The organism is Streptomyces sp. NPDC000878 (assembly GCF_053599695.1).
The window spans coordinates 1-111,281 of record NZ_JBSFMT010000003.1 but is presented as its reverse complement, the minus strand read 5'-3'; the positions used below and the strand labels follow the sequence as shown (position 1 = coordinate 111,281).

109 protein-coding genes, 4 pseudogenes and 1 riboswitch (1 of these 114 running past the window's edge) are annotated in these 111,281 nt (G+C 70.8%); of the genes and pseudogenes, 49 read left to right on the top strand and 64 right to left on the bottom strand.

Annotated features, from left to right (window positions below; translation table 11 throughout):
• The 4 genes in view from ACWDR4_RS04110 to ACWDR4_RS04095 are tightly spaced (at most 26 nt apart) and all read left to right on the top strand, a layout consistent with a single transcriptional unit that may run on beyond the window.
• A protein-coding gene (locus tag ACWDR4_RS04110; RefSeq protein WP_450403612.1) for a CaiB/BaiF CoA transferase family protein crosses the window boundary here: on the top strand, window positions 1-76 show its end. Its footprint begins 1,079 nt before the window's first position; only the last 76 of its 1,155 coding nucleotides appear in the window; its start codon lies beyond the left edge, outside the window; it ends in the stop codon at window positions 74-76.
• A gap of 26 nt (window positions 77-102) precedes the next feature.
• On the top strand, window positions 103-1,014 hold the full coding sequence (locus ACWDR4_RS04105) for an SDR family NAD(P)-dependent oxidoreductase (protein ID WP_450403610.1): 912 nt from the start codon (window positions 103-105) through the stop codon (window positions 1,012-1,014).
• On the top strand, window positions 1,011-1,532 hold the full coding sequence (locus ACWDR4_RS04100) for a DoxX family protein (protein ID WP_450403608.1): 522 nt from the start codon (window positions 1,011-1,013) through the stop codon (window positions 1,530-1,532). Before ACWDR4_RS04105 ends, ACWDR4_RS04100 begins: the two co-directional genes overlap by 4 nt.
• Before the next feature lie 23 nt (window positions 1,533-1,555).
• A complete protein-coding gene (locus tag ACWDR4_RS04095) occupies window positions 1,556-2,716 on the top strand; it encodes an acyl-CoA dehydrogenase family protein (RefSeq protein ID WP_450403606.1) in 1,161 nt (386 codons plus the stop codon).
• 64 nt (window positions 2,717-2,780) lie between these two features.
• Here ACWDR4_RS04095 and ACWDR4_RS04090 read toward each other — a convergent pair whose 3' ends face one another.
• Genes ACWDR4_RS04090 through ACWDR4_RS04060 form a run of 7 tightly spaced genes read right to left on the bottom strand, consistent with a single transcriptional unit; the run spans window position 2,781 to window position 9,755 of the window.
• On the bottom strand, window positions 2,781-3,902 hold the full coding sequence (locus tag ACWDR4_RS04090) for an acyl-CoA dehydrogenase family protein (RefSeq protein WP_450404045.1): 1,122 nt from the start codon (window positions 3,900-3,902) through the stop codon (window positions 2,781-2,783).
• A 20-nt stretch (window positions 3,903-3,922) separates the two neighbouring features.
• Window positions 3,923-5,143 (bottom strand): acyl-CoA dehydrogenase family protein, encoded by a 1,221-nt coding sequence (locus ACWDR4_RS04085; RefSeq protein WP_450403604.1) that lies wholly within the window; start codon window positions 5,141-5,143, stop codon window positions 3,923-3,925.
• Between the two features lie 12 nt (window positions 5,144-5,155).
• Window positions 5,156-6,304: a thiolase family protein gene (locus ACWDR4_RS04080; protein ID WP_450403602.1), complete on the bottom strand. Its 1,149-nt coding sequence runs from the start codon at window positions 6,302-6,304 to the stop codon at window positions 5,156-5,158.
• Window positions 6,301-6,783: a Zn-ribbon domain-containing OB-fold protein gene (locus ACWDR4_RS04075; RefSeq protein WP_450403600.1), complete on the bottom strand. Its 483-nt coding sequence runs from the start codon at window positions 6,781-6,783 to the stop codon at window positions 6,301-6,303. The genes ACWDR4_RS04080 and ACWDR4_RS04075 overlap by 4 nt, the downstream gene beginning before the upstream one ends.
• A 1-nt stretch (window position 6,784) precedes the next feature.
• Entirely contained in the window at window positions 6,785-7,696 is a 912-nt protein-coding gene (locus ACWDR4_RS04070) for an SDR family oxidoreductase (protein ID WP_450403597.1), read from the bottom strand.
• A 2-nt stretch (window positions 7,697-7,698) separates the two neighbouring features.
• Complete coding sequence (locus ACWDR4_RS04065; protein WP_450403595.1) at window positions 7,699-8,430, bottom strand: hypothetical protein; 732 nt, start codon at window positions 8,428-8,430, stop codon at window positions 7,699-7,701.
• Window positions 8,430-9,755 (bottom strand): phenylacetate--CoA ligase family protein, encoded by a 1,326-nt coding sequence (locus ACWDR4_RS04060; protein WP_450403592.1) that lies wholly within the window; start codon window positions 9,753-9,755, stop codon window positions 8,430-8,432. The genes ACWDR4_RS04065 and ACWDR4_RS04060 overlap by 1 nt, the downstream gene beginning before the upstream one ends.
• A gap of 162 nt (window positions 9,756-9,917) precedes the next feature.
• Here ACWDR4_RS04060 and ACWDR4_RS04055 point away from each other — a divergent pair, with 162 nt between their 5' ends.
• The 6 genes from ACWDR4_RS04055 (at window position 9,918) to ACWDR4_RS04030 (ending at window position 16,948) form a co-directional block, all read left to right on the top strand.
• A complete protein-coding gene (locus ACWDR4_RS04055; RefSeq protein WP_450404044.1) occupies window positions 9,918-10,679 on the top strand; it encodes an electron transfer flavoprotein subunit beta/FixA family protein in 762 nt (253 codons plus the stop codon).
• 68 nt (window positions 10,680-10,747) lie between these two features.
• Complete coding sequence (locus tag ACWDR4_RS04050; protein WP_450403590.1) at window positions 10,748-11,710, top strand: electron transfer flavoprotein subunit alpha/FixB family protein; 963 nt, start codon at window positions 10,748-10,750, stop codon at window positions 11,708-11,710.
• Between the two features lie 84 nt (window positions 11,711-11,794).
• The gene (locus ACWDR4_RS04045; protein WP_450403588.1) at window positions 11,795-12,874 is read left to right on the top strand and encodes an amidohydrolase family protein; all 1,080 of its coding nucleotides are present in this window, start codon (window positions 11,795-11,797) and stop codon (window positions 12,872-12,874) included.
• A 23-nt stretch (window positions 12,875-12,897) separates the two neighbouring features.
• Complete coding sequence (locus tag ACWDR4_RS04040; protein ID WP_450403586.1) at window positions 12,898-15,375, top strand: bifunctional acetate--CoA ligase family protein/GNAT family N-acetyltransferase; 2,478 nt, start codon at window positions 12,898-12,900, stop codon at window positions 15,373-15,375.
• A complete protein-coding gene (locus ACWDR4_RS04035) occupies window positions 15,372-16,346 on the top strand; it encodes an LLM class flavin-dependent oxidoreductase (protein ID WP_450403583.1) in 975 nt (324 codons plus the stop codon). Before ACWDR4_RS04040 ends, ACWDR4_RS04035 begins: the two co-directional genes overlap by 4 nt.
• A gap of 56 nt (window positions 16,347-16,402) precedes the next feature.
• Window positions 16,403-16,948, top strand: coding sequence for a PaaI family thioesterase (locus tag ACWDR4_RS04030; RefSeq protein ID WP_450403581.1), 546 nt, complete (start codon window positions 16,403-16,405; stop codon window positions 16,946-16,948).
• Between the two features lie 11 nt (window positions 16,949-16,959).
• Here the strand turns inward: ACWDR4_RS04030 and ACWDR4_RS04025 are convergent, their stop codons facing one another.
• The 8 genes from ACWDR4_RS04025 to ACWDR4_RS03990 all read right to left on the bottom strand — a co-directional run bounded on the left by ACWDR4_RS04025 (window position 16,960) and on the right by ACWDR4_RS03990 (window position 24,084).
• Window positions 16,960-18,111, bottom strand: coding sequence for an acyl-CoA dehydrogenase family protein (locus ACWDR4_RS04025; protein ID WP_450403579.1), 1,152 nt, complete (start codon window positions 18,109-18,111; stop codon window positions 16,960-16,962).
• A gap of 84 nt (window positions 18,112-18,195) precedes the next feature.
• Entirely contained in the window at window positions 18,196-18,894 is a 699-nt protein-coding gene (locus ACWDR4_RS04020) for a response regulator (RefSeq protein ID WP_450403577.1), read from the bottom strand.
• 132 nt (window positions 18,895-19,026) lie between these two features.
• Window positions 19,027-19,659 carry a potassium-transporting ATPase subunit C gene (locus ACWDR4_RS04015; protein ID WP_450403575.1) on the bottom strand — a complete coding sequence of 211 codons (633 nt, stop codon included), beginning with the start codon at window positions 19,657-19,659 and terminating at the stop codon, window positions 19,027-19,029.
• A gap of 24 nt (window positions 19,660-19,683) precedes the next feature.
• On the bottom strand, window positions 19,684-21,774 hold the full coding sequence (gene kdpB / locus ACWDR4_RS04010) for a potassium-transporting ATPase subunit KdpB (protein ID WP_450403573.1): 2,091 nt from the start codon (window positions 21,772-21,774) through the stop codon (window positions 19,684-19,686).
• A 47-nt stretch (window positions 21,775-21,821) separates the two neighbouring features.
• A complete protein-coding gene (kdpA, locus tag ACWDR4_RS04005) occupies window positions 21,822-23,486 on the bottom strand; it encodes a potassium-transporting ATPase subunit KdpA (protein WP_450403571.1) in 1,665 nt (554 codons plus the stop codon).
• A 7-nt stretch (window positions 23,487-23,493) separates the two neighbouring features.
• Window positions 23,494-23,583, bottom strand: coding sequence for a K(+)-transporting ATPase subunit F (kdpF, locus tag ACWDR4_RS04000; protein WP_016434100.1), 90 nt, complete (start codon window positions 23,581-23,583; stop codon window positions 23,494-23,496).
• A gap of 244 nt (window positions 23,584-23,827) precedes the next feature.
• Entirely contained in the window at window positions 23,828-23,962 is a 135-nt protein-coding gene (locus ACWDR4_RS03995; protein WP_450403569.1) for a hypothetical protein, read from the bottom strand.
• The gene (locus ACWDR4_RS03990) at window positions 23,956-24,084 is read right to left on the bottom strand and encodes a hypothetical protein (protein ID WP_450403566.1); all 129 of its coding nucleotides are present in this window, start codon (window positions 24,082-24,084) and stop codon (window positions 23,956-23,958) included. Before ACWDR4_RS03990 ends, ACWDR4_RS03995 begins: the two co-directional genes overlap by 7 nt.
• A gap of 354 nt (window positions 24,085-24,438) precedes the next feature.
• Here ACWDR4_RS03990 and ACWDR4_RS03985 point away from each other — a divergent pair, with 354 nt between their 5' ends.
• The 3 genes from ACWDR4_RS03985 to ACWDR4_RS03975 all read left to right on the top strand — a co-directional run bounded on the left by ACWDR4_RS03985 (window position 24,439) and on the right by ACWDR4_RS03975 (window position 29,955).
• Window positions 24,439-26,391: an APC family permease gene (locus ACWDR4_RS03985; protein ID WP_450403564.1), complete on the top strand. Its 1,953-nt coding sequence runs from the start codon at window positions 24,439-24,441 to the stop codon at window positions 26,389-26,391.
• 52 nt (window positions 26,392-26,443) lie between these two features.
• A riboswitch (cobalamin riboswitch) is annotated at window positions 26,444-26,667 on the top strand.
• Between the two features lie 153 nt (window positions 26,668-26,820).
• Window positions 26,821-29,139, top strand: coding sequence for a 5-methyltetrahydropteroyltriglutamate--homocysteine S-methyltransferase (metE, locus tag ACWDR4_RS03980; RefSeq protein WP_450403563.1), 2,319 nt, complete (start codon window positions 26,821-26,823; stop codon window positions 29,137-29,139).
• 132 nt (window positions 29,140-29,271) lie between these two features.
• Window positions 29,272-29,955: a hypothetical protein gene (locus ACWDR4_RS03975; protein ID WP_450403560.1), complete on the top strand. Its 684-nt coding sequence runs from the start codon at window positions 29,272-29,274 to the stop codon at window positions 29,953-29,955.
• Here the strand turns inward: ACWDR4_RS03975 and ACWDR4_RS03970 are convergent.
• Complete coding sequence (locus tag ACWDR4_RS03970) at window positions 29,935-30,771, bottom strand: HD domain-containing protein (RefSeq protein ID WP_450403558.1); 837 nt, start codon at window positions 30,769-30,771, stop codon at window positions 29,935-29,937. The genes ACWDR4_RS03975 and ACWDR4_RS03970 overlap by 21 nt on opposite strands.
• Complete coding sequence (locus ACWDR4_RS03965; RefSeq protein WP_450403555.1) at window positions 30,768-31,115, bottom strand: PadR family transcriptional regulator; 348 nt, start codon at window positions 31,113-31,115, stop codon at window positions 30,768-30,770. The genes ACWDR4_RS03970 and ACWDR4_RS03965 overlap by 4 nt, the downstream gene beginning before the upstream one ends.
• A gap of 176 nt (window positions 31,116-31,291) precedes the next feature.
• On the opposite strand from ACWDR4_RS03965, the gene ACWDR4_RS03960 reads away from it, so the two are divergent.
• Complete coding sequence (locus ACWDR4_RS03960) at window positions 31,292-32,107, top strand: SAM-dependent methyltransferase (RefSeq protein ID WP_450403553.1); 816 nt, start codon at window positions 31,292-31,294, stop codon at window positions 32,105-32,107.
• Window positions 32,108-32,133: 26 nt separating this feature from the next.
• Here ACWDR4_RS03960 and ACWDR4_RS03955 read toward each other — a convergent pair whose 3' ends face one another.
• From ACWDR4_RS03955 to ACWDR4_RS03910, 10 genes are all read right to left on the bottom strand, one after another.
• Complete coding sequence (locus ACWDR4_RS03955) at window positions 32,134-32,817, bottom strand: response regulator (RefSeq protein WP_450403551.1); 684 nt, start codon at window positions 32,815-32,817, stop codon at window positions 32,134-32,136.
• The gene (locus tag ACWDR4_RS03950; protein ID WP_450403549.1) at window positions 32,814-34,088 is read right to left on the bottom strand and encodes a sensor histidine kinase; all 1,275 of its coding nucleotides are present in this window, start codon (window positions 34,086-34,088) and stop codon (window positions 32,814-32,816) included. Before ACWDR4_RS03950 ends, ACWDR4_RS03955 begins: the two co-directional genes overlap by 4 nt.
• A gap of 95 nt (window positions 34,089-34,183) precedes the next feature.
• Window positions 34,184-36,412: an MMPL family transporter gene (locus tag ACWDR4_RS03945; RefSeq protein ID WP_450403546.1), complete on the bottom strand. Its 2,229-nt coding sequence runs from the start codon at window positions 36,410-36,412 to the stop codon at window positions 34,184-34,186.
• A 188-nt stretch (window positions 36,413-36,600) separates the two neighbouring features.
• The gene (locus ACWDR4_RS03940) at window positions 36,601-37,278 is read right to left on the bottom strand and encodes a 4-carboxy-4-hydroxy-2-oxoadipate aldolase/oxaloacetate decarboxylase (RefSeq protein WP_450403544.1); all 678 of its coding nucleotides are present in this window, start codon (window positions 37,276-37,278) and stop codon (window positions 36,601-36,603) included.
• Between the two features lie 23 nt (window positions 37,279-37,301).
• Window positions 37,302-38,522 (bottom strand): aspartate transaminase, encoded by a 1,221-nt coding sequence (locus ACWDR4_RS03935; protein WP_450403543.1) that lies wholly within the window; start codon window positions 38,520-38,522, stop codon window positions 37,302-37,304.
• Between the two features lie 4 nt (window positions 38,523-38,526).
• Window positions 38,527-39,270, bottom strand: coding sequence for an SDR family oxidoreductase (locus ACWDR4_RS03930; protein WP_450403541.1), 744 nt, complete (start codon window positions 39,268-39,270; stop codon window positions 38,527-38,529).
• Window positions 39,271-39,331: 61 nt separating this feature from the next.
• Window positions 39,332-40,642 carry an MFS transporter gene (locus tag ACWDR4_RS03925; protein WP_450403538.1) on the bottom strand — a complete coding sequence of 437 codons (1,311 nt, stop codon included), beginning with the start codon at window positions 40,640-40,642 and terminating at the stop codon, window positions 39,332-39,334.
• Window positions 40,643-40,760: 118 nt separating this feature from the next.
• Complete coding sequence (locus tag ACWDR4_RS03920) at window positions 40,761-41,747, bottom strand: 5-oxoprolinase subunit C family protein (RefSeq protein WP_450403535.1); 987 nt, start codon at window positions 41,745-41,747, stop codon at window positions 40,761-40,763.
• Window positions 41,740-42,453, bottom strand: coding sequence for a 5-oxoprolinase subunit B family protein (locus ACWDR4_RS03915; protein WP_450403532.1), 714 nt, complete (start codon window positions 42,451-42,453; stop codon window positions 41,740-41,742). The genes ACWDR4_RS03920 and ACWDR4_RS03915 overlap by 8 nt, the downstream gene beginning before the upstream one ends.
• A 1-nt stretch (window position 42,454) precedes the next feature.
• Window positions 42,455-43,237 carry a LamB/YcsF family protein gene (locus ACWDR4_RS03910; protein ID WP_450403531.1) on the bottom strand — a complete coding sequence of 261 codons (783 nt, stop codon included), beginning with the start codon at window positions 43,235-43,237 and terminating at the stop codon, window positions 42,455-42,457.
• 242 nt (window positions 43,238-43,479) lie between these two features.
• Between ACWDR4_RS03910 and nac the strand changes: the two genes are divergently transcribed.
• Both nac and ACWDR4_RS03900 read left to right on the top strand, forming a co-directional pair.
• Complete coding sequence (gene nac / locus ACWDR4_RS03905; protein WP_450403529.1) at window positions 43,480-44,391, top strand: nitrogen assimilation transcriptional regulator NAC; 912 nt, start codon at window positions 43,480-43,482, stop codon at window positions 44,389-44,391.
• Between the two features lie 55 nt (window positions 44,392-44,446).
• Window positions 44,447-45,454, top strand: a complete 1,008-nt coding sequence (locus ACWDR4_RS03900; RefSeq protein ID WP_450403528.1) for a 2-hydroxyacid dehydrogenase — start codon at window positions 44,447-44,449, stop codon at window positions 45,452-45,454.
• 144 nt (window positions 45,455-45,598) lie between these two features.
• Here ACWDR4_RS03900 and ACWDR4_RS03895 read toward each other — a convergent pair whose 3' ends face one another.
• Both ACWDR4_RS03895 and ACWDR4_RS03890 read right to left on the bottom strand, forming a co-directional pair.
• The gene (locus ACWDR4_RS03895) at window positions 45,599-46,696 is read right to left on the bottom strand and encodes a D-2-hydroxyacid dehydrogenase (protein WP_450403526.1); all 1,098 of its coding nucleotides are present in this window, start codon (window positions 46,694-46,696) and stop codon (window positions 45,599-45,601) included.
• Entirely contained in the window at window positions 46,696-47,331 is a 636-nt protein-coding gene (locus ACWDR4_RS03890; RefSeq protein ID WP_450403524.1) for an RraA family protein, read from the bottom strand. The genes ACWDR4_RS03895 and ACWDR4_RS03890 overlap by 1 nt, the downstream gene beginning before the upstream one ends.
• Before the next feature lie 237 nt (window positions 47,332-47,568).
• Here ACWDR4_RS03890 and ACWDR4_RS03885 point away from each other — a divergent pair, with 237 nt between their 5' ends.
• The 7 genes from ACWDR4_RS03885 (at window position 47,569) to ACWDR4_RS03855 (ending at window position 54,209) form a co-directional block, all read left to right on the top strand.
• The gene (locus ACWDR4_RS03885) at window positions 47,569-48,921 is read left to right on the top strand and encodes an MFS transporter (protein WP_450403521.1); all 1,353 of its coding nucleotides are present in this window, start codon (window positions 47,569-47,571) and stop codon (window positions 48,919-48,921) included.
• 27 nt (window positions 48,922-48,948) lie between these two features.
• Window positions 48,949-49,749, top strand: coding sequence for a LamB/YcsF family protein (locus ACWDR4_RS03880; protein WP_450403519.1), 801 nt, complete (start codon window positions 48,949-48,951; stop codon window positions 49,747-49,749).
• A gap of 8 nt (window positions 49,750-49,757) precedes the next feature.
• Entirely contained in the window at window positions 49,758-50,495 is a 738-nt protein-coding gene (locus ACWDR4_RS03875; protein WP_450403517.1) for a 5-oxoprolinase subunit B family protein, read from the top strand.
• On the top strand, window positions 50,492-51,484 hold the full coding sequence (locus tag ACWDR4_RS03870; RefSeq protein ID WP_450403515.1) for a 5-oxoprolinase subunit C family protein: 993 nt from the start codon (window positions 50,492-50,494) through the stop codon (window positions 51,482-51,484). The genes ACWDR4_RS03875 and ACWDR4_RS03870 overlap by 4 nt, the downstream gene beginning before the upstream one ends.
• Window positions 51,485-51,560: 76 nt before the next feature.
• The gene (locus ACWDR4_RS03865) at window positions 51,561-52,346 is read left to right on the top strand and encodes an SDR family oxidoreductase (RefSeq protein ID WP_450403512.1); all 786 of its coding nucleotides are present in this window, start codon (window positions 51,561-51,563) and stop codon (window positions 52,344-52,346) included.
• Between the two features lie 31 nt (window positions 52,347-52,377).
• A complete protein-coding gene (locus ACWDR4_RS03860) occupies window positions 52,378-53,571 on the top strand; it encodes a pyridoxal phosphate-dependent aminotransferase (RefSeq protein ID WP_450403509.1) in 1,194 nt (397 codons plus the stop codon).
• Between the two features lie 35 nt (window positions 53,572-53,606).
• The gene (locus ACWDR4_RS03855; RefSeq protein WP_450403507.1) at window positions 53,607-54,209 is read left to right on the top strand and encodes a TetR/AcrR family transcriptional regulator; all 603 of its coding nucleotides are present in this window, start codon (window positions 53,607-53,609) and stop codon (window positions 54,207-54,209) included.
• Here ACWDR4_RS03855 and ACWDR4_RS03850 read toward each other — a convergent pair.
• Entirely contained in the window at window positions 54,185-54,874 is a 690-nt protein-coding gene (locus ACWDR4_RS03850) for a M24 family metallopeptidase (protein WP_450403505.1), read from the bottom strand. The two genes, ACWDR4_RS03855 and ACWDR4_RS03850, sit on opposite strands and share 25 nt — an antisense overlap.
• A 51-nt stretch (window positions 54,875-54,925) precedes the next feature.
• Entirely contained in the window at window positions 54,926-55,408 is a 483-nt protein-coding gene (locus ACWDR4_RS03845; protein WP_450403502.1) for a molybdopterin-dependent oxidoreductase, read from the bottom strand.
• A gap of 139 nt (window positions 55,409-55,547) precedes the next feature.
• Between ACWDR4_RS03845 and ACWDR4_RS03840 the strand changes: the two genes are divergently transcribed.
• From ACWDR4_RS03840 to ACWDR4_RS03825, 4 genes are all read left to right on the top strand, one after another.
• Entirely contained in the window at window positions 55,548-55,934 is a 387-nt protein-coding gene (locus ACWDR4_RS03840) for a TOBE domain-containing protein (RefSeq protein WP_450403500.1), read from the top strand.
• A 108-nt stretch (window positions 55,935-56,042) separates the two neighbouring features.
• Window positions 56,043-56,870, top strand: a complete 828-nt coding sequence (modA, locus tag ACWDR4_RS03835; protein ID WP_450403497.1) for a molybdate ABC transporter substrate-binding protein — start codon at window positions 56,043-56,045, stop codon at window positions 56,868-56,870.
• A complete protein-coding gene (gene modB / locus ACWDR4_RS03830; RefSeq protein WP_450403495.1) occupies window positions 56,867-57,742 on the top strand; it encodes a molybdate ABC transporter permease subunit in 876 nt (291 codons plus the stop codon). The genes modA and modB overlap by 4 nt, the downstream gene beginning before the upstream one ends.
• Complete coding sequence (locus ACWDR4_RS03825) at window positions 57,739-58,815, top strand: ABC transporter ATP-binding protein (RefSeq protein WP_450403493.1); 1,077 nt, start codon at window positions 57,739-57,741, stop codon at window positions 58,813-58,815. The genes modB and ACWDR4_RS03825 overlap by 4 nt, the downstream gene beginning before the upstream one ends.
• A gap of 404 nt (window positions 58,816-59,219) precedes the next feature.
• On the opposite strand, the gene ACWDR4_RS03820 is transcribed toward ACWDR4_RS03825, so the two are convergent.
• From ACWDR4_RS03820 to ACWDR4_RS03800, 5 genes are all read right to left on the bottom strand, one after another.
• Complete coding sequence (locus ACWDR4_RS03820; RefSeq protein ID WP_450403490.1) at window positions 59,220-60,299, bottom strand: Ldh family oxidoreductase; 1,080 nt, start codon at window positions 60,297-60,299, stop codon at window positions 59,220-59,222.
• Window positions 60,300-60,319: 20 nt separating this feature from the next.
• The gene (locus ACWDR4_RS03815; protein WP_450403488.1) at window positions 60,320-62,026 is read right to left on the bottom strand and encodes a thiamine pyrophosphate-dependent enzyme; all 1,707 of its coding nucleotides are present in this window, start codon (window positions 62,024-62,026) and stop codon (window positions 60,320-60,322) included.
• Window position 62,027: 1 nt separating this feature from the next.
• Complete coding sequence (locus ACWDR4_RS03810; RefSeq protein ID WP_450403485.1) at window positions 62,028-62,888, bottom strand: amidohydrolase family protein; 861 nt, start codon at window positions 62,886-62,888, stop codon at window positions 62,028-62,030.
• A gap of 142 nt (window positions 62,889-63,030) precedes the next feature.
• A complete protein-coding gene (gene lhgO, locus ACWDR4_RS03805) occupies window positions 63,031-64,239 on the bottom strand; it encodes an L-2-hydroxyglutarate oxidase (protein WP_450403483.1) in 1,209 nt (402 codons plus the stop codon).
• On the bottom strand, window positions 64,232-65,692 hold the full coding sequence (locus ACWDR4_RS03800; protein ID WP_450403481.1) for an aldehyde dehydrogenase family protein: 1,461 nt from the start codon (window positions 65,690-65,692) through the stop codon (window positions 64,232-64,234). Before ACWDR4_RS03800 ends, lhgO begins: the two co-directional genes overlap by 8 nt.
• A gap of 135 nt (window positions 65,693-65,827) precedes the next feature.
• On the opposite strand from ACWDR4_RS03800, the gene ACWDR4_RS03795 reads away from it, so the two are divergent.
• Entirely contained in the window at window positions 65,828-66,115 is a 288-nt protein-coding gene (locus ACWDR4_RS03795) for a putative quinol monooxygenase (protein WP_450403478.1), read from the top strand.
• 63 nt (window positions 66,116-66,178) lie between these two features.
• Here the strand turns inward: ACWDR4_RS03795 and ACWDR4_RS03790 are convergent, their stop codons facing one another.
• From ACWDR4_RS03790 to ACWDR4_RS03735, 12 genes are all read right to left on the bottom strand, one after another.
• Window positions 66,179-67,156, bottom strand: a complete 978-nt coding sequence (locus ACWDR4_RS03790; protein WP_450403475.1) for a methionine synthase II (cobalamin-independent)-like protein — start codon at window positions 67,154-67,156, stop codon at window positions 66,179-66,181.
• A 4-nt stretch (window positions 67,157-67,160) separates the two neighbouring features.
• A complete protein-coding gene (locus ACWDR4_RS03785) occupies window positions 67,161-67,643 on the bottom strand; it encodes a GlcG/HbpS family heme-binding protein (RefSeq protein WP_450403473.1) in 483 nt (160 codons plus the stop codon).
• Between the two features lie 22 nt (window positions 67,644-67,665).
• Window positions 67,666-68,451, bottom strand: a complete 786-nt coding sequence (locus ACWDR4_RS03780; RefSeq protein WP_450403470.1) for an alpha/beta fold hydrolase — start codon at window positions 68,449-68,451, stop codon at window positions 67,666-67,668.
• Window positions 68,452-68,476: 25 nt separating this feature from the next.
• Window positions 68,477-68,848 (bottom strand): VOC family protein, encoded by a 372-nt coding sequence (locus tag ACWDR4_RS03775; RefSeq protein ID WP_450403468.1) that lies wholly within the window; start codon window positions 68,846-68,848, stop codon window positions 68,477-68,479.
• Window positions 68,845-69,615 (bottom strand): fumarylacetoacetate hydrolase family protein, encoded by a 771-nt coding sequence (locus ACWDR4_RS03770; protein ID WP_450403466.1) that lies wholly within the window; start codon window positions 69,613-69,615, stop codon window positions 68,845-68,847. Before ACWDR4_RS03770 ends, ACWDR4_RS03775 begins: the two co-directional genes overlap by 4 nt.
• Entirely contained in the window at window positions 69,612-71,063 is a 1,452-nt protein-coding gene (locus ACWDR4_RS03765) for an NAD-dependent succinate-semialdehyde dehydrogenase (protein ID WP_450403465.1), read from the bottom strand. The genes ACWDR4_RS03770 and ACWDR4_RS03765 overlap by 4 nt, the downstream gene beginning before the upstream one ends.
• A 57-nt stretch (window positions 71,064-71,120) precedes the next feature.
• The gene (locus ACWDR4_RS03760; protein ID WP_450403462.1) at window positions 71,121-72,038 is read right to left on the bottom strand and encodes a VOC family protein; all 918 of its coding nucleotides are present in this window, start codon (window positions 72,036-72,038) and stop codon (window positions 71,121-71,123) included.
• Between the two features lie 97 nt (window positions 72,039-72,135).
• Window positions 72,136-73,047, bottom strand: coding sequence for a LysR family transcriptional regulator (locus ACWDR4_RS03755; RefSeq protein WP_450403459.1), 912 nt, complete (start codon window positions 73,045-73,047; stop codon window positions 72,136-72,138).
• A 10-nt stretch (window positions 73,048-73,057) separates the two neighbouring features.
• The gene (locus ACWDR4_RS03750; RefSeq protein ID WP_450403456.1) at window positions 73,058-74,017 is read right to left on the bottom strand and encodes a sugar ABC transporter substrate-binding protein; all 960 of its coding nucleotides are present in this window, start codon (window positions 74,015-74,017) and stop codon (window positions 73,058-73,060) included.
• 162 nt (window positions 74,018-74,179) lie between these two features.
• Window positions 74,180-75,196, bottom strand: coding sequence for an ABC transporter permease (locus ACWDR4_RS03745; protein ID WP_450403455.1), 1,017 nt, complete (start codon window positions 75,194-75,196; stop codon window positions 74,180-74,182).
• Window positions 75,193-76,752 carry a sugar ABC transporter ATP-binding protein gene (locus tag ACWDR4_RS03740; protein ID WP_450403453.1) on the bottom strand — a complete coding sequence of 520 codons (1,560 nt, stop codon included), beginning with the start codon at window positions 76,750-76,752 and terminating at the stop codon, window positions 75,193-75,195. Before ACWDR4_RS03740 ends, ACWDR4_RS03745 begins: the two co-directional genes overlap by 4 nt.
• A complete protein-coding gene (locus ACWDR4_RS03735; protein WP_450404042.1) occupies window positions 76,749-77,306 on the bottom strand; it encodes a carboxymuconolactone decarboxylase family protein in 558 nt (185 codons plus the stop codon). Before ACWDR4_RS03735 ends, ACWDR4_RS03740 begins: the two co-directional genes overlap by 4 nt.
• 236 nt (window positions 77,307-77,542) lie before the next feature.
• On the opposite strand from ACWDR4_RS03735, the gene ACWDR4_RS03730 reads away from it, so the two are divergent.
• Both ACWDR4_RS03730 and ACWDR4_RS03725 read left to right on the top strand, forming a co-directional pair.
• On the top strand, window positions 77,543-77,947 hold the full coding sequence (locus ACWDR4_RS03730; protein WP_450403452.1) for a cupin domain-containing protein: 405 nt from the start codon (window positions 77,543-77,545) through the stop codon (window positions 77,945-77,947).
• A gap of 120 nt (window positions 77,948-78,067) precedes the next feature.
• A pseudogene (locus ACWDR4_RS03725) lies at window positions 78,068-78,341 on the top strand (RNA polymerase subunit sigma-24); the annotation flags it as partial.
• Here the strand turns inward: ACWDR4_RS03725 and ACWDR4_RS03720 are convergent.
• A pseudogene (locus ACWDR4_RS03720) lies at window positions 78,278-79,376 on the bottom strand (hypothetical protein). The pseudogenes ACWDR4_RS03725 and ACWDR4_RS03720 sit on opposite strands and share 64 nt — an antisense overlap.
• 77 nt (window positions 79,377-79,453) lie before the next feature.
• On the opposite strand from ACWDR4_RS03720, the gene ACWDR4_RS03715 reads away from it, so the two are divergent.
• The 3 genes from ACWDR4_RS03715 to ACWDR4_RS03705 all read left to right on the top strand — a co-directional run bounded on the left by ACWDR4_RS03715 (window position 79,454) and on the right by ACWDR4_RS03705 (window position 81,465).
• The gene (locus ACWDR4_RS03715; RefSeq protein ID WP_450403450.1) at window positions 79,454-80,113 is read left to right on the top strand and encodes a hypothetical protein; all 660 of its coding nucleotides are present in this window, start codon (window positions 79,454-79,456) and stop codon (window positions 80,111-80,113) included.
• Between the two features lie 91 nt (window positions 80,114-80,204).
• Complete coding sequence (locus ACWDR4_RS03710; protein ID WP_450403447.1) at window positions 80,205-80,861, top strand: ATP-dependent Clp protease proteolytic subunit; 657 nt, start codon at window positions 80,205-80,207, stop codon at window positions 80,859-80,861.
• 1 nt (window position 80,862) lies between these two features.
• Window positions 80,863-81,465, top strand: coding sequence for a ClpP family protease (locus ACWDR4_RS03705; protein ID WP_450403445.1), 603 nt, complete (start codon window positions 80,863-80,865; stop codon window positions 81,463-81,465).
• A 22-nt stretch (window positions 81,466-81,487) separates the two neighbouring features.
• Here ACWDR4_RS03705 and ACWDR4_RS03700 read toward each other — a convergent pair whose 3' ends face one another.
• Complete coding sequence (locus tag ACWDR4_RS03700; protein ID WP_450403443.1) at window positions 81,488-81,895, bottom strand: helix-turn-helix domain-containing protein; 408 nt, start codon at window positions 81,893-81,895, stop codon at window positions 81,488-81,490.
• A 97-nt stretch (window positions 81,896-81,992) separates the two neighbouring features.
• On the opposite strand from ACWDR4_RS03700, the gene ACWDR4_RS03695 reads away from it, so the two are divergent.
• Complete coding sequence (locus ACWDR4_RS03695) at window positions 81,993-82,769, top strand: class I SAM-dependent methyltransferase (protein ID WP_450403441.1); 777 nt, start codon at window positions 81,993-81,995, stop codon at window positions 82,767-82,769.
• Between the two features lie 257 nt (window positions 82,770-83,026).
• Window positions 83,027-83,914 carry an RNA polymerase sigma factor SigF gene (locus ACWDR4_RS03690; RefSeq protein WP_450403440.1) on the top strand — a complete coding sequence of 296 codons (888 nt, stop codon included), beginning with the start codon at window positions 83,027-83,029 and terminating at the stop codon, window positions 83,912-83,914.
• Window positions 83,915-83,958: 44 nt separating this feature from the next.
• On the opposite strand, the gene ACWDR4_RS03685 is transcribed toward ACWDR4_RS03690, so the two are convergent.
• Window positions 83,959-84,456 carry an ATP-binding protein gene (locus tag ACWDR4_RS03685; protein WP_450403438.1) on the bottom strand — a complete coding sequence of 166 codons (498 nt, stop codon included), beginning with the start codon at window positions 84,454-84,456 and terminating at the stop codon, window positions 83,959-83,961.
• Window positions 84,457-84,571: 115 nt separating this feature from the next.
• Window positions 84,572-85,951 carry a DUF6777 domain-containing protein gene (locus ACWDR4_RS03680; protein ID WP_450403436.1) on the bottom strand — a complete coding sequence of 460 codons (1,380 nt, stop codon included), beginning with the start codon at window positions 85,949-85,951 and terminating at the stop codon, window positions 84,572-84,574.
• 173 nt (window positions 85,952-86,124) lie between these two features.
• Here ACWDR4_RS03680 and ACWDR4_RS03675 point away from each other — a divergent pair, with 173 nt between their 5' ends.
• Window positions 86,125-87,414, top strand: a complete 1,290-nt coding sequence (locus ACWDR4_RS03675; RefSeq protein WP_450403434.1) for a streptophobe family protein — start codon at window positions 86,125-86,127, stop codon at window positions 87,412-87,414.
• A gap of 33 nt (window positions 87,415-87,447) precedes the next feature.
• Window positions 87,448-87,861, top strand: coding sequence for a nuclear transport factor 2 family protein (locus tag ACWDR4_RS03670; protein ID WP_450403432.1), 414 nt, complete (start codon window positions 87,448-87,450; stop codon window positions 87,859-87,861).
• 27 nt (window positions 87,862-87,888) lie between these two features.
• Here ACWDR4_RS03670 and ACWDR4_RS03665 read toward each other — a convergent pair whose 3' ends face one another.
• The 5 genes from ACWDR4_RS03665 to ACWDR4_RS03645 all read right to left on the bottom strand — a co-directional run bounded on the left by ACWDR4_RS03665 (window position 87,889) and on the right by ACWDR4_RS03645 (window position 93,605).
• Window positions 87,889-88,905 carry a serine/threonine-protein kinase gene (locus ACWDR4_RS03665; protein ID WP_450403431.1) on the bottom strand — a complete coding sequence of 339 codons (1,017 nt, stop codon included), beginning with the start codon at window positions 88,903-88,905 and terminating at the stop codon, window positions 87,889-87,891.
• A complete protein-coding gene (locus ACWDR4_RS03660; protein ID WP_450403428.1) occupies window positions 88,902-89,501 on the bottom strand; it encodes a hypothetical protein in 600 nt (199 codons plus the stop codon). Before ACWDR4_RS03660 ends, ACWDR4_RS03665 begins: the two co-directional genes overlap by 4 nt.
• A 14-nt stretch (window positions 89,502-89,515) precedes the next feature.
• Entirely contained in the window at window positions 89,516-91,861 is a 2,346-nt protein-coding gene (locus ACWDR4_RS03655) for an FHA domain-containing protein (RefSeq protein ID WP_450403425.1), read from the bottom strand.
• A gap of 83 nt (window positions 91,862-91,944) precedes the next feature.
• A complete protein-coding gene (locus tag ACWDR4_RS03650; protein WP_450403423.1) occupies window positions 91,945-92,355 on the bottom strand; it encodes a hypothetical protein in 411 nt (136 codons plus the stop codon).
• Window positions 92,356-92,681: 326 nt separating this feature from the next.
• On the bottom strand, window positions 92,682-93,605 hold the full coding sequence (locus ACWDR4_RS03645) for an AraC family transcriptional regulator (RefSeq protein ID WP_450403421.1): 924 nt from the start codon (window positions 93,603-93,605) through the stop codon (window positions 92,682-92,684).
• Between the two features lie 120 nt (window positions 93,606-93,725).
• Between ACWDR4_RS03645 and ACWDR4_RS03640 the strand changes: the two genes are divergently transcribed.
• On the top strand, window positions 93,726-94,712 hold the full coding sequence (locus ACWDR4_RS03640; protein ID WP_450403419.1) for an oxidoreductase: 987 nt from the start codon (window positions 93,726-93,728) through the stop codon (window positions 94,710-94,712).
• On the opposite strand, the gene mgrA is transcribed toward ACWDR4_RS03640, so the two are convergent.
• Window positions 94,702-95,694: an L-glyceraldehyde 3-phosphate reductase gene (gene mgrA, locus ACWDR4_RS03635; protein ID WP_450403416.1), complete on the bottom strand. Its 993-nt coding sequence runs from the start codon at window positions 95,692-95,694 to the stop codon at window positions 94,702-94,704. The two genes, ACWDR4_RS03640 and mgrA, sit on opposite strands and share 11 nt — an antisense overlap.
• A gap of 120 nt (window positions 95,695-95,814) precedes the next feature.
• On the opposite strand from mgrA, the gene ACWDR4_RS03630 reads away from it, so the two are divergent.
• Together ACWDR4_RS03630 and ACWDR4_RS03625 are read left to right on the top strand one after the other, a co-directional pair.
• Window positions 95,815-96,714 (top strand): LysR substrate-binding domain-containing protein, encoded by a 900-nt coding sequence (locus ACWDR4_RS03630; protein WP_450403413.1) that lies wholly within the window; start codon window positions 95,815-95,817, stop codon window positions 96,712-96,714.
• A 28-nt stretch (window positions 96,715-96,742) separates the two neighbouring features.
• Complete coding sequence (locus ACWDR4_RS03625) at window positions 96,743-97,252, top strand: mycothiol transferase (RefSeq protein ID WP_450403411.1); 510 nt, start codon at window positions 96,743-96,745, stop codon at window positions 97,250-97,252.
• Here the strand turns inward: ACWDR4_RS03625 and ACWDR4_RS03620 are convergent.
• Together ACWDR4_RS03620 and ACWDR4_RS03615 are read right to left on the bottom strand one after the other, a co-directional pair.
• A complete protein-coding gene (locus ACWDR4_RS03620) occupies window positions 97,240-98,304 on the bottom strand; it encodes an adenosine deaminase (RefSeq protein WP_450403409.1) in 1,065 nt (354 codons plus the stop codon). The genes ACWDR4_RS03625 and ACWDR4_RS03620 overlap by 13 nt on opposite strands.
• A 52-nt stretch (window positions 98,305-98,356) precedes the next feature.
• A complete protein-coding gene (locus tag ACWDR4_RS03615) occupies window positions 98,357-98,752 on the bottom strand; it encodes a VOC family protein (protein ID WP_450403406.1) in 396 nt (131 codons plus the stop codon).
• Between the two features lie 248 nt (window positions 98,753-99,000).
• Here ACWDR4_RS03615 and ACWDR4_RS03610 point away from each other — a divergent pair, with 248 nt between their 5' ends.
• On the top strand, window positions 99,001-99,822 hold the full coding sequence (locus ACWDR4_RS03610) for a phosphatase PAP2 family protein (protein ID WP_450403403.1): 822 nt from the start codon (window positions 99,001-99,003) through the stop codon (window positions 99,820-99,822).
• Window positions 99,758-100,465: a dienelactone hydrolase family protein gene (locus tag ACWDR4_RS03605; protein ID WP_450403400.1), complete on the top strand. Its 708-nt coding sequence runs from the start codon at window positions 99,758-99,760 to the stop codon at window positions 100,463-100,465. The genes ACWDR4_RS03610 and ACWDR4_RS03605 overlap by 65 nt, the downstream gene beginning before the upstream one ends.
• Window positions 100,466-100,556: 91 nt before the next feature.
• Here ACWDR4_RS03605 and ACWDR4_RS03600 read toward each other — a convergent pair.
• Together ACWDR4_RS03600 and ACWDR4_RS03595 are read right to left on the bottom strand one after the other, a co-directional pair.
• Window positions 100,557-101,501: pseudogene (locus ACWDR4_RS03600) on the bottom strand (hydrolase); the annotation flags it as partial.
• A 208-nt stretch (window positions 101,502-101,709) separates the two neighbouring features.
• Complete coding sequence (locus ACWDR4_RS03595) at window positions 101,710-102,609, bottom strand: aldo/keto reductase (protein ID WP_450403397.1); 900 nt, start codon at window positions 102,607-102,609, stop codon at window positions 101,710-101,712.
• A 272-nt stretch (window positions 102,610-102,881) separates the two neighbouring features.
• On the opposite strand from ACWDR4_RS03595, the gene ACWDR4_RS03590 reads away from it, so the two are divergent.
• Window positions 102,882-104,615, top strand: a complete 1,734-nt coding sequence (locus tag ACWDR4_RS03590; protein WP_450403394.1) for a GAF domain-containing protein — start codon at window positions 102,882-102,884, stop codon at window positions 104,613-104,615.
• Here ACWDR4_RS03590 and ACWDR4_RS03585 read toward each other — a convergent pair.
• On the bottom strand, window positions 104,601-105,422 hold the full coding sequence (locus ACWDR4_RS03585) for a nitroreductase family protein (RefSeq protein ID WP_450403392.1): 822 nt from the start codon (window positions 105,420-105,422) through the stop codon (window positions 104,601-104,603). The genes ACWDR4_RS03590 and ACWDR4_RS03585 overlap by 15 nt on opposite strands.
• Here ACWDR4_RS03585 and ACWDR4_RS03580 point away from each other — a divergent pair.
• From ACWDR4_RS03580 to ACWDR4_RS03555, 6 genes are all read left to right on the top strand, one after another.
• Window positions 105,411-106,295, top strand: a complete 885-nt coding sequence (locus ACWDR4_RS03580; RefSeq protein ID WP_450403389.1) for a universal stress protein — start codon at window positions 105,411-105,413, stop codon at window positions 106,293-106,295. The two genes, ACWDR4_RS03585 and ACWDR4_RS03580, sit on opposite strands and share 12 nt — an antisense overlap.
• Window positions 106,296-106,347: 52 nt before the next feature.
• Entirely contained in the window at window positions 106,348-107,232 is an 885-nt protein-coding gene (locus ACWDR4_RS03575; RefSeq protein ID WP_450403386.1) for a universal stress protein, read from the top strand.
• A gap of 53 nt (window positions 107,233-107,285) precedes the next feature.
• Window positions 107,286-107,915, top strand: coding sequence for a hypothetical protein (locus ACWDR4_RS03570; protein WP_450404040.1), 630 nt, complete (start codon window positions 107,286-107,288; stop codon window positions 107,913-107,915).
• Window positions 107,916-108,068: 153 nt separating this feature from the next.
• A complete protein-coding gene (locus ACWDR4_RS03565) occupies window positions 108,069-108,974 on the top strand; it encodes a universal stress protein (RefSeq protein ID WP_450403384.1) in 906 nt (301 codons plus the stop codon).
• Between the two features lie 24 nt (window positions 108,975-108,998).
• Window positions 108,999-110,021: a zinc-dependent alcohol dehydrogenase gene (locus tag ACWDR4_RS03560; protein WP_450403382.1), complete on the top strand. Its 1,023-nt coding sequence runs from the start codon at window positions 108,999-109,001 to the stop codon at window positions 110,019-110,021.
• Window positions 110,018-110,908 (top strand): universal stress protein, encoded by an 891-nt coding sequence (locus ACWDR4_RS03555; RefSeq protein WP_450403380.1) that lies wholly within the window; start codon window positions 110,018-110,020, stop codon window positions 110,906-110,908. Before ACWDR4_RS03560 ends, ACWDR4_RS03555 begins: the two co-directional genes overlap by 4 nt.
• Before the next feature lie 5 nt (window positions 110,909-110,913).
• Here ACWDR4_RS03555 and ACWDR4_RS03550 read toward each other — a convergent pair.
• Window positions 110,914-111,084 (bottom strand): annotated as a pseudogene (locus ACWDR4_RS03550) (polyphosphate kinase 2); the annotation flags it as partial.
• Window positions 111,085-111,281: the final 197 nt, after the last annotated feature.

The window sequence follows — 111,281 nt, the reverse complement described above, 5'->3', positions numbered from 1 at the left end:
AGTCGACGACAAACCGCGCGCCGGCGCCCCGACCCTCGGTGAGCACACCGACGACGTACTCCGCGAACTTCACTGACATCCCCTTACAGCAGGAGGCAGGACGTGGGCATCCTCGACGACAAGGTCGCCATCGTCACCGGCGGTGGCAGAGGCCTGGGCCGGGCGCACTGTCTGGCGCTCGCCGAGGCCGGCGCGACCGTGGTGGTGAACGACCTCGGTTCGGGCGTACACGGCGAGCGGACCGGCGACTCCCCCGCCGACGAGGTTGTCGCCGAGATCACCAAGCTCGGCGGCCGGGCGGTCGCCAACCATGCCTCGGTGACGGACTGGGCGGCCACCGAGGCGATGGTGGCGGACACCGTCGCGGAGTTCGGCCGCCTCGACATCGTCGTGAACAACGCGGGGATCGTGCGCGACCGGATGCTGTTCTCGATGAGCGAGGCCGAGTTCGACGCCGTCATCGCGGTGCATCTGAAGGGCACCTTCGCGCTCACCCGGCACGCGTGCGCGTACTGGCGGGAGGCGTCGAAGCGGGGTGAGCGGGTCGCCGGCCGCGTGATCAACACGACGTCCGGGACCGGCCTGTTCGGCAACCAGGGACAGTCCAACTACGGTGCGGCGAAGGCCGGTACGGCCGGACTCACGGTCCTTACCGCCCTGGAGATGCGCCGGTACGGCGTCACCGCGAACGCCATCTCGCCCATCGCGGCGACCCGGATGACCGACGGCCTGGACGTCGGCGCCGCTCTCCAGGCCTCCGCCGATTTCGACCCGCGCGACCCGGCCAACGCCTCCGGGGTCGTCGTCTATCTGGCCTCCGACAGTTCGGCCTGGCTGACCGGCCAGGTCCTGCGCATCGAGGGCAACCGGCTGAACCGGCTCCAGGGCTGGACGGTCGCGGGGGTCCACCCCAGCGAGTCCGGCAAGGCCCTCACGTACGACGAACTGGTCGACGCCGTACCGCAGTTGTACGGAGTCGCGCCCGCCGGACGGGCCACGGGGGTCGGACAGTGAAGGGCCACGACACCGCCGCCCTCCTCCTGCGCGCGACGCTGGGCCCGATGCTCTTCGCGCACGGCTGGAACAAGGTCGCCGGGCCGGGCGGCCTCAAGGGCACCACGGGCTGGTTCGAGGCGCTCGGCCTGCGACCGGCCGAGGTGCACGCCCGGATGGCCGCCGGGACGGAACTGGCGGCCGGGGTGGGCATCACCCTGGGCGTGGCGGGTCCCTTGCCCGCCGCAGCGGCCGTCGGCCTGATGACCGTGGCCGCGCGGACCGACCACCGTGGCAAGGGCTTCTTCGTCTTCAAGGGCGGCTGGGAGTACGCCGGTGTGGTGGGCGGCGCGGCCGTCGCACTCGCCGCGCTGGGCAACGGACGGTACTCGCTGGACGGGCTGCTACGGCGCCAACGCGCGGGCGTGGGGCCCGCGTTGCTGGCGGCGGGACTGGGGACGGCGAGCGCGGCGGCGTTGCTGGCCGTGTGCTACCGGCCCGCAGAAAAGCCCGACGAGCCCGACGAGGCAGCGAGATGAACCCGACTGATCAGGGAGGCGTCATGGACGCGGATGACTTCACCGCGGTGCTGTCCGAGGTCCGGCGCTTCGTCCGGGAACGGGTCGTGCCGCTGGAGGAGGAGATCGACGAGAAGGACGAGATGCCCGCGGACATCCGTGAGGCGGCGAAGAAGATGGGCCTGTTCGGCTTCGCGCTGCCCGAGGAGTACGGCGGGCTGGGGCTGTCGATGTACGAGGAGGCCCAGTTGATGTTCGAGCTGGGCTACACGACCCCGTCGCTGCGCTCGATGTTCGGCACGAACAACGGCATCGCGGGCCACGTCCTGATGGTCGGCGGCACCGAGGAACAGAAGGCCGACTGGCTGCCGAGGATCGCCTCGGGCGAGGTTCTGGCGTCGTTCGCGCTCACCGAGGCCGAGGCCGGGTCCGACCCGTCGACGCTGACGACCCGGGCCCGTCGGGACGGCGACGACTGGGTGATCAACGGGGCCAAGCGGTACATCACCAACGCTCCGCTCGCCGACGTCTTCATGGTCTTCGCCCGTACCGACCCCGACGCCCCGCGCACCCGTGGCATCTCGACCTTCCTGGTCCCGGCCGGCACCCCGGGCCTCACGGTGGCTCCCAAGGACCACAAGATGGGCCAGTTCGGCGCCTGGACGGCGGACGTGTACTTCGACGACGTACGCGTCCCGGCCGAGGCGCTGGTCGGCGGCGAGGAGAAGGGCCTCAACCGGGGCTTCGGCACCGCGATGGGCTGCATCGCGCACGGCAGGGTGCACATCTCGTCCCTGTGCGTGGGCATGGCCGAGCGCCTGGTCGACGAGTCGGTGGCGTACGCGAGCACCCGCCGCCAGTCCGGGAAGCTCATCGGCTCCTTCCAACTCGTCCAGGGCCTGATCGCCGACTCGATGACCGACTACTACGCCGGCCGCGCCACGGTCCTGGAGGCCGCCCGCGCCTTCGACGCCGGTACGGACACCAAGATCGGCCCGTCCTGCACGAAGTACTTCGCCAGCGAGATGGTGTGGCGGGTCGCGGACCGCGCGGTGCAGATCCACGGCGGCGCGGGCTATATGCGCGGGATCGCCGTCGAGCGCTTCTATCGCGACGCCCGGCTGTTCCGGATCTACGAGGGCACCAGCCAGATCCAGCAGGTGATCATCGCGAAGGCGCTGCTGGGCGAGGCGGCTCGCGGCTGAGCAGCACAACGATGAGGGAGGGCCCCGGGGACGATTCCCCGGGGCCCTCTGCTGTCCGCGGCCGTCAGATGCCGAGCCGGTCCAGCAGCCGCTCGTGATAGAGGGCCGGGCCCCCGAACAGCAGCTGCGAGGACTTGGCCCGGCGGAAGTACAGATGGGCCGGATGCTCCCAGGTGAAGCCGATGCCGCCGTGGACCTGGATGTTCTCCATCGCGGCGAACATGTACGCCCGTGAGCAGCACGCGTGTGCCACCGCCGCGGCGATCGGGAAGTCCGGGGCACCCTCGGCCGCCAGCCGTGCCGCCTCCCTGGACGCCGCCTCCGCCAGTTCGACCTGGACGAGCATGTCGGCGCACTTGTGCTTGACGGCCTGGAAGGAGCCGATGGGCCGGCCGAACTGGTGCCGGGTACGGGCATGTTCGGCGCTCGTCTCCAAGCACCGGCGTGCCCCGCCCGCCTGTTCGGCGGCGAGCCCGACCGTGGCGATGTCGAGGACCTTGGCCATGATCCGCCCGCCCGCCCCGTCCGGGCCGACGAGCGTCGCCGGCACGGCGTCGAAGGTCAGCCGGGCCATGGCCCGGGTGGCGTCCAGGGTCTCCAGCGCCTCGGCCGTCACCCCGGCGGAGGCCCGCTCCACCGTGAAGAACGACGGACCGGCGACGGTACGGGCGACCACGACGACCAGGTCGGCCGTCGTACCGTCGATCACGAAGGACTTGCGTCCGCTCAGCCGCCAGCCTCCGTCTCCGTTCCCGTCCGGTACCGCGCGGGCGGAGATCAGGGCGGGGTCCCAGGAGCCGTCGTCCTCGGCGACCGCGAGGGTCGCGGTGGTCAGGCCCGCCGCGATGCCGGGGAGATGGCGTGCGCAGGCCTCCTTGTCGCCGGAGGCCAGCAGGGCCTGGGCCGCGAGGACGACCGTCGCGAAGAAGGGCGAGCAGAGCAGGGCGCGGCCCATCTCCTCCAGGACGACGCCGAGTTCGACCTGGCCGAAGCCGTCGCCGCCGTACTCCTCCGGGATCACCAGGCCGGGCAGCCGCAGTTGGTCGGCCGACTGGGCCCACACGTCGAGGTCGAAGCGCGGCTCGCTCTCCATGAGCTTGCGCACGGCCTCCTCGGGAGACTTGGCCTCCAGGAACTCACGTACAGAGGCCCGGAGTTGATGAAGCTCGCTTTCGTCGGCGCTCATGCGCGTACTCATGTGTGTGCTCATGCGCGTGCCTCCTTCGGCAGACCGAGGACCCGTTCCGCGAGGATGTTCTTCATGATCTCCTCGGTACCGCCGAGGATGCGCAACGCCGGGGTGGCGAGGAGGAGTTCGGACCAGGCGTACGTGCCCCACCTGCCGGTGTCGGCGACGATGCGGGGGCCGAGGCAGTCCGCGACGAAGTGGGCGGCCCTGGTGAGGTTCTGACCGTACATCAGCTTGGCGACAGACCTCTCGGGCCCGGGTGCGATGCCTGCCCGCAGGGTGCGCTGGGCCCGGGCGTTGAGGTAACCGGTGGCCAGCGCGTCTACGAGGAGGTCGGCGAGACGGGCACGCAGGGCGCGGTCGTCCCAGGTCCAGGTCGCGCGCATGAGCGCCGAGAGATGGTCGGGGGAGAGGGCGGCGGCCACCGGGCCCGCACCCTCGCTGCCGACCGTGTCGCGCTCGTTCATCAGGGTGGTCAGGGCGACGGTCCAGCCGCCGTCGACCTCGCCGAGGCGGTGGTCGTCGGGGATGCGTACGTCGGTGAGGAAGACCTCGTTGAAGTCGGCGCCGCCGGTCATCTGCCGCAGGGGCCGGACCTCGACGCCGGGGGCGTCCATGGGGACCAGGAAGGCCGTGATGCCACGGTGCTTGGGCGCGTCCGGGTTCGTGCGGGTCAGCGCGAGGCCGATCTCGCTGTGCTGGGCGACCGAGGTCCACACCTTCTGCCCGTTCAGCACCCAGTCGTCGCCCTCCCGGACGGCCCTGGTCGCCACGCTCGCCAGGTCGGACCCCGCGCCGGGCTCGCTGAACAGCTGGCAGGCGACGGCGTCCCCGCGGTACATCGCGGGCAACCAGCGCTCCCTGATGTGCGGTTGGGCGTGGGCCAGGATCGTCGGCCCGATCATGCCGAGGCCGATCACACTCAGGACGCCGGTGTCGGCGACGTCGTACTCCGACTCGACGGCGTCGTAGAGCAGGTCGTGGACGGGGGTCAGGCCCCGGCCGCCGTACTCCACCGGTCCCGTGATCCAGCCGAAGCCGTTCTCGTGCCGGATGCGCTGCCACTCCCGCGCCCGCCGCACGGACTCCCGTTCCTCGTCCGGCGGAAGGCTGCTGAAGTACGCCATCGAGTCGTCGCCCTCGCCCCAGGTGAGGGCGGTGCGGTCGGGGGCCTTCGCCGCGTGCGCGTCGAGGAAGCGGCGCACCTCGGCGGCGAAGTCCTGCATGTCCTGGTCCATGAGCCTGTTCCCTCAGTTCGAGAGGATCGTCACCGCCGACGCGCCGGGCGCGCCGTACAGGTGGGTGTAGCCGACGCGGGGCGTGCCGGGGATCTGGCGCGTGCCCGCCGTACCCCGCAGCTGGAGGACGATCTCGTGGATCTGCCGCAGCCCGGACGCGCCGATGGGTTCGCCGTTGCCGAGCAGGCCGCCGTCGGTGTTGACCGGAAGCCGGCCGCCGATCTCGGTGGCGCCCTCGGCGATGAGCCGCTCCTGCTCGCCGTCCTTGCAGAGGCCGTTCTCGGCCATGTGGATGACCTCCGACCCGGCGTCGGTGTCCTGGAGTTGAGCCACGTCCACATCCTCGGGACCGATGCCCGCGAGTTCGTACGCCGCCCGGGAGGCGTCCACGGTCGGGCTCTCGACGACGTCCCCGACCGGGAACGACGGGCTCTGCACCTCGAAGGCGCCGAGCCTGCGGCTGCGCAGGGCGGTGGAGCGGACCCGTACGGGTTTCCCCGTGTACTTGTGTGCCTGGTCGGCCCGGCACAGCACCAGGGCCGCGGCGCCCTCGTCCGGGCCGCAGTACATGAACTGGCGGAGGGGGAAGTTGAGGACCGGGGAGGCGAGGATCTCCTCGGGTGTGAGGGGCGTTCGGCGCCAGGCCTTCTCGTTTCCGGCCGCGTTGCGGAAGTTCTTCGAGGCCACGCGGGCGAGCGTCTCGTGGGAGATGCCGTGGTCGTGCATATAGCGGTTGATCTTCATGCCGAAGAAGTGGGTGGTGAGGAAGAGCCCCGTCTGTCCGTACCAGGAGGGGATGCCCGCCACGGACGGATCGGCGGCGAAGGCACCGCGCGGGTGCTTGTCGAGGCCGATCGCGATGGTCAGGTCGTGCTCGCCGGTCTCGATCGCGCGGGCAGCCAGCGCGACGGCGGTACCTGCTGTGGCACAGCCGTTGAAGACTCCGCGCAGCGGGATGCCGGTGAGGCCGAGCCGGCCGACGATGGCGTCCGGGTTGGCGACCTCGTAGCTCCCGATGTAACCGCCCTGGATCTGCGGCCAGTTGACGCCCGCGTCGGCGAGCGCGAGCCGTACCGCGTCCGCGCCCATGTCCAGCGCGGGCTTCCCGGGGAACCGGCCGAAGGGATGGAGCCCCACGCCGATGATGACGGCCTCGGTCACGCTGTCTCCTCCTCCGACATGGCGAACTCCTCGGACTGGGCGGGCTCTTCGGCGGGAGCGAACGCGAACGTCATGACCTCGGTGCCGTCGTCCCGCACGGTGTACGGCACGAGGGTGAGCCGCATCTCCTGCCCGATCCTGAGCTTCTCCGGGTCGGGTTCGGTGAGGCGGGCCTCGACCAGCAGTTCGCCGGGGAGTTCGACGTAGCCCACCGAGTAGGGCTCGAACGCCTCGGGGCCGTCGTACGGCGGGGACGGCGGGCGGAAGTCCTGCGTCGTGTACGTCCACAGCGTGCCGCGGTCCGCCAGCAGCCGCTGCTTCGACTCCGTGCTCGCGCACCGGACGCAGTCGGAGGCCGCCGGGAAGCTCACCAGGCCGCACGCCACGCACTCGGAGCCGATCAGCCGAAGGGGCGCGGAGTCACCGGGCGGCCAGGTGAACAGGCCCTCGGCAACCGGCCGTTGAGTCGTCGATGTCATCTCACGCCCCGTTCCGGTTGCCCAGGGCGTCCGCGTTCGGAGCCGCCTTGGCCACCAGGTTCGGGACGACGGAGGACAGTTCCTCCGGTGTCCACCGTGACTCGGCGCTCGCGGCGGGGCCGTTGACCCAGCCCTCCAGGACGGTGATCCGGTTGCCGACGACACCGAACACCCGACCGGTGACCTCGCGTGAGGCGGCCGAGCCGAGCCACACCACGAGCGGCGAGATGGCCTCGGGGGTGAGATCCTCCGCCTCGGCGGCCCGTTTCATCATCTCGATGTCCTCGGTCAGCCGGGTGAGCGCGGTCGGCGCGATGGCGTTCACCGTCACGCCGTAGCGGGCGAGTTCGGCGGCGGCGATGAGGGTGAGGCTCGCGATGCCGGCCTTGGCGGAGCCGTAGTTGGACTGTCCGGGGTTGCCGAAGATGCCGGACGGAGAGGTCGTGTTGATGACCCGGGCGTCGTTGTCGTGACCGGACTTGGCGCGCTCCCTCCAGTACGCCGCCGCGTGGTGCAGGGTGGCGAAACCGCCCTTGAGATGGACGGCGAGCACACTGTCCCAGTCCCGCTCGGTCATCGACACGATCATCCGGTCGCGCAGGATGCCCGCGTTGTTGACCAGCACGTCCAGTCCGCCGTAGGTGTCCACGGCCTGCCGGACGAGGTGTCCCGCGCCCTCCCAGGTGGAGATGTCGTCCGTGTTGGCCACGGCCTCGCCGCCGGCCGCGACGATCTCGTCCACCACGGTCTGGGCGGGCCCGGCCGAGGTGCCCGCCCCGTCGCGTGCGCCGCCCAGGTCGTTGACCACGACCTTCGCCCCGTGCGCGGCGAACGCCAGGGCGTGCGCCCGGCCGATCCCGTTGCCGGCGCCCGTGACGACCACGACCCGGCCGTCGACCACTCCTTCTGACATCCTCAACTCCTCGATGACGAGGGCCAGTTGGCCTCGGCGAGCAGAACCCGGGGGTTCTCGCTGCCGCAGGCGCACCGGCCGGTGATGACGCGGCCCGGAATGCCGAGCGGGGTCTCGGGCAGCGGCGAGACGCGCCCCTCCCCCGCCGCCACGGACAGCTGCCCGTCCCGCTCGCCGACCCGCCATTCGGCGGCGTTGACGTGCGCGCCGACCCGCTCGGGGCACTCCAGCGCGAGGGCGGGCCCCACGGCGGAGATCAGGGCGGCGGGCACTCCCGCTCCGCGCAGGAGCGGTACGGCGGCGGGCCGGGCCAGGACGACGGACGTCGGCCGGAACAGTTCACCGATGTCGGCGCCGCCGGCCAGCCCCTCCAGGGTCTCGGCGGACAGCCCGATGACCGCGTGCGGGGCGAGTTCACGGTGGAAGACGGAGGTACGGCGGTGGTCCCAGCCCATCGCCTCGGCGATGCCGTACGTCACCTTCAGCGTGCGCAGGGCGCCGATCACCGCGTGGCCCCAGAAGCCCTCGAAGCCGGAGGTGGTCAGCAGCGCCCGCTGTCCTGCGGCGAGGCCGTGCTCCCGCAGCCGTTCGGTGACCCACTCGGTGTCCCGGGCGAGTTCGGCCCAGGTCAGCTCCATGTCCGTCATGCCGTCGGCGGCGGGAAAGCGTACGAGGTAGGCGAGTTCGGGGCGGTCGAGTTCCCTGGCGCGGGCCAGGGTGTCGGCGCGGGCCATCAGCTCTTCACCACCCGGGGGAACTTGGCGACGCTGGTCATGGTCCTCAACAGGTCCTCCTCGGTGCGCATGTCCAGCACCGGTTTGACGCCGGTCCGCTCGCGCACGGCCTCGCTGAGCCGGCCGGCCAGCGCGTCGACGTCGCCGGTGAGTGCGGGGTCGTAGCCGACGCGCAGCCGCAGTTCGTCGACCTCGCGGCGGTCCCGGACGATCTGGAAGACTCCGGCGACCGTCTCCGGCTGGTCCTCCACGGCCTGCCAGACATCTCGCAGGACGACGGAACGCCCGTGGACCAGCGTCTCGTCGCCGCGCCGCCCGGCCACCCACATCCGGGCGTGCGTACGTCCGCAGCCGCAGGTGTCCCGGGAGAGGCGGACGAGGTCCTCGCTGCGGTAACGGATCAGGGGCGCCGCCCTGTTGTCCAGGTCGGTGGCGACCAGTTCACCGAGGTCGCCCTCCGGGGCGTCGTACCATCCGCCGTGCTCGTCGACCTCGACGCACTCGGCGAAGACGGTGTCCTCCCAGAGGTGGAAGCCGTCGTGCTCACGGCACTCCCACGCGGTGCCGGTGTCGGCGGCGCTGGTGTACTCGTAGACGTCGATGCCCCAGTCGTCGCGGATCCGCTCGCGCATCTTCCGGCTGAGCGGCTGCCCTGCGCAGGAGGCACCCTTGAGGGAGGAGAACGCCTCCTTCAGGTCCGTCTTCTCAGCCAGGTGCTCCAGCTCCACCATCTGCGGATACATCATCTGGAGATAGGCGGGCCGGTAGGTGCGCAGGGCCTCGACGACCTCGTGCATCCGCCCGATCCAGGTGTCGACCTCGATGACCACAGCGCCCAGCGCCTGATAGCCGGGGTCCATGAGGTTGCGGAAGGTGCCCGGCGGGCTCAGCACCCGGTCCCCCGGCCGCAGGCCGAGTTCCCACAGGTCACGCACCTGCGCGGTCACCAGGGGCGGGGCGTCCTGCCAGATCTCGGGGAAGAACTCCGGGTCGCCGGTGGTGCCCGAACTGGAGGAGACCGAGGTCAGCTCCTCGACCGGGACGCAGAGCAGACCGCCGAAGGGGTCGCCGGTGCGGGCCCGGTAGGCGCGCACCATGTCCTTGGTGATGAACGGCACCCGGGCCCGGAAGTCGTCCAGGGACCGGATGTCGCGCGGGTGTACCCCGTGCGCGTCCCAGAGTTCGCGGTAGAAGGCCGAGTTGCCGTAGGCGTACTCGACGAGTTCCAGGATCCGTTCCTCCTGCCGCGCCCGCAGCTGTTCGCGGGGCATGGTCTCCACCTGGGGCTCGAAGTACCTGTCCCCGGTGTCCCTGTCACCGACCATGGCGCCTCCTCGCGGCTCAGTGCCCAGATCTTCCAGCTATCAGCGCAATCAGTCAACCAATTCGACGGATTCAAGGCCAGACCTCGCGCTCCTTCGATCTATATAGTTAACTATTAGAACTCATTAAGCCAACAGGAGGGCGCCGTGAAGATCGTTGTCTGTGTGAAGCACGTGCCCGACGCGACGGCGGACCGCACCTTCACCCAGGGCGGCACCACCGACCGCGCGTCGGTCGACTCGCTGCTGTCCGAACTCGACGAGTACGCGGTCGAACAGGCCCTGCGGATCGCCGAGTCGGACGCCGACACCGAGATCAGCTATCTCACCGTCGGCCCCGACGACGCCAGGGACGCGCTGCGCAAGGCGCTGGCCATGGGCGGTGACTCGGCGATCCATGTCAACGACGAGGACATCGAGGGCAGCGACGCGTTCGGTACGTCACTCGTCCTGGCCAGGGCGATCGAGCGGCACGGCTTCGATCTGGTGCTGTGCGGGATGGCCTCGACGGACGGCACCATGGGCGTCGTACCGGCACTGCTGGCCGAGCGGCTCGGCGTCCGGGCCGTCACCCATCTCGAAGAGGTCGCGGTCGAGGACGGAAAGGTGACGGGCCGCCGCGAGGGCGACGGCGCGACCGTACGGATCCAGGGCGACCTGCCGGCCGTGGTGTCGGTGACCGACCGCTCCGGGGACGCCCGTTACCCGTCCTTCAAGGGGATCATGGCCGCGAAGAAGAAGCCGCTGGAGACCCTCGACCTCGCCGACCTCGGGATCGAGGCCGCGCAGGTCGGCCGGGCCGGCGCGCGCTCGGCCGTGGACAGCGCGACCCGACGTCCGCCGCGCACCAAGGGCGAGATCGTCGTCGACGAGGGCACGGGCGGCGCCGGACTGGCCGCGTTCCTCACCGCCCAGAAGTTCATCTGACCCCGGTCTGTCCTGCCCTGCCCCGATCCACCCCCGTTCCCGTTCCCCGGCAAGAGGAGTGCACCCCCGTGGCCGAAGTCCTCGTCCTCGTCGACCACACCGACGGCGTGGTCCGCAAACCGACCCTCGAACTGCTCACCCTGGCCCGCCGGTTGGGTGAACCCTCGGCCGTCCTCCTGGGGCCGGGCGTGGACACCGCGACCGAGACCCTCGGCCGGTTCGGCGCGCGGAAGATCTACGTCGTGGACGCCCCCGAGGTCGACGAGTACCTCGTGACCCCCGTCGTCGACGCGCTCACCCAGATCGCCGAACGCACCGACCCGGCGGCGATCCTGCTGCCCTCCGGGCCGGACGGCAAGGAGGCCGCCGCCCGGATCGCGCTCCGGCTCGACTCGGGCCTGATCACCGATGCCGTCGACGTCACCGCCGGGCCGGAAGGACCGGTGACCGAGCAGTCGGCGTTCGCGGCGACGCACCAGATCACCGCGCACATCACCCGAGGCGTGCCGGTGATCACGGTCAAGCCGAACGCCACCGCGCCCGAGCCCGCCCCCGCGGACCCCGTCGTCGAGAAGCAGGACATCGTCTTCGGTCCGGCCTCCGCCGGTGTCCGGGTCCTGTCCCGCACCCGGCGGGAGCGCGGCGACCGTCCCGAGCTGACCGAGGCGGACATCGTGGTCTCCGGCGGCCGGGGCGTGAACGGGGCCGAGAACTTCGCCCTCGTCGAGCGGGTCGCCGACGCCCTGGGCGGGGCCGTCGGGGCGTCGCGCGCCGCCGTGGACGCGGGCTGGTACCCGCACAGCCACCAGGTCGGCCAGACGGGCACCCAGGTCTCGCCGCAGCTCTACCTCGCCGCCGGCATCTCCGGCGCGATCCAGCACCGGGCGGGCATGCAGACGTCCAGGACCATCGTCGCCGTCAACAAGGACCCCGACGCGCCCATCTTCGAGCTGGCCGACCACGGCGTCGTCGGGGACCTCTTCGAGGTGCTGCCCGCGCTGGTGGACGAGATCGAGCGGCGCCGAAGCTGATCTCTCACCCATCCGGCCTTCCTTTCGGCCCGCCATACAACTAAAATCGCTAACTGATTACATCCATTGACCCGAAGGAGCGTCATGTCGAAGATCTGGGTCAACTCGGGGGACTCCCACGTGATGGAGCCCGCCGACGTGTGGACCGAGCGGCTGCCCGCACGGCTCGGCGCCCGCGCCCCGCGCAGTGAGCGGGGTGAGAAGTACGAGATGCTCTACATCGACGGCGAGCGCATCGACCGCCAGCTCGGCGACTTCATGGACGCCATGCGTCCGCCGGGCGCCTGGGACCTGAAGGTCCGCCTCAAGGACCTCGACCAGGAGGGCGTCTGGTCCCAACTGGCCTTCCCCTCCATGGGGTTCTGGCTCGTCTCGATCACCGACCGCGAACTCGCCCGGGAGACCGTCCGCGCCTGGAACGACTGGGCGCACGAGGAGATCCTCAGCAAGAACAAGCGGGTCATCACCACCGCCTGTGTCTCGACGGCCGACGTCGGCGACGCGGTCGCCGAGCTGGAGCGGGCGGCGGAGCTGGGCTTCAAGGCGATCTTCCTGCCGTGTTCGACACGGGAGGGCGAGGAGTACGCGCTCGACCGCTGGGAGCCGCTGTGGACGGCGGCCGAGCGGGCCGGGATGGTGCTCGGCTTCCACATCGGCACCGGCGCTCAGAACGTCGTCTTCCGCGGGCCCGGCGGCGCGGTCGTCAACTACATGGAGACGACCTACCCGGGGATGCGCGTGGTGTCCCACATGGTCGCGGGAGGCGCCCTGGACCGCCATCCCGACCTCAAGATCCTCATCGCCGAAGGCGGCGCCGGCTGGGTGCCGATCATCGGCGACCGGATGGACGAGGCGTACCGCCAGCACGGCATGTTCGTCCGGCCGAAGCTGAGCCGGCTGCCCAGCGAGATCGTCCGGCAGCAGGTGTACGCGTCCTTCCAGCACGACCGCAGCTCGGTGGAGATCGTCGAGGCGACCGGCTACCGCAACGTGATGTGGGGCGACGACTACCCCCACCTGGAGGGCACTTACGGGCACACCCAGTCCACGCTCCGCGAGCTGTTCGACGGTGTGTCCGACGAGACCCGCGACCGTGTCACGCGCGGCACCTTCAACGAACTCTTCAAGCTGCCGGAGCAGACTCCCCAGGAGGCGGCCGTCTGAACGGCGCCGACGGCGGCCCTCCGGTGACCACTCCCCCGTCCTCCCAGGACCCGCCCCCGGAGGACTCGTACCCCGAGGACCTGGAACGGCCCGGGCTCGTCAGGACCGGGCGGTCGACCTTCGTCCGGCCGATCCGGCCGGAGGACGCCGACCGGCTGGTCGCGTTCGTCGGCGGGCTGTCCCGGGCCACCCTGGCCTACCGCTCGCTCGGGCCGGTGGTCCGCGCCCGCGACGACGTCATCCGGCGCGGCGCGCACGTGGACTATCTCAACGAGCTGGCGCTGGTCGCGCTGGCCGGTGACGAGATCGCCGGTCTGGTGCGCTATGTCCGTGACCCGGAGGAACCCGAGCACGCCGAGGTCACGTTCACCATCCGGGACGACCACCAGAGCGAGGGGTTCGGCCGGCTGCTCCTGGAGCACATCGCCGCTGCCGCCCGCGCCCGGGGCATCCGGGTGCTGGAGGCCGACGTACTCGCCGACAACACCCGGATGATCAATGTGTTCCTCGGCTCCGGCTACCGGATCGAGGCCGGGCCGCCCGGTCAGATCATCCACTTCGAGATCGCCATCGACCCGCAGGCCCAGGCCGTGGCCCGCGCCGAGCGCCGCGAGCACACGGCCGTACGACGGTCGCTCAGGCCCCTGCTGGAGCCGCGGTCGGTCGCCGTGATCGGCGCCAACCGCGATCCGCTGACCATCGGCCACGAGATCGTGGCCAACCTGCTGCGAGGCGGCTTCGGCGGCAGCGTGTTCCCGGTCAACCCGCGGGCGGAACGGATCGCCGGGGTACGGGCGTACGCGACCGTCCGTGACCTGCCCGAGCAGCCGGACCTGGCGCTGGTGGCCGTACGGGCGGGCGCGGTCCCCGATGTCGTACGGGAGTGCGCGGACGCCGGGGTCAAGGCGGTGGTCGTCGTCTCGACGGGCTTCGGGGAGACCGGGGTCGAGGGGCGGGCGACCGAACTTGAGCTGGCCCGGTTCGCCCGGGCCTCCGGTATGCGGCTGGTGGGGCCGAACTGCATGGGCGTGGTCAACACGACGCCCGCCGCGCGGCTGGCCGCGACGTTCTCGCCCGCTCTGCCGACGCCCGGCCGGGTGGCGATGTCCAGCCAGTCCGGGCCGCTGGGGCTCGCGGTGCTCGACTTCGCCAGGCGGCTGCGGCTCGGCTTCTCCGGGTTCGTGTCGGTGGGTCATGCCGTGGACGTGTCCACCAACGACCTGCTCCAGTGGTGGGAGGAGGACCCGGGGACCTCGGTGATCCTGCTGCACGTCGAGACCTTCGGCAATCCGCGCCGGTTCGCCCGCGTCGCCCGCCGGATCGCCCCGCGCAAGCCGATCGTCGCCGTGCATCCGGGCCACGCGGACTCGGCGGTGAGTTCACTCTTCGCCCAGTCCGGGGTGATCCGTACCCGCGGTCTCCAGGAGCTGTTCGACGTCGCCCTGCTGCTCGCCCACCAGCCTCCCCCGCCCGGAAACCGGGTCGCTGTCGTCACCAACGCGGGCGGCCCGGCGGCGCTGACGGTCGGGGCGTGCGCGGCGAGCGGTCTGTGCGTTCCCGCGCTCGCTGAGCGCACGCGGGCGACGCTCCGTTCGGCCCTGGCGCCCGGCGCGGACGTCGCCAATCCGGTTGACCTGACCCCGACGGCCACCGCCGCGCACTACCGGCAGGCCCTGGACGCCGTCCTGGCCGACGACGGCATCGACGCGGCCGTCGTCCTGTTCATGCCGCCGCTGGCCGACAAGCCCGACGAGGTGGCGTCGGCGATCCTCGACGCGGCCTCGGCCCGCCCCGACAAACCGGTGGTGGCCAGTTTCCTGGGCGGCGCGGGCGTCGCCGACCTCCTGCACCGCGGCGACCTGGTGGTGCCGACGTACACGTTCCCCGAGGCGGCGGCCGTCTCCCTCGGACACGCGGCGGCGTACCAGGCCTGGCGCAGCACCCCCGCGGGCGTCATACCGGACCTCGCGGGTGTCGACGCGGAGCGCGCCCGGTCCCTGATCGCCGCCTGCGCTCCCGGCCCGCTCCCGGCAGCGGTCGCCGCCGAACTGCTGGACGCGTACGGAATCGCCGTACGCGAGAACGAACCGCACGCAGATCCGCAGCCCGGCCCACGCTCCGGCCCGGACGCGTTTCTCTCCGTCCGTGCCGACCCGGTCTTCGGTCCGGTGGTCGCCTTCGGGCTCACCGGGGACTACGCCGACCTCATGGCGGATGTCGCGCACCGCGTCACCCCGCTCAGCGACCGCGACGCGCGGGAGATGGTCCGCTCGCTGCGGGCGGCCCCGCTGCTGGACGGCCGGGCGGGCGGCCCGGGAGTGGATCTGGCGGCGCTCGAAGAAACCGTCCTGCGGATCTCGGCGATGGTCGAGGACCTCCCCGAGATCGAGGCACTGGAACTGCGCCCGGTACGGCTGCTGCCGCCCGGGCACGGCGTGAGCGTCGCCCGCGCGACGGTCCGCCTGGCCGACGACAACACCAAGGGAGGTGGCCGCTCATGAGAGTCGGCATCTACTTCGATATGCGCAATCCCCCGCCCTGGCAACAGAGTTGGTCCCGGGTCTACGGCTTCGCCCTGGAGATGTGCGAGGAGGCGGACCACCTCGGCCTCGACTCGGTCTGGTTCTCCGAACACCACGGCTTCGAGGACGGCTATCTCCCCCAGCCGCTCACCATGGCGGCAGCGGCGGCGGCCCGGACCCGCCGGGTGCGTCTGGGCACCGCCGTGATCCCCGCGCCGCTGCACGCGGCCCCCGAGATCGCCGAACAGGCCGCGATCGTGGACATCATCAGCGACGGCCGTCTGGACCTCGGCCTCGGCACCGGCTACCGGGTGCCCGAGTACCGGCTGTACGGCGGCGACCTCACCAGGCGCTACACGACAACCGACCAGCGGGTACGGGAGATCCGCGGCCTGTGGGCCGAGTCCCTGGTCACCCCCGGCCCGGTCCAGGATCCGCTGCCGATCTGGCTCGGCTACCAGGGCCCGCAGGGCGCCCGACGCGCGGGCCGGCTCGGCACCGGGCTGCTGTCGCTCAACCCCGCGCTGCTGACGCCGTACCGGGAAGGGCTCGCCGAGAGCGGGTACGACGTGTCGGCGGGCCGGATGCAGGGCTCGTTCACGACGTTCGTCACCGAGGACCCGGACGGGGACTGGCCGGTGGTCCGCAAGCACCTGGCGTACCAGTGGGACAGCTACCGCCGGTACATGGTGGAGGGCACCGACCAGCCCGCGCCCCGGCCGATCGACCCCGAGCGATGGCGGGAGACGGGGCTGAGCGCGACCGGCGTCGGCCAGTTCCTGTACGGCACCCCGCAGACCGTCGCCGACGCCATCAAGGAGTACGTGGCAGGGCTGCCCGTCGAGGGGGTGTTCCTGTGGGCGTCCCTGGCCGGGATGCCCGAGGAGCTGGTCGCCCGCCAAGTGCAGCTGATCGCGGGGAAGTTGCGTCCGCTGCTCGCCGACGCGTGACGGACAGACAGCCGGACAGACGGACAGCCGCACAGACAGGCACCGAGGAGCACATCATGTCGACGACGGGATCCGGCGGGACCGGAATCACGGCACCGAACGGGCACTGGGCGGGGACAGGCCTGCCGGAGCCGCCCCGGACCGCCGGGGGCGTGACCCTCTGCGGTGGATGCCGTGCCGCCGGCGCGTGCCGGCTGGGGGTGGAGCGCGAACGGCTCGACGAGGACGGCGTGGCGTGGTTCGAGCTGAGCTGCCCGCGCTCCCACGAGGGCGGGCCCGATGTCGCGCACGGCGGCTGGACGGCGGCCGTCCTGGACGACTGTCTCGGCCATCTCCCGCTGCTGCACGGCGTGATGAGCGTGACGGCCGAGCTGACGGTGAGCTTCAGGAAGCCGGTGCCGGTGGAACGGCCGCTGGAGCTGCGGGTGTGGGCGGACCGGCGGGAGGGGTCGCGCTGGTACATCGCGGGCGAGCTGACGCTCGCGCCGGGCGGGGCCGTACTGGCCCGGGCCTCCGGAATCTGGGTGACCCGCGACCAGAGCCACTACGCGCGGCACGCGAAGTGGCTGGCCGGGCAGGCCGACGACACCAAAGGTCAATAGGACCTCAGAGGTCAGTAGGAGCGCAGCCCCATGCTCCGGGCGATCCCGTTGCGCTGGATCTGGCTGGTGCCCCCGGAGATGGTGGCGACGATCGACTCCCGGTAGCGGAAGCTCATCACGCTCTCCGTCGAGAAGCCGTGCCCCGCGCAGACCTGCATCCCGAGCCGGGCGGCGGCCACGTACGTCTCCGACCCCTTGAGCTTCGCCATCGATCCCTCGCGCGTGCAGGGCTTGCCCTGGGCGAGCAGCCAGGCGGCGCGGTAGGCGAGGAGCCGGGCGGAGTCGATCTCGGTCTGCAGGTCGGCCATGGCGTGAGCGAGCGCCTGGAAGTTGCCGATCGGACGGCCGAAGGCGTGCCGGGTGCGGGAGTAGTCGAGCATCTCGTCGAGCGTGGCCTGGGCGGCGCCCAGATAGCCGCCGCTGATGATCACCTTCTCCAGCTCGATGTTGGTGAGCATCACCTTCCAGCCCTCGTCGCGCGGGCCCACGAGGTTCTCCTTGGCCACCAGGGCGTCGTTGAAGAACACCTCGTTGGTGCCCAGGATGTGCCGGGCCAGGGTCGGCGTCCGGCGCACCTCGACGCCCTCCGTCGACGGATCGACGAGCAGCAGGCTGATACCGCCGTGCTTGGGCTCGCGCGGCCCCGTGCGCACATAGGTGGCGATGGTCGTGTCGGGCAGTCCGCCGCCCGTGCACCACGCCTTCTGCCCCCGGACGAGGAAGTGGTCCCCGTGGTCCTCGGCGGTGGTCCGCAGCGCGGCGGCGTCGGACCCGCTGTCCGGCTCGCTGAGGCCGACGGCGAGCCGATGGCGCCCTGTCATCACCTGCTCCCGGATGAAGTCGCGCTGCGCCTCGCTGCCCCAGCGGAACACCGTGAGCCCCGGGATGAGCACCCCGATGTAGCACATGGCGACGTCGAAACTGGCCCGTCCCAGCTCCTCGGCGATGAGGACGAGTTCGAGCGGTCCGCCGCCGTCGCCGCCCTCCTCCTCGCTGAACGGCAGTGAGAACCACCCGAGTTCGGCCATCCCGCGAAACAGCTCGGGTGGTACGGCGCTCTCCTCGTCCCACTGCTTGGCCTTCTCGGCCGGGCACACGTCGGCGACGAACTGCCGTGCCGTCGCGCGCAACAGGTCCTGCTCGTCGGTCAGCCCGAAGTCCACGGCCACTCCTCGCCAGCATCAGCCCATTCATCTACCTAATTATTCTATGTTAGCGGATAGAGAAAAGATGTCACGGGGATCTGGTCATCCCTCGAAGCGGTAGCCCATGCCGGGCTCGGTGATCAGATGACGGGGGTGGGAGGGGTCCGTCTCCAGCTTGCGGCGCAGCTGGGCCATGTAGACGCGCAGGTAGTTGGACTTGTTGGTCTGCGAGACGCCCCAGACCTCCTGGAGGAGCTGCTTCTGGGTGATGAGCCGGCCGGGATGGGTCACCAGGATCTCCAGCAGGTGCCATTCGGTCGGAGTCAGCCGTACGTCCCGCTCGTCCCGGACGGCCTTCTTCCTGACGACCTTCCTGGCCAGCAGGTCGATGCGGAAGTCCGCCGTCTCGACGAGCGCCGTCTCGGGTACGAGCGGCGCGTCCTCGGTGCGGCGGACGGCGGCCCGCAGCCGTGCCAGCAGTTCGTCCATGCCGAACGGCTTCGTGATGTAGTCGTCGGCGCCCGCGTCGAGCGCGGCCACCTTCTCGTCGGACGCCCGCCGGGCGGACAGGACCAGGATCGGCATCCGGCTCCGGCCGCGCAGGCCCTTGATGATGTCGACGCCCTCCATGTCGGGCAGTCCGAGGTCGAGCAGGACCACGTCGGGCTGGCGCGCGGCGGCGAGCCGGAGGGCGGTGGCGCCGTCGGGGGCGGCGTCCACGCCGTAGTGGCGTGCCTGCAAGTTGATGACGAGGGCCCGTACGAGCTGCGGGTCGTCCTCCACCACGAGCACCCGGGTCATGGGCGTGTGCCTCTCCTGTCGTACGTCGGGCGTGCGCGCCGGAAGCGGGGCGGCCGGCTTCATGGCGGAGGGAGCCGACGGATCCGGGATGGCTCCCGGGCCGCCGGCTCCCGTGCGGGTCGCGTAAGGCCGTCACTTGTTCGCTGCGAGGCCCTTGAGCGCGACGTTGAGTTCCAGGACGTTCACCCGGGGCTCTCCGATGAAGCCGAGGGTGCGGCCGTCGGTGTGCTCGTCGACCAGCTTCCGGACCTGGGCGACGGTCAGGCCGTTCTTCTCGGCGACCCGGTGGACCTGGAGGTCGGCGTAGGCCGGGGAGATGTCCGGGTCGAGGCCGGAGCCGGAGGAGGTGACCGCGTCGGCGGGGACCTGAGAGGGCTTGACCTTGTAGTCGGCGGTGGAGTTGTCCTCCACGACCTTGGCCTTGGCGTCGTCGACCTGCTTGATCAGGTCCTTGCTGTCGGCGGACAGGTTGGTGGCACCGGACAGCAGCAGCTTGTACTGCGTGTTGAGCGAGTTCTCACCGAGTCCGTTGGCCGGGCGCGGCTGGAAGTAGTTCAGGCTGTACCCCTGTTGACCGATCAGGGACGAGCCGACGACCTTCCCCTCGTACGTGATCTCGGAGCCGTTCGCCTTGTTGCTGAAGAGCGCCTGGGCCACACCTGTTACGGCGAGCGGATAGATCACACCTGTGAGCAGGGTCAACACGAGCAGCGCCCGAAGACCGGCGCCCAGCAACCGGGCGGTGTTCGTGACGGAGTTGTTCATGGCGATCAACACGCTTTCGAAAAATTACAGCCCGGGGATGAGGGAGATGAGCAGATCGATGATCTTGATGCCGATGAAGGGCGCGATCAGCCCGCCGATGCCGTAGATGGTGAGGTTGCGGCGGAGCATCCTGTCGGCGCTGACCGGCTTGTACTGCACGCCCCGCAGGGACAGCGGCACCAGCGCGATGATGATCAGCGCGTTGAAGATGACGGCCGACAGGATCGCGGAGTCGGGCGAGGACAGGTTCATGATGTTGAGCTTGTCCAGGCCCGGGTAGACGGCCGCGAACAGCGCCGGGATGATCGCGAAGTACTTCGCGACGTCGTTGGCGATGGAGAACGTCGTCAACGCGCCCCGGGTGATCAGCAACTGCTTGCCGATCTCGACGATCTCGATCAGCTTCGTCGGGTTCGAGTCGAGGTCGACCATGTTGCCGGCCTCCTTCGCGGCCGACGTACCCGTGTTCATGGCCACGCCGACGTCCGCCTGCGCGAGGGCCGGCGCGTCGTTGGTGCCGTCGCCGGTCATCGCGACCAGCTTGCCGCCCGCCTGCTCCCGCTTGATGAGCGCCATCTTGTCCTCGGGAGTCGCCTCCGCGAGGAAGTCGTCGACGCCCGCCTCCTCGGCGATCGCCTTGGCGGTCAGCGGGTTGTCGCCCGTGATCATGACGGTCTTGATGCCCATACGGCGCAGTTCCTCGAACCGCTCCCGCATGCCCTCCTTGACGACGTCCTTGAGGTGGATGACGCCCAACACCCGTGCCCCGTCGGCGTCTTCGACCGCCACGAGCAGCGGTGTGCCGCCCGCCTCGGAGATGCGGTCGGTGAGCGCGCCGGCGTCCTCGGACACCTCGCCGCCCTGCTCCCGTACCCAGGCGACGACCGAACCGGCCGCGCCCTTGCGGATCTTGCGCCCGTCGACGTCCACGCCCGACATCCGGGTCTGGGCGGTGAAGGCGATCCACTCGGCACCGGCCAGCTCGCCCTGGTGGCGCTCGCGCAGCCCGTACTTCTCCTTCGCCAGGACGACGATCGACCGGCCCTCGGGCGTCTCGTCGGCCAGTGACGACAGCTGGGCCGCGTCCGCCAGTTCGGCCTCCGTCGTCCCCGCCACCGGCACGAACTCGGACGCCTGCCGGTTGCCGAGCGTGATGGTGCCGGTCTTGTCCAGCAGCAGGGTGGAGACGTCACCGGCGGCCTCGACCGCACGCCCCGACATGGCGAGGACGTTGCGCTGGACCAGCCGGTCCATGCCCGCGATGCCGATCGCGGAGAGCAGTGCGCCGATCGTGGTCGGGATCAGACAGACGAGCAGCGCCACCAGCACGACCATCGTCAGGTGCGTGCCCGCGTAGTCCGCGAACGGCGGCAGAGTCGCCACCGCCAGCAGGAAGACGATCGTCAGCGACGCGAGCAGGATGTTCAGCGCGATCTCGTTCGGCGTCTTCTGCCGGGCCGCGCCCTCGACCAGGGCGATCATGCGGTCGATGAAGGTCTCACCGGGCTTCGTCGTGATCTTGACGACGATCCGGTCGGACAGCACCTTCGTACCGCCGGTGACAGCACTGCGGTCGCCGCCGGACTCGCGGATGACGGGTGCCGACTCACCGGTGATGGCCGACTCGTCCACCGAGGCGACACCCTCGACGACGTCACCGTCCCCCGGAATGATGTCGCCGGCCTCGCAGACGACCAGGTCACCGATCCTCAGCTCGGTGCCGGGAACCTGTTCCTCGGAGTCACCGGTGAGCCGTCGGGCGACCGTGTCGGTCTTGGCCCTGCGCAGGGTGTCGGCCTGCGCCTTGCCCCGCCCCTCGGCGACCGCCTCCGCCAGGTTGGCGAAGATCACGGTCAGCCAGAGCCAGGCGCTGATGGTCCAGCCGAACCAGTCGCCGGGGTCCTTGAAGGAGAACACCGTCGTCAGCACGGAGCCGACCAGCACGACGAACATCACGGGTGACTTGACCATCACGCGCGGGTCGAGCTTGCGGCAGGCGTCCGGCAGCGACCTCAGCAGCTGCTTGGGGTCGAACAGACCGGCACCGACCCGGCCCTCCTTGTGTCCGGTCGGGACGTCCTGGTGGGGCGCCCGGGTGTGAGTGGCTGTGGACATCGCGTCCTCTGACTTCTGGGTACGGGTGGTTCGGGTCGTCCGGGTGGTCATGACGCCAGCCCCTCGGCGAGCGGCCCCAGCGCGAGGGCGGGGAAGTAGGTCAGACCGGTGATGATCAGGATGGCGCCCACGAGCAGGCCGGTGAACAACGGCTTCTCGGTGCGCAGGGTGCCCGCGGTGACCGGCACCGGCTTCTGCTCGGCGAGCGAGCCGGCCAGGGCCAGGACGAACACCATCGGCAGGAAGCGGCCCAGCAGCATCGCGAGTCCGGTCATGGTGTTGTACCAGTCGGTGTTCGCGTTCAGACCGCCGAAGGCCGAGCCGTTGTTGTTGGCGGCGGAGGTGAAGGCGTACAGCACCTCGGAGAAGCCGTGGGCACCGGAGTTCAGCATCGAGTTGGGCGGTGTCGACAGCGCCATGGACACGGCTGTGAGGACGAGGACCAGTGCCGGCGTGATGAGGATGTAGCAGGCCGCGAGCTTGATCTCGCGGGTGCCGATCTTCTTGCCCAGGTATTCGGGCGTACGGCCGACCATGAGCCCGGCGATGAACACCGCGATGATCGCCATGACGAGCATGCCGTAGAGGCCGGAGCCGGTGCCGCCGGGTGCGATCTCGCCCAGCATCATGCTGAGCATGGTGATGCCGCCGCCGAGTCCGGTGAAGGACGAGTGGAAGGAGTCCACCGCACCGGTCGAGGTGAGCGTGGTGGACACCGCGAAGATCGATGACGATCCGACGCCGAAGCGGACCTCCTTGCCCTCCAGCGCGCCGCCCGCGGCCTGGAGCGCCGGGCCGTGGTGGGCGAACTCGGTCCACATCATCAGGGCGACGAAGCCCAGCCAGATCGTGAACATCGTGGCGAGGATCGCGTACCCCTGCTTGACCGAGCCGACCATGACGCCGAAGGTGCGGGTCAGCGAGAACGGGATCACCAGCAGCAGGAAGATCTCGAACAGGTTGGTGAAGGGCGTCGGGTTCTCGAAGGGGTGGGCGGAGTTGGCGTTCAGATAGCCGCCGCCGTTGGTGCCGATCTCCTTGATGGCCTCCTGCGAGGCGATGGCACCCCCGTTCCACTGCTGCGACCCGCCCATGAACTGGCCGACCTCGTGAATGCCGGAGAAGTTCTGCACGGCACCGCACGCCACGAGCACGATCGCGGCGACGACGGACAGCGGCACCAGGATGCGTACGACACCACGCACCAGGTCGGCCCAGAAGTTGCCCAGCTCACCGGTGCGCGAGCGGGCGAACCCCCGGACGAGGGCCACCGCGACGGCGATTCCGACGGCCGCGGAGACGAAGTTCTGCACGGCCAGTCCGGCGGTCTGCACGACGTGACCCATGGTCTGCTCGCCGTAGTACGACTGCCAGTTGGTGTTGGTCACGAACGACACGGCCGTGTTGAACGACTGCGCCGGGTTGACCGAGTCGAAGCCGAGCGAGCCGGGCAGGACGCCCTGGAGCCGCTGAAGCAGGTAGAGGAAGACGACACCGACGGCCGAGAAGGCGAGGATTCCGCGCAGATACGCGGGCCAGGTCATCTCGGTGTCGGGGTTGGCACCGATGCCCTTGTAGATCCACTTCTCGACGCGCAGGTGCTTGTCGGAGGAGTAGACCCGGGCCATGTAGGTGCCGAGGGGGATGTAGGCGAGCGCCAGCGCGCCGATCAGGGCGACCAGCTGGAGGACGCCCGCGAGTACGGGACCCATCTGCGTCTCAGAACCTCTCCGGGAAGATCAGGGCGAGGACGAGATAACCCAGCAGGGCGACGGCCACGACGAGGCCGACGATGTTCTCGGCGGTCACAGCTTCGTCACCCCCTTGGCGACGAGTGCCACCAGCGCGAAACCCGCGATGGTGACGACGACGAAGGCCAGATCGGCCATCGCGAACTCCTGGAGTGAGGTTCGGTGAACAGGGACGATTAGAGGAAAGCTCTTCTACGGCCGGATCGGACCCTCCGTTGACGGCTCCCATACGGCGGTACCCACGGCTTTGACGGGTCTCTTACGGCCCTGATCCGTACCGGTGTGAGGGCCGGTGACCCGGGTCACGGCAGCCGGAAGCGGAGCCGGCAGATCACCGCGTCCGTCTCCCGCCGCACGGCGTGCGCGACGACCCCGCCCCGCTGGTTCTGCAGCAGCCGCTGCCACAGCCGTTCCGGTTCCGTCTCCGGGATCAGCACGGTGACGAGGAGAGCGCGGCGAGACCGGTGACGGCGGTCAGCCGATGGCGGTCACCGGTGTCCAGGGGGTCGGGCGGTTCCGCGGCGGGGGCCGGCCCCGGCTCGATGGTGACGACAGGCATGGACACGTGCTCCTTGGACGAAGGGCCCGCGCACGCGGGGAGGCGATGCGCGGGTCCGCCGAGGTTCTGTCCGCCGGGCGCGTCGATCGACCGTTCCTTGCGCCTTCTTCGCGCGGAATCCCCGTACCTTGACGGGGCCTTGACGCCGGTGTGACCGGCACGACTCGGGAGCGCGCGTCAGGGGGAGGGCCCCGTCGGCATGCGGGGACACACAGGCCCGGCAGCTCTTAACGGAGTCTTGACGCGCTCGGAGCACTCTCCCGTGGGCCCGGACGTCACTCTCTGCTTACGCTGGTGCGGCCGTCCGCGTGATGGCCCGAACCCCGCGCCGAACCACGCACCAGGAGCACGCCGATGGCCACCACAGAACGACCACAGCGGCGTCTACGTGCATGGATGCTGGAAGGTCTGTCCGACATGGGCAAGCCGGCCGGCCACACCGGGCCGCACGCCCAGCCGGAACCGGCCCACAAGGGCCAGCGCTGGTACCGGGTGATGTGCCTGACCGGTGTCGACTACTTCTCCACTCTCGGCTACCAGCCGGGCATCGCGGCCCTCGCGGCCGGACTGCTGTCCCCGATCGCGACGATCGTGCTGGTGATCGTCACCCTGGCCGGCGCGCTGCCGGTCTACCGTCGGGTGGCCGAGGAGAGCCCGCACGGCGAGGGCTCCATCGCCATGCTGGAACGGCTGCTCTCCTTCTGGCAGGGCAAGCTGTTCGTCCTGACCCTGCTGGGCTTCGCCGCCACCGACTTCCTGATCACCATCACCCTTTCGGCCGCCGACGCCTCCACCCACCTGGTCGAGAACCCGCATCTGACCAGTGCGCTGCACGACAAGCAGGTGCTGATCACCCTGATCCTGGTCGCCCTGTTGGGCGCGGTCTTCCTCAAGGGCTTCCTGGAGGCGATCGGTGTCGCGGTGGCCCTGGTCGCCGTCTATCTCGGGCTGAACGTCGTGGTGGTCGCCGTCGGCCTGTGGCACGTCGCCACCGAGGGCCATGTGATCACCGACTGGTCCACCGCCCTGACCGCCGAACACGGCAACGTCTTCGTCATGGTCGGCGTGGCGCTGATCGTCTTCCCGAAGCTCGCGCTCGGCCTCTCCGGCTTCGAGACCGGTGTCGCGGTGATGCCGCACGTCAGGGGCGACGACAGCGACACCGAGGAGAGCCCCAAGGGCCGTATCCGGGACACCAAGAAGCTGCTGACCACCGCCGCGGTCATCATGAGCGTCTTCCTGATCGCCACCAGCTTCATCACCACCCTGCTGATCCCGGAGAAGGAGTTCGAGTCGGGCGGCCAGGCCAACGGCCGTGCGCTCGCCTTCCTCGCGCACGAGTACCTGGGCAGCGCCTTCGGCACGGTCTACGACGTGTCGACGATCGCGATCCTGTGGTTCGCGGGCGCCTCCGCGATGGCCGGCCTGCTCAACCTGATGCCGCGCTATCTCCCCCGCTACGGCATGGCCCCGCACTGGGCCCGCGCCGTGCGCCCCATGGTGATCGTCTTCACGCTCATCGGTTTCCTGGTGACCTGGATCTTCGACGCGGACGTGGACGCGCAGGGCGGCGCGTACGCCACCGGCGTGCTGGTGCTCATCAGCTCGGCGGCGATCGCCGTGACCATCGCCGCCCGCAAGGCCGGCCAGCGCAACTGGACGATCGGCTTCGCCGTCATCTCGGCGGTGTTCCTCTACGTCACCGTCGTCAACGTCATCGAACGCCCGGACGGTGTGAAGATCGGCGCCTGCTTCATCGCGGGCATCATCCTGGTCTCGCTGCTCTCCCGGCTGGCCCGCGCCTTCGAGCTGCGCGTGACGAGCGTGTCGCTGGACGACATGGCGGAACGATTCATCCGGGACATGGCCAGCCGCAAGATCCGCTTCATCGCGAACGAGCCCGACCAGCGCGACAACGCCGAGTACCGCGACAAGATCGAGCAGATCCGGCAGGACAACGACATGCCCGATCAGGAGGACTTCGTCTTCGTCGAGGTCACGGTCACCGACCCCTCCGAGTTCGAGGCGGGTCTGACCGTACGCGGCGAGGTGCTCCACCACCGCTACCGCGTCCTGACCCTGGAGTCCGCCTCCATCCCCAACGCCCTGGCCGCGCTGCTCCTGCATGTCCGCGACTCGACCGGCTGCACCCCGCACATGTACTTCGAGTGGACCGAGGGCAACCCCTTCGCCAACTTCCTCCGCTTCTTCCTCTTCGGCCAGGGCGAGGTCGCCCCCGTCACCCGAGAGGTCCTGCGCGAGGCGGAACCCGACCGGGCCCGCCGCCCTCGCGTGCACACCGGCTGAGGATCGGGGGTGGCGGCGCGCCCCGGCTTCCCCCGCTCGGGGACTGCCCCGTAGGCTGGCCCGTGCAGCTGGTTCGCCCCGTCCGCCAGGCGGGATGCGTCGTAAGAGGGAACCCGGTGGGAATCCGGGACTGCCCCGCAGCGGTGAGCGAGAACGACCGCCGTCATACGCACTGGATCCGGTGAACAGGGTCTGGGAAGCGACGGCCAGTAGGTGTCCTCCGAAACGGAGGGCGTGCTCGCGAGTCCGAAGACCTGCCCGTTGCCCGCGTACGAAGCACTCGTGCGTGGACATCCCGGTGACCTCGTGGGCGGGTCGGCGTACATATCCGGTGGGACGGCCGTCGTGCGTCCGCCCGGTGTGTCGTTCCCTTCGCGCTCCTCGTCCCGTCCCGGGATCCCAGGGAGATATCTCGCGAAGGAGATTTCCGTGACAGCGAAGTCCGCAGCCGCGGCAGCACGGTCCACCGTGTACGGCTACCCCCGTCAGGGCCCGAACCGGGAACTGAAGAAGGCCATCGAGGGCTACTGGAAGGGCCGCACCGGCGCCGACGCCCTCCGCACCACCGCCACCGACCTGCGCGCCGCCAACGGGCGCCGGCTCGCCGACGCCGGCATCGACGAGGTCCCGACCGGTGACTTCTCGTACTACGACCACGTCCTGGACACCTCCGTCATGGTCGGCGCGATCCCGGAACGCCACCGCGCCGCCGTCGACGCCGACGCGCTGGACGGCTACTTCGCGATGGCGCGGGGTACGCAGGACGTGGCGCCGCTGGAGATGACCAAGTGGTTCGACACCAACTACCACTATCTGGTCCCCGAGTTGGGCCCGGGCACGGTCTTCACGGCCGACTCGGCCAAGCAGGTCGCCGAACTGGGCGAAGCCCTGGCACTGGGCCTCGCCGCCCGCCCCGTCCTCGTGGGCCCCGTCACCTATCTGCTGCTGGCCAAGCCCGCGCCCGGTGTCGCCGCCGACTTCGACCCGCTGACGCTCCTGGACCGACTGCTGCCCGTGTACGCCGAGGTCCTCGCCGACCTGCGGGCGGCTGGCGCCGAGTGGGCGCAGCTCGACGAGCCCGCCCTCGTCCAGGACCGCACCCCGGCCGAACTGAACGCCGCCGCCCGCGCCTACCGCGACCTCGGCGCCCTCACCGACCGGCCGAAACTGCTGGTCGCCTCGTACTTCGACCGGCTCGGCGACGCTCTGCCGGTCCTCGCGAAGGCGCCTGTGGAAGGACTGGCACTCGACTTCACCGACTCCGCCGCCGCCAACCTGGACGCGCTCGCGGCCGTGGGCGGCCTGCCCGGCAAGCGCCTGGTCGCCGGGGTCGTCAACGGCCGCAACATCTGGGTCAACGACCTGGAGAAGTCGCTGTCCACCCTCGGCACCCTCCTCGGTCTGGCCGACCGGGTCGACGTGTCGGCCTCCTGCTCCCTGCTCCATGTCCCCCTCGACACCGCCGCCGAACGCGACATCGAGCCGCAGATCCTGCGCTGGTTGGCCTTCGCCCGCCAGAAGACGACCGAGATCGTCACCCTCGCCAGGGGGCTCGCCCAGGGCACCGTCGCCATCACCGCCCAACTGGCCGCCAACCGCGCCGACCTGGCCGCACGCGCCGCATCGCCCATCACCCGCGACCCCGCGGTACGAGCCCGCACGGCCGCCGTCACGGACGCCGACGCCCGCCGCTCCCAGCCCTACGGCGAACGCGCCACCGCCCAACGCGCGCACCTGCGCCTGCCGTTGCTGCCGACCACCACCATCGGCTCGTTCCCGCAGACCGCCGAACTGCGCACCGCCCGCGCCGACTTGAGGACGGGCCGCATCGACAAGGCGGCGTACGAGGATCGAATCAGGACGGAGATCGGCGAGGTGATCACCTTCCAGGAGAAGACGGGCCTCGACGTCCTCGTCCACGGCGAGCCCGAACGCAACGACATGGTCCAGTACTTCGCCGAGCAGCTGACGGGGTACCTCGCCACGCAGCACGGCTGGGTGCAGTCCTACGGCACCCGTTACGTCCGCCCGCCGATCCTGGCCGGCGACATCTCCCGTCCCGAGCCGATGACGGTGCGCTGGACGACGTACGCCCAGTCCCTCACCTCGCGCCCGGTCAAGGGCATGCTGACCGGACCGGTGACCATGCTGGCCTGGTCCTTCGTCCGGGACGACCAGCCGCTCGGCGACACCGCCCGCCAGGTCGCCCTCGCCCTGCGCGACGAGGTCAACGACCTTGAGGCGGCCGGGACTTCGGTCATCCAGGTGGACGAGCCCGCCCTGCGCGAGACACTGCCGCTCCGGGCCTCCGACCATCCCACCTACCTCGCCTGGGCCACCGAGGCGTTCCGGCTCAGCACCGGCGGCGTCCGTCCGGACACCCAGATCCACACGCACATGTGCTACGCCGAGTTCGGCGACATCGTCCAGGCGATCGACGACCTCGACGCCGACGTCATCAGCCTGGAAGCCGCCCGCTCCCACATGCAGGTGGCCCGCGAACTCGCCGCCCACGGCTATCCGCGCGAGGCCGGTCCCGGCGTCTACGACATCCACTCCCCGCGCGTCCCGAGCACCGAGGAGGCCGCCGAACTGCTCCGTACCGGCCTCGAGGCGATTCCCGCCGAGCGCCTCTGGGTCAACCCCGACTGTGGCCTGAAGACCCGCGGCTGGCCCGAGACCCGCGCCTCCCTGGAACACCTGGTCGCCGCCGCCCGCACGGTCCGTGAGGAGATCTCCCCGTCCTGACGCCAGGCCCCTCCGTCCGGGGGAGGAAGCACCTGCGGTCCTCCCCCGGACGGCGGACGGCTCCGTGGGCCCTGGCTCGGGTGACGGATCCGACCGGGTGAGTGTCAGTGGCCCGTTGTGACGTCCCGTGCCATGAACAGTGCCACCTCACCTGCGGGTTACCGTCTCATCGGCGTCGACGAGGCCGAGGCTCGCTTCGACGCCGCCTCCGACCTCCAGTACCCGTACCAGGAGTTCGCCGACGAACAGGAGATCCGCCTGTACGAGGGCGGTCTGCACGTCGCGGGGAACCTGGAGCGCGAGGGCGACGGCGACTGGTCGCCGTGCAACGTGATCGTGGACGGCGATCTGACCGTCGACGGAGACCTTGAGTGGTGGGACTCCGCCGGGGGCAACTTCCTGCTGGTCACGGGGAATGCGCGGGTCCGCAACGTGCTGCTGTCGGGATGCCCCGACGTGGTGGTCCGCGGCGACCTCACCGCCACCGGAGGCGTGCAGGGGCACCACGGCGACGACGGCGGATGTCTGACGGTCAAGGGCCTGGTCCGTGCGCAGACCGTGATCAGCACCCTGTACTTCTGCCTGGACTTCGCCCGGCAGCCGGAAGCCCTCGTCGTCGGTGACCCGTACCGGACCACTTGCCGGGTCGACTTCACCACCGCCGAACTGGACGACATAGTGCTGCCGGAGCTGCTCGACAGCTACGACCAGGCGGACGAACAGAAGATCAGCGAAGCTCTGCGCGCGGAACACCCCGTCCTGCGTCCCGACGTACACCGGACCCACGTCGTGCCGTCATCGCCGTTCCCGACGTGATGGGCGGCGCAGCGTCATCGAGAGTCGGGGCGCGCCGAGCAGGACGCGGAGCGTGAAGCGGGTCCGGGCCCGGCCGGTGGTGTGCTCGGCCAGGTCGGCGCTCCATTCCTCCTGCCAGCGTGCGCGTTGCACCGAGGGCAGCAGCAGCGTGCACACGGTCAGCAGGCGGCCCGTCACGGCGTAGGAAGAGGGCACTGGTCGCAGGACCGCTGAGGCGAGGTCCCGCAGTTCACGGCCTACCGACTCCAGTCCGGCCGCGGAGGCCACCGGCACGAAGACATCGAGGGTTTCATGGGCCTTGAGCAGCTGCTTGGCCCTGGCCAGGAACGTGATGGTGCGCAGGTTGTGCAGCCGGTCGGCGAGCCGGACGACCAGCACGGCCATCTCCCGTGACGGACGGACGACATCGGACACGGGCATGATGGCCCTGCCGCCCTGCCAGTACTGGGAGACCTCTGCGGTTCCGACCGCTGCGATCACGTCGGCGACTTCTCGGCCGAATCGGTCGACGATCCGTCGCGGAGGACAGGCCGTGTCCTCCAGCACATCGTGCAGCAGCGCCGCGCACACCACGTGCGGGGGCAGACGGAGATCGGCGACGATGGCGGCGACCGCGAGGCAGTGGGTGACGTAGGCGTCCCCACTGCGGCGCCGCTGCCCTTCGTGCCAGAAGGCGGCCTCGGCACAGGCGCGTTCCACCGGGGCGGTGTCGGACCCGGGGTGGTGTGCGCGGACAGCGGCGAGAATGCCGTCGAGGGACGGTGCCGTGCCCGCCCGCACGACCCGGCGCGGTCCCAAGCGCCGCCGGGCCTTCATGACATACCTCCCTCTGTCGCCGGCCGGCCGAGCGCCCAGCCGGGCAGGGGTTGCTTCCGGGACCGGTAGACACGGGCCAGGGCGTCGCGGGCCCGCTCGGCCCCGTCCTGGGTGATCCGGTAGAAACGGCGACGCGGACGTCCGGCCGTCTCATGAACGGCCGGATCCTCCCAGACGCTGTCGACCCAGCCGACCTGTTCCAGCCGGGCGAGGATGGGATAGATCGTGCCCGACTCCAGTCCCGCCAGCGCGCACAGCTCCAGGCCGTACCGCTGCTTGGCGGGATCCTCCAGCAAAGCCCGCAGAACCAGTTGGGTCTGCAGGGTCATACGCGGCGTACCCATACTCATACTCTACATAGCCTGTATACGGGCTGACTAGAGGTCGTGGCCAGCCCGTCGAACCGAACATGAACTGCCGTACGCACGGGGGCCGTTGGGACATAGGTTGTGCCTCGAAGCATCCCTGGCCCTGCCCCTCCCCCCTGCCCCCTGCTCTGGCGAAGGACGGAACGCTGCCCATGGACGAGAAGGCCGCCACGACCCGACCCGCGGAACACCGGACGATCGACACGTCGGTACCGCACTCGGCGCGCATCTGGAACTACTGGCTGGGAGGGAAGGACAACTACCCCGTCGACAGGGCGGCCGGTGACGCCTACACGGACGTCTTCCCCGGCATCGTCACCATCGCCCGCAGCAGCCGTGCCTTTCTCGCCCGCAACATCACCCACCTGGTCGCCGAGGCGGGCATACGGCAGTTCCTGGACGTCGGGACCGGGCTGCCCAGCGCCGACAACACCCACCAGGTCGCCCAGCGCATCGCCCCCGAGACCCGGATCGTCCACGTCGACAACGACCCCATGGTCCTCGCGCATGCCCGCACCCTGCTCCGCTCCACGCCGGAGGGGGCGACCGCGTACATCGAAGCCGACGTGCTGGACACCGACCGTATCCTCAAGGCCGCCGCGCAGACGCTCGACCTGTCCCGGCCGACCGCGCTGATCCTCAGCAACATCCTCGGGCACGTGGCCACTTACGAGCAGGCCCGTTCGATCGTCACCGACCTGATGAGTGCGCTGCCGTCCGGCAGTTACCTCTCCGTCAACGACGGTTCGGCGGGCATCGACCCCGTCTTCGAGGCGGCGCAGAACGCCTACAACGAGAGCGGTGCCGTCCCCTACAACCTGCGTACCGTCGAGGAGATCACGTCGTACTTCGACGGTCTGGAGCTGCTCGATCCCGGTGTCGTCTCCGTCCCGCTCTGGCGGCCGGACACCACCGGGCCCGCGACCCAGGTCGTCGGCGAACACGGCGGGCTCGCCCGTAAGCCGTGACCCCGTGGTGAGGAGAACGGACGATCTCAACTGCCGGGCTGTGGACGCGGTTTCACCAGGCCGCTCTGGTAGGCGATGACGACGAGCTGGGCGCGGTCGCGGGCGTCCAGTTTGGTCATGGCCCGCTGGATGTGGCTGCGCACGGTCAGCGGGCTCAGGACGAGTTGCCCGGCGATCTCGGCGTTGGACTTGCCGTGCGCGGCCAGGGCCATGACCTCGCGTTCGCGTTCGGTCAGGGTCTTGACGGCGTCGGGGAGGGCGAGGAAGTGATCGGTGTCCGGGGTGGTCAGGAAGCGGGTGACGAGGGCCCGGGTGGCGGTGGGTGAGAGGAGGGCGTCGCCGGCCGCGACCGTGCGGATGCCGGACAACAGGGTGTCGGGGCTGACGCCCTTGCCGAGGAAGCCGCTCGCGCCGGCGCGCAGGGCCTTGGCGACGTTCGCGTCGTTCTCGAAGGTGGTGAGGATCAGGATGTGGGTGTCCGAGAGCTCCGGCCGGGCGCAGATGGCCGCCGTGGCGGCGACTCCGTCGAGGTTCGGCATACGGATGTCCATGACGACCACGTCGGGCCGGTGCGCCGCGGTGAGGTCGACGGCTTCCTGGCCGTCGGCGGCCTCCGCGACGACGGTCATGTCCTCGGCCGAGTCGACGAGGATGCGGAAGGTGGCCCGGAGCAGGGCCTGGTCGTCGGCGAGCAGGACGCGGATGGTCATGGGGCGAGGCCTTCGTGGTGGCTGTCGTCGTTGCTGTTTTCGTTGTTGCTGTTTTCGTTGTTGCTGTTTTCGTTGTTGCCGGCTGTGTCGCTGTCTTCGTTGCTGTTGAGCGGGAGGGTGCAGGTGACCTCGAAGCCGCCCTGCGGACGGCGGCCGGCGTGGAAGGTGCCGCCCACCGCCGTCGTGCGCTCGCGCATGCTGAGCAGTCCGAAGCCGCCGCCGGAGTGGCGGGCGGGCGCTGGGCGGTCCTGCGGGGTGTCGTTGGTGACCGTCAGGGTGAGCCGGCGGCGGGTGTAGGACAGCCGGACCCGTGCGGTACGGGTGGTGGCGTGCTTGGTGACGTTGGTGAGTGCCTCCTGGAGGATCCGGTAGGCCGTGAGGTCGAGCACGGGGGTGAGCGGATGCGGCTCTCCTCCGGTGGTGACGGTCACCTCCAGGCCGGCCGCCGAGCAGGCGTCGATCAGATCGGGCAGGTGCCCGAGTCCCGGTGCGGGGGCCAGTTCGTCCGCGGGGTCGGTGTCCTGGTGCAGGAGTCCCACGGTGGCCTTGAGTTCGCGCAGCGCAGCGCCCGTGGACTCCGGCAGTCTGGCGACGATCTCGAAGGCCTTGTCGGGGTCGGTCCGTGCGAGGTGGGCCGCGGTGCCGGCCTGGGCGTCGGCGAGGGTCAGATGGTGGGCGACGACGTCGTGCAGCTCCCGTGCGATGCGCATACGTTCCTGGATCACCCGGTGACGTGCCTCCTCCTCCCGTTCGCGGGCGGCGTGCTCGGTGCGGGCCACGGCGTACTCGCGGCGCACCCGGACGTAGCTGCCGAAGACCGCGGACAGCAGCGCCCACGCCGCCGGGTTGACGAGGGTGAGGATCAGGGAGTTGTGGAAGGAGGGGACGAACAGCCCGGCGACGATCATGCCGACGGCGGCCGTCAGCGCGCTGTTCCACGTGGTCCGGCGGGAGGTGCGCACGCTCGTGAAGTACAGCGAGACCAGGAGCGGGCCCATCAGCCCGGGCGTCAGGAGGTAGCCGAGGAGACCCTGGCCCATGCTGCACAGCAGGGTGACGGCGAGGACCTGGAGCGGGCGGTCGCGGCGCCAGTGCAGCGCCGCGCAGGCGATGGCGGACAGAGCCACGCCGGGCCACAGGGGCGGTGTCTCGGACATGATCACGCGAGTGACAGCGACGCCGAAGGCGGTGCCGGCGAACAGCAGGACCAGAGTCGCGGCTTCGACGGCCTGCGGGCGGGTCGCCGCCCTGCGCTGCCAGTTTGTGCTCATCACGCTCCGAGACGGTTCCACAGGCAGAGTACTTGGGCGCGGGTGGGCCGCGGCGCCGTCGTGTCCGGCACCGCGGCCCACCCGTGCGGACCGCGTCAGAGGCGGGCCGGTTCCTGCCGCGCGGGCTCGCTGTCCGTCGGTCCGGTGCCGGGGGCCGGTGGCGCGGTCAGCTCGGAGCCCTCGACATCGACGCGGGGCAGCAGCCGGTCGAGCCGGCCGGGCAGCCACCACGCCTTGTCGCCGAGCAGGGCGAGCACGGCGGGCACGAGTGCCATCCGTACGACGAAGGCGTCGAACAGGACCGCGACGGCGAGACCGAAGCCGATGGTCTTGATCATCGCCTCGCCTGCGCCGATGAAGCCGGAGAACACCGCGATCATGATCACCGCGGCGGCACCGACCACCCGTGCGCTGTGCCGGAAGCCGGTGACGACCGCCTGCGGGGCCGGGTCGCCGTGGACGTACGCCTCCCGCATCCGGGCGACCAGGAACACCTCGTAGTCCATCGCCAGGCCGAAGACGATGCCCACCAGGAAGATCGGCATCAGGCTCATGATCGGACCGGCCTGCTCCACGCCCAGCAGATCCGCGCCCCAGCCCCACTGGAAGACCGCCACGACCGCGCCGAGGGCGGCCAGCACCGACAGCAGGAACCCGAACGCGGCCTTCACGGGCACGAGGACGGAACGGAAGACCACCAGCAGCAGGAGCAGCGCGAGGACGATGATGACGGCCAGGTAGGGCACGAGGGCGTTCTGGAGGGCCTGGGAGATGTCGATGTTCATCGCGGTGCTGCCGGTGACCTCGAAGGTCGCGCCCGTCTCGTCTTCGAGGTCGGCGCGTTCCGAGCGGATCGTCCTGACGAGGGTCTTGGTGTCCTCGGTGTTGGGACCGGCGGTCGGGACCGCCGAGAACAGCGCGGTGTCACCGGCCGGGTTGAACCGCGCGGGAGAGACGGACACGACGCCCTTCGTCGCGCCGATGTCCTGGGCGATCCCGGTCACGGCCGCCTTGGGGTCGGCGGCGCCCTTGGCGTCCACCACGATCGTCAGGGGACCGTTGAAGCCCGCGCCGAAGCCGTCCGCGAGGGCGTCGTAGGCGCGTCGCTCGGTCGAGGAGACGGGCTTGGACTCGGCGCCCGGCATGCCCATCTCCAGGCTCGCGGCAGGCAGCGCCAGCACCCCCAGGCCCGCGACGCACGCCACCAGCACGGTCCACGGGTGGCGCAGCACGAACCGCGCCCACCGGGTACCGCCGTTGTCGGCGCCTTCGGCCGAACGGCCTGCCGCAGGACCGCGTTTGCGTATGGCGCGGGAGAGTACGGCGTCCGGCCACATGCCGAGCAGGGCGGGGACGAGGGTGAGGGCGACCAGGACGGCGACGACCACGGCGCCCGCCGCGCACAGGCCCATCTTTGTCAGCATCGGAACGCCGACCACCGACAGGCCCGCCAGTGCGATGACGACCGTGAGCCCGGCGAAGACGACGGCGGATCCGGCCGTACCGACGGCGAGACCCGTCGCCTCGTGCGGGGCATGGCCGTTGGCGCGCTCCTCCCGGTAGCGCGAGACCACGAACAGGGCGTAGTCGATGCCGACCGCCAGCCCGAGCATGGTGGCGAGCGTGCCCGTGGTGAGGGACAGGCCGAAGACGCTGCCCAGGGCGAGGATGGCGGCCATGCTGATGCCGACCCCGACGACGGCGGTGAGCAGGGGAAGGCCGGCGGCTGCGAGGGAGCCGAAGGTGATCAGGAGGACGACCGCGGCCAGTGCGATACCGATGGCCTCGCCGGAGCCGCCCGCCGCGGGCTGCGTGGCCAGGGCGGTGCCTCCGACCTCGACCGTGAGGCCGGAGTCACGGACCTTGTCGACGGCCTTCTCCAGCGCGGCCTTGTCCGTGTCGGTGAGGTCGTCGGCCTTGACCTTGTAGGTCACCGTGGCGTAGGCGGTGGAGCCGTCCTTGCTGACCGCGCCCGCCGTGAACGGGTTCACGGCGCTCGCGACCCGCGGTTCGTCGGCCGTATCGCTCACGAGCGTGTCGATGGCGGCGCGGTTGGCGGACGCGGTCACCTTCTCGCCGTCGGGGGCGACGAACACGATCCTCGCGTCGGCGCCGTTGGCGTCGGCGGCGGGGAAACGCTCCCCGATCAGGTCGAACGCCTGCTGCGCCTCGATGCCGGGCATGAAGGACGTGCCGTCGTCGGAGGCGGCGGGCGCCTTGACCGCGCCGAGACCGACGGCGCCGAGGAGCACGGCCCACAGCAGCGCCACGAGCCGGCGCCGCCGGAAGGCGGTACGGCCCAACCGGTGGAGGAAGGTAGCCACGAGAAACGGATCTCCAGGTCTGGGTTCGGGTGGATCACCAGCCTGGCTCGCGGGGGTGGGCGGGGACATCGTGCTTGTGCTGGCACTCCCGCTTGGTGCCACCGCACGAGGCGGAGGGCCCCTGTCCTCCTTGAGGATGAGTGCCGATGCCGGACCGGGTCATGCCCGCCCGGCCGGGCGCCGCCCTGTCACTCGTCCTCGATCACCAGCCCTTTCGCGGCGAGAAGCGGCGCGAGACCGCACATCTCGACGACTGTCCTGCCCGCCCGGTACGCGGAGATGTACCCGGCCTCGGCGTCGACCCGCTCCTGCGACGCGGTGACCGCCTGCGCGGCGTCCTCGCGGCGTACGACGACCACGCCGTCGGCGTCGGCCCGCATCACGTCGCCGGGGCGGACGAGTACGCCGCCGACGGTGACCGGCTCGCACATCGGTCCGACGGTCTCCTTGACCGTGCCCTTGATGGACACGCTGCGGGAGAAGACGGGGAAGCCGAGGGCGCGCAGGTCCTCGGTGTCCCGGACGCCCGTGTCGGTGATCAGGCCGCCGAGCCCCTTGGCCTGGCAGGCGTTGGCGAGGACGTCCCCGAAGGAGCCCGCCTCCTCGTAGTTGCCGGCGGACACGACCACGACGTCGCCGGGGCGGGCGTAGGCGATGGCGGTCTGGAGCATGAGGTTGTCGCGCGGTGCGCACTGGACGGTGAAGGCGGGGCCGCACAGGGACATACGGTGGTCGACCGGCTTGATGGCCGAGTCCAGCGCCCCGAGGCGGCCCTGTGCCTCGTGGATCGTCGCCGAGGAGAAGGCGCTCAGCTGCTCGACGAGAGCGGCGTCCGGCCGTTCGAACTTCGTGCTGACGCGGATCATGACGGCCTTTCAGACGGAGGGAATCAGACGGTGGGGGTGGCGGACAGTTCGGCGCAGGCCGTCGCGATGCGCGCGCATGCCTCGGTGAGGACGTCCGTCGAGGTGGCGAACGAGATACGGAAGTAGCCGGGCGCGCCGTACGCGGTTCCGTGGATCACCGCCACCTGGCGGCTGTCGAGCAGATGGAGAGCGAAGTCCTCGTCGTTCCGGATCGGGTTCCCCGCTGGCGTCAACTGCCCTATGGCGCTACGGCAGTTGACCAGGAGGTAGAAGCCCCCGTCGGGGACGGTGCAGCTGAGCCCGGGAACGTCGTTGATGAGCTTGACCGTGGCGTCGCGGCGTTCGCGGTAGACGCGCACGGTGTCCTGTACGAAGTCCTGCGGTCCGGTGAGCGCGGCAGCGGCGGCGGCCTGGCTCACGGAGGACGGGCAGGAAGAGGTCTGGGACTGGAGGGTGTTGATCGCGGTGACCAGGTCCGCCGGGCCGACCCCGTATCCGAGGCGCCAACCCGTCATCGCGTACGTCTTGGAGACGCCGTTGGTGAGGAACACCCGCTCGGCCAGGCGGGGTTCGACGGCGGCCAGGGACGGGGCGGACTCCTCGCGATACCAGATCTCGTCGTAGATCTCGTCGGTGAGGACGCTCACGTGCGGGTGCGCCAGCAACACCTGGGCGAGCGCGTGCAGTTCGGCGGTGGAGTAGGCCGATCCGGTGGGATTTCCCGGGGTGTTGAGGACGACCCAGCGCGTGCGCACGGTGATCGCCGCCCCGAGCCGCTCCGGCGTCAGCTTGAAGCCGTCCGTCTCGGGGCAGTCGACGACGACCGGGGTGCCGTCGTTCGCCCGGACCATGTCCGGATAGGACACCCAGTAGGGGGCGGGGACGACGACCTCGTCCCCTTCGTCCAGCGTGGCCATCAGGGCGAGGAAGATGACCTGCTTGGCTCCCCCGCCGACCGTGATCTGCGTGTCGGTGCAGTCGATGCCGTGGCGGGCGCGGAGCTTGCCGGTGATGGCGGCGCGCAGCCGGGGGGTGCCGTTCACGGGGGTGTACTTGGTCTCGCCCGCCTCGATGGCCTCGATCGCGGCGGCCTTGACGTGGTCGGGGGTGTCGAAGTCGGGCTCGCCGACGGTCAGGTCGAGGATGGTGAGGCCCTGGCTCTTGAGTTCGCGTACGCGCTGCGCCGCCGCCGTGCTGGGCGAGGGCTTGATACGGCGTACGCGCTCGGCGATGTTCGCAGGCATGGCCTCAGCCCTCGCGGCGCTCGAAGTTGAGGCCGCCGGGGACCTGGAAGGTGGGCAGGATCTCGATGTGGCCGAGGTTGACGTGCCGGGGCGCGTCGACGGCGAACTCGATGGAGTCGGCGATGTCCTCGGGCTTGAGGGACTCGTAGCCGTCGTAGAACTGCCGCTGGGCCTCCTCCATGTCTCCGAGGAGACGGCCGAAGATCTCCGTCTCCACCCGGCCGGGGCAGATCTCGGTGACGCGGATCCGGCGGCCGTAGCCGTCGACGCGGAGCTGGCGGGAGAGGGTGTGCACCGCCGCCTTGGTGGCGTGGTAGATGGTGTTGCCGCCGAAGTTGTAGACGCCGGCGATGGAGCTGATGTTGACGATGTGTCCGAGGTCCCGCTCGACCATGCCGGGCATGAGCAGGCGTACGAGGTGCAGGACGGCCTGGATGTTGACGGCGACCTGCTCGTCGACGGCGAACGCGTCGGCGGTCAGGATGTTGCCGGTGCGTGAGACGCCCGCGTTGTTGACGAGGACGTCGATCTCCAGGCCGCCCAGTGCGGCGGTGAGCGCCTCGGTGTCGGTGATGTCGACGGCGTGCGGGACGCAGCCGGTGGCGTCGGCGAGGGCGTCGAGCCGTTCGGCGTTGCGGGCCACGGCGTGGACTTCCAGGCCGCGCTTGGCGAGTCGCTCGACGACCACGGCTCCGATGCCGGTCGACGCTCCGGTGACGAGGGCCGTCCTGTAGTCGGAGATGGGCATGCTGATGTGCTCCTTGGTGTGCGGGGTGGGGGGTGTGCGGGTGCCGGGTGCCGGGGGTGTGTCAGGCGTCGCGCAGGGGCAGGTGGGCCCGGTCCTTCACCCGTGAGACGGCGACGAGGGTGCCGAGCGCGGTGAGGACGGCGTAGAAGGCCGGCATGTTGACGTTGCCCGTGCGGTCGATGAGGTAGGTCATCAGCAGGGGTGCCGTGCCGCCGAACAGTGCGGCGGAGACGTTGTAGCCCAGGCCGTAGGCGGAGTAGCGCACCCGGGTGGGGAACAGCTCGACGAGCAGGATGTGGATGACGCCGGTGTGCCCGGCGAACACGACGGCCATGACGCAGGCGCCGAGGACGGCGAGGGCGACGTTGCCGGTGCCGATCAGGAGGTAACAGGGGACGCCGATGGCGGCCATGGCGATCGCGGCGCCGGCGATGACCTTCTTGCGTCCGACCCGGTCGGAGAGGCGCCCCATGTAGGGGATGGCGATACAGATCGCGACCAGGCTGGACGCGGTGACGAGGAGTCCCTGGACCTTGCTGAAGTCCAGCTCGCTGCTCATGAAGGTGGGCATGTAGCCGAACAGGACGTAGTACCCGGAGCCGTTCATCAGGGGGATGAACAGGGCGAGCAGCATGGCGCGGCGGTGCTCGGCGGAGGTGAACGCCTCCTTGAGGGGGTTCTCGGACAGGCCGCCCTCTTCCTTGAGGCGGGTGAAGTTGGGCGTGTCGCTGATGCGCTTGCGGATGTAGATGCCGGTGATGCCGAGCGGGACGGCGAGCAGGAACGGTATGCGCCAGCCCCAGGACTCCATGCGTTCGGTGCCGAGTCCGCTGGTCAGGGCGGCGGCGATCAGGGTGCCGGTGAGCAGGGAGAGGAACGAGGCGATCTGGGCGTAGCTGGTGTAGAGGCCGCGCTTGCCCTCGGGGGCGTGCTCGGCGAGGAAGCTCATCGCGCCGGACGCCTCGCCGCCGACGGAGAAGCCCTGGGCGACGCGGAGCAGGATCAGCAGGGCGGGGGCCGCGATGCCGATGCTCGCGTAGGTGGGCAGGACGCCGATGGCGGCGGTGGCGACGCTGATGAGCATGATCACGAAGACCAGCATCCGCTGGCGTCCGATGCGGTCGCCGAGGTGACCGCAGATGATGCCGCCGAGGGGGCGGAAGAAGAAGGAGACGGCGTAGCCGAGGAAGACGAGCTGGATGGCGTTGTCGGAGCCGGGGAAGAAGACGGCGGCGAGCGTTCCGGCCATGAAGCCGAAGATGCCGTTGTCGTACAGCTCGGCGAAGATGCCGACGCATCCCGCGAGGGTGACCTTGCGGGCTGTTCTGGGGTCGACGGTGTTGGGGACTGGCTGGGCGGCCACGGCGGTCATGGCTCTCCTCTGTCTGGGAGCAGGCTGGGGACGGGGGACGTGCGGCTCCGTGCGGGGAGGTTTCGTATTTCGTGCGGGCGGGCGAATGGGGCTGCTGAGCGAGTGCCCGGGGAGGGCCTCAGCTGCCGAGGGGAGCGCGGATGCGCAGGGCGTCGAAGGCCGTACACACACGGGTTCTCAGGGCGTCGACGGCGTGGCGTTGGGTGCGGTGGGCGGTGACCGCCTGGTCGAGGGTGCGGTGGCGGAAGCGGACGGTCTGTCCGGGGCGGACCTGCCCCAGGGCGGACAGTCCGGTGGCGGTGACGACGGCGAGGACGGGGTAGCCGGCCGTGACACCACGACCGCGGTGCAGTACGAGGAGTTCGTCCCCGGCGGGCACTTCGACGGCGCCGATGGGGACGCCACGGGAGAGGATCTCGCCCCGGGTGACTCGGCGGGGCACGTCGCCCCGCAGCCGCAGACCGATGTGGTTGCTCTGCGGGCTGACGCCGAAGGGGGCGTCGAACAGACGGCGTCCGGTGTCTCCGAACTCGGCCCGGTCGGGGCCGTCGGTGACGTCGATCGTCCAGGTGGTGGGGAACGTGGGGACGGGTGCGCGCAGCCGGAACAGCGGGATGCGGGAGAAGGGGTGATCGATGGGTGGGCAGGAGGTGCGCAGGGCGAGTTCGTCGCCGTCGCGCAGGGCGGGGCCGAATCCCAGGACGGTGTCGGGGGCGCAGCTGCCCTGAAGGTAGTCCGCCTCGAACGAGCCGAGTACGGCGAGGTAGACGCGCAGGCCGCGCCGGATGCCGGTGACGCGGATCGTCTCCCCGGCCCGCACGGAGACCGGTTCCCACTGTGAGCGGGCCACTCCCCCGACGGTCACGTCGGCGGGGGCGCCGGTCACGGCGACGAGGGTGTCGGCGGAGGGCACGCAGGCGAAGTCGAGCGCCGTGATCTCCAGCAGCGGGGTGCGGTCGTCGTTACCGCACAGGACGTTGGCGACGCGCGCCGAGTGCTGGTCGGCGGCCCCGTTGGCGGGCAGTCCGTAGCGGGAGCGGCCGACGCGGCCGAGGTCCTGGACGGTGACGATGCCCGCGGTGCGGATCGTGAGGGTGTCAGCCATGGCAGGCCGCCAGTGACGTGTCGGCGTACTCGTCCCACTGCTGGGATGTGATGGGGCGGAATCGAAAAGTGTCCCCGGGCCGGTAGGCGGTGATCGGGTCGCTGTGCAGGTCGAGGACGCGTACGGGGGTGCGCCCGAGGAGCGGCCAGCCGCCGGGTGAGGGCATCGGGCAGATGACGGCCTGCCGGCCGGCGACGGCGACCGAGCCGGGGTCGACGCGGGTACGGGGCGAGGCCAGTCGCGGCACCGGCCTCGGGAAGGGCGGGCCGTCGGTCATCGGCGCACCGGCGGGCGCGCCGAGGCAGCGCACGGTGAGATCGGACCCGGTGTGGAGGGCGACGACCTCGCTCTCGGTCAGGCCGAGTTGCGCGGCCACCTCGGGCAGGTCGGGCCCGTGTTCGCCGCCGTAGACGACGGGGACGACGAAGCGCCGCGGAGGTGTCGTCGGCGCGGGGTCCGGGCCGAGACGCGCTGCCTCGCGCGCCAGGACGCGCCGGACGGTGTCATGGTCGGTGCCGGTGCTGTCGAACTCCACGAGCAGGGCGTCGTAGGTGGGCACCACGTCGTGGACACCGGTGAGCCGTACGGCGTCCAGGGCGTCGGCGAGGGCGTGGACCAGCCGCCAGGCGTCCTCGGCGTCGAGGCCCACGGCCTTGGCGACCAGGGCGGAGTCGCCGCAGTCGGTGATGGTGACGTGGCCGTTCATGTCAGACGCCCTTCTCGCTCAGCACCTTGTCGAGGGAGGTGATCCCGACACCGGCGGCGAGGAGCTGCTCGCGGATACGGCGGGCCAGCGCGATAGCGCCGGGGCTGTCGCCGTGCAGCAGGACGGTGTCGCAGGCGACCGGGACGTCCTTGCCGTCGGCGCTGCGGACGACCCCCTCGGTGACCATGCGCAGGGTGCGCCGGGCGACCTCGTCGGGGTCGTGGATCACCGCGCCGGGTTCGGAGCGGGGGACGAGTGTCCCGTCGTCGCGGTACGCGCGGTCGGCGATGCCGACGATGCCCACGCGCAGTCCTCGGGCGCGGGCGGCGTCGGCGAGTTCGCCGTCCTGCGCGAGGACGATGAGGGAGTCGTCCAGGGCGGCGACGGCGTCCACGACGGCGCGGGCGTATTCGGGGCGTACGGCGACCAGGTTGCCCAGGCGCCCGTGCGGGGCGACATGCCGTACGCGGGTGCCGTGCGCGACGGCGAACGCCTGGAGGGCGCCGATCTGGTAGAGCACGTCCGTACGGACCTCTTCCGCCGTGAGGTCCATCGCGCGGCGGCCGAAGCCGACCAGGTCGGGAAAGCTCGGGTGGGCGCCCACGGCGACCTGTTTCTCCGTACAGCCGCGGACGGTGGCGTCCATGATGCGGGGATCTCCGGCGTGGAATCCGCAGGCGACGTTGGCGGAGGTCAGCATCTCCAGGAGGGCTTCGTCGTCGCCCATCGAATAGGCGCCGAATCCCTCGCCGAGATCGGCGACGAGATCAACCATGGGGGTCATGACGGCCTCCGGGAGATAATGTGGGCGAGGAAATGCCAGCGCGTCTCGGGGATATTCCGGAAAATGTCCGGGGCTGGATGTTCCGCTCAACTTAATCCCCGGCTCACATGACCGCCAATATCCGTTCGGTCTGGCGTTATCGCGAACGGCTATGACCCACGGCACACCTGGGGCCCACCAGGGCTGTGCTTCGGGATGGCCCCTCCCTACGATGAGGCTTCGCTCCCCGTGGAAGGCCCCGCATGGACACCAGGCGTCTGTACTCGTTCATCAAGATCATTGACGCGGGGAGCATCACGCGGGCAGCGGACATCCTGCACATCGCACAGCCCGCGCTCAGCCAGCAGCTGTCCGCGCTGGAGGCGCAGTTCGGGCAGCAGCTGCTGATCCGCAGCAAACGCGGGGTCGCCCCGACCGAGGCGGGCCGGGCGCTCTACCGGCATGCCCAGCTGATCCTGCGGCAGGTGGACCTCGCGCACGCCGCCGTCGGGGTGTCCGGCCGGGCTCCCGCCGGCAGTGTGTCGGTGGGCCTCGCGCCGTACAGCCTGGGCGCGGCGCTGGCGTTGCCGCTGCTCAAGAGCGTGCGCGAGCGCTACCCGGACATCCTGCTGCACATCAACGAGAACTTCGGCGGCGTGATCAGCGAGGCCATCATGACCGGGCGGATGGACATGGCGTTCATCTACGGGGCGGGCCCGTTGAGGGGCGTGCAGTTCGAACCACTACGCACGGAGGACCTGTTCCTGATCGGGGCACCCGGCGGGACGGCTCCGGCGGGCGAAGGCGAGGTGAGCCTGGAGGAGCTGAAGGATGTGCCCCTGCTCCTCCCCAGCCGCATCCACACGATCCGGCAGGTGGTGGAAACCGCCTTCCAGCAGGCTTCGCTGGAGCCGAAGGTGGTGGGCGAGGTCGAGTCGGCACTCACGCTCGTCAACGCGGTGGACGCGGGCCTGGGCGCCACCGTGCTGCCCTGGTCGGCCGCGCAGGCCATTCTCGACGTCCGTTCGTTGCCGGTACGCCGCATCGTGGATCCGACGATCCAGGTCAAATTGTCACTGGTGACCTCCGACAATCAGCCTCTGTCCGAACCCGCACTCGCCGTGCACGATCTGTTTCTGGAACTCATCGCGGCCTTCGATAAGGATCGGCAATAGCGTCACACATAACCGCTCTTTGTTTCAGGCGAGTGTCGCCACTAGTGTCCGGGAAATGAAATTCCGCGTGCTCACCACCCGTGAAAACCTCCCCGGCCACGGTCTACACCGTCTTTCCGAGGCGGCGGACGTCGTGTCCTGGCCGGGGACCGGCAAACCCGACGCCTCGGACCTCGTCACCCTCGCCCCCGGAGTGAACGGGGTTCTCGCCCTGGGCAACGACCCGGTGGACGCCGCGCTGATGGACGGCGCCGGCCCCTCGCTGCGCGTCGTCGCGCTGGCGAGCATGGGGTTCGACAACGTCGACCGGACTGCCGCCGCCGAGCGCGGCATCGTCGTCACGCACACCCCCGGGGTGCTCGCGGAGACCACCGCCGACCTCACCTTCGCCCTGATCCTCGCCGCCCGCCGCCGGATCGGCGCCGCCGAGGCGTCTCTGGCGACGGGCTCCTGGGGGCTGTTCCGGATGCACGACTACCTCGGACTGGACATCCATGGAGCGACCCTCGGGCTGATCGGCTACGGCCAGATCGGCCGCGCGGTGGCCCGCCGGGCCCACGGCTTCGGCATGCGCATACTCCACCACGACCCTTACGCCCCCGACGACGACCTGTCGACCTCGGTGGACCTGCCCACGCTGCTGGCCGAGTCCGACGTCGTGTCGCTGCACGTGCCGCTCACCGAGGAGACACGGCACCTGATCTCGGCCCGTGAACTGGCCGCGATGAAGCCCACGGTCACCCTGGTCAGCACCTCGCGCGGCGGTGTCGTCGACGAGGAGGCCCTGCTGCACGCCGTACGGGAGGGACGGCTGCACTCCGCCGGGCTCGACGTGTTCGAACGCGAGCCGATGGGACCGGAGTTGTCACCGCTGGTCGCCGAGCCCCACGTGGTCACGCTCCCCCACATCGGGTCGGCCACCGAGTCCGCCCGGGCCGCCATGGCCGACCTGGCGGTCGACAACATCCTCGACGTCCTCGCCGAACGCCCGGCCCGGACCCCGCTTCCCGGCAGCTCCGCGGTGCCAGGCATTCCGGCCGGGACCGCCGGGGTACGTGCGTGATCCCAGCCGTTCTTCGACGCCACCGGAGGGACGGCCCTGGTCACCGGCTCCAGCCGTGGCAGTGACGGACTCGTCGGTCACCGTGCTCGCGGCACGGTTCCGCCCGTTGTCGAGCCGGCCGGCGCGACTCACCGGTCGCACCGCTCAGTAGAACTCGACGGTGTTCACCCGGTTGAGCAGTGCGTCTCCGTCGAGGAGCCGGGTCGCGTTGGCGGCGAAGAGTTCGGCGATGAGACGGTCCTCCGCGGCGTTGAGGGCGGCGGTGTGGGGGCTCACCAGGACGTGGTCGTGGTCCCAGAGGGGGCTGTCGGCGGGCAGTGGTTCCGTCTCGAAGACGTCCAGCGCGGCGAAACCGACCCGGCCGGAGTCGAGGGCGTCGATCAGGGCGGCCTCGTCCACGACGGTTCCACGGCCGACGTTGACGAGGGCCGCGCCGGGCCGGAGGGCGTCGAAGAACCCCTTGTCGAGCAAGCGCTCGGTCGCCGCGGTGCCGGGGAGAGTGTTGACGACGGCGTCCACGGTCGGCGCCACCTCGACGAGACGGCCGGGATGCACGACCTCGGCCACGCCGGGGACATCGACGTCCCGTCTGCTCGTACCGACGACTCTCGCGCCCAGTGCGTGCAGTTTCGCGGCGACGACCCGACCGATACCGCCGAGGCCGAGCACAAGCACGGTCTGCTCGCTCACCTGGTTCATCGTCCAGCGACCGCTCCACTCGCGGTCGCGCTGCTGACGGCCCAGGCGGGGCAGACCCTTGGCGCCCGCGAGCACGCCGAAGACGGCGAACTCGGCGAGGGGCTGCCCGTGCACACCGGCCGAGGTGGTGAAGGCGACCCGGTCGAGTTCTTCGGCGCCGAGCCCTGCCGCCTTGACCTGACTCCCGCCGCCTGCCGCCATGATGTGCACCCAGCGCAGCCTCGAGTTGGCACGGACCGTGCGGGCCAGCGCCGACGGGTCCACATCGGGGATGCCGTACAGGGCGTCGGCGGAGTCGAGCAGAGCCTCGTACGCGCGCTGCTGTCGCGGTGTGCGCCGCCAGGCCGGATCGCCGGCGAAGTCGGCGGGCCAGCGCATCGGGGGCAGGAGAGCCTGGTCGACGACGAAGTCGATCCTCGGCTCCAGCTGCCGTACGCGCGAGCAGTTCTCCTCGGACAGCGGCGCGGCGACGGCGACCCGGAGTCGGCCCGCCGTCCGTCCTTCCGCTTCCGTCAGGTCCGCCCCCGTCAGGTCCGCTTCCATCAGGCGGCCTTCTTGCGCAGTGCGTCGACCTCGGCGTCCAGGTCGGCCTCGCGGGCGACGATCTCCTTGACCGCCGCGAGGGCCTCCTCGGCGCGGTGCGGGGGGATGACGATCACGCCGTCGGCGTCGGCGGCGACGATGTCGCCGGGGTTGACGACCACCCCGCCGATGGCGACGGGTTCGCCGATCGTGCCCGGTCCGTTCTTGAAGGGGCCGGCGGGTGTCAGCCCGCGTGCGAAGACGGGGACGCCGAGCTTCTCGATGATCGCGCCGTCGCGCACATAGCCGTCGACGACCGCGCCGACGGCGCCGTGCACGTCGAACCGCTGGGCGAGGTTGTCGCCGATGACGGCCCGGCCCTCGTAGCCGAAGGCGTTGATGACGAGGATGTCGCCGGGTCGGATGTGTTCGAGCGCGGCGATCACGGCCTTGTTGTCACCCGCGACGGTGAGTACCGGGAGTGCGGTGCCCACGGTCCTGGCCCCGTTCCAGATGGGCGCGATGCCCCCGTCGACGATGTTCAGCCGGTCGAGGGCGTCGCCGAGGTTGGCCACGGAGTGCTCCCGGAACTGGTCGAGTACGTGACGGTCGACACGGTCCCATTCCGTGGTGACACGTACGTTGTCCTGGGTCATCGCAGGATCCCCTCCAAGAAGTGCGAAATCTTTCGCGTTTCGAGGTGTCAGTCTGCATCGCGCCACGCCACTGGGCAAGAGGCCGCGGCCACCCAGCCAGCTGCGACAACCTTGGAAACACGACGGAATCGCAAGGTTGACATGGATGCAACCTCACCCCTTGACCACCCCGAGAATGCGAACTTATTCTCATTCGCGATTCACGTCGCATCTCGGCTCGAACCCGGAAGTGGGCCCATGGCAACGTCAGATCGGCTCGGCATCACCACAGATCCCTCAGAGACAGCGGTCGACGTCGTCACCGCACAGGACAAGGTCGTCCGCAAGGCCACCGTCGCGGGGGCCGTCGGCTCGTTCGTGGAGTGGTACGACTACGGCATCTACGGCCTGCTCGTCACCTATCTCGCGATCAACATCATGGGCGAGGCGGAGGCCGGAGGGCTCTTCCTCACCAACGTCGGTTTCCTGATCAGCTTCCTCGCGCGCCCTTTCGGCAGCGTGATCTGCGGTTATCTCGGGGACAAGGTTGGGCGCAAGACGCTGCTGGCCACTCTCCTGGTGCTCATCTCCGGAGCGACGGCCGCGATCGGCCTCATCCCCTCCCACGCCGTCATCGGGGTCGCCGCACCCACCCTCCTGGTCCTGCTCCGCGTGCTCCAGGGCTTCTCGGCGGGCGGAGAGGTGGCGGGCGCCATGTCGTTCGTCGGCGAGTACGCCCCGGACTCGCGCCGCAACTTCATGATGAGCTTCATCGCCGTCGGCTCCTTCGTGGCGCTCATGTTCGGCAGCACCCTCTCCGCCGTCCTCATCACGACGCTCGGCGACGACGCGATGACCTCCTGGGCCTGGCGCGTCCCGTTCCTGCTCGCCGTACCGCTCGGCTATGTGGGCTTCTACATCCGCAGCCGACTGGAGGAGACCCCGCACTTCACCGCCCTGCGCGAGCAGAAGAGCGTCGCCCGCAACCCGCTCCGCGAGGCGCTCACCTCCAAGCGGCACCTGAAGGCGATCGCGCTCACCATCTTCCTGCCGGCGCTCAACGGCCCCGGCTACTACCTGCTGTTCGTCTACATGCCGACGTATCTGAAGACCTCGCTCGGCGACCACAACTTCTCGATGGTGCGGGCACTCATGGTCACCGCGTGCAGTCTGGTCGCGATCGTGATCAGCATCCCGCTGATGGCGCGGCTGTCGGACCGGATCGGCCGCAAGCCCGTGCTCGTCATCTCCGCCGTCGCCATGGGCGTGGTCTCGTACCCCATGTTCCTGCTCATCACCACCGGCAGGTTCGGGCTCGCCTGTATCGGCACGGTCGTTCTCGCGGTCGCCTTCTCCGGTCACGCCGCGGTGGTGCACACCGTGCTCGCCGAGATGTTCCCGACGAGCGTGCGCTACTCCGCGTACAGCATCGGGTTCAGCATCTCGACGATCATCTTCGGCGGCAGCGCCCCGCTCGTGATGACCGAACTCATCGAGTCGACGGGCTCCAACCTGATACCGGCGTTCGCCTCGATCCTCACCGCGACGATCACCCTGGTCGCCGTCGCGTTCCTGCGGGAGACCAAGGGCCGGCCGCTCGCTTCCCACTGATCCGAACCGCACTTCGGGAGACACACCATGGCAACCCATTCGGTAGCAGTCGTCGCCGACCTCGGCGAGAGCTTCGGCAACTACACGATCGGTGACGACGCGGCCCTGCTCGGCCTGGTCACCGCGTCGAACATCGCCTGCGGCTTCCACGCCGGTGACCCGCGCATCATGGACCGGACCGTCCGCGACTGCGTCGAGCGCGGGATCGAACTCGGCGCCCACCCCGGCTACCCCGACCTCGTCGGCTTCGGCCGCCGGCTCATCGAGGCCTCGGAGGACGAGATCCGTACCGACATCCTCTATCAGCTCGGCGCGCTCGACGCCTTCGCACGGGTGCACGGCGGCACGATCAGCCATGTCGCCCCGCACGGCCGGATGGGCTCGATAGCGCAGACCGATGCCAAGCACGCCCGCGCCATCACGGACGCGATCGCCGCGTACAACAAGGAGTACATCGTCATCTGTCAACGCGGCCTGCTCGCCGAGGAGTCGTACAAGCGCGGCCTCGACGTCGGCTACGTCTTCCTCGCCGACCGCGGTTACGGCGACGACGGCATGCCCGTCCCGCGCTCGCACGAACAGGGCCTGATCTACGACCCGGAGGCCATCGGCGAGCGCTGCGTGCAGGTCGTGCGGGAGGGCACCGTGCGCTCGGTGGACGGCAACGTCGTACCGCTCGGCCACGACGTCGACGTACTCCTGCTGCACGGCGACCACCCCACCGTGCTCGCCAACGGCACAGCGCTGCGGGCCGGGTTGGACGCGGCGGGTGTCAACGTCACCGGTTTGAAGGACGTGTTGGCCGAGAAGGCGAAGGCCCTGGTCTGAGGGTGTCGATGACCGCCGCGCAGATACCCGCCGTTGCCGTCGAGCCCTTCGGGGACTCGGCGGTGATGGTGACCGTCCCCCATCCCGATCCGGTGATCCGCAGGACCGCGATCGTCGCCTTCCGCGAGCGGTTGCTGGCGCATCGCCCGCCCGGCGTACTCGATGTCGTCTCCGGACTGGAGTCGCTGCTCGTCGAGTTCGACGCGCTGGCGACCGCACCCGAGCACATCGAGTACGCGATACGGCTGCTGGCGGAGCGGATGCCGGCCGAGCAGCCGACCGAGCGGTCGCGCACGGCTCTCCGGTTCGCCGTCCCTGTCGTGTTCGACGCGGAGACGGGACCCGATCTGCTCTCCGTCGCCGAGGAGGTGGGCCTGGCGCCCGCCGAAGTGGTCGACGCGATCGCGGAGTCCACGTTCACGATCTCACTGCTGGGCGCGGCGATGGCGCCGATGATGGACGGGCTCCAGGTGCCCCGGCCGGTCCGCCGACGCGCCGAGCCGCGCACCGACGTGGCCCCCGGAGCGATCATGATCGCGGGCACCAACGCGATCATCCAGCCGTTCCCGGGCCCGACGGGCTGGCGGGTGGTGGGGCGGACTCCGCACACCATCGTCGACATCTCCCGCCCGGACCCCGTGTCGTTCGCCACGGGTGACATCGTGCGGTTCGTCCCGGTCAGCCGGGACGAGGCGGCGGCGCTGGACGCGGGCTTTCTGCTGCCGGTGGAGGAGGTGCCCGTATGAGGACCGTGGGCCTCGACATCACTGGCACGGGCTGGGTCACGACGTTCCAGGACCTCGGCCGGTGCGACGCCGAACGCCGTGGGGTCCCCACCGGCGGCGCGGCCGACCAGCACTCGGCGGCCGTGGCGAACGTCCTCGTGGGCAACCCTCGGGACGCCACGCTGATCGAGAACCTGGGCGGCGAGTTGGCGTTCGTGCCCGACGCCGATGTCCTGGTCGCCGCGACCGGCGCCCCCGCGCGGGTCACCGTCGGTGGCGCGCCCGTCGACACCTGGTCGCCGGTGGTCGTGCCGGCCGGCCAGGAGGTCCGTCTGGGCGGCGACCTGGGAGTCGGCGCCCGCAACTACCTGTCCGTACACGGCGCGTTGGCGGCGGAGACGCTGCTGGGCAGCGCCGCTCCGGACGCACGTATGGGCTTCACGCAGGCTCTCGGGGCGCGGGTCCTGCTGGAGTCCGGGTTCCGGGGATTCGGGCGCAGCCACTTCACTCCCCCGCTCTTCCGGCTCCCCGTCCCTGTCCTGCGCTGCCCGGAGGGGCCCTGGGTCGTCGACGTCGTGGAGAGCTACGGCGCCCGCTCGATCCCTGGGGTCCGTGAGCTGATCGCGGAGTCGCCGTACGTCGTCACCGCCCGCTCGAACCATGTCGGCCTGCGGCTCGAGGGGCCGGTGCTGCACCCGGACTCGGACACGGAGATCGTGTCGCACGGGGTGCCGGTCGGGGCGCTCCAGATCCCGCACGCGGACGAGCTGATCGTCCTCGGCAGATACCGGAGCCTGACGGCCGGCTACCCGATCGTCGGCGTCACCTCCCGGGCCTCGCTCCCGCTGCTCGGGCAGGCCGGGCCCGGCCGGGAGTTGCGGTTCCGGTGGGTGGACCGGGAGACCTCGGTACGCCGGTCCGCCGAACGGGAGGGCGAGGTAAGGGCGTTGGAGCGGGCGACGGCCGCGGCGTTCGAGGCGCTCGGCTTCATGGCGCGGTGCGTCCGGTGAGGACCGCGCGCTTGATCCGGCAGCACATGAGAAACTATTCTCACTTGATAGAAGTATCTCACATGGAGGAGGAACGGTGACGAGGACCGCGCTCATCACAGGCGCCGGCAGCGGAATGGGGCTGGAGACCGCACGTCTGCTCGCCCGCGAAGGCATCACCGTCGTCCTCGTCGGCCGCCGCCAGGAGCCCCTCGACAAGGCCGAGGCGGAGATCCGCGCCGAAGGAGGGACGGCTCTCGCCCTCGCGGCGGACATCACCGACGCCACTGACGTGACCCGGGTCCTCGACATGATCCACGCCGAACTCGGCCCGGTCGACGTCCTCGTCAACAACGCGGGCAGCGCGTCGTCGGTGCTCAACCCGCAGTGGCTGCCGCACGAGGAATGGCGCCAGGTCCTCGACGTGAACCTCACGGCGGTCTTCCAGCTCACCCAGGCCGTGCTGCCCGACATGCTCGGCCGCGACGGCGGCACGATCGTCACGGTCTCCTCGCTCGCCGCCGTCAACCCCAACCTGCTCGGCGGGGCCGCGTACGGGGCGGCCAAGGCGGGGGTCCGCAACTTCATGACCTTCCTGCACAACACCTTCCGCAACCAGGGCCTGCGCGCCATCACCGTGCTGCCCGGCGAGGCGGACACCCCGATCCTCGACAACCGCGCCCGGCCCCCGGCCCCGGAGGAACGCGCCCACATGCTCCGACCCGAGGATGTCGCGGAGGCCGTCCGCCTCGCGGTGACGCTCCCCCAGCGAGTGGTTCTCCAGGAGATCGTCGTCGCCCCGACCCGGCAGCGCGACACCTCTGCCGACCTGGAGATCAGCCGCTGGGCGGGCGCTCCCGCCGACGCCGGACCCCAGGACTGACCACCCCTTGCCCCGCCTCCAGGAGGAGAGCATGCCGCCCACCGCCGTCACCACCACTCCCCCCTCGTTCGCACCCGCCGCGGCCGTCGCCCGGATCGCCGCCGCCTCCCGCCGGACGCAACAGCCGCAGTCCGGAGGCGACCTCGTCTCCCTCGCCATGGGCGAACCCGACTTCGACACACCGAAGCAGGTCACCGAGGCGGCGGAGGCCTCACTCCGCGCCGGCCGCACCCACTACTCGCCCCTGCTGGGCGAACCGGCACTGCGCGAAGCACTCGCCGAGAAGCTCACCGGCATCGCCTCCTCCCCCGTCTCCCCCACCGACCTCCTCATCACCCAGGGCGGCACCGCCGGTCTCGCCGCGGCGATCCTCGGCATCGTCGACCCCGGCGACAAGGTCGTCGTTCCCGACCCCACGTACTCCCTCTACGCCGACCTGGTGAGCATGGCCGGCGGAGTCGTCGTCCCCGTCCCGCTCGCACCCGACCTGCACTGGGACCTCGACCGGCTGGCCGACGCCCTGGACGGGGCGAAGCTCTTCGTGTTCTGCAACCCGGGCAACCCCACCGGAATCGTGCACAGCCGCGGCGAGTTGGAGGCACTCGCCGACCTGCTCGACGGCACACCCACCCTCGTCATCTCGGACGAGGCGTACGCCGACCTGGACTTCACCGGCCGCCCGTTCACCTCGGCGCTCGCACTCGACGGCCTGCGCGACCGTACGGTCTACTGCCAGACCTTCTCGAAGAGTTACGCGATGACCGGCTGGCGCGTGGGCTATCTCTGGGGCCCCACACAGCTGATCCAGGCCGCCGCACGCATCCACAACACCTTCAACGGCTCGGTCAACACGGTCGCCCAGGACGCCGCGCTCGTCGCCGTACAGACCTGCGGCCCCGACATCGCGAGGATGCGCGCGGAGTACGAGACGCGCCGCGAGATCATGCGGACGGAACTCGCCAGGATCCCAGGCCTCACGCTGAGTTCCCCCGAGGGCGCGTTCTACCAGTTCCCCCGGTACGACCTCGATCTGCCGTCCGCCGAGGTGGTGGCGGCGCTGCGCACGACGTACGGCGTCGCCGTGCGGCCGGGCAGTGAGTTCGGCGCCTGCGGCGAGGGACACCTGCGGTTGTCGTACGCTGCGAGCGCGCAGTCCGTGGTCGAGGGCGTCCGTCGTCTGGCCGACGGCCTCGCGGGCCTTCGGGCTCGTCGGACTGTTCGGTGAAGGCCGTCTCCATGCAGAAAACGGGGATTCGACCCATGCGCAGTGACACCCAGCGCAACCGCAGGCAACTCATCAAGGCCGCCGCGGAGTTGTTCGAGAACTCACCGACCCCGGTGAGCCTGGCCGAGATCGCCAAGCGTGCCGAGGTGTCCACCGCCACGGCCTACCGGCACTTCTCCTCCGTCGAGGACGTCCTGCACGCCTTCCGGGCCCAGGTCGGCTCCGAGTTGCGGGACTTCAGCGCGGCGCAGACGACGCGCGGTATGCAGCGGCTGGAAGCGGTGTCCCGCTACTGGGTGTCGCTCGTTCTCGAACACGGCGGTGCGATGGCGCAGATGCGCTCGCACCGCGGCTATCTGGAGCGACTGCGCGAGAACACCGGCTATCTCGCCCCGCAGGCCGAGGCGCTCACCGAAGCCCTGCGGCAGACCACCGAGGACCTCGGACTCGGCGACCTCGGTGACGAAGCCCTGTACCTGTGGAACGCCTTGTTCGACCCCCGCGACATCCTCGACCTCATCAAGAGCGGACGCACCGAGGGCGAGGCGGCCTCCCGTCTGGTGGCGGCGCTGCGCGGCGCCCTCATCGGCTGGTCCACGGCACCGGACCGGGATCACAGGGTGAGCAGTTCCTCGTAGAAGCCGCCGAACTCCCGTTCCCGGTCGATGAGATGGATCTCCAGAATCCAGTGGCAGCGGCGCCCGGCCTTGTCGGTGCGCCGCAGCTGTGTGGTGTTGGCGGGCGTGATGTACGACTCGACGTCCGCGCCGTCGATCCACTCGTGCGGGAACTCGCCGACCAGGTGCCCGGCGTGCCAGCCGCCCAGCTCCCACCCGGCCTCTTTCGCGAGGCGCTCCACCTCGGCGTACAACCGTGCCCCCGTGATCTCCGGATCGGCGTCGAAGAAGCGCCGGCCGGCCGCGAAGAGCTGCGGCAGGTCGTCGCGCAGCCGGTGCTTGACCGGGTCGTCGCCGAGGACGAAGGTCCGGCCGAAGTCGGCCTCGTACTCCTCGAAGATCGGACCGAAGTCGGCGAACACGATGTCGTCCGCGGCGATCTCCCGGTCCGGCGGGTTCTCCCGGTAGGGCTTCAGCGTGTTCGGCCCGGAGCGCACGATCCGCTTGTGCCAGTGCCGGGTCGTGCCGAACAGTTCGTTCGCCAGGTCCCGGACCTGATCGCTGACCGCCCGCTCGCCCTCGCCCGGTGCGATCAGCCCGCGCTTCTCGATCTCCGTGAAGAGCCGCTCGGCCTTCGCCTGGGCGTCCAGCAGCCGTGCCGCACGCGTGGGTTCGTCATCCGCCATGGGCCGAACCTAGTTACCTAGATCGCTTCCGGCAACGCAGTTCCGGTGCCCTCAGGCCCACGAGGTGTAGCCGCCGTCCACGCGGATCGCGCTGATGCCGCTGATGTGCCGGGCGCCGCAGCGGTCCTGCGGGAGAACCAGCTGAGGTCCGGCGCGGTCGAGCGGGGTGGCGTCGATGGTGGCCGCGAGCAGTACCGCAGCGTGGCCGAAGTCGGGGTCGATCTCGGCCCAGGACAGCAGGGCGTGGTGACCGTCCGCGCCGGTCACGGCGATCAGGAAGCGCAGGCGGTCCTTGCGGCGGGCCGGGTCGAAGCCGGGGCCGGCGGCCGACAGCACCTCGTGCAGCAGGGGTCCGGTGAAGCGGTGGTGCTGAACGCCGCTGGTGGCGCACTCGAAGCTGACGTCGGCCTCGTGCTGGGGCCAGGCGAGCAGATCGGGCACCGTCAGCCGGGACGGCCGGGCCAGGTCACCGGCGAGGGTGAGTTCCGCCGGTGGAACGGTGGCCGTGCCGGCGGCTGCGAGGGACTGACTCACGGGCTACCACCTCCCGGACTGACCGTACCCGGACCTGGGTCCCGTGCAAACGCACATGCCAACCGTTCAGATCATGGTTCCGGCTCATGCGAAGCCACAGGAGACTTTCCCCTTGCATTTGCGGCAGTATCATCAGCGCGTGCACACCTGTCGGATCGGGGATGCCGCTGTCCTGCTCGGTGTCAGTGCCGACACCGTGCGGCGCCTCGTCGACGGCGGGAAGCTCACCGCCGAACGCGACGAGCAGGGCCGCCGGATCATCCCCGGGCCGGCCCTCGCGGCCTACGCCCGGCAGGTGCACCGGGCGGAGCGGGAGTCCACCGGCTCCTCGGCCCGCAACCGGCTCTCCGGCATCGTCACCGACGTGATCCTCGGTGATGTGTCGGCGCAGGTGGAGATCCAGGCCGGACCGTTCCGGGTGGTGGCGCTGGTCAGCCGCGAGTCGGCTGAGGAGTTGGAGCTGGAGCCCGGTGTTCCGGCGGTTGCCGTGATCAAGTCGACCAACGTGGTCGTCGAGAGACCGTAGATGGTCCGCCAGGACCACAGATGGATGGTCCGGCAGGACCACAGATGTATGGGTCCGTCAGGACCAGAAGCGATTGTGTCCGTGAGGACCAGAGGGAGTGGACCCGTGATGACCCGTACCGCGCGCCGGACCCGCCGACCGATGCAGGTGGCCGCCCTGGGGGCCACCGCGTTGCTGACCCTGAGCGCCTGCTCGTCGTCCGACGACTCCTCGTCGGCGAAGTCGGACTCCTCCGCGTCCGCCTCGGCCTCGGACAAGCTGTCCGGCACGGTGACCGTGTTCGCCGCCGCGTCGCTGAAGGAGAGCTTCACGACGCTGGGCGAGCAGTTCGAGAAGGCCCACCCCGGTACGAAGGTGACCTTCAGCTTCGGCGGCAGCGACTCCCTCGCATCGAGCATCACCGGCGGCGCCCCGGCGGACGTGTTCGCCTCCGCCAGCCCCAAGACGATGAAGATCGTCACGGACGCGGGCGACGCCACCGGCACACCCGCCACCTTCGTCCGCAACCAGCTGGAGATCGCCACCCTGCCGGGAAACCCCGACAAGATCGTGTCCCTCAAGGACCTCACCAAGTCCGGTCTGAAGGTCGTGCTGTGCGACAAGGAGGTGCCCTGTGGCGCCGCCGCCCAGAAGGCCCTGGACGCCAGCAAGCTGAAGCTCACCCCCGTCTCCTACGAGCAGGACGTCAAGGCCGCCCTGACGAAGGTCGAGCTGAAGGAGGCCGACGCGGCCGTCGTCTACAAGACCGATGTGCACGCCGCGGGTGACAAGGTGGAGGGCGTGGAGTTCCCCGAGTCCGCCAACGCCATCAACGAATACCCGATCGTCCAGCTCAAGGACGCCCAGAACACCGAGGCCGCCAAGGCGTTCATCGCCCTGGTGCAGTCAGCGGCGGGCCAGCAGGTCCTGACCGAGGCCGGGTTCCTCAAGCCGTGACCCTCCCGAGCGACAAGTCCGGCGCCGCGACCGACACCCTCCGGGGCGGTCCGCGGCGTCGGCGCGTCCGGACGGGTGGCATCGGTGGCGGCGGCCGGGGCGCTCCCCTGCCGCTGCTCGTGCCCGCGCTGATCGGTGTGGCGTTCCTGGTCGTGCCGCTGATCGCGCTGCTCGTACGGGCCCCGTGGCGCAGTCTGCCCGAGCTGCTGACCAGCGCCGAGGTGTGGCAGGCGCTCCAGCTGTCCCTGGTCTGCGCGACCGCCGCCACCGCGGTGAGCCTGGTCATCGGTGTGCCGCTGGCCTGGCTGCTGGCCCGTGTCGAGTTCCCCGGACGCGGACTCGTCCGGGCCCTGGTCACCCTGCCGCTCGTGCTGCCGCCGGTGGTCGGCGGTGTGGCGCTGCTGATGGCGCTCGGCCGCAACGGCATCGTCGGGCGGTCGCTGGACTCCTGGTTCGGGATCACGCTGCCGTTCACCACGGCGGGCGTCGTGGTCGCGGAGGCGTTCGTCGCGATGCCCTTCCTGGTCATCAGCGTCGAGGGCACCCTGCGCGCCGCCGACCCCCGCTTCGAGGAGGCGGCGGCCACGCTCGGCGCGTCCCGGTTCACCGCGTTCCGCCGGGTCACGCTCCCGCTGATCGCGCCGGGCATCGCGGCCGGCGCGGTACTGGCCTGGGCGCGGGCGCTGGGCGAGTTCGGGGCGACGATCACCTTCGCGGGCAACTTTCCCGGCCGTACGCAGACGATGCCCCTGGCGGTCTATCTGGCGCTGCAGAGCGACCCGGAGGCCGCCATCGCCCTCAGTCTGGTCCTGCTGGCCGTGTCCGTCGCGGTGCTGGCGGGACTGCGCGACCGTTGGATGACAGCAGGATGACCGACATGCACGATGCCCCCGCCGACACCACCCTCGACGGCCTCGACGCCCATCTCGTCGTCGAGCGCGGCGCCTTCCGTCTCGACGTGGCGCTGAGTGTCGCGCCCGGTGAGGTCGTCGCCCTGCTCGGCCCGAACGGTGCCGGGAAGACCACCGCCCTGCGCGCCCTCGCCGGTCTGACCCCGCTCACCGACGGCCGTCTTCGCCTGGACGGCATGGCGTTGGAACGTACGCCGCCGGAGTCCCGCCCGGTCGGCGTCGTCTTCCAGGACTACCTGCTCTTCCCTCACCTCACCGCCCTGGACAACGTGGCGTTCGGGCCGCGCTGCCAGGGCGCGACCAAGGCTGAGGCACGTGCGCAGGCAGCCGAGTGGCTCGACCGCCTGGGCCTCGCGGACCACGCCGGTGCCAAGCCGCGCAAGCTGTCCGGCGGCCAGGCTCAACGCGTCGCCCTGGCCCGCGCGTTGGCCACCCACCCGCGCCTGCTGCTCCTCGACGAGCCGCTGGCGGCGCTCGACGCCCGTACCCGCCTGGAGGTCCGCGCCCAACTCCGCCGTCACCTGGCCGAGTTCGAGGCCGTCGCCGTCCTGGTCACGCACGACCCGCTGGACGCGATGGTGCTGGCCGACCGGCTGGTCGTGGTCGAGGACGGCCGGGTCGTCCAGGAAGGCACCCCGTCCGACATCGCCCGCCATCCCCGTACGGACTACATCGCCCAGTTGGTCGGCCTGAACCTCTACCGGGGCGAGGCCGACGGCCACACCGTCCGCCTCGACACCGGCCCCGCCATCACCACCACGGAAGTCCTGTCCGGCCCGGTCTTCGTGGCGTTCCCGCCGAGCGCGGTCACCCTCTACCGCGACCGCCCGACCGGCGCCAGCGCCCGCAACCTCTGGCGCTGCGAGGTCGCGGGCCTGGAGACCCACGGCGACCAGATCCGCGCCGACCTCGCGGGAGAGCTGCCGCTCGCCGCGGACCTGACCACGGTCGCCGCCGCCGAACTCGAACTGCATCCGGGGGCCGAGGTCTGGGCGACGGTGAAGGCGACACAGACGCACGCGTACCCGGTCTGAGAAAGTGCGCGGCAGGGCCGCTTCCACCTCCCGCACGTCGCGCCAGTGCGTCGACGGCGGCAGGGCCTCACCTCGGCGCTCCCCCTGGACGCCGTCAAGGAACTCGCTCTCGCCACGGGCTCCGCGACGCACGCCCTGATCAAGTCCGCGGAGGTCGACCTCGCCACCGGCCCGGTGGCGGGCGTCTCCGGCCGCGACCGCCTGCCCTGCACGGTGAGCGCCATCGCCCCCCGGAGCCCAAGGCCCGGAGCCGCAATGGCCTCCGTCAAGGCCGACATCGAGGGCGACGAACTCACCGCCGGGATCATCAACGACCCCGTCCGTGACCTCGGCCCGACCGTCGATTCCCTCGTCACCGGGTCGGCCAAGCCGCCCGAGGCCTCCCTCGCCACCATCGGATTCCGCTATTCCACGCTGGTGATCTCGGGCAGTGCGACGCCCAACTTCTCCGCCGCTTCCCTCAGTTCACGCCACACCTTCGGTGCCACGGGCACCCCCTCGCCGGCCCGGCCCTCGGCCAGTGCGGCGCTGCGTTCGCCCGGGTAGAAGACGCCTGCGGCGCCGTCCGCGACCGGGAGTTGTTTCAAGGTGCCCAGTGTGGTGTCGACGGCCGCGGCAAAGGCGTCCGGGTCGCCGAAGGCCGCCGGGTCGAGGGCGATGAGCAGGGCGTTCTGGCGGTGCCTGCGGCCCTGGGGGTCGTCGGAGTGGAAGGCGGAGAGGATCGGGGCGCCGACGAGAACGCTGGTCAGCAGTTCGAAGGCGAGCGACATGCCCGAGCCCTTGGCACCGCCCAACGGCAGCGGCATGACCGCCTGCTCGGGGTCGGTCGTGGGGGTGCCGTCCTCGGTGGCGGCGGCGCCCTCGGGCAGTTGGGTGCCGTTCGCCCTGGCCTGTCGGATCTTTCCCAGGGCGATGGTGGCGGTGGCCATGTCGAGGAGCAGCGGCGCGTGTTCGCGGGCCGGTACGGCGATGGCGATCGGGCTGGTGGCCACGGCGGCGCCCTTGACGCCGGTGTAGCCCATGTTCGGCATTCCGGCGACGAATCCGATGCCGACCATGCCCTGTTCGGCGATCTTCGAGACGTAGTAGCCGATGGCACCCGTGTGGACGGTCCGGCGTACGCCCACGGAGGCGATGCCGGTCGTCCGGGCCCGCCGTACGGCCTCCTCGGCAGCGGCGGTCAGAGCCACCGGGCCGGGGGCGCGGTCGGCGTCCAGGACGGCGGCGGCCGGCGTGGTGGACTCGAACCTGAGGTCGGGCTTGGCGTTGGCCACGCCCTTGGCGAGCAGTTCGACGTAGGCGGGGATGCGGGCGATGCCGTGCGAGTCGACGCCGCGCAGCGCGGCCCAGACGAACACGTCGGCGGTGGTGCGGGCGTGCTCGGCGCTGAGGCCGGCCTTCTCCAGGACGGCGGCGGCGAGGGTACGCAGTTCAGCGGCGGGGACAATGACCTTGCCCGGCTTGGGCGTTGGGGTGTCGGACATGGTGGCGGGAGTCTCCTGGGTCAGCGGGTGACGAGAACGTCGACGACGGCGGTCGTACCGTCCGCCACGGCCTTGAGGGCACGCTCCAGAGCGGGCGCGAGGGCATCGGGCGCGTCGACCGTCTCGGTGTGCATCCCGAACGGCTCGGCGAACGCGGCGAGTCGGGGCAGCCGGTGCAGATCGGTGCCGAGCCATTCACCGGTCTCGGCCGCCGCGCCCTCGGGGTAGAAGCGGCGGTGGTTGAGGTTCATCGACTTGTAGACACGGTTGTTGAACACCACGATCAGCAGCGGGAGTTCGTACGTCTTCGAGGCGTCGTACGACGGGAGGACCGGGTTGTACGCGAAGGCGCCGTCACCGATCGTGAGCACCACCGGGCGTTCCCGCGCGGCGAGTTTGACGCCGAGGGCGACCGCCATGCCCTGGCCGAGGCCGCCCTGGACGTAGAAGTACGAGTCGGGGGCGGAGACTTGGAGATGGCGTTTGACGACCCGGCTGTGGGTGATGGTCTCGTCGACGACGATCACGTCCCGTCCGTCGAGGAGCCCTCGCAGGGTCGCGGCGAGGAGCACCGGGTCGATGCCCTCGCCCCCGGCCGCCTTCGCCTCCGCGGCGGCGATCGCCGTCCGTTCGTCGGCGTGCCGCTGCTCCTGTGCCGTACGGCGTGCGGCGACGGCAGCCGTGTCGAGCCCCTTGGCCCGTTTGGTGAGCTGGCGCAGGGTGTTGGCGACGTTGCCCTCCAAGTAGTGGTCGGCGAACAGGACTTGGTAGGTGATGTGCGGGCGCTGCGGTACCTCGTCGATGACGACGACCTTCGCGCGGGCCGGGCGGCGGGAGGGCGGGTAGAAGGGGGCCCGGCAGTTGACGAGGAGGATCAGGTCCGCCTCGTCGAGCCATGGGCCGACGTCGGAGCCGGCGTGCAGGGGGTGCGTACGCGGGAAGTTGCCGCACACGGCCGAGTCCGGCTCGACGACCGGGATGTGCCACGCCTCGGCGAAGGCGGTCAGGGCCTCGAAGCCTCCGGCCTCCCGGCCCGCCGTCTCGGTGACGATGACGGGGTTCTGCGCCTCGCGGATCAACTGGGCGACCGGGTCGACCTCTTCGGGCGAGCTGTGCGTGGAGCCCGGCGGCACGATCGGCTTGGCCTCACGGCCGTCCCACTCCTCCAGGAGGATCTCCAGCGGGATGTTGAGGTACGCCGGTCCCGCCGGAGCCCGCCAGGACAGTTCGGCGGCACGGGTGATCATCGTCGGCAGCGTGTGGACACTCGCCGCCTCGGTGGACCACTTGGTGAACGGCTGGGCCACGCCGTGCGGGCCGCCCACGATCGACAGGTTGCGGTACCACTGGCCGCCCGGGTCCTGGCCTGGGCCGTCGCCGTAGGTGGTCGACTCCGAGGAGGCTACGACCATGGGGACGCCCGCGAGCAGCGCGCCGTGGACCGCCATCGAACCCTGGAGCAGGCCGGGGGCCGCGTGCAACAGCACGCCCTGCGGACGGCGTTCGACCAGGCCGTAGCCGGTGGCCATGCCGACGGCGACGGTCTCGTGGGTGAGGTCCAGGTACCGCGGGCAGGGCAGTCCGTCGCGGTGGTGCCGGGCCAGTGACTCCCACACCGGGGCCCATTCGGACCCCGAGGAGCAGAAGAGGTAGTCGGCGCCGGCGGCGGTGAAGGCGCGGACGGCCGCGTCCCCGCCGTCCATGTGTTGGCTGTGGCTCTGGCTCATGTCAGCCCTCGATCGGCCAGTTCAGGACCTCGGAGATACCGCGCCCCATGATCCATTCGAGCTCTTCCGGGGTGAAGTCCCAGTGCTTGGTGAACTGCTCGATGGTGTCGGTGTACGTGATGCCGTGGCCGAGCAGCCGGGTGATGTCCGTGCCGTAGAAGCAGCGCTGCGGGCCCATCCTGTCGACCATCTCGCGCACGTACTTCTGGATGTTGTTGTTCGGGAAGGGCTGCGTCGAGTAGCCCGGCAGCGCGGAGACCTTGACGTAGATATTGGGGTGCGCGGCCAGGTCTGCGGTCTCCGAGACCCAGTAGCCGATCGAGTCGTCGACGCAGCGGGCCATGATGCCCATGTGATCGATGATGATCTTCAACTCGGGGTGCTTGGCGGCGATCTCGCCCAGTTCCCGCTTCCAGATCGGCGCGTGGACCATCGTCGGGATGCGCAGGTCCTCGGCGAGGGGCCAGTACCAGTCGTTGGTGCCGTCGATCATCCAGTTGCGGTCGATCGGCCGGTGGAAGGTGAGCCGGGTGCCCTTGACGTACGGGTTCTGCGCGAAGTCCGCGAGCATGGCCTTGCCCTCTTCGGGCTTGTTCTGCGGAATGCGGGCCATGATGCCGAACCGGTCGGGGTACGCCTCGCAGGCTTCCAGGGCGTAGTCGATGCGGTCACCCTCCCAGGAGGGGGGAAGGATCAGCGCCCGGTTCACCCCCGCCTCGTCCATCAGCTCCAGCGCCTCCTCGTACGAGAAGGGGTCCTCGCGGTGTCCGTTGAGGCGGATGCGCTCCCGCGCTCCCGGGACCCAGGGGCGGTCCTCGGACTCTTCCAGCCAGATGTGGATCTGCGTGTCGACAACGAACATCGGTGGGCTCTTTCTGTTCGAAGGAGGGTGGTGAGGTGGTGAGGTGGGTGCGGGTGGAACGCTAGGCGTGGTGCGAGACCTTGCGGAGCCCCCGGGAGCGCAAGCACTTGTTGCGCGTGACCACCCCCTGAGCAGGGCATTCTCAGCTTGCGGAAGCGTCGCCGAAGACAGCGCCGACGATGTGTTCGGCGATCGACATGGAGGCCGTGGCGGCCGGCGAGGGCGCGTTGCGGACGGCGGTGACACGACCCACCCGATGGATGCGGAAGTCGTCCAGGAAGGTGCCGTCGCGGTCGAGGGCCTGGGCGCGGACGCCTGCTCCGCCGCGCACGACGTCGGAGACGCCGACGCCCGGGACGTAGAGCCCGGCGTTCTTCATGAAGGCGGCCATGGAGAGGGAGCCGCGGTATTCGCGGATGCCGGTACGCCAGTGCCTGGCCGCCATCCTCCAGGTACCCGGGTAGGCGGCGAGGCCGACGAGGTCCTTCGGGGAGATCCTCGTCCGCGTGTAGCCCTCCCTGGCCAGGGCCAGGACCGCGTTGGGGCCGACCTCCACCGAGCCGTCGACGCGGGGTGTGAAGTGCACGCCGAGGAAGGGGTAGCGCGGGTCGGGCACCGGGTAGATCAGGCCGCGGACCAGGCCGGTCCTCTCGGGCTTGAGCAGCATGTACTCGCCCCGGAACGGGACGATCCGCGGCTCCCGCTCGTCCCGCGCCAGCTTCGCCACGGTGTCCGACTGGAGGCCCGCGCACAGGATCAGCCGGTCCACGCGGACGCGTTCCTGTCCGGAGGCCACCGCGATGCCGCCCGGCACGGTGGTGATGCCCGTGACCGGGTAGCCGAGCCTCACCTCCCCGCCGGAGTCGACGACGTCCTTGGCGAAGGAGCGGGCGATCGCCGGGTAGTCGGTAATGGCGGTACGGGGCGAGTGCAGCGCGGCGACACCGGCGCCGTGCGGTTCGAACTCCCGGATCTCCTCCTTGGAGATCCGCCGCAGATCGGGCACGTGGTTGTTCCTGGCCTGCTCGTAGAGGTCGTTCATCCGGCCCAGCTCGTCCTCGCGGACCGCCACGACCAGCTTGCCGATCTCCTTGTACGGCAGCTCCCGGTCCCGGCAGTACTCGCGCAGCAGGGAGACTCCGCGCACCGTCAGGTCGGCCTTGAGGCTGCCGGGCGTGTAGTAGATGCCGGCGTGTACGACGCCCGAGTTGTGGCCGGTCTGGTGCAGCGAGACCTCCTGCTCCTTCTCGAGGACGACGACCCGCGTGCCGGGGCGGCTCAGGGCGATCTCGCGGGCCGTGGCCAGGCCCACGATGCCGGCGCCGACGATGCCGACGGTCTCGTCAGCCACGAACCGGCTCCCCGAGATGGATCGCGACCGTCTTGACGCGGGTGGAGAAGCGCAGCACCTCGTCGCCCTGCTCCTTGTAAGCCGTACCGGAGTCGTGGAAGCCGCCGAAGGGCAGGTGGACGTCCCAGCCGGTGGTCGTGGTGTTGACCGCGATCTGACCGCACTCGGCCTCGTCGGCGAAGCGGTACGCGGAGGCGAGATCGCGGGTGAAGACGGCGGCTGCGAGGCCGAAGTCGGAGTCGTTGACCGCCTCGACGGCCGCCGCGAAGTCGTCGACCGCGCGGACGGCGAGCACCGGGCCGAAGGCCTCCTCGCGCCAGATCGCCGTCTCGGGCGTGACACCGGCGAGGACGGTCGGCTGCACATAGCAGCCGTGGGCGCGCTCGCCCTCGGTGTCCGCCCGGCCGCCCGTGAGGACGGTGGCGCCCTGCTCGATCGCCTTGTCCAGGTCCGCGAGGACGCTGTCGCGCTGCTTCGGGCTCGACAGCGGGCACAGGGTCGTCGCCGGGTCGCTGCCCGGACCCACCTTCAGCGTCTCGACCTCGGCGACCAGCAGACGCGCGAACTCCTCGTACACCGGCTGTTCGACGATCACCCGGCTGGTGGCGGTGCAGCGCTGGCCGGCCTGGCCGAAGGAGGCGGCGACGACGGCCTTCGCGGCGGCGGGCAGGTCGGCGTCGCGCAGGACCACGGACGCGTTCTTGCCGCCGAGTTCGCCCTGGAAGCGGACGTTGCGGTCGGCGAGGCGGCGGCGGATGCGGTTGCCGACGGCGTTGGAGCCGGTGAAGGTGATGCCGACGATGCGTGGGTCGTCGAGGAGAGCCTCCTCGATCTCCGCCGTACGGCCGGTCACGACGTTCAGGACACCGGCCGGCAGACCCGCGTCGTGCAGGGCACGGGCGAAGTGCAGGCCCGACAGCGGGGTTTCGGTGGCCGGCTTGAACACTGCCGCGTTGCCGACCGCGAGCAGCGGGGCGAGCTTGCGGGCCGGGGTGATCAGCGGGTCGTTCCAGGGGCTGATCACGAGGATCACGCCGATGGGTTCGCGCTGGGTGTGGGTGCGGTGGCCCGGGCGTACGTCGTGCAGGAGGGTGCCGTAGCCCTGGCGGGCGAGACCGGCGTAGTACTCCAGGAAGTCGGCTGCCTTGAGCGTCTCGCCGGTGGCCTCGGCGAGGGTCTTGCCGTTCTCGGCGGTGACGTCGGCGGCGATCCCGTCGACCCGTTCGCGGATCAGCCGGGCGGCGTCGACGAAGACGCGTGCCCGCTCGAAGGGGCTCGTGCGCTTCCAGACGGCGAAGCCGCGTTCGGCGTGGTCGTAGGCCCGGGTGACGTCCTTGGCGGCGAGGGCGGGGACGCGGGCGACGGGGGTGCGGACGTCGGCCGGGTCGTGGACGTCGATCCAGTCGCCGGTCGACACCCACTCGCCGCTGACGAGGGTTTCGAGGGTACGCATGCGGTTCACCACACCTCACTGGGCAAAGGGTGGCCAGCCCCGGGGCGGCACACATTGGTTGCGCTCCGCGCGAGCCGCTCATCAGGGGATTCATGCTGGAATCGGCGGTGTCGCGCATTCTCCGGAGGAGTCGATATGGCTTTCGTCGTTGTCGCCCAGTACCGCTGCGAGCCCGCTGACGCGGGGGTGGTGCGGGACGCGTTGTTGAAGGCGCGGGAAGGTACACGTACGGAGCCGGCCAACCTGGTGTACAAGGTGCACTCGGTGGTTGATCAGCCGGGGGCTTTTCTCCTGTACGAAAGCTACGTCGACAAGGGCGGGTTCGAAGCGCACAAGGTCGCTGATCACTTCCGGGAGTTGATCGTGGAGACGGTGTGGCCGTTGCTTGTCGAGCGGACGGTCACATTTGCCGAGGTGCTGTAGGTGCGTTTCGGGGCGCGGGTGGTCTGTGGCTTGTCGCGCAGTTCCCCGCGCCCCTAGGTGGGTTCAGAACTCGTTGCCCCATACGTACCGGGCGATTGTCTCCACCAAGGTCAGCTTGCGGCGCTGCTCCTCTGCTGTCAGCAGGGGGTGCGATGCTGCGTCTGCGAAGCCTCTCGACGGGGATACGGCGCCGTCCTCCAGGTCCTTGAACTCGCCCACCGCGTCCAGGCGGGACATCACCGTGTCGATGTCCTCCAACTCCGGCCTGGTCGCGTCGACCACGCCCAAGCAGAAATCCCGGTCGTCCGGCAAGGTCCTGACCAGGTCGAGTTCGGCTTCCGTGCCCTGGTCGAAGGGGAGAATCCAGCGGTCGGCCGGGATGCCCGCGTACAGCTGCTCGGTACGGGCGCGGTCCACTTCGGCGGGGGCCGCCCAGCCAGGGCAGACGCCGATGCGTACCCCCTCGGGACGCTCGTCCAGCCGTACCGCCAGGGCGTCGACCGCCAGCGCCTCCTCGAAGGACAGCGCACCCGGGTCGCCACCCAGCAGCAGGGGACTGTTCAGCTGGATCAGGCGTACGCCCTTCGACACCAGCAGTGCGATCTCCGCTCGGATGATCTCTGCGAGGGCCTCCCCCAGTTCGCGGGGCGACGAGGGGCCGAGTCCGGGCTGATACGTCGTCGCGGCGAGGAACGCCGGGGAGGGCAGGGAGACCTTGGGGGCGATCACCGTCAGCTCGGTGAGCTTCTCCGCCCAATCCGCGACCAGGGAGCCGCCCGCCTTGGGGAGGGACTCCGCCACCCAGCGGACCAGGCCGTCGGCGCCCGTCCCGTCCGTACGGCGGAATCCTGAGACCCCGTCAAGAACCGCGCTGCGGAAGTCCTCACGGGGATGGTCGCCGTCGGTGACGACCGTTGAGCGCAGCTTGCGCTGGAGGACCACCGCGTCCTCGACCGCCTGCTCGACGCCGATCGTGGTGAGGTCGGTGGGGCGGACCAGGCTGCCGTGGTGGTCGATGCGGTAGTTGAAGGTGTCCGCCATGACGTCACGCGTCCTTTCCGGACGTTCCCGCGGGCTTGCCCGTGGCGACACCCCAGGCAGCGAACTCCAGTTCGTAGCCGAGGGATTGGAGAACCTCCTCGGCGATCTGCTGGTCCTCGGCGGCGGTGCCGCCGGCGATGCCGAGGCCGCCGATGATCTCGCCGTCCCTCTTGATGGTCATACTGCCCTCGGTGGCCATGATCGGCATGGCGGCGCCCGGGAGCTGGGAGAGCTGGGAGAAGAAGACCGGCTGGCTCTCCTGCCACTTCCTCAGCATCGTGCCGGGGCGCTGCATGATCGCGGCGGTGTAGGCCTTGGCTCGGGCGATGTCCGGGGTGAGCGGGCGGGCCCCGTCCGGGCGGCGGATGGCGATCGGGAAACCGCCCGCGTCCACGACGGCGACGCTCACCGCCTTCCCGATCGCCTGGGCGCGCTTGTGGGCGGCGTCGATGATCTCCTCGGCGGCGTCCAGGGTGAGGCTGCTCATGCGGCTTCCTTCGGTGCGGGGCTCATGCGGCTTCCTTGGGTGCGGTGAGGGTGCGGCGCAGACGGGCGACGGCCGCGTTGTACGGGCCCGGCGTCTCCCAGTACATGGAGTGCGGGGCGTCCGGGACGATCTCCAGGTGCGAGCCGGGCAGCAGTTCGTGGGCGCGGGTCACGGTCTTCACGCTGAGCACCGCGTCCTTCTCGCCGGCCAGGAAAGCGACTTGTACGCCAGAGGCCTGGATCTCCTCCAGGGAGGGGCCGTTGGTGTCGAGGTTGCGCAGGTCCTGCATCCTGGCGACGTTGAAGGTGCCCATCTGCTGGAAGAGGAAGGTCAGATCGGCGCGCTCCCGCTGGAACCGCTTGGTCAACAGGCGGTCGATGACCGGCAGTCTGACCGCCTCGGCACGGTCGGCGGCGGCCAGTTCCTTCAGCTCCGGGTGGCTGATGCCGCCCAGGGAGTGGCCGAGGACGACCGAGCCGACACGCTCGGGACGCAGCAGCCCGGCCCGCAGCGCGGCGACGGAACCGATGGACTGGCCGACCAGCATCGCGTCGGTCAGGTCCTCCTGGTCCAGGACGGCGACTACGTCACCGGGGAAGTCCTGGCCGTCGAACTCGGCCATCGACGAGTCGGACTTGCCGAAGCCGCGCAGGTCGACCGTGACGACGGTGAACTCCTCGCGCAGCGACGCCACTTGCTGCCACCAGGCGGCATGGTGTCCGCCGCTGCCGTGCACGAAGAGGATCGCCGGGCCGGTGCCGTGGCGCTCGTAGTAGATGGAGGTGCCGTCGGAGTCGGCAAGGGGCATGGGGACAACTCCCGTATGTGCAAGGTTAGTTGGGGCGCTTGCCGTGCCAGACCAGCTCGATCATGGTGTGGTCGGGGTCGTGGATGTAGCAGAACTTCGACTGGTTCTCGGGGCGTTGGATCGGGCGGGTGTGCCGGATGCCCAGCTCCCCCAGGTGCGCCATGAAGTCGTCCCAGTCGTCGACCTCGACGGCGAAGTGGTAGGGCGCCATGCGCTCCATCTCCTCGACCGGGGTGAAGTGGAGGTCGAAGTTGCCTCGGGTCATCAGCACCACTCGGGTGTTGGACTTGGGCATGATCCGCTTCATCCCGAAGACCTTCGTGTACCACTCGGCGGTCCGGTCGGGGTCGGTGGTCGGGAAGTTGACGTGGTGGATGTAGCGGGGCGCGTTGCTCATGCTCGATTCCCTTCGCGTTCTACGGGGTTGGACAGCACACCGATGCCGCTGATCTCGACCTCGACGGTGTCTCCCGGTTCCAGTTGGCAGGTCGCCTCGGCGCCCATCCACAGCACGTCGCCGGGGTGCAGGGTGATGTGCCTGGTGATCTCGACGATGTGGTCGAAGGGGTCGAAGACCATGTCGCCGGTGGGGAATCTGGCCCGTTCCTCGCCGTTCACCCTCAGCGTGGTCGTCTGGGCGAGGGCGTCGACGTCCGTCTCGATCCAGGGGCCCATCGGCTTGAAGGTGTCGCTGTTCTTGCTGCGCCAGAAGGTGCGGTCCTGGTGCTGCCAGGTGCGGGCGCTGACGTCGTTGCCGATGGTCCAGCCGAAGACGGCCTCGCGCGCCTCCTCGTGCGTGGCGTGGCGGAGCGTACGGCCGATGACGGCGACGAGTTCGGGTTCGGCCTCGAAGCGGCCCTCGACCTCGGTCGGCTTGACGATCGGTGAACCGTGGCCGGTGAGCGCGTTGTTGGCCCGGTAGCCGACCTCTGGACGCTCCGGGGTCGCGGCGCCGGCGTGCGCGATGTGCTTCGGGTAGTTGTAGCCGACCGCGTAGAAGACGGGCGGGACAACAGGCGGCAGCCATACGGCAGTTGAGCGCGGGATGGTGTCGACGGTCTCCGGGGTGTCCGTGATCGGTGAGCCGGACAGCAGCTCGATCCGTGACTCCCCCACCCGGCCCCACACCGCCCGGCCCTCGACCGAGACTCGCGTGTACCTCATGGCGCCAGCAGATGGGAGACGCGCTTGGTGACGAGGTAGGCGTCCAGGGCTTCGGGGCCGCCCTCCCGGCCGTAACCGCTGTCCTTCACGCCGCCGGAGGGTGCCTCGTGGACCGAGCCCCCGCAGTGGTTGATCGACAGGATCCCGGCCTCCAGTCCGGCGGAGAGCCGCTCGGCGGTGGCGGCGGACCGGGTGAAGCCGTAGGCGGCCAGGCCGTACGGCAGCGCGTTCGCGGTGGTGAGGGCCTCGTCGAGGTCGGTGAAGGGGACGATCGGGGCGAGCGGTCCGAAGGGTTCCTCGTGCAGCATTTCCGCGTCCGCCGGTACGTCGGTCAGGACGGTCGGCGGGTAGAAGTACCCGGCGCGGTCCGGCCGTTCGCCGCCGGTGAGGAGCTTGGCTCCCCGGGCGACGGCGTCGGCGGTCAGGCGTTCCGTCGCCTTCAGGCGGCGTTCGTTGGCGAGCGGGCCCATGGTGGTGCCCTCGGCCAGGCCGTCACCGACGACGACCGCCTCGGCGGCCTTCACGAACTCGGCGGTGAAGTCCTCGACCAGGCTCTGGTGGACCAGGAAGCGGCTCGGTGAGGTGCACACCTGGCCGGCGTTGGCGAACTTGGCCTGGGCGGCCCGGCGGGCCGCCTGCACGGGATCGGCGTCCGCGCAGACGACCACCGGGGCGTGGCCGCCCAGTTCCATGAGGGAGGGCTTCATGACCTGGCCGGCCTCGGCGGCGAGCAGTTTGCCGACGGGGACCGAGCCGGTGAAGGCGACGATGCGGGTCACCGGGGAGGCGATGAGGTGGGCGGAGACCTCTGCGGGCTCGCCGAAGACGAGGTTGAGGACACCGGTCGGGAGCCCGGCGTCGGCGTAGCACCGGACGAGGGCGGCGGCGGTGGCGGGGGTCTCCTCGGAGCCCTTGATGATGATCGAGCAGCCCGCTGCCAGCGCCGAGGAGATCTTCCGGTTGGGGCCGCCCACCGGGAAGTTCCACGGGACGAACGCGGCGACGGGGCCGATGGGTTCACGCCGGACCGTCAGGACGGTGCCTGGAGCCGAGGGGATGATGCGGCCGTACGCGCGGCGGGCGTCGTCGGCGTGCCAGCGCAGGGTGTCGGCGGTGCGGAGAGCCTCGCCGCTGCTCTCCTTCAGGGGTTTGCCCTGCTCCAGGGTCATGACGCGGCCGATCTCGGCGGCGCGTTCGCCGATCAGGTCGGCGGCGGTGTGCAGGATCGCGGTGCGCTCGGCGATCGGCGTCGCACGCCAGACGCGGAAGCCCTCGTCGGCGGCGCCGAGCGCGCGGTCCAGGTCGGCGGCGGTGGCCAGCGGTACCGCTCCGATCACCTCCTCGGTGGCCGGATTGACGATCGGGGCGGTACGGCCGGTGCCGCCCTGGCACCACTCGCCCGCTATGTACATGCGGACGGCGGGATAGCCGTGGTCTGTGGTGGTCATGGAATGGATGCCTCTCAGACAGGCGGGCGAAGCAAGTCGGGGGCCGGGAAGGGCGGTTCAGGAGGCCGTGGCGTCCTGGTCGCGGTTGGTGCGCAGGGCCCAGATGTGGTGGGGCGGGGTGGTCTCGTGGACGCGGGTCTCGTAGGTGTCGTCGACCCGGTCCATGTCGGCGGCGTACTCGACGCGACCGCCGCAGGGGGCGTGCAGGAAGCGGAAGACGTTGGAGCCGATCGTGTGGCGGCCGAGTCTGCGGGCCTCCCGCCAGCCGTGCTCGATCATGTAGTTGCCGCCCTCGATCACGTCGTCGAAGCCGGGGACCTCGTACGCGATGTGGTTGACGCCGGCCCGGTCGGGGCGGTGGCACAGCAGCATGGTGTGCTGGTCGTCGTCGCCCGGGGCCTGGAGGAAGACGCCCATGGGTTCCACCACGTCGGTGGGCCGGAAGCCGAGGCGCTCGGTGTAGAAGGCGACCGCCTCCTCCTTGCCCGACTTGGCGATGTTGAGGGCCACATGGCACATCCGCAGCGGACGGACCCGCTCGATCGGCTCCAGCGCGGTGTTCCAGCGGTCGACATCGCCGAGCGCGTTGGCCGGCCGTGGGGTGACGGTCACCGGCCTCGGCCGGGCCAGGGCCAGTCCGACGCCGAAGCCGCTCTCGTCCACGGTGTGATGGACGCCGTCGGCGCTCTCGCGGACGGCCCGGTCCTTGCCGGCCGCGGCGACCAGGCGCTCCAGCTCCTCCCGGGTGTCGACGCCCCACACGACCTCGCGCAGGGTGGGCCCGGACTCCACCGGGGGCGGCAGCAGCGGGCCCGGGTGGGCGTCCAGGTGGAGCGTCTGACCGGTCAACGTCTCGAACACGGCGTGGTCGTCGGTCCTCTCCAGTGGGAAGAGCCCGAAGTCGTCGAAGAACCGGGCGCATTCGTCGAGTTCGTCGACGCCGTAGGTGACCGATTCGATTCTCTGGATTCCCATGGATTCCTCGTTTCCGGGTCGCCTCGTGAGCGTAGTTTTCGACGTACGACGGCCTCAATGTCCCGAGCCGCACGAGGTGTGCAATCGTTTCTTGCGATTACGGCCGGATCTCCGGCATCGGGTTCTGCGAGAACCACTCGGCGAGAAACTCGAGGAACACGCTGACCTTGCGCGGGGCGTCCTGTCCGGGGCCGTAGATCGCGTACAGGGGTCGGTCGGGTACGGCCAGGTCGGGCAGCAGCATCTGGAGGGCGCCGGAGAGCAGGTCGTCGTAGGCCGGACGCTGTGGGAGCAGGGCGATGCCCCGGCCGTGGACGGCCGCCTTCTGCAGGGCGATGTAGGAGTTGGACGAGAAGGCGATGTTACGGATCTTGTGCAGGGTGCTGGCGTGGCCGTGGCCGATGCGCCACACCGGGTCGTTGACGTGGACCAGGCAGTCGTGGGCGGCGATGTCGTTGGGGTGGGCGAGGGCGCCGTACCGCTTGATGTACGCCTCCGACGCGCAGAGCACGAAGGGCAGCGAGGAGATCTTCTTGAGCCGGACGCTGGAGTCCCTCAGGTCCCGGGTGTGGAAGGCGACGTCGAATCCGCTGTCCAGGAAGTCGTACGTCCGGTCGGACATTCCGCCGAGTTCGAAACGGACCTGGATCTTCGGATGCGCGGCGGAGAACGCGGCGATGGCGTCCCCGAGATCCAGGCTGCCTATCCACTTGGGGCAGATGATGCTCAGCGTTCCCTCGGCCCGGTCGTGGAGTTGGGCTATTCCGGCGTCCTCCGCCTCGATTTCCCCCAGAATGCGCGCGGCGAATTCGGAGTACCGCTGACCCGGTTCGGTGAGGCTGACAGAACGGGCCGTGCGATTGACGAGGCGGACGCCCACCTGCCGTTCCAGTTCGGCGACGTGCCGTGACACCAGTGAGCCGGAGGAGCCCAGCTTCTTTGCGGCTCCACTGAAACTGCCGACCTGAGCGACAGTGACAAAGCTGTGCATGAGGAGCAGGCGATCCATATGTGGGCCTCTATTTCGGGCAGTACTGGGGTGCGTCGCTCACGTTGTCCTTGGTGACCAAGACAAGAGGAATGTTGGCAATTTTGTCAACACCTTGGTCCTTGCCGAGAAGACCGATCGTGTTCTTCACCGCGGTCTCGCCGATCGTCATGGCCGAGTTGGCCACGGTCGCGGACAGTTGCCCGCTCTCGATGGCGGCGATGCCGTCCTCGGTGCCGTTGGCGGTGACGATCTTGACGTCCTTGGCGCCGGCCGCGTCGAAGGCCTTGCGGACGGCGAAGGCCATCTCCTCGTTGGCAACGAAGGCGTAGTCCAGGTCGGGCTGGGCCTGGATCATGTTCTCGGCGACGTCCTGCGCCTTGGCCGGGTTGAACATGCCGGGCTGGTTCGCCACCACCCTCGCGGTCGCCGGGAGCGCGGCCTCGAAACCGCCCACCAGCAGGTCGGAGGCGGCGCCCGGAGCACCCGCCACGATGCCGACCTTCACGTCCTTGCCGGCGGCGTCCTTCGCGATCCACCCGGCGTCCAGCGCGCCGACCTTCTTCAGGTCGACCTTGGCGACGCCGAGGACGTTCGACAGGTCCGAGGTGGCGACGGAGGTGAGGAAGATCGGGATTCCCGCGCTCCTGGCCTTGGCTATGTCGCCTTCGAGGGCGTCGACGTTGACGGTCTGGACGATCAGGGCGTCCACGTTCCGGGCGATCATGTCCTCGATGTTGGACAGCTCGGTGGCCGCGTCCTGCTTGGAGTTGGCGGAGAAGAGGGTGGCCTTCTGCGCCTTGGCGGTCTGCTCGACGGACTTGAGCAGACACTGGTGGAAGTGGGTGTTGGCACCGTTGACGAACCCCAGGGTGGCGCCTCCGGCGGAGCCCGAGCTTTTGTCTGCCGTGCCGCAGCCGGCGAGCACGAGGACGACGGTGCCCAGGAGCGAGGCTGCGGTGGCGCGGCGGGAGCGGGGCGTGGGCTTCATGGGTCGGCCTTTCCTGCGTCTTTGAGGGGAAGGTTGGGGAGTGCGGGGGCGCGCGGCGTACGGCACTGAGCAGCTGTCGGTTCGGGTGCGGCGCCGTCGTGGCTGGTCGCGCAGTTCCCCGCGCCCCTTTGGGGCTCGCCCCATTGGGGCTCGCTGACCCGCTTAATGGCCCGGCGCTGACTTGCGCTGGAACTCGTTGACTATCGCCGCGAGGAGCAGTACCCCGCCGGTCACGACGAGCTGGTAGTAGCTGTTGACCTGGAGGAGGTTCAGCGCGTTGGCGACGACCCCGAGCAGCACCACACCGAGGACGGTCCCTACGACGGTGCCGTGGCCGCCCGCGAGCGAGGTCCCGCCGATCACCACCGCGGCGACGGCGGTCAGCTGGAGTTGCAGCCCGCCGGTGTTGGGAGCGGCGGCACCGAGCCGGGACAGCAGCATCAGCCCGGCCAGACCGGCGAGGGCACCCGCGAGGGCGTACAGGGCGAGTTTGCGGCCGGAGACGTTGATGCCACTGAGGCGGGCCACCTGCTCGTTGCCGCCCATCGCGAAGGCGTCCCGGCCGAAGGTCGTGAACCGCATCGCCAGCCCGATCGCGGCGAGCACGAGGACCGCGACGACGCACAGGTAGGGGATGCCGAGCACTTTGTCGTTGCCGAGGGCCCACATGCGCTGCCCGATGGTGACGGACTCGCCGTCGAGGACGAGCAGGGCGACGCCGTCGAGGAGCATCGCGGAGGCGAGGGTGGCGACGAACGGGGCGACCCGGGTGAAGGTCACGACCAGGCCGTTGAGCAGGCCGATCACGGTGGCGAGGAGGAGCGTGACGAGCACGGTGACGGCGGTGGGCCTGCCGTCGTGCAGAAGGGTCGCGCCCACCGACACGGTGACGGCCGCGTTGCTGCCCATGGAGAAGTCCATGCCGCCCGCGGTCATCAGCAGGGTCAGCCCGGCCGCGATGACGGCGGTCACGCTGATCTGCCTCAGCACGTTCAGGAGGTTCTGCGAGCTGGTGAAGGAGTCCGCCTGGACGGCGGTGAACACGGCCACCAGCACGAGGACCACGACCAGCCCGCCGTGCGGGAGCCGCAGCAGGGCGTGCGCCGACAGCCGGGACGCTGGGCGCCGCGCCGGGCCGGCCTCGACGTCCGGAGTGGCGGAGGGGGTCTTGAGGCTCACGTCGGCTGACCTCCGAGTGCGGTGGCGACGAGTTCGTCGCGGGTGATGGCGGTGATGTCGTGTTCCGCGACCGTGCGCCCGGCGCTGACGACGACGACCCGGTCGGCGAGGCGCATGACCTCCTCGGCGGAGCAGGAGGCGAGCAGGACGGCCACGCCCCGCGAGGCGAGGTCGTCGACCAGGGCGTGGATGTCGGCCATGGCGGCGACGTCGACACCGTTGGTGGGGTCCTCCAGGAAGCAGGCGACCGGCTCGGTCTCCAGCCACTTGCCGAGCAGGACCTTCTGCTGGTTGCCGCCGGACAACGCGCCCACGGGCGGGTTGCCGCTGAGGGCGACCACGCCGTAGCTGCTGCGCAACGGGGCGGCGCGGCGGGCGAGTTCACCGCGCCGGTGCAGTCTGCGGCGGGCGAAGCGGTCACCGGCCAGCATCAGGTTCTCGTCCAGGGTCATCCCCGGGACCAGCCCCAGGGTGCGGCGGTCGCCGGTGACACAGCGCAGACCGCTGGCGAGCGAGGCCGGGACCCGGCCGAAGGGCACGGCCCGGCCGTCGACGAGCAGTTCGCCCGTGTCGGGGCGCTGCCGCCCGGAGAGCAGGTCGAACAGCCGTGACTGGGCGTCGCCCGCGGGGCCGAGGACGGCGACGATCTCGCCCCTGCGCACGTCGACGGTGAAGTCCTGGACGGCCCGGCCATGGCTCAGCCCGCGTACGGTCAGGCCGCTCTCGGGCTTCGGGGCGGGCCGCTCGGGCCGCTCGGGCCGCTCGGGCCGCTCGGGCCGCTGCGAGACGACGTCCCGGCCGACCATGCTGCGGACCAGCGAGGCGGGGTCCATCTCGGTGGCCGGGGCAGTGGTGACCACTTCTCCGTCGCGCAGGACGGTGAGGCGGTCGGCGACGGCCATGACCTCGTCGATGTAGTGCGAGATGTAGACGACGGCGACCCCGTCGTCCCGCAGGGTGCGCACCAGTGCACGGATCCGGTGGGCGTCCTTGGCGCTGAGGCAGGCGGTCGGCTCGTCGAGGATCAGGACACGGCCTCCGCGGCGGACCTCGCGGGCCACCTCGACCATGGTCTGTTCGGCGACGGTGAGGGTGCCGGCGACCCGCTCCACGTCGATGTCGATGCCGAGGCCCGACAGCGCGCTGCGTGCCTCGTCCCTGACGGCCCGCCAGCGCACGGCACGGCCCCGGGTGGGCAGGTCGCCGAGCAGTACGTTCTCGGCGACGGTCAGCCCCATCGCCAGTTCACGGCGCTGCGGCACACAGGCGATCCCGAGTCTGCGGGCCTTGCGCACGGTCAGCGCGGAGTGCGCCTGGCCGCCGATCTCGACGGTGCCGCCGTCGGCCTGGTGGACCCCGGAGAGGATCTGCACCAGGGTCGACTTGCCCGCGCCGTTCATGCCCATCAGCGCATGGATCTCGCCCGGGTACAGATCGAGGTCGACGCCCTTCAGCGCGGTCGCCCCGCCGAAGCTCTTGGTGACGCGCCGGACGCGCAGGACCGCGTCGCGGGGTGCCGTACCGGCGTCGGATGTCGTAGCGGCGTGGGGAGTCACGGCTGATCGCCGTCGGGGACCACGCGCCCGTACCCACGCACATCGGGGAATGGGGGTTCCTTGTCGGCCTGGAGGTCCACCTGGAAGGTGTTGAGGCACATGCCGAGCATGGTGAAGTTGCCGAGCGTGCCGATGGTGTCGACCAGGCCCTTGGAGCCGAAGTGGCCGAGGGCGCGCGCGAAGGTCTCGTCGGTGACGAAGTGCTCCTCCAGCACCTCCCGGCAGAACTGGTAGAAGGCCTGGTCCGCCTCGTTGTCGAAGACCGCCTCCCGCTTCTCGGCGACGGCCTTCACGGCGGCCTCCGGAATGCCCGCCTCGATCGCCTGGCGCACATGCGCGTTCCAGGAGTACTGCGCGTCCCAGTTACGGGCGGCCATCAGCAGGCTCAGCTCGCGCAGATGCTCGGGGAGACCGCAGTCGAAGCGGGCGAACGCGCCGAGGGACTCCGCCCGTTCGCACATCTCCGGGCTGTGCAGCCAGACCCGGAAGGGGCCTCGAACGGCACCGCGGCGCCCGGCGATGCGGGCGGCCAACTCCCGCTGCCGCGGGTCCATTTCCTCTTCGCTGAGAACGGGGAGCCTCATCTGGCCGATACCTGCCTTTTCTGTCCGGCGCGTGTCCGGCACGCATTCACGAGCCGTGCGATGCGAGCCGACGGTACAGCCGGGTCCGGAAAGCTCACCCCTCCCGGAACGCAAGGTAAAACTGCACGCCGGAGGGCACCCGAGCGCGGCCGTGCGACCTACCGTCGGTCGACGCGCATCACCGTGAAGTGGAGAGGAACTCCCGTATGACCACGATCATCAAGGTCTCGTCGGTACCGCCGCTCAACCGTGGCGGTGCGGTCGTCTCGACACCTCTGATCACCACGCCTTCGGCCGGCGGGGAGAACCGGATCACCAGCGGGATGAGCGTGTACCCGGTCGGCTCCGGGGCGCCGCTGCACTCGCACAACTGCGACGAGCACGTGACGGTCCTGGAGGGCGAGGCGGAGGTCTGGGTCGACGGCGAGGTGACGAAGCTGGAGCGGTTCGACACGACGTACGTCCCGTCCCCCGTCCCCCACCTCTTCCGCAACATCGGGAGCACCCCGCTGCGCATCCTGTGGGTGTACTCCTCGAGCCATGTGACCCGCACCTTCACGGAGACCGGCAGGACCGTGGAACACCTGTCGGCCGACGACCGGATGGGCTGAGGCGCGGGGCGGGAACGGCGGCGGGCTCGACGACAAGGACGGCACCCCGCCACCGTGCTCCCCGGCGTCGACCCCATGATCAGCGAAGTTCGTGGGCCTCGGCCAGGAGAAGGTAGGTGCTCGGCGCGGGCCAGGCGGGAGATGTACGTGCGCGAGTGGATCCCGGAGCCCGCTGCCCGAGCCCACGGAGTGGATCACCGGGCGCTCCGGCATCGGCATGACCGACCCGGCCGATCGGGTCACCCTCGACGAATCGGTGACGATGGCCCTCCTGGTCGTCCTCGACGCGATGGCCCCGGCCGAACGCGTCGCGTTGCACGACGTCTTCCGCTACCGTTCCTGGAGACTGAGCGGGAGCGAGTCCTGTTGCCAGGTCTCATGCTCGGCCGAACGCCCCGGACGGTGTTGGGCGTTCTGGTTGCCCGCGTTCACTCCGCGTCCGGGCGGCACGCATCGTGTCCGTGGTCCGGGAATGCGGGGGCGGCCCGCGGCCGGAGGCCGCTGCTGAGCAGCGCCTGGGCGCGCCTTCCGATCGCCACGGCAGCAGCATCGTGGCGAGTGGTTGTGCGGGTCGTGCTGGTAAGGGGCTTCTGCCAGTGCTGGGCGCCCCAGCGGCTGGTGTACGCCGGGTCCACGGCGATGACCGCGATACCCGTCTGATCCGCCATCGACGCCAGTCGGGCGCGGAGTTTGCCGGTGGGCATGCCGGAGATCAACTGCCGGAACCGTTTGCGGCGGCCGTGTTTCTCCCGGGTCTTCTCCGCGGCGAAATCCAGGTTCTCGACAGCGATCGCCATGACGCCGCAGGCGCGGGCCCAGTGGAGGAGGCGGGTGAGGGCGTGGCGGACCTGGGCGTCGCGGTGTTCGGCGGTGCCGGTGAGGTCGTAGAAGAAGCGGCGGGGGCTGCCGGTCGGGTTTCCGTGCGTGTCGAGGCGCCAGGCGGCGGTGGGGGTCCCCCGCGCGAGCGAAGCCGAGCGTGGGGGAGGTCGGCGTTCATGTCGACACCGACCACGCCGTGGGCGAGCGCGGCGTCCATCGGGACGGTCTGTGCGACCGGGAGCTGCCAGGAGGCTGTCAGGTACCAGCGGTCCCGGCCCGTATCGAGGTGGATACAGTAGGCGATCGCCCGATTGGCCGCGACGCGGTCCGCCCACTGGTCGTGCGTGGCTTTGGTGATGCTGCCCGCCCACCTCGACGACGACAACGGCGTCAGCTCCCGCTTGCGCACCGCCCACGCCTCACCGGAATGCGACAGCCCGTCCGAGCACCGCGCCTTGAGATCCTTCGACGCCAGCGCCCCCAAATGCGCCCCCACCAGACGCAGCACCATCTCGTCGCCCGGTGACAAGCCCTTGAGACGGGTCCGGACGGCCACACCGCTGGGACCGGACGCGACGAACGACGCCGCGACACTCCTCGCCTCACTCACCCCATCACGCCCGACCCCACCCGCAGAACACTGTCACCGCGTCCAACGAGCAGGCCCCTCTGAGGGTCACGCATTCGATGCAAGAACATCAGTTCCCCGCCGAAAACCGGTGCCATCGCCACGGCTCACAGCAGGGCACAGACCACCCACACTCACTCCCGCTCACCATTGAACACATTCCAGCGGCAGCAGCTACAAACCCCTTCGGCGAGGTCGCCGAGATCGTCGGCCGCACTCCGGCGGCGTGCCGTCAACCGGCCTCGTCCGCCCGCCGTCGCATCCGCACCGCGCGGACCCCGGCGGGCCCGAGCGCGGGGCAGGCCGGCATCGTCAGCCGGTTCAGGGCAGCGTGGGAGGCCAAGGACATCGACGCCCTGATCGGCCTGCTCGACCCCGACGCCACCGCGACCGCCGACGGCGGTGGGCTGGCCGTCACCCACGTGCACCCGCTCGTGGGCGGTGAGCGGATCGCGCGTGCCTACGCCGAGATCGCCCGGGTGGCGGGCGACCGCACGGCGTTCGTGGAGTGCGCGGTCAACGGCCTGCCCGGCCTGGTGGCGTACCAGGGCGGCACCGTCGCGACCGTGTTCGCGTTCGAGATCGCGGGCGACCGGATCAGGCGCATCTGGGCGGTGCGCAACCCCGAGAAGCTCCGTCCCTGGCGGGCCGGTGGACCGGGCCGGTCCGACGGCTCTGCCGACAGCGAATCTGCCGCAGGCCGAGAAACCGGCCGATGACGTCGGGTCGGGCCGAGAGTGGGAAGCGCGGAGCCGTACGACGGTCCGCGATCGACACCCCGACACTTCCACGTCTCGACCAGGAGCCCCCATGTCCCCACTCACCGCCGCCGGTCCCTGGCCGGCCCTGCTGCCCCGGGCCGAGGAGGGCGACACCCCGCCCTCCCGGTTCGACGACCATCTGGCCGCCCAACTGCTCGCCCAGCGCATCGTGTTCCTCGGTACGCAGGTCGACGAGGTCTCCGCGAACCGGATCTGCGCCCAGCTCCTCGTGCTGTCGGCGGAGGACCCGCGCACCGACATCAGTCTGTACATCAACAGCCCCGGCGGCTCGGTGACGGCGGGCCTCGCGATCTACGACACGATGCAGCTCATCCCCAACGACGTGTCCACGCTCACCATGGGATTCGCGGCCAGCATGGGCCAGTTCCTGCTCAGCGTGGGCGCGGCCGGCAAGCGGTACGCGCTGCCGAACGCGCGGATCATGATGCACCAGCCGTCGGCCGGCATCGGCGGCACCACCGCGGACATCGAGATCCAGGCGGAGAACCTGGAGTTCACGAAGAAGGCCGTCGAGCGGATCACCGCCCGGCACACCGGCCAGAGCGAGGAGACGATCTCGCGGGACGGCGACCGCGACCGCTGGTTCACGGCCGAACAGGCCCAGGAGTACGGCATGGTGGACCAGGTGGTCGGCTCGCTGGCCGACGTACGCCCGGCCGCCTCACGACGACGGATGGGGCTCTGACATGGGGACGTACACGATTCCGAACGTCGTCGAGCGCACCCCGCAGGGCGAGCGGTCGTACGACGTGTTCAGCCGGCTGCTGTCCGAGCGGATCATCTTCCTCGGCACCGAGATCGACGACGGCGTCGCCAACGTCGTCATCGCTCAGCTCCTGCATCTGGAGTCGTCTTCGCCGGAGAGCGAGATCGCGATCTACATCAACTCGCCCGGCGGCTCGTTCACTTCGCTGATGGCGATCTACGACACGATGACGTTCGTCCAGGCGCCGATCTCGACGTTCTGCGTCGGTCAGGCGGCCTCGACGGCGGCGGTGCTGCTGGCCGGGGGCGACCCCGGGCGCCGCTTCGTCCTCGAACACTCGCGGGTGCTGCTCGGCCAGCCGGCGAGCAACGGACACCGGGGCATGGTCTCCGACCTGGCCGTGCAGGCCAAGGAGATGGTCCGGATCCGCGCACAGGTCGAGGAGGTGCTCTCGCGGCACACGCACCACGACGTGACGACACTGCGCGCGGACATGGACCGCGACAAGGTGTTCACCGCCGCGGAGGCGGTCGCGTACGGCCTGGCCGACGAGGTGCTGAGCCGACGCCTCGTCGGAGTCTGACGGACCGGGCCGACCGGGTCGGCTAGGCGACCAGGCAGAGCCCGTTGTACGGCGTGCCGGTGGTCGTCCGCGCGCGGGGACGGCTCAGGGTGTGCCGCGTCAGCTCGGTCTGGGCCAGGGACAGCAGGTCTCCCAGGCCCAGGCCGAGGGCGTGGGCGGCTGCCGCGAGGACCTCAGAGGAGGCCTCCTTGCGGCCCCGCTCCAGCTCGGACAGGTACGGCATGGAGATCCTGGCCGCGTCGGCCACATCCTTGAGGGTGCGTTCCTGGGCGAGCCGTTCACGGCGCAGGACGTCACCGACCAGGTCGCGGAGGAGCGGCTCCCTGGGTGTGGGCGTCGGCGGGGCCACCGGGGCGGCGGGGGCCGGTGCGGGCGTGGTCTTCGGACGCAGCGGGATCACGCGGGCCTGGTTCGGCGCTTGATTGCTCACCCCCTCAGCCTAAAAGCCGTCGCTTCAGAGGGAAGGGATCGGCATTCTGCCCTGGGTGGAATCACCACGGCGGGGCGACCGGGCAAGAGGGGCGAGCATGCTGCGTGACACGTTCGACGAGGCGGCCGAGCTGTACGACCGGGCACGCCCCCGGTATCCAGAGGCCCTCGTGGACGACCTGGCCCGCGCGGCCGGCCTCGGCCCGGGCAGCCGCGTCCTGGAGATCGCCCTCGGCACGGGCCAACTCACCGTGCCGCTCGCCGAGTCGGGCTGCCGGATCACGGCCGTGGAACTGGGCCCGTCTCTCGCGGAGGTGGCCCGGCGCAACCTGCGGGCGTTCCCGCTCGCGGAGGTGACGGTCGCCGACTTCGAGCGGTGGCCGCTGCCGGCCGAGCCGTTCGACCTGGTCGTCTGCGCGACCGCGTTCCACTGGCTCGACCCGGCGGTGGCCCTGCCCAGGGCGGCCCGGGCGCTCCGGCCGGGCGGGCTGCTCGCGATCGTCACCACGCACCACGTCAAGGGCGGCACCGTCGACTTCTTCGAACGGGTGCAGCGGTGCTACGAGCAGTGGGACCCGGCCACCCCGCCCGATCTGCAACAGGTCGACGAGGCCGACACGGCGACGGACACCGGGGAGTTCGACCGCTCGGAGCACTTCACCGACGTCACCGTCCGGCGCCATGCGCGGGACATCGCGTACACCGTCGACGAGTACATCGACGTCCTGCTCACCTACTCGGGCCACCGCGCCCTCGACGCGCCCTCCCGCCAGGGCCTGCTCGCCTGCGTCCGGGATCTGATCGAGACGCGGTACGGAGGCCGGCTCACCAAGCGCTACCTCCACGAGCTGATCACGGCGACCCGGGTCCCCTGAGCCGGCGGGTCCCCTACGCCGATCCCCCGACCGGTGGCCAGCAATCGCCCCACGGTGTCTACGCCTCCGCCACAACCGGAACCACGGTCCTTACTGCCAGGTCAACACCCGTTGTTCGTGGGCCTTTCACACCTCGTGTCCACCCGTCTCCAGTAGGGAACATCACAGATGGCATGTCCGGCGGCTGACCGGGTACGCGCTTTCCGGAACGGTTCCATCATCCGTAGCGTGATGTTTCGTGGGAGAGGTAACAGGTAATGGACACCGCCATGATCCGGTCGAAGGCAGAGGTCGTCGAGGACACCGCCAGGACCAGGACGGGTGACGCCCCACTGCCCGGAGTCCCGGAACCGCGAAAGGTGGCCCCGCGTGACGCGCGTGAGCTGTCCCGCCAGTTCTTCCAGCGCCTCACCGAACTCGAAGAGGGCACGCACGACCACCAGTACGCGCGCAACACCCTGATCGAGATGAACATGTCGCTCGTGCGGTTCGCCGCCGGGCGTTTCCGGGGCCGCGGCGACGACATGGAGGACATCGTCCAGGTCGGGATGATCGGCCTGATCAAGGCCATCGACCGGTTCGAGCTGTCCCGTGAGGTGGAGTTCACGTCGTTCGCGCTGCCGTACATCATCGGTGAGATCAAGCGGTTCTTCCGTGACACGACCTGGGCGGTGCACGTTCCGCGCCGGCTCCAGGAGCTGCGCGTCGAACTGGCCAAGGCCCGCGAGGAACTGGCGAGCAGGCTGGACCGCGATCCGACGGTCGCCGAACTGGCCACGCTGATGAACCTGCCCGAGAACGAGGTCGTCGAGGGCCAGATAGCGGCCAACGGCTACAACTCCGCGTCGCTCGACGCCGCGTTGACCGGCGACGGGCCGGAGGGCGGCGAGGCGGTGCTGGCCGACTTCATCGGGGTCGAGGAGCACGGGATGCGGCTGGTCGAGGACTTCCAGTCGCTCGCCCCGCTGCTCGCCGAACTCAGCGACCGCGACCGGCAGATCATCCATCTGCGATTCGTCGAGGAGGCCACCCAGGCGGAGATCGGCGAGCTGCTCGGCTGCTCGCAGATGCATGTCTCCCGGCTGATCAAGCGCATCATCACGCAACTGCGCGAGGGCATGCTCGGAGAGCTGGACTACGCCTGACCCGACCGGACCCCGATGTGGAGGCAGGCGTAGTGCTACTTCGACTACGCCTGCCTCGCCGGTTGTCCCGATGACCGGCCGGCTCCCTGGTTCTGGTTGAGCGGCAGCACCGCCCGGACGTACTTGCCGACGGGCACCCTGCGCGCCGTCACCTCGGTGGCGAGGGCGTGGACGATCTCCAGGCCGTGCCGCCCGATCCGTTCCGGGTCCCGGGGGTAGCGCAGGGGCAGCGCGGCGCTGCTGTCGTACACGCACACCGTCACGGCGGTGTCCGTGCCCTCCAGTTCGAGGACGTACGGTCCGTGACTGTGCCGGTCCGCGTTGGTGACCAACTCGCTCACCACCAGCACCAGTTCACCTTCGGCACGCCTGTCGGCCGGGGCACACCACTCCTTCCTCAGCTGCTCCAGGAAGCGCTCGGCGAAGGCGCGTGCCTCCGCGATGCAGCCCGGTTCGCCGGTGAAGTGCGTCGCCCGTCGCAGCGGTTCGACGGGCACGTCGAAACCAGTCGGTATCACTGCTCCGCCCAGATGGTCGATCATGCGTTTCTTTCTCGATGACCGGTCCAGCCGGACCCGGTCGCATCACTGCTCGTACCCCGAGCCGCGCGCCGCAGTCCCCCCGTCCCCGGAAGCGGCGTTCACCCCTCGCGGAACCTCAGGAGGACGGCGCGCTGGAGCCCGACCGGGGCGTCGTCCCGGACAGGCGGCCGTCGGGCAGCGAGTGGGACGATCCGGGCGCCGAGGACGGGGGTTCGACGGCCGGAGCCGAGGACGAGGGAGAGGAGGGAGGAGCGCTCGAGGTCGGCGGGCAGGGTGTGGCCGACGGGCTCGCGGTGTCCGGTGCGGCCGGTGACGCGGGCGAGGCGGTGGGCGAGGACACGCACGGCACCGGTGACCGCGGTGACAGCAGCCCGGGCGTCGCGGACGACGGCTCCGAGGACTCGGGCTCGGAAGACTCCGGGTCCGAGGACTCCGGCTCCGAGGACTCCGGCTCCGAGGACTCCGGCTCCGAGGACGCCGGCGAGGGCGTCGTCGAACTCTCCGACGAACTCACGGACGGGGTCGGCTCCTTGACCGGCGGGTCGGTCTTCTGGTCCTTGCCGCCCGTGTCGCCCGGGCGCCGATGGAACCAGTCGCGGCGGTCGGGGTCGTAGACGACGAAGATGTTCACGACCGTGACGGCGGGCGCCACGTAGACGACGTTCGAGGTGCGGTACGACGGCCACGCGTCCCCTCGCGGACGCGCGGTGGTCTGCCGTACCGGGTCGGTGAGCGGGTTGCCGCAGGCGCAGCGCACGCGCGGGCGTCCGCGGTCGTCGACGAGGACGGCCGTCCCGGTCTGGAGGACGGCCTGGTAGGTGGTGGCGGCGGAGTCGCGGTAGCCGTGGTTGGTGACACGGGTGTCCATGCGGAGCTGTACGGGGGTGAGTGAGCGCAGATACGCGGGGACCCCGGCCGGCTGGAGGCCGAGGACCGAGGCGAACGCCCCGTTCTTCGCGGGGGCGGCCCGAAGGACCCGGATCTGCTTCTCCACGTCGCAGCTGGCGACCTTGCGGGTGCCGCCGTACAGGCCGGCCGAGCCGCCGTCCACGCGCCGTACGACGTTCGCGGTGGCCGTCTCCGAGACGGTGGCGGTGGGGGTGGTGGCCGGTGGGGCGGAGCTGTCCTTGGCGGTGGACTCGGTGAAGGCGTCGGGGCCCGCCGTGTCCGCGGCCTGGAGGAAGACCTCGCCGCTCGCCTGGTCGGAGGTGCCACCGGAGCCGCCGTCGGAGCGGGTGAGAACGACGATCAGGGCGACGGCGGCCACGACCGAGGTGGCGAGCACGGCGATCCGGGGCGCCGACCTCCACCAGGGCCGGTCGCGCCCAGGCCCTTCTCCCGTGCCGCCCCCGTCTCCGCCGCCACCCCCGTCCCCGCCGCCTCCGCCGTCGGTGGGCGGCTGGGACGGTGGGCCCGTGGGTGGCTGGGAGGGGCCGGACAGGGGGCCGGAGGGCGGTCCGGTGGGGCTGCCGGAGGACGGCTGTTCGACGCTCACGGGCTCTTCTTCCGACGTGGGCTTCTGCGGCACTGGCCCCGATTCCTGCCGCTTTCTTCCACAACGTGCCCATTGTGCGCCCTGCTCCCGGGCCGCCCGCAAGCGGACACCTTCGTTCCGTTGGGCGTGAGCCCCGACAGGCGCACCGCCCGAGTGCTGCTTAGCGTGGCAGGGTGAGCACGCGAAACCCCGCTCCCGTGCCGATCCTCGGCGCGGGGCGGACCGTCTCCCGGCACGGCTGGGTGCAGGCCCTGGCCGTGGTGCTGACCGGGCTGGCCGCCATGGTGCTGACCGCCGGGCTGGGGCTGTGGGCGGCCGGTGCGGGCGACCTGCCGGACGGCGCGTTCCCCCGGATCGTCGCGGCCACCGTCGTTACGGCGGTCGGCGGAACCGTCGACCTCACGGGCGACGCCGGAGATCTCGCCGAGACAGCGGGCGGTCTGACCGTGATGCCGCTGACGGTGACGCTCGTCGGGGCACTCGTGACCGGCGCTGGCTTTCTGCGCCCGCTGCGGCACCGGGCCGTCGCCGGGGCCCGTGAGCTGGCGGGCTGGGCCGCGCGGATCGCCGTCCTGTGGGTGCTGGGCCTGACCGGTCTGGCGTTCGCGGCCCGCCAGACCTTCGCGGTCTCGCTGGGAGACGGCGCACTCGGCGACATCGGCGACATCTTCGGCGCCGCACCGAGGATCGGCTTCGCCACAGACGTACCGCTGACACTTCTCGCGGGCGTGGTGTGGCTGGCGGGCGTCCTGGCACTGGCCCTGCTGGTCTCACGCGGGGCCCCGCTGCCGGCGCGGCTCCTGCGCTTCCAGGAGTCGGTACGTCCGGCCGCGTACGCCATGGTCGTCCTGCTGCTCGCCTTCGTGGCCCTCGGGACCGTGATCGCGCTGGTCGTGGCGGTGACGCGCGGACAGCCCGCGCAGTCCCTCGCGCTGGTGCTGCTGGGCATGCCGAACCTGGTCTGGCTGGCCCTCACCACCGGCCTGGGCGTCACCTGGGAGGGCCGCGTGGACGGCCCCTTCGGGCTGCCGATGCCGCACGTCCTCGACGAGGTGCTGCGCACGTCCGACACCGCCACGCTCAACCTGGGCACCCTCGCGGGCTTCGACGGCAAGGTGTGGTGGCTGGTCGCCGTCGACGCCGTGCTGCTGCTGGCCGCCGCGTTCCTGATGGCGGTGCGCTCTCCGGCCCGCATGCGCGCCTGGCAGCACGCCGTGCACATGGCGGTCGCGCTTGCCCTGACGGTCCTGATGATCTGCCTGATCGGCCGCATCGACGCCCACTACGGCCTGTCGGTCCTGGGCATCGGCGACCTCGGCGGCAACCTCTCCGGCAGCCTGTTCCTGCGCCCCCATCTGTGGGGCGCCCTCGGTCTGGCGCTGCTGTGGGGTCTGGTCACGGGGTTCCTGGGGGCACTGCTGGCCCGGCGGGTGCATCGGCGGGGCGAGGTCGAAAACCGTTAGGCGGGTGCCCGGCGGGCGTGGGAGCGTGGCGCCATGGCGTTGAGTGCCGAAGACCGGCTGGCCGTGACGGAGTTGATCGCGCTGCACGGTCACCTCGTCGACGACGGGGACCTCGACCGCACGGCGGAGGTGTTCACCCCGGACGTGGTGTACGACCTCTCCGACTTCGGCCAGGACCTGGTCACCGGTCTCGCCTCGCTCACGGAGGCGTCACTCGCCCTCGGCGCGGCGAATCCCGTCGCCCATCACGTCACGAACGTGGTAGTCACCGAGGCGCCCGACGGCCAAGTACACGCCCGCTCCAAGGGGTTGGGCGTCATGACGGACGGTTCGTGCGGCTCGGTGACCTACGACGACACGGTGGTGCGGGTCGACGGCGGCTGGCGCATCTCGTACCGGAAGCTGTCTGCGCGACGGGTGCCGTTGGGTGGGCTTGGCCAGAGTTAGCGCCAACCGCACGCGCCCCAAGGCCTGTTACCCCGACCGTCGGTGACCGTGTCGGGTGAACACCGGGCGGGCCCAGTCCGGTGGCTGGGGTGGGCGTTCCTCGCCCGTCCCGGGCAGTCGGACCACTCGCGTGGGTGGGTGGTCCTCGTGCGCGGGGCGGGTCGAGGTCGCGCGGAGTGCGGCGATGAAGTCGAGGCAGGAGTCGTAGCGGTCGTCCGGGGTCTTGGCCAGGGCCTTCGCGAACACCGGGTCGACGGCGGCGGGGAGTTCGGGGCGCTGCTCGGTCAGTGGTGGTGGCTCGTCGTACTGGTGGGCCCACAACAGGGCCATGTCGTCGTCGCGTTGGAAGGGCGGGTGGCCTACCAGGAGTTCGTAGACCACGCAGGCGAAGCCGTAGACGTCACAGCGTCCGTCGACCGGGCGGCCCGAGATCTGCTCGGGGGCCACGTAGTCGAGGGTGCCGACGAACTGGCCGACCGTCGTGAAGCCGGTCAGGGACAGCGACTTCTTCGTCAGGCCGAAGTCGGTGAGGTAGACGTGCTCGGGGTGGTCGCTGTCGGTGCCCCGGGCGACCAGGATGTTGCCGGGTTTGACGTCCCGGTGGACCAGGCCGTGTTCGTGGGCGGCGTCGAGCGCGGAGGCCACCTGGGCGGCGATCCGGGTGGCGGTGGCGAGCGGCAACGGGCCCTTGCGGTCCAGGAGATGACGCAGGTCGCTGCCTTCGACGTACCGCATCGCGATGTAGAGGATGCCGTCCTTCTCGTCGGCCTCGAAGACCGGGACGATGTGCGGATGGTCGATCGCGGCGGCCACCCGGGACTCGTGGGTGAAGCGTCTGCGGAAGGTGTCGTTGCGGGCGAGTTCCGGCGCGAGGAGTTTCAGGGCGACGGTCCGGTCTAGGCGCAGGTCCCTGGCCCGGTAGACGACGGCCATGCCGCCCCGGCCGATCTCCGCCTCGACGCGGTAGCCGGCGATCTGCTTCCCGAGCAGGTCGGAGGGGCGTCCCGCGTGCGAACGCGTGTCGCGGTCCGGGTCTCGGTTCATCCGCCGCCGCCGATGCCGTCGCCGTCGTCCCTGACGACCTGGGTGGGCGCGTGGCCCAGGTCGGGCACCACCTGGGTGGGCTCGCGCGCGGGGGCGGCGGGTTCCCGGTCGGCGGCGTAGGCGCTCAGCCGGGTGCCGTCGGTGTACACCCAGCGCTCGTGCTCGGCGTCGTACAGCCACACGGACTCGCCGTCGACGACGATCCCGATCCGCTGTCCGCGCGTGCGCCCCCGAAACGCCTCCCGGTCGAGCGCGCCCCCGGTCAGCTCCTCCACAGCCTCGCGATATCGGGCCAGCGCCTGTTCCGCACGGGCCAGCAGGGGCCGTGGATCGGCGGTACGGGCGAGCGGGGCGCCTGCGGCGGGCGGGTCCTGCGGTACGGCGACCAGGAGCCGTCCGTCGACCCAGGCGGACCAGCCGTTCGCGCACCGGACATGCCCCCAGTCGCCGCGCCGCTCGACCAGCTCGACCGGCAGCAGCGCGTCGAGGGGCACCGTGGGCCGGGACGGGTCCGGCTCCTCCCAGGCGGCCAGGCCGTCCCCGGGGACGACGTGCGTGGGCCGGAACCCGGTGATCCGGAAACCGGGGGACGTCATCTCACCCACCCCCTCTACTTCCGCATGACGGCTGGTTCGTGCCGCCGCAGCAGCCGGAGGACCAGGTACCCGAAGACCACCGAGAGCACGAGCAGCATGCCCGTGTTGAGCAGCCAGACCCCGGCCGAGTGTTCGAACAGCGGGTCGCCGGTCAGCTCCCCGGGGACGATCCGGGACAGTCCGATGGTGCCCGCCATCGCGCCGAGCGCCCATCGCGAGGGCACCAGCCAGGACAGCTGTTCGATGCCGGGGACGCCGTCGAGTTTGAGCAGGGCGCCGCAGAACACGACCTGGACGATGGCCAGCAGCACGAGCAGCGGCATCGTCACCTCCTCCTTGCGGACCAGCGCCGAGACGAGCAGGCCGAGCATCATCGCCGTGAAGGAGAGCAGCGCGACGGCGACCGTGATCTCCACCAGGGGTGGCATCAACACGCCTTCGCCGCCTGGTGCGTTGAGGTCGACGCCGAGCAGCGCGACGAGGGTCAGGACGACGGCCTGGGCGACGGTGATCGTCCCGAGGACCACGACCTTCGACATCAGGTACGCCGATCTGGACAGGCCGACAGCGCGCTCCCGCTGGTAGATCACCCGTTCCTTGACCAGCTCGCGCACGGCGTTGGCCGCCCCGGTCAGGACGCCGCCGACGCACAGGATGAGCAGCGCGTTCATCGCCGTCTCTTGCGTCAACTTGCTGCCCGCCAGCGCCCGGGCCATCGCGCCCATCACGAACGGCAGGGCGATCATGATGGCGAGGAAGGTGCGGTCGGCGCTCAGCGCGGCCGTGTAGCGGCGGACCAGGGTGCTCAACTGGGCGCCCCAGCTCTGCGGTTTGGGCGGGTGCGGGGTGGCGGCGACCGGGCCCGACCTCGGCAGCCGGGGCTGGGCGGTCGAGTTGACGATGTACTGCCGGTGGAACGGCGAGGTGCGGTAGTCGCCCGCCCAGTCCCGTTCCCGGTCGCGCTCGAAGGCCTCGAACGCCTCGGGCCACTGCTCGTACCCGAAGAAGGCGAGGGTGTCCTCGGGCGGCCCGTAGTAGGCGACCTTGCCGCCGGGGGCCAGCACCAGCAGCCGGTCGCAGACGTCGAGGCTGAGCACGCTGTGGGTGACGACGATGACGGTCCGGCCGTCGTCGGCGAGGCCGCGCAGCATGTGCATCACCGAGCGGTCCATCCCGGGGTCGAGGCCCGAGGTCGGTTCGTCGAGGAAGAGCAGCGACGGCTTGGTGAGCAGTTCCAGGGCCACACTGACCCGCTTGCGCTGTCCGCCGGAGAGGCTGTGCACGGGCTGCTTGACCCGCTCTTCCAGGCCGAGTTCACGCACCACCTCGTCGACCCGGGCCCGCCGTTCCGCCTTCGCGGTGTCCTGCGGGAAGCGCAGTTCGGCGGCGTAGGAGAGGGCGCCGTGCACGGTCAGCTGGGCGTGCAGGATGTCGTCCTGCGGGACCAAACCGATGCGCTGGCGCAGTTCGGCGTAGTCGCGGTAGAGGTCGCGGCCGTCGTACAGGACCGTGCCGTGGTCGGCGGGGCGCTGTCCGGTCAGGGCGTTGAGGAGGGTGGACTTGCCTGCGCCGCTGGGTCCGACGACCGCGAGCAGGCACTTCTCCCCCACCGGGAAGGACACGCCCTCGAGCAGGGTCTTGCGGCCGTGGTCGACGGCGACCGTGAGGTCCTGCACGTCGAGGGAGACCTCGCCGGTGTCGACGTACTCCTGGAGCTGGTCGCCGACCAGGCAGAACACGGAGTGGCCGACGCCGACGATGTCACCGGGCGCGACGATCCCCCGGGCGACGGGCCCGCCGTTGAGGAAGGTGCCGTTGTGACTGCCCAGGTCGACGATCTCGTACGTCCCGTCCGGGTGGGCGCGCAGTTCGGCGTGCCGGCGGGAGACAAGGAGGTCGTCGACGACCAGGTCGTTGTCGGCGGCGCGGCCGATGCGGACGGTACGGGCGGACAGCGGCCGGACACTGGTCGGCTGCCGGAAGGTGCCGGTCATGGCGGGCATGGAGACCGCCGAGGGGCGTTCACGGGCGGGCGGGGACGGGCTGACGAGGACGGCGCGCGGCCCGTCGGCAGGGCTGCCGAAGCGCAGGACGCTGCCGGGTCCGACGTCCCGTTCATGGACGCGCAGACCGTCGGCGTACGTGCCGTTCGTGCTGTTCTCGTCCTCGACCGTCCAGTGTCCGTCCTCCTGCCGCAGCACCGCGTGGTGCCAGGAGACCCGGGCGTCGTCGATGACGATCTCGCTGAGCGGGTCGCGTCCGACGTGATAGTCGCGGCCGGGGCTCATCAGTGTGGAGCCCGCGTCCGTCTCCAGGACGAGTTCGGGCGCGGTCGGCGCGACCGACCCCTGGTCTACCATGCCCAGAATTCTAGCGATTCGTCCGCATATACGCCTGGCCAGATGGACGTCCGCCCGGCCCAGGGGCTTCGAAGTCCAGGAACCTAGGCGACCGGCACGACCAGCGCCGGGGTGGTCCGCTGCATCCGCAGGGCGTCGACGGACTCGGCGAGCAGTTCGTACTCGGCGGTCTCGTCGTACGTGGCGATCCGGACGAGCCGGCCGGCCGCCAACTCGTCGGCGACCAGCTCCTGTTGGTACGGGTCCATGCTCCAGGCGCGCAGCAGACCGGGGACGTCGGGCACGGTGGCGGCGACGGGGACGAGCGAGTTCGGGGGGAAGTACTGCTCCTCGGGTTGCGGATCGAGCCGTTCGGCGATCCAGTTCGCGCGGTCCCGTAACCACCACAGGGCCAGCGCCAGGGTGGGCGCGCGATACGTACCCAGCGGTACGCCTATTCGCCGGCCCGCACAGACGCCGTACGCCGTGACGTGGCAAAGGAACTCGTCGTGCACGATCTTTCCCCCGATCGCCTGGCGGCCCTGCCTCGCTTTCCCTGCGGCTCACTCGGTCGTGCAGTGTTCTACTACTCAAGTATCTTCACTATTGACACTCTGTCACCACGCCTTTCCAGCCAGTCTCCTGGCATATTCGACGCGACTCTTGGCCGGAATCCGACAGGGCGGTCTTCTCTCGGGATCACCCTCGGCGGGGGACCCCGCCCCGACCAGCGCACAGCGCCCCGAAGACGATCGTTCCGGCGCGCCCGTACACACTGACAGTGACGGAAGTGCCGCCGCAGACAACTTCGATACGGCTGCCCGCTGCCTGGCGGAGCGGCTCAGCTCCTGGCGGCTTCGCGGTAACGGCGCGGCCCGACGCCGACCGCCCGTTTGAAGGCGTTGCTGAAGGCGCTCTCGGAGGTGTAGCCGACGGAGCGGGCGAGTGCCGCGACCGGGGCGGTGTCCTGCCTCAGGGCCCGGGCGGCCAGACTCATGCGCCAGTTCAGCAGGTACGTCAGGGGCGGCACCCCGGCCGCTTCCCTGAACCGTACGGCGAACGTGGTGCGGGACATCGCCGCCGCCCGGGCGAGTTCCGCCAGCTGCCAGGGGTGGGCCGGGTCGCCGTGCATCAGGCGCAGCGCCGGGGCAAGCCGCTCGTCGGCCAGCGCGCGCAGCCAGCCCGGCGGCAGCCCGTCCGCCTCGGTCAGGCACACCCGCAGCACCTGCACGAACATCAGCTGCGCGAGCTGGGCCGAGACGAACTCGACCCCCGCCCTGCGCGTCGTCATCTCCGCCGCCAACTGCCCGATGAGCCACCGCAGCACGCCGGCCTCGGCCGAGTCGGCCCGTACGTGGACGAGCTCCGGCAGCGCCCGGCGCAGCAGATCGCCGCGGTCCCGGCTCAGGTCGATGTGCCCGGACACACACGCCACGTCCACGTCCTCGCCCTGGCCGAGCCGACCCATCCGGGTCACCTGGTCCATGACGACGTCCTCGGAGTCCGTCGGCTCGACGCCGGCCCGACTGCACAGCACGTACGGCTGACCGCCGTCGGACACCACGACGTCCCCCTCGGCGAGCCGCACGGGCTCGCCGCCCGTCTCGCGGACCAGCAGGCAGCCACCCCTCACCACGGCGTTCACCTTCAGCCGGTCACGCCCGCGCAACTGGATGGCCCAGTCCCCGCCGGCCGTGAAACCCCCGGAGAACACAGTGCGCGCGTCGGCGACGGCAAGGGCGTCGGACAGTGGATCCGCAGACATACTCGTACTATCACGCAAGTAATGCGGATTCTCAAGCATTCATCGTACGGAGATGTCGACCTACGGTGGTCGGAACAGCTCGCGTTGAGAGCGCCCGGCACGTTGAGGAGAGAGCCAGACATGACCACCACACAGCAGCACCCCCTGGGTTCCGGCTTCGGTGCCGCCTCCACCGCCGAGGAGGTGATCAAGGGCATCGACCTGACCGGCAAGGTCGCGATCGTCACGGGGGGCTACTCCGGCATCGGGCTTGAGACGGCGCGTGTACTGCGTGCCGCCGGCGCCGAGGTCGTCGTGCCGGCACGGGACGTGCGGCGGGCCCGGACGGCACTGGAGGCCGTGCCCGGAGCCGAGGTCGAGCGCCTGGATCTGCTGGATCCGGCGTCCGTCGACACCTTCGCGGAGAAGTTCCTGGCGTCCGGGCGGCCGTTGCACCTCCTGGTCAACAGCGCCGGGATCATGGCGACCCCGTTGGCGCGGGACGCACGAGGGTACGAGGGGCAGTTCGCCACCAACCACCTCGGGCACTTCCAGCTGACGACGCGGCTGTGGCCCGCCATGGTCGCGGCCGACGGGGCACGGGTCGTGGCGCTGTCGTCGCGGGGCATCCGCTTCGCCGGCGTCGACTTCGACGATCTGCACTTCGAGCACCGCAAGTACGAGCCGTTCGTGGCCTACGGCCAGTCGAAGACGGCCAACGCCCTCTTCGCCGTGGAACTGGACCGGCGCGGCCAGGCCGAGGGCATCCGGGCCTTCGCCGTGCACCCGGGCCTGATCATCGACACCGGCCTGGTCAAACACCTCGACCCGGCAGCGCTCCAGGCGGCGGGCGCGCTGGACGGTGCGGGCCGGCCCGTCCGTGATCCCGAGCGCCAGATGAAGACCGTGCAGCAGGGCGCGGCCACCGGCGTCTGGTGCGCGACCGGCCCGCAACTCGCCGGTCTCGGCGGGGTCTACTGCGAGAACGTCGACATCAGCCCGCTGGTGACCCCCGAGAACGAGGCCGCCTGGGCCGGCGGGGACAGCGTCCCGGGGGTGCTGTCCCGCGCCGTGGACCCGAAGGCGGCGGCCCGCCTCTGGGAGGTGAGCGAGCGGCTTACTGCTTGATCACCGCGTCGATCCGGGCCAGCTCCTCCGGGGCGAACTCCAGGTTGTCGATCGCCGCGACGCTGTCCTCCAGCTGCTGCGGGCTGCTCGCGCCCACCAGGGCGGAGGTCACCCGGCCGCCGCGCAGGACCCAGGCGAGGGCCAGCTGGGCCAGGGACTGGCCGCGGGACTTGGCGATGTCGTCGAGGGCGCGCAGCTGCTGCACGAGGTCCTCGGTGATCCGGTCGGAGTTCAGGAAGGGGCTGTCGCTCGCCGCCCGCGAGTCGGCCGGGATGCCGTCGAGGTAGCGGCCGGTCAGCAGGCCCTGCTCCAGCGGGGAGAAGACGATGGAGCCGACCTGGAGCTCGTCGAGGGCGTCCAGCAGGCCCTCGTCCTCCGGGCGGCGGTCGAGCATCGAGTAGCGCGGCTGGTGGATCAGCAGCGGGGTGCCCAGCTCACCGAGGATGCGCGCGGCCTCGCGGGTCTGCTCGGCCGAGTAGTTGGAGATGCCGACGTAGAGCGCCTTGCCCTGCTGGACCGCGGTGTGCAGGGCGCCCATCGTCTCCTCCAGGGGAGTCTCCGGGTCCGGGCGGTGCGAGTAGAAGATGTCGACGTACTCCAGGCCCATCCGGGTGAGGCTCTGGTCGAGCGAGGACAGCACGTACTTGCGGGAGCCCCACTCGCCGTACGGGCCCGGCCACATCAGGTATCCGGCCTTCGTGGAGATGACCAGTTCGTCGCGGTAGGAAGCGAAGTCCGCCTTGAGCGCCTCGCCGAGGGCGCTCTCTGCGGCGCCGGGCGGGGGGCCGTAGTTGTTGGCCAGGTCGAAGTGGGTGACGCCGAGGTCGAAGGCGCGGCGCAGGATGGCCCGCTGGGTGTCCACCGGCCGGTCGGGGCCGAAGTTGTGCCACAGGCCGAGCGACAGTGCGGGGAGCTTCAGGCCGCTGCGCCCGGTACGCCGGTAGGGCATGTCCGCGTAACGGTCGGTGTGTGCGGTGTACAACGCGACTCCAGGGGGGTTGGCACGGCGGATGCGATCACTGCTGTTCCCACTCTTCCCCCGGGAGCGGGTAGTGGTCCAACAGGAGAATCCGATGGAATTCAGCGGATAGGCTTCTCAATCATGGAACTACGCCATCTCCAGCACTTCGTCGCGGTCGCCGAGGACCAGCACTTCACCCGGGCCGCCGAACGCCTGATGGTGTCCCAGTCGGGTCTCTCGGCCTCGATCCGCGCGCTGGAGCGGGAGCTGCAGACGCCGCTGTTCGTGCGTACCACCCGCCGGGTGACGCTCACCCCTGCGGGGCGTGCGCTGCTCGGCGAGGCCGAGCGGATCCTCGCACAGGTGCGGTCTGCCCACGAGGCGGTGGCCGCGGTGCAGGGGGTGCTGCGCGGGATGCTCGCGCTGGGCTCCGAGCAGTGCATCGCCGGGGTGCATGTGGCGGGGCTCCTCGCCGCGTTCCGGCGGCAGCACCCGGACGTGGAGATCAGTCTGCGGCAGGCGGGCTCGGGTGCGCTGGCAGAGGAGGTGGCCGCGGGGCGTCTGGATCTGGCCTTCGCCGTCCGCGGGACGCGGGAGGAGGCCGACCAGTTGCGTGCCGTACCGCTGAGCAGCGAGCCGATGATCATGCTGTGCCATCCGAGTCACCGGCTCGCGGCGATCGGCGCGGCCGTGACCCCGGAGGACCTGGGCGGCGAGGTGTTCGTCGACTTCCACCCGGACTGGGGGCCGCGCCGCACCACCGACGCCGCCTTCGCCGAGGCGGGCGTGCGCCGGACGGTCGCCCTGGAGGTCAACGACGTGCACAGCCTCCTCGACCTGGTGGACGAGAACCTCGGGGTGGCCGTCGTACCCCGGCACTTCCGGCACAAGCGCGAGTCGCTGACGGCGCTCTCGGTCAAGGGCACCGGCGAGACCGTGTACGAGACGGTCGCCCTGCTGCCGGCCTCGGAGGCGACCAGTCCCGCGGCGCGGGCACTGATGGCTCTGCTGGAGACCGAGGCTGAAACCAAGGGGGCATGACGGGCCGGAATGGGGGAGGCTGGACCCCATGCATGCCAAGGACATCCTCATCGACGGCTACAGCCGCATCCAGGAAGAAGTCCACGCCGCCGTCGAGGGCCTGGGCCCCGACGACCTCAACCACCGCCCCGGCCCCGACGCCAACTCCGTCGCCTGGCTGGTCTGGCATCTCACCCGGGTCCAGGACGACCATGTGGCCGGTGCCTTCGGTCTCGACCAGGTGTGGCTGACCCAGGGCTGGGAGAAGCGTTTCGGCCTCGACCTTGAACCCCGCGACATCGGGTACGGCCACACCTCGGCGCAGGTCGCCAAGGTGCGCGTCGACTCCCCCGAACTGCTGACCGGCTACTACGACGCCGTGCAAGCCCAGAGCCTCGAAGCCCTGCGCACTCTGGCCGCCGAGGATCTGGAACGCGTCGTCGACGAGCGCTGGGACCCGCCGGTCACGCTCGGCGTACGGCTGGTCAGTGTCCTGGCCGACGACTGGGAGCACGTCGGCCAGGCCGCCTATCTGCGGGGACTGCTTCAGAGCGCGTAGCCGGGGAGCACCACGTCCTCGATGAGGGCGTTGCGCTCGTCGAACGGGATGAACGCGCTCTTCACCGCGTTCACCGTGACCGTGCGCAGGTCCTCGACCGTCCAGCCGGCCTCCTCGACCAGCAGGGACATCTCGCGGGTCATCGTCGTGCCCGAGACCAGCCGGTTGTCGGTGTTGAGGGTGACGCGGAAGCCCAGGTCGCGCAGCGCGGTGATGGGGTGCTCGGCGATCGAGGTGGCGGCGCCGGTCTGGAGGTTGGAGGTCGGGCACATCTCCAGGGCGATCCGGCGGTCGCGCACCCAGCCCGCGAGACGGCCGAGCTTGCCGTCGACGATGTCCTCGGTGATGCGGACGCCGTGGCCGATGCGCTGGGCGCCGCAGACCTGGAGGGCCTGGTGGATGCTGGGCAGGCCGTGCGCCTCGCCCGCGTGGATGGTGAACGGCACGCTCTCGCCGCGCAGGTGTTCGAAGGCGGCGAGGTGGTCGGCGGGCGGGAAGCCGTCCTCGGCGCCCGCGATGTCGAAGCCGACGACACCGGCGTCCCGGAAGGCGACGGCCAGATCGGCGGCCTCACGGACCCGGTCGAACATGCGCATCCCGCACAGCAGCGTGCCGACCCGCACCGGGGTCCCTGCGGCGGCGGCCTTCGCCATACCGGCCGCCAGGCCCTCCTGGACGGTCTCGACGACCTCGGGGAGGGTCAGGCCGCCGTTCACGTTCAGTTCGGGGGCGTAGCGCACCTCGGCGTAGACGACGCCGTCCTCGGCGAGGTCGAGGACGTACTCCTCGGCGGTGCGCAGCAGGCCCTCGCGGGTCTGCATCACGGCGAGGGTGTGCTCGAAGGTGGCTATGTAGCGCACCAGGTCACCGGAGTTGGCGGCCTCGTAGTACCAGGCGGCCAGCTCGTCCGGGTCGGTGGTGGGCAGGGTGTGGCCGACCTCGGCGGCCAGCTCGACCAGGGTGGCGGGGCGCAGGCCTCCGTCGAGGTGGTCGTGCAGCACGGCCTTGGGGAGGCGGCGGAGGGTGTCGGTGTCGACGGGGGACGCGGTCATGTGCGGTGTTTCCTCGGCAGGTGGTGGTGCGGTGGGGTGGTGTCGCTGCGGGTCAGTCGGTGGCCGGCTGGAGGAGGTCCCAGCGGTTGCCGTACAGATCCTGGAAGACGGCGACCGAGCCGTACGGCTCATGGCGCGGCTCCTCCAGGAAGGTCACGCCGGCGGCGCTCATCCGGGCGTGGTCGCGGGCGAAGTCGTCGGTGTGCAGGAAGAAGCCCACGCGTCCGCCGGTCTGGTCGCCGATGCGGGCGCGCTGGTCCTCGTCCTTGGCCCGGGCGAGCAGCAGGCCGGTGCCCGCCTCCGCCGTGCCCGGCTCGACGACGACCCAGCGGGAGCCGTCGGGGCGCGGGGTGTCCTCGGCGAGCCTGAAGCCGAGGGCGTCGGTGTAGAAGCGGATCGCCTCGTCGTAGTCGTCCACGACAAGGGTGACCAGTGCGATACGTCTCATCGGCCCTCCTCGGCCTCTCGGGCGCAGGCGCGCCGGACTGTCCGGCTGACCTGCGCATCACGTGCGGTTGACGGGTGAGGTTATACGTAACACCCCGGGTGTGTCATCTCCGTATCCGCACGGGTGATCTCCTCCGCGTCCGTGGGTCACGGGAACCTTCGCCGGGGCGTGATCGTCGAGCAGATGTGAACCGTGAGCAAGCTGTCGCAAGGGCGGGCTCCCCAGCGCTGGGGAGCCTGGTCGCGTTTGTGCTGCTGGCGCTGCTCGCCGTCACGGTCATGCTCCAGGGCGGCGGCACCCTGTTCGGCGACCGGGATCTGCTGGAGTGGTCGCTCGCGCACCGGCCGGAGGTGGTCGTCACCCTCGCCCGGGTGGTGACCCACACCGGCTCGGGCTTCGTTCCGTACGCCCTGGTCGCCCTCGCCGGTTACCTGCTCGGCCGGACCGCGCGACAGCGGATCCTGACGGCCGCCACCTGTCTGGTCTGTCTGGTCGCCGCCCAGGCGGTGCGGTTCTCCGTGATGGCGCTGCTGTCCCGGCCCCGGCCGGCCATGGCGCACTGGGCGACGGACGCCGGGCACTGGTCGTTCCCCTCCGGCCACACCACCACGTCGGCCGTCACCGCCGGACTGCTCGTCCTGGCCGTGTGGACACGGGCCCCGCGCGGGCGGCGTCCGATCGCAGTCGCGGTCGGCTGCTGGGGCGTGCTGGTCGGGCTGAGCCGGGTCTATCTGGGCGTCCACTGGTTCTCGGACGTCGTCGGCGGCTGGCTGTTCGCCGCGTGGTGGCTGGGCCTGGCGGCGTACGCGGTGACGCGCTTCGCGCCGGACGCGTGCGCGGAGGTGCTGCGCGGCGACGGGACCGGGGTGCGCGGGGCGCTGCTGCCCGCCATACCGGGGCCGGGATCGGGGGCCGAACCCGCGCGTGACAAGGTGGAGATCGCGTCGGAGTCCGACGACTGCGGCGCACCCCCACCGAGCGCTGCCCTTCCAGGAGTTGACTGCCATGTCCGAGCTGCCGAAGCCGACCGGATACCCGTCCCGCCAGAACGTGACGTTTCCCAGCGCTGACACCACCGCGTACGGCTATCTGGCGCTGCCTCCGTCCGGCAGCGGACCCGGAGTCATCGTCATCCAGGAGTGGTGGGGCCTCAACGACCACATCGCGGACGTCACCGACCGGCTCGCACAGGAGGGCTTCGTCGCCCTCGCCCCCGACCTCTACGGCGGCAACGTGGCGCACGAGAGCGAGGAGGCGCTGCGCATGCTGCAGGCCCTGCCGGTGCCGAAGGGCGTCGAACTCCTCACCGGCGCGGTCGACTACCTGCTGGCCCGGCCCGAGGTCACCTCGGAAACGGTCGGCTCGGTCGGTTTCTGCATGGGCGGCGGCTTCGTGCTCTACCAGGCCGCGGCCGACCCGCGCGTCAGTGCCGCCGTGCCGTTCTACGGTGTGATCCAGGGCGAGCTGCCCGACTTCTCCGGCCTCAAGGCCGAGGTGCTGGGCCACTACGGCGAACTCGACGCGAGCATCCCGGTGGAGAGCCTGGACCCGCTGCGCGAGGCCATCAAGGAGCAGTCCGGTATCACCCCGGACCTGCGTGTCTACCCGGCCGACCACGCCTTCTTCAACGACTCCCGCCCGGTGTACGACGCCGAGTCGGCGGCGCGGGCGTGGGAGAGCACGGTGCCGTTCCTGCGGGAGCGGGTGCGCTGACCGGTTCGACACGGGTGGGCTGAACCGACGGTGTGCGGGTCCGGGGTCGCTTCCCCGGGCCCGCACGACCTGTCGGTCCTGTACGTCAGTCGCTCGCGCCCGCGAGCCACGCGGTGGCGTTGAGGGCGAGGGGGGCGTTGGTGGCGCCGGTGTCGTTCCAGCCGTCGTACAGGGTGTTGCCGGACTGGCCGGTGCCGTCGTCGATCGGGGAGCTGTCGCCCCAGAAGGCGATCCGGCCGCTGCCGAAGGTGCTGGTCAGGAAGAACGCTCCGGTGTTGCCCGAGTAGCCGGAGCGGTAGAGCAGGCCCTTCACGGCAGAGTTGTCGGCGGGCTTGAGGGTGGCCGTCGTACCGCTGGCGATGAGGCTCTTGGTGACCGTGCCGAAGGTGCCGTGCAGGACCGGGTTCGACGCGGCGGTGATCGCGGCGGGGTAGCCGGAGCTGATGCTCAGGGAGTCGATGGAGAAGCCGAACGGGTCGGTGGAGTCGACGCTGTTGTTCGTCATCAGGTCGTTGAGGATCTCGACCGCGTCCTCGCCGTCGCTGTTGCGGTCGGCCCCGGTGTGGTCGGAGATCATGAAGAGGCCGCCGCCGTTCTGGACGAACTTCATGATGGCGGTCTTCTCGGCCGTGGTGAACAGCGTGTTGGGCTCGGGCAGCACCAGGGTGTCGAAGTTCGACAGGTCGGTCGCCGTGGAGCCGCCGTAGGCGAGGCTTGAGCCCGAGGGCAGCGTCTTGAGGCTGTAGTCGCCGGTCTCCTGGAGGGCGACGCCCCAGGAGGAGAGCGCCCCGGTCCAGTCGGTCTCGTCGGAGGGGGCGGAGTCCTGGGAGAGCGGGTTGGGCTGGCTGGTGGAGATGATCCAGTCGGCGTTGCCCGCCGTCTCGGCGTGGGCGTTGTCGAAGAGGACGCGGTGCGTGGTGGCCGCGTGGGCGGGGGTCGCGGTGGCGGTGGCCTGGACTGCGACGCCGGTGGCGATCAGACCGAGCACGGCGAGGGCCGAGGCGAGTCTGTGCCGGGTCCCGGTGATGGCGTACATCTGGCGTTCCTCCATGGGTGGGGGGATGTGGGGGAAGGCGGTGCGGGTGCCGAATCTGCGCGCGTAGACCGGGCGTTGGAGCCCTCCCGGTGCGCACAAGGCAGGACCGTACCGACAAGATCCACGCCGCCGGGAGGCCCGGCCGGGGTTTCACGTAAAGCTCTTACACACGAGTAACCACCGGCCGGGAACGGGCATTTGACGGCGATTACGGGCGATGCGACCCATCGAGTCGGGCCAACTCGTCGTCCGTCAGCCGCAGTCCGCCCGCCGCCACGTTGTCCACGACGTGCTCCGGGTTGCCCGTGCCCGGGATGGCGAGCACATGCGCCCCCTGGTGCAGACTCCAGGCGATCCGGACCTGGGCGGGACTCACACCGTGCGCACGGGCCACGGCGAGCACCGCGTCGTCGTGGGTGTCGGTGGCGCCCCGGGCTCCCCCGCTGCCCGCGACGGCGAAGAAGGGCACGAAGGCGATGCCCGACTCCCCGCACAGCCGCAGGAGTTCGTCTCCCTCGGGATCGGGCCGGTCCAGCGCGTACCGGTTCTGCACGCACACCACCGGGGCGATCGCCTGCGCCTCGGCGAGGTGCTTCGGCTCGACGCCGGAGATGCCGAGGTGGCGGATCAGGCCGGCCTCGCGCAGTTCGGCGAGCGCTCCGAAGTGCTCGGCGATGGAGTCCTGCTCCAGCCGGCGCAGGTTGACCACGTCGAGGTGGTCGCGGCCGAGTTGGCGCAGGTTCTCCTCGACGTGCCCGCGCAGTTGGTCGGGGCGGGCCGGGGTGGCCCACTCCCCCGTGTAGTCGCGGTACGGGCCGACCTTGACGACGATGACGAGGTCGTCCGGGTAAGGCGCCAGCGCGCTGTTGATGAGTTCGTTGGCGGAGCGCAGCGCGGAGAAGTAGAAGGCGGCGGTGTCGATGTGGTTGACGCCGAGTTCGACGGCCCTGCGCAGCACGGCCAGCGACTTTTCGCGATCGCTGGGCGTGCCGAGGTGGAAGGCCGCGCTACCGGTGAGCCGCATGGCTCCGAACCCGAGCCGGTTGATGGTGAGATCGCCGAGTTTCCAGGTGCCCGCGGCGTCCGCGGTGATCGTCTGCGAGGTCATTCGGCGGAGTCTCGCACGCGCCGCGGGCACCTGGCCGACGCCGACGGTAAGGAGTCGGCAGGGGGTGACCGGATCTCGTGATCGGCTCGGGTCGCGCGGGGTGGGAACCGGGTCCGCCAACTTGCTTTCGAGCAAGGCATGTTGGGCTGGTCCGACCTCAGGGCGGGGGCGGCCGGCGAATGTCGCCGGCAGGCCCGCAGCCAGTACGGTTGAGAGCGGAGGGCTGCCGGTTGCGCCGCCCTCCTGTCTGCGCGAGTCGGCCGGAGGAAGCAATGAGCGGGGAAGGACACGGAGGCTCCCGGCAGCATGTGCCCAAGCTGCGGCTGGACGAACTGCTCGACGAGTTGCAGTCACGGATCGACGCGGCTCGCGGGACGCAGGACCGGGTGCACAGCCTGCTGGAGGCGGTGCTGTCCATCGGGCGCGAGCTGGATCTGCCGCAGGTGCTGCGCCGCATCGTCGAGGCCGCCGTGGTGCTGGTGGACGCCGAGTACGGGGCGCTGGGTGTGATCGGCGACGACAGCCGGCTGTCCGAGTTCCTGACCGTGGGCATCGACGAGGAGCGGCGCGCGGAGATCGGTGACCTGCCCAGCGGCCACGGCCTCCTCGGCGAGCTGATCCGGCATCCCTCACCGCTGCGGCTGCCGGAGCTGTCGGGTCACCCGTCCTCGTACGGCTTCCCGGCCCATCACCCGCCGATGCGCTCCTTCCTGGGGGTGCCCATCCGGGTGCGCGACAGGGTGTTCGGGAACATCTACCTCACCGAGAAGCGCGGTGCCGAGGAGTTCGAGGCCGAGGACGAGGCGGTGCTGTCGACACTCGCCGTGGCGGCCGGTGTGGCGATCGAGAACGCGCGGCTGTACGAGGAGACCCGGCTGCGTGAGCGCTGGATGCGGGCGAGTGGGGAGGTCACGCGCACGCTGCTGTCGGGCACTCCCAGTGCCGAGGTGCTGGAGCTGATCGTCGAGCAGGCCCGGGAGATCGCCTCGGCCGACGTCGGGATGATCGCGGAGTACGTGTCCGGGGCGGAGGAGCTGCGGCCGGTGCTCGCGGTCGGGGCGGACGCGGAGCGGCGCAGCGGGCTGGTCTTCCCGGCCCAGGAGGGGTTTGTCGCCGCCGTGCTCACCACGGCGGAGCCGGTGGTCAGCGCCGACATCCAGCAGGACGCCCGCACCGGCGAGCGGGAGTCGCAGTGGGCCGGGCTCGGCCCCGTGGTCGTGGTGCCGCTCGGGGCCGGCGGCAAGGCCCGCGGGGTGTTGCTGCTGGGGCGTCTGGCAGGCCGTACACCGTTCTCCGACGACGACACCGGGCCGCTGCTCGGCTTCGCCGACCAGGCGGCGCTCGCGCTGGAACTCGCCGAGCGGCGCCGGGACGCGGAACAGATCACGCTGCTTCAGGACCGTGACCGGATCGCGCGGGATCTCCACGACCTGGCGATCCAGCGGCTCTTCGCGGCCGGCATGACCCTGCAGAGCACCCAGCGCTTCGTGGACCACCCCGAGGCCGTGGAACGGCTGTCGCGGACCGTCGACGATCTGGACGACACCATCAAGATCATTCGGTCCACCATCTTCGGGCTGCGTACGGGTGGCGGCGGGGCCAAGGAGGACAGCGGTCTGCGTGGTCGGGTGTCCGAGGCCGTGAATGCCTCCGCCACCTCGTTCGGCTTCGCGCCCGCGCTGCGGATCGAGGGCCTCGTCGACACCGATGTCCCCGGCGACGTCGCGGACCATGCGCTCGCGGTGCTCGGGGAGGCGCTCAGCAACGCGGTCCGGCACTCGGGGGCGCGTTCGGTGGACGTCCATCTGCGGTGCGCCGGTGGAGAGTTGGCGCTGACGGTACGGGACGACGGCTGCGGAGTGCCCGACGGGGTCGCGCGCAGCGGGCTGAAGAATCTTGAGGAACGGGCCCGTGGGCTGGGTGGCGCGCTGACGCTCGGTGAACGACCGGGCGGCGGCGGTACCCAGCTGGTGTGGCGCGTGCCGACGGGCTCAGCGGGAGGCTGAGGAAACGCCGTCAGCGAGGGTCTGCCGAGCTGTGCGACGCGGGGAGGAGGGCCCCTCCGGGCCGTATCCCAGGCGGACCACCATCTGTGCGTGACCGCGGCGGTCGCTCGGCGGCGGCACGAGCTGTTCGCGCAGGTCAGGCCATTCCAGCGCCTGGTGCAGCAGGGACGCCCGCACACCGTGGGCGGTGGCTTCGAGCAGGACCCGTTCGAGTGCCTGGCCGGCGCGCAGCCAGTCGGTCCGCCGGTCGTGCGCGGTGGAGAGTACGGCGATCGTCGGCCGTTTCTCGAAGGGGCGGGCCGTCGGCAGGGCAGGGTGCCGGTGGGCGCCGAAGTCCCGCATCGGGACCTGTTCCCGGAAGTTCCGCGGTCCCAGCGTCTTCGGCGGCATGCCGAGGGCTTCGTGGTTCGGTTCACGCACCCGGCGGCGGCTCTCCGTGGCCCTGTCGGGGTCGGCGGTGTTGCGGTGCTCCGCCTCCCTGGTGATCCGCAGCAGGCGGTGGGTCTCGCTCGGTGAGGGACGGTCCAGCAGCGCGACCTCGGTGTGGGCGGCCTCGGCGAGTTCGGTGAGCACGGCCGCGGGCAACGGCCGCTCCGAGAAGGGGAAGCGGCTGCTGTGCCTGCGCCACAGGGCGTCGTACAGGCGCGGGGGCGATCGGCACGGACCCGCGGCCCCTCCCGGTGGCGTTGGGCCGAAGAGCCCCTCGATGGGGCTGTACGGCCCCTGGGCGCACGGGTGTTCGTGGACGAGGCTCGGTAGGAGATCGGGCAGGCCCGGACACAGGAGGTGCCCACCATGGTTCGGCACGTCATCACGGGAGTCGACGGATCCCCCGAGAGCCTCGCCGCCGCACACTGGGCGGCCCGGGAGGCGCTGCGCCGCGGCGCCTCGCTGAACCTCGTGCACGCATGGCAGCGGCATCCACGCCCCGCACCCTCCGTCCCTACGGACAGGACCGGGCACGAGTGGGCCGAACAGATCCTGGACCGGGCGGCGGGCAGCATCCGTGCCGCGCACCCCGGGCTGCGGGTCGTCGAGCGACTGGTGTCCGGCTCCGCGGCGGCCGCCCTTCTCACGGCGGCCGGGGAGACGGAGCTGCTGGTGCTCGGGTCACGCGGTCTCGGCCCCGTCGCGGGATTCATGGTCGGCTCGGTGTCCCAGCGGGTCGTCGCCAGGTCCTCCCGCCCTCTGGTGCTCGTCCGGGCGGGCGGGAGCGCCGCCGCCGAACACTTCTCCGCCCTGGACGGCGTCTCACCCGATGAGGTACCCGAGACCCCGTATCGCGATGTCGTCCTCGGCCTGGACACCCGGCGCCCCTGTGACGAACCGATCGAGTTCGCCTTCGAGTCCGCTCGGCGCCGCGGCGCCACGCTGCACGTGATCCACGCCTTCGGTGCGCCGCGGGGTCCGGTGTCCGGGCCGGAGCTGCTCGCGGCGCGGGAACGCGCCGTGGTCGCGACGCTGCGCCCGTGGTGCGAGAAGTTCCCGGGGGTCTCCGTGGTCGAGACGGTCTCCGAAGGGCGGGCCGCCACCGCGCTGGTGGGCGCGGCAGCCGGAGCCTCCCTCGTCGTCGTGGGGCGCCGGCCACGGGACCGTCGGCTCGGCCCGCACATCGGCGCCGTCACTCACGCGGTGCTGCACCACGTCGGCTGCCCCGTGGCCGTCGTCCCGCACGACTGAACCGGTGCCGTGACGGTGCTTCAGGCGTCAACGGCCCAGGGAGGAAAGAGTCATGACCACGCGTCACGTCATCGTCGGGGTGGACGGCTCCGTCATCGCCGTACGAGCACTGGACCTGGCCGCCGACGAGGCGGCCCTGCACGCCACCGCTCTGGAGATCGTGTACGCCGTGCCCGACCTCGACGAGGCCGGCCCGGTGCTGGCGTCCGCCGCCTCGCGGGTCGGCCACCGTCACCCGCGCCTGCCGGTCGTCACCGTCCCCGTCGAGGGACACTCGGCGGCCGTGCTCGCGGAACGCGGACGCGGGGCCGCGCTGACCGTCGTCGGCTGCCGGAGCCTCGGCGGGTTCGCGGGCACGGTGTTCGGCTCGGTGAGCCGGCGCCTGGCCGCGCACGCCCACGGCCCGCTGCTCGTCGTACGAGGCGACTCTCCACCGCACCTGCACAACGAGGTGCTGCTCGTCCTCGACGCCGAGAACGACGCGGACACGGCTGTGTACGCCATCAAGGAAGCGGAACTCCGCAACGCCGGACTGCGCATCCTTCGGTCCTCGGCGCATCGGCACCTGACCCCACCACCGGTTGCGCACCGCCGGTGCGCGGGGACCGCGTCGCACCTCCCGGCCGGCGATGTGCTGGTCGAACCGCGCGAGCGGCGACCCCTCGTCGGCCCGGAGACCGAGGACGCCGCCCCCTCCTCGACGCGGACGCTGCTGGAGGCCACGCGCACGGCCGACCTCGTCGTGGTCGGATGCCGACCTGATCGGGGCGGCCGTGGACGCCAACTCGGTTTCGTGGCCCGTACGTTGATGCACCGGGCCCACTGCCCGGTGCTGATCGTTCCCGGCGGCCCGACAGGCCCTGCGACAGGGGCCGTTCAGCCCCATGGTCACGGACCTTCGGCATCCGGCGGAGCCCGCCCCGGGCGACAAGAGTGAGCCGTGTCGGACAACGACAGGACCAGCGCCGAATGCCCGAAGGGATCACCACCATGGCCGTGCACCAGCACCCTCACCGAAGCCCGGGGTTCCACCTGCCGTCGTACCGCGGGAACGGGACCGTCGCCGCCTCCGAGCCGGCCGTGTCGGCACGCACCGGCACGCACACCGCGCGGGCCCACGCCTTCGCGTCACTGCGCCTGCTCACCGGGTTCGTCTTCCTGTGGGCCTTCCTCGACAAGACCTTCGGGTTCGGCTACGCCACGCCCTCCGGCAAGGGCTGGGTCGACGGCGGATCGCCGACGAAGGGCTTCCTCGGCTCCGTCGCCGCCGGGCCGATGGAGTCCACCTTCCACTCCTGGGCCGGTGCCACCTGGGCGAACTGGCTGTTCATGGCCGGTCTGCTCGGCATCGGGCTGGCTCTCGTCGGCGGCTTCGCGCTGCGGCTCGCGGCCGTCGCGGGCACCGCGATGATGGCGCTGATGTGGATCGCCGAGTGGCCGCCCGCCCAGCACCTCTCCGACGGGTCGCCGAGCATGTCGCCGAACCCGTTCGTCGACTACCACCTGATCTACGCGGTCGCCCTGATCGCCCTCGCGCTGGCCTCCGCCGGCGACACCTGGGGCATCGGGAAGCTCTGGGCCAGGCTGCCGCTCGTCCGCACCAACAGCTGGCTGCGCTGACCGCGGGAGGACGCGGCGTGCCCCCTTCGCGGGGTCCGCCGCGCCGCGGATCCATAGGGCCGATCGGCCCCCTGCCGGGACCTGTGGCCCCTGCACGACGACTCCGTTCGACACAACGCTGGAATCGGAACCCCGATTCAGGAGGTGGAGACCATGCCCCGCACCGTCACCGTGGGCCTCGACGGCTCGCCCGAGAGCCGGGCCGCCGCAGAATGGGCGGCCCGCGAGGCCGAACTGCGCGACCTGCCGCTGAGGATCATCCACGTCCGGGAGCCCGTACCGGTGCCCATGGCGCAGGCACCGCTTCTCGGTGCCGAGACGCAGCAGCACTGGAGCGAGCGCGTTCCGCGCGAGTCCGCCGAGGGCCTCCGGCTGCGGCACCCCGGTGTCGAGATCACCGCCGAGCACCTCTCCGGGCGGCCCGCCGACGTGCTGTCCGGCGTGGCGAAGGATGCCGCACTGCTCGTCCTGGGCTCCCGCGGGATGAGCGGGCTCGGCGGGTTCCTGGTGGGCTCGGTCGGCCAGGCCGTCGTGGCGCGCGCCGAGCGGCCCGTGGTCCTGGTCCGCGCCGGCGAACAGGCCGCGGACGAGCACCTGATGGACCCGACGGGCATCCCGTCCGCCGCGGCCCCGTTCCGGCCCGTGGTCCTGGGCCTGGCCACCGACGACCCCGACCCCGCGGTCGTCGAGTTCGCCTTCGAGGCGGCCGGCCGCCGCGCCACCTCCCTGCGGGTCGTCCATGGCTGGAACCCGCCGCCGTACTACGCCTACGGCCTCTCCCCCGACGTCGAACTCCACGGCGCGCTGGCCGCGCAGCAGGCCACCGCCGTCACCGACGTCCTGCGCCCGTGGCGGCAGAAGTTCCCCGCCGTCGAGGTCATCGAGGAGTCTCCGTACGGAACGGCCGCCCTCCACCTGGCGGACGCTTCCCGCGAGGCCTCCCTGGTCGTCGTGGGCCGGCACATCCGCCGCAGTCCGCTCGGCGCCCACATCGGCCCCGTCACGCACGCCGTACTGCACCACTCCACCGCCCCCGTCGCCGTCGTCGCACACGGCTGACCTGTCCCGAGGAGGAGAGAAACCATGAAGGCAGCGGTCATACGAGCGTTCGGTGAGCCCCTGGTCATCGAGGAGCGCCCCGATCCCGAGCCCGGCCCCGGCCAGGTCACGGTCCGTGTGGAAGCCTCCGGGCTGTGCCACACCGACATCCACGCCGCCCACGGAGACTGGCCCGTCAAGCCCAACCCGCCGTTCGTCCCCGGCCACGAGGGCGTCGGTCTCGTCGAGGCCCTCGGCGACGGCGTCACCCACCTCTCCCTCGGGCAGCGGGTCGCCGTGCCCTGGCTGGGGAAGACCTGCGGGCGGTGCGAGCACTGTCTGTCCGGCTGGGAGACGCTGTGCGAGCAGCAGATCAACACCGGGTACGGCTGCGACGGCGCGTACGCCGAGAAGATGCTCGCCTGGGCGGACTTCGCCCAGCCGGTGCCCGCCGGGATCAGCCCCTTCGAGGCCGCCCCGTTGACCTGCGCCGGCGTCACCACGTACAAGGCGCTCAAGGTCGCGGAGGTCAAGCCCGCGCAGCTCGTGGCCATCTCCGGCATCGGCGGGCTCGGGCATCTGGCCGTGCAGTACGCGAAGATCGCCGGGGCCACGGTCGCCGCGATCGACGTCACCGACGAGAAGCTCCGACTGGCCGCCGAACTCGGCGCCGACATCCTGATCGACGCCCGCAAGGAGAACGTCGGCGAGGTGCTCAAGCAGCACGGCGGTGCGCACGCCGCCATCGCGCTCGCGGTGAACGACGCGGCCTTCGAAGCGGTCAACTCCGGGCTGCGGCGCGGCGGAAAGCTCGTCATGGTGGCCCTGCCGGCGCACGGCACGATCCAGGTCCCGATCTTCGACACCGTTCTGAACGGCACCTCCGTCATCGGCTCCATCGTCGGTACCAGGCAGGACCTGGCCGAGGTCTTCCAGCTGCACGCGGCCGGCCGCACCCGGGTGAGTTACGAGACCCGCCCCCTCGCGAGCGTCAACGAGTCCATCGACGACGTGCTGCGCGGCCAGGTCAAGGGCCGGATCGTCTTCGATCTCACCGCGGGACGGTGAGGACGGTGGAGCTTCCTGTCGTGGTGGGCGTCGACGGTTCCGAGCCCAGCCTGCGCGCCGTCGACTGGGCGGCGGACGAGGCCGCCCTGCGCGGGGTGCCGCTGCGGCTCGTGTACGCCTCCCTCTGGGAGCGCTACGAGGGCGCGGCACTCGCACAGGACCTCGGCAGGTCCTCGGAACAGGTGCTGGCCGACAAGATCGTCGACGCCGGCGCGAAGCGGGCGCACCGCCGCGAAGCGGATCTCAAGATCTCCGCCGAGGTACTGCCCGACGATGCGGTGAGCGCACTGCTGCGCGAGGGACGCAACGCTTCCGCGCTGGTCCTGGGCTCACGCGGCCGCAGTGGCATCGCCGAGCTGTTGCTCGGCTCGGTGAGCCTCGCAGTCGCGGCCCGGTCCGACTGCCCGGTGATCGTGCTGCGCGGAAGCCACGACGAACGTGCCAGGCCCGGGATCGAACAGCGCATCGTGCTGGGCGTCGGCGAGGACGCGGAGAGCGCGGCGGCCGTGAGCTTCGCCTTCCAGGAGGCGGCCGACCGGTACGCCGGTCTGCAGGCTGTACGGGCCTGGAGGTGGCCCGCGCACGAGACCACCGACTACCCGCTGATGACCGGGGAACCCGCGCGTCACCACGAGCAGCGGGCCACGGGGATTCTGGACGTCGCACTGCGTGACGCCGTGCGGGACCATCCCTCCGTGCAGGTACGTCGGCAGACAGCCGAGGGACCTGCCCGCAAGGTGCTGGTGGACGCATCGGCCACCGCCGACCTGCTCGTTGTCGGAGCCCGGCGCCGGAAAGGACACTTCGGGCTCCAGCTCGGCCGGGTCGCGCATGCGGTCCTGCACCACTCCGCCTGCCCGGTCGCCGTCGTACCGCAGCGGGCGTGAGCGGTTCAGCGGCTCGCCGCGCGGTCGGGGGCGTATGTCCGCAGGTCACGCGGCAGGCGTCCGCAGCCGGTCGGCGGCGGCCGGGACGGCAGCTCCAGAAGCGGCGGCGACGCCTCGGCGTACGGAAGGGAGCCGGGCAGGTGGGCGATCATGTTCAGCCGGGCCCGGCGCTTGTCCGTCGCCGACTCCTTTCCGGCCGTGCCGACTCCTCCGCTCGACGACGCTTCTCGACGACGTTTCTCGACGACGCACCTCGATGACTTACGGAGTCACCATGCCCAAGGTCGAACACCAGGACAGCACCGCACTGACCGACGAGGAACTACGTACCCTGGACGCCCATTGGCGGGCCGCCAACTACCTGGCGGTGGGC

Coding starts and splice junctions, on each gene's coding strand:
- ACWDR4_RS03820 (WP_450403490.1), bottom strand. CDS start 60,299: ATGTCCGACACCCCAACGCCCAAGCCGGGCAAGGTCATTGTCCCCGCC.
- ACWDR4_RS04015 (WP_450403575.1), bottom strand. CDS start 19,659: ATGAACAACTCCGTCACGAACACCGCCCGGTTGCTGGGCGCCGGTCTT.
- ACWDR4_RS03620 (WP_450403409.1), bottom strand. CDS start 98,304: ATGACCGCGTCCCCCGTCGACACCGACACCCTCCGCCGCCTCCCCAAG.
- kdpA (WP_450403571.1), bottom strand. CDS start 23,486: ATGGGTCCCGTACTCGCGGGCGTCCTCCAGCTGGTCGCCCTGATCGGC.
- ACWDR4_RS04065 (WP_450403595.1), bottom strand. CDS start 8,430: ATGGCCCGCGCCGACACCCTGGCCCGCGCCAGGGAACTCGACCGCCCC.
- ACWDR4_RS03715 (WP_450403450.1), top strand. CDS start 79,454: ATGCAAGAACATCAGTTCCCCGCCGAAAACCGGTGCCATCGCCACGGC.
- ACWDR4_RS03965 (WP_450403555.1), bottom strand. CDS start 31,115: ATGGGTACGCCGCGTATGACCCTGCAGACCCAACTGGTTCTGCGGGCT.
- ACWDR4_RS03895 (WP_450403526.1), bottom strand. CDS start 46,696: ATGGAAGCGGACCTGACGGGGGCGGACCTGACGGAAGCGGAAGGACGG.
- ACWDR4_RS04020 (WP_450403577.1), bottom strand. CDS start 18,894: ATGACCCGGGTGCTCGTGGTGGAGGACGACCCGCAGCTCGTACGGGCC.
- ACWDR4_RS03900 (WP_450403528.1), top strand. CDS start 44,447: ATGAAATTCCGCGTGCTCACCACCCGTGAAAACCTCCCCGGCCACGGT.
- ACWDR4_RS03955 (WP_450403551.1), bottom strand. CDS start 32,817: ATGACCATCCGCGTCCTGCTCGCCGACGACCAGGCCCTGCTCCGGGCC.
- ACWDR4_RS03750 (WP_450403456.1), bottom strand. CDS start 74,017: ATGAAGCCCACGCCCCGCTCCCGCCGCGCCACCGCAGCCTCGCTCCTG.
- ACWDR4_RS03660 (WP_450403428.1), bottom strand. CDS start 89,501: ATGACGTCCCCCGGTTTCCGGATCACCGGGTTCCGGCCCACGCACGTC.
- ACWDR4_RS03765 (WP_450403465.1), bottom strand. CDS start 71,063: ATGACCACCACAGACCACGGCTATCCCGCCGTCCGCATGTACATAGCG.
- ACWDR4_RS04095 (WP_450403606.1), top strand. CDS start 1,556: ATGGACGCGGATGACTTCACCGCGGTGCTGTCCGAGGTCCGGCGCTTC.
- ACWDR4_RS03990 (WP_450403566.1), bottom strand. CDS start 24,084: ATGCCTGTCGTCACCATCGAGCCGGGGCCGGCCCCCGCCGCGGAACCG.
- ACWDR4_RS03875 (WP_450403517.1), top strand. CDS start 49,758: ATGACCGCCGCGCAGATACCCGCCGTTGCCGTCGAGCCCTTCGGGGAC.
- ACWDR4_RS03645 (WP_450403421.1), bottom strand. CDS start 93,605: ATGTCTGCGGATCCACTGTCCGACGCCCTTGCCGTCGCCGACGCGCGC.
- ACWDR4_RS03950 (WP_450403549.1), bottom strand. CDS start 34,088: ATGAGCACAAACTGGCAGCGCAGGGCGGCGACCCGCCCGCAGGCCGTC.
- ACWDR4_RS03960 (WP_450403553.1), top strand. CDS start 31,292: ATGGACGAGAAGGCCGCCACGACCCGACCCGCGGAACACCGGACGATC.
- ACWDR4_RS03565 (WP_450403384.1), top strand. CDS start 108,069: ATGCCCCGCACCGTCACCGTGGGCCTCGACGGCTCGCCCGAGAGCCGG.
- ACWDR4_RS03595 (WP_450403397.1), bottom strand. CDS start 102,609: ATGACCTCGCAGACGATCACCGCGGACGCCGCGGGCACCTGGAAACTC.
- ACWDR4_RS03730 (WP_450403452.1), top strand. CDS start 77,543: ATGACCACGATCATCAAGGTCTCGTCGGTACCGCCGCTCAACCGTGGC.
- ACWDR4_RS03970 (WP_450403558.1), bottom strand. CDS start 30,771: ATGAAGGCCCGGCGGCGCTTGGGACCGCGCCGGGTCGTGCGGGCGGGC.
- ACWDR4_RS03690 (WP_450403440.1), top strand. CDS start 83,027: ATGGACACCGCCATGATCCGGTCGAAGGCAGAGGTCGTCGAGGACACC.
- ACWDR4_RS03570 (WP_450404040.1), top strand. CDS start 107,286: ATGGCCGTGCACCAGCACCCTCACCGAAGCCCGGGGTTCCACCTGCCG.
- ACWDR4_RS03735 (WP_450404042.1), bottom strand. CDS start 77,306: ATGGACCCGCGGCAGCGGGAGTTGGCCGCCCGCATCGCCGGGCGCCGC.
- ACWDR4_RS03625 (WP_450403411.1), top strand. CDS start 96,743: ATGCATGCCAAGGACATCCTCATCGACGGCTACAGCCGCATCCAGGAA.
- ACWDR4_RS03605 (WP_450403400.1), top strand. CDS start 99,758: ATGTCCGAGCTGCCGAAGCCGACCGGATACCCGTCCCGCCAGAACGTG.
- ACWDR4_RS03860 (WP_450403509.1), top strand. CDS start 52,378: ATGCCGCCCACCGCCGTCACCACCACTCCCCCCTCGTTCGCACCCGCC.
- ACWDR4_RS03695 (WP_450403441.1), top strand. CDS start 81,993: ATGCTGCGTGACACGTTCGACGAGGCGGCCGAGCTGTACGACCGGGCA.
- ACWDR4_RS03795 (WP_450403478.1), top strand. CDS start 65,828: ATGGCTTTCGTCGTTGTCGCCCAGTACCGCTGCGAGCCCGCTGACGCG.
- ACWDR4_RS03825 (WP_450403493.1), top strand. CDS start 57,739: ATGACCGACATGCACGATGCCCCCGCCGACACCACCCTCGACGGCCTC.
- ACWDR4_RS03910 (WP_450403531.1), bottom strand. CDS start 43,237: ATGACCCCCATGGTTGATCTCGTCGCCGATCTCGGCGAGGGATTCGGC.
- ACWDR4_RS03590 (WP_450403394.1), top strand. CDS start 102,882: ATGAGCGGGGAAGGACACGGAGGCTCCCGGCAGCATGTGCCCAAGCTG.
- ACWDR4_RS03665 (WP_450403431.1), bottom strand. CDS start 88,905: ATGAACCGAGACCCGGACCGCGACACGCGTTCGCACGCGGGACGCCCC.
- ACWDR4_RS03930 (WP_450403541.1), bottom strand. CDS start 39,270: ATGCCCATCTCCGACTACAGGACGGCCCTCGTCACCGGAGCGTCGACC.
- ACWDR4_RS03615 (WP_450403406.1), bottom strand. CDS start 98,752: ATGAGACGTATCGCACTGGTCACCCTTGTCGTGGACGACTACGACGAG.
- ACWDR4_RS03975 (WP_450403560.1), top strand. CDS start 29,272: ATGAACAGTGCCACCTCACCTGCGGGTTACCGTCTCATCGGCGTCGAC.
- ACWDR4_RS03935 (WP_450403543.1), bottom strand. CDS start 38,522: ATGCCTGCGAACATCGCCGAGCGCGTACGCCGTATCAAGCCCTCGCCC.
- kdpB (WP_450403573.1), bottom strand. CDS start 21,774: ATGTCCACAGCCACTCACACCCGGGCGCCCCACCAGGACGTCCCGACC.
- ACWDR4_RS04075 (WP_450403600.1), bottom strand. CDS start 6,783: ATGACATCGACGACTCAACGGCCGGTTGCCGAGGGCCTGTTCACCTGG.
- ACWDR4_RS03575 (WP_450403386.1), top strand. CDS start 106,348: ATGACCACGCGTCACGTCATCGTCGGGGTGGACGGCTCCGTCATCGCC.
- ACWDR4_RS04085 (WP_450403604.1), bottom strand. CDS start 5,143: ATGGACCAGGACATGCAGGACTTCGCCGCCGAGGTGCGCCGCTTCCTC.
- ACWDR4_RS03925 (WP_450403538.1), bottom strand. CDS start 40,642: ATGACCGCCGTGGCCGCCCAGCCAGTCCCCAACACCGTCGACCCCAGA.
- ACWDR4_RS03810 (WP_450403485.1), bottom strand. CDS start 62,888: ATGTTCGTTGTCGACACGCAGATCCACATCTGGCTGGAAGAGTCCGAG.
- ACWDR4_RS03780 (WP_450403470.1), bottom strand. CDS start 68,451: ATGCCCCTTGCCGACTCCGACGGCACCTCCATCTACTACGAGCGCCAC.
- ACWDR4_RS03760 (WP_450403462.1), bottom strand. CDS start 72,038: ATGGGAATCCAGAGAATCGAATCGGTCACCTACGGCGTCGACGAACTC.
- ACWDR4_RS03790 (WP_450403475.1), bottom strand. CDS start 67,156: ATGGCGGACACCTTCAACTACCGCATCGACCACCACGGCAGCCTGGTC.
- ACWDR4_RS03850 (WP_450403505.1), bottom strand. CDS start 54,874: ATGGCGGATGACGAACCCACGCGTGCGGCACGGCTGCTGGACGCCCAG.
- ACWDR4_RS03870 (WP_450403515.1), top strand. CDS start 50,492: ATGAGGACCGTGGGCCTCGACATCACTGGCACGGGCTGGGTCACGACG.
- ACWDR4_RS03920 (WP_450403535.1), bottom strand. CDS start 41,747: ATGGCTGACACCCTCACGATCCGCACCGCGGGCATCGTCACCGTCCAG.
- ACWDR4_RS03770 (WP_450403466.1), bottom strand. CDS start 69,615: ATGAGGTACACGCGAGTCTCGGTCGAGGGCCGGGCGGTGTGGGGCCGG.
- ACWDR4_RS03630 (WP_450403413.1), top strand. CDS start 95,815: ATGGAACTACGCCATCTCCAGCACTTCGTCGCGGTCGCCGAGGACCAG.
- ACWDR4_RS03705 (WP_450403445.1), top strand. CDS start 80,863: ATGGGGACGTACACGATTCCGAACGTCGTCGAGCGCACCCCGCAGGGC.
- ACWDR4_RS03940 (WP_450403544.1), bottom strand. CDS start 37,278: ATGATCCGCGTCAGCACGAAGTTCGAACGGCCGGACGCCGCTCTCGTC.
- ACWDR4_RS03560 (WP_450403382.1), top strand. CDS start 108,999: ATGAAGGCAGCGGTCATACGAGCGTTCGGTGAGCCCCTGGTCATCGAG.
- ACWDR4_RS03880 (WP_450403519.1), top strand. CDS start 48,949: ATGGCAACCCATTCGGTAGCAGTCGTCGCCGACCTCGGCGAGAGCTTC.
- ACWDR4_RS04070 (WP_450403597.1), bottom strand. CDS start 7,696: ATGTCAGAAGGAGTGGTCGACGGCCGGGTCGTGGTCGTCACGGGCGCC.
- nac (WP_450403529.1), top strand. CDS start 43,480: ATGGACACCAGGCGTCTGTACTCGTTCATCAAGATCATTGACGCGGGG.
- ACWDR4_RS03885 (WP_450403521.1), top strand. CDS start 47,569: ATGGCAACGTCAGATCGGCTCGGCATCACCACAGATCCCTCAGAGACA.
- ACWDR4_RS03775 (WP_450403468.1), bottom strand. CDS start 68,848: ATGAGCAACGCGCCCCGCTACATCCACCACGTCAACTTCCCGACCACC.
- ACWDR4_RS03580 (WP_450403389.1), top strand. CDS start 105,411: ATGGTTCGGCACGTCATCACGGGAGTCGACGGATCCCCCGAGAGCCTC.
- ACWDR4_RS03785 (WP_450403473.1), bottom strand. CDS start 67,643: ATGAGCAGCCTCACCCTGGACGCCGCCGAGGAGATCATCGACGCCGCC.
- ACWDR4_RS03800 (WP_450403481.1), bottom strand. CDS start 65,692: ATGCGTACCCTCGAAACCCTCGTCAGCGGCGAGTGGGTGTCGACCGGC.
- ACWDR4_RS04090 (WP_450404045.1), bottom strand. CDS start 3,902: ATGAGCGCCGACGAAAGCGAGCTTCATCAACTCCGGGCCTCTGTACGT.
- modA (WP_450403497.1), top strand. CDS start 56,043: ATGACCCGTACCGCGCGCCGGACCCGCCGACCGATGCAGGTGGCCGCC.
- ACWDR4_RS03655 (WP_450403425.1), bottom strand. CDS start 91,861: ATGGTAGACCAGGGGTCGGTCGCGCCGACCGCGCCCGAACTCGTCCTG.
- ACWDR4_RS03685 (WP_450403438.1), bottom strand. CDS start 84,456: ATGATCGACCATCTGGGCGGAGCAGTGATACCGACTGGTTTCGACGTG.
- ACWDR4_RS03710 (WP_450403447.1), top strand. CDS start 80,205: ATGTCCCCACTCACCGCCGCCGGTCCCTGGCCGGCCCTGCTGCCCCGG.
- ACWDR4_RS03915 (WP_450403532.1), bottom strand. CDS start 42,453: ATGAACGGCCACGTCACCATCACCGACTGCGGCGACTCCGCCCTGGTC.
- ACWDR4_RS04035 (WP_450403583.1), top strand. CDS start 15,372: ATGAGAGTCGGCATCTACTTCGATATGCGCAATCCCCCGCCCTGGCAA.
- ACWDR4_RS03755 (WP_450403459.1), bottom strand. CDS start 73,047: ATGGATCGCCTGCTCCTCATGCACAGCTTTGTCACTGTCGCTCAGGTC.
- ACWDR4_RS04030 (WP_450403581.1), top strand. CDS start 16,403: ATGTCGACGACGGGATCCGGCGGGACCGGAATCACGGCACCGAACGGG.
- ACWDR4_RS03670 (WP_450403432.1), top strand. CDS start 87,448: ATGGCGTTGAGTGCCGAAGACCGGCTGGCCGTGACGGAGTTGATCGCG.
- ACWDR4_RS03640 (WP_450403419.1), top strand. CDS start 93,726: ATGACCACCACACAGCAGCACCCCCTGGGTTCCGGCTTCGGTGCCGCC.
- ACWDR4_RS03890 (WP_450403524.1), bottom strand. CDS start 47,331: ATGACCCAGGACAACGTACGTGTCACCACGGAATGGGACCGTGTCGAC.
- ACWDR4_RS04060 (WP_450403592.1), bottom strand. CDS start 9,755: ATGGTCGGTGACAGGGACACCGGGGACAGGTACTTCGAGCCCCAGGTG.
- ACWDR4_RS03985 (WP_450403564.1), top strand. CDS start 24,439: ATGGCCACCACAGAACGACCACAGCGGCGTCTACGTGCATGGATGCTG.
- ACWDR4_RS03815 (WP_450403488.1), bottom strand. CDS start 62,026: ATGAGCCAGAGCCACAGCCAACACATGGACGGCGGGGACGCGGCCGTC.
- ACWDR4_RS03855 (WP_450403507.1), top strand. CDS start 53,607: ATGCGCAGTGACACCCAGCGCAACCGCAGGCAACTCATCAAGGCCGCC.
- ACWDR4_RS04045 (WP_450403588.1), top strand. CDS start 11,795: ATGTCGAAGATCTGGGTCAACTCGGGGGACTCCCACGTGATGGAGCCC.